This is a genomic window from Fructilactobacillus sanfranciscensis (assembly GCF_029023685.1).
Classification (GTDB): Bacteria; Bacillota; Bacilli; order Lactobacillales; family Lactobacillaceae; genus Fructilactobacillus; species Fructilactobacillus sanfranciscensis.
The window spans coordinates 576,716-692,058 of record NZ_CP118925.1 but is presented as its reverse complement, the minus strand read 5'-3'; the positions used below and the strand labels follow the sequence as shown (position 1 = coordinate 692,058).

General features: G+C 33.9%; 113 protein-coding genes, 2 tRNA genes, 3 rRNA genes, 1 other RNA gene, 5 pseudogenes and 3 other annotated features (2 of these 127 running past the window's edge). Of the genes and pseudogenes, 15 read left to right on the top strand and 109 right to left on the bottom strand.

The window, feature by feature from the left end:
* Positions 1 to 845: the start of a DAK2 domain-containing protein gene (locus tag PY770_RS03535; protein ID WP_163601125.1), read on the bottom strand. Its footprint begins 853 nt before the window's first position; the window shows 845 of its 1,698 coding nt (coding positions 1-845); it begins with the start codon at positions 843 to 845; its stop codon lies off the left edge, out of view.
* A 32-nt stretch (positions 846 to 877) separates the two neighbouring features.
* Positions 878 to 1,240 (bottom strand): Asp23/Gls24 family envelope stress response protein, encoded by a 363-nt coding sequence (locus PY770_RS03530; RefSeq protein WP_014081954.1) that lies wholly within the window; start codon positions 1,238 to 1,240, stop codon positions 878 to 880.
* Between the two features lie 200 nt (positions 1,241 to 1,440).
* Here PY770_RS03530 and rpmB point away from each other — a divergent pair, with 200 nt between their 5' ends.
* The gene (gene rpmB / locus PY770_RS03525; RefSeq protein WP_014081953.1) at positions 1,441 to 1,626 is read left to right on the top strand and encodes a 50S ribosomal protein L28; all 186 of its coding nucleotides are present in this window, start codon (positions 1,441 to 1,443) and stop codon (positions 1,624 to 1,626) included.
* 78 nt (positions 1,627 to 1,704) lie between these two features.
* On the opposite strand, the gene PY770_RS03520 is transcribed toward rpmB, so the two are convergent.
* The 24 genes from PY770_RS03520 to miaA all read right to left on the bottom strand — a co-directional run bounded on the left by PY770_RS03520 (position 1,705) and on the right by miaA (position 21,124).
* Positions 1,705 to 2,349 (bottom strand): thiamine diphosphokinase, encoded by a 645-nt coding sequence (locus PY770_RS03520; protein WP_014081952.1) that lies wholly within the window; start codon positions 2,347 to 2,349, stop codon positions 1,705 to 1,707.
* Positions 2,350 to 2,352: 3 nt separating this feature from the next.
* Positions 2,353 to 3,012 carry a ribulose-phosphate 3-epimerase gene (gene rpe, locus PY770_RS03515; protein WP_103428742.1) on the bottom strand — a complete coding sequence of 220 codons (660 nt, stop codon included), beginning with the start codon at positions 3,010 to 3,012 and terminating at the stop codon, positions 2,353 to 2,355.
* Positions 3,005 to 3,913 carry a ribosome small subunit-dependent GTPase A gene (gene rsgA / locus PY770_RS03510; protein WP_103428741.1) on the bottom strand — a complete coding sequence of 303 codons (909 nt, stop codon included), beginning with the start codon at positions 3,911 to 3,913 and terminating at the stop codon, positions 3,005 to 3,007. The genes rpe and rsgA overlap by 8 nt, the downstream gene beginning before the upstream one ends.
* Before the next feature lie 8 nt (positions 3,914 to 3,921).
* Entirely contained in the window at positions 3,922 to 5,268 is a 1,347-nt protein-coding gene (gene rsmB / locus PY770_RS03505; RefSeq protein ID WP_163600898.1) for a 16S rRNA (cytosine(967)-C(5))-methyltransferase RsmB, read from the bottom strand.
* Positions 5,246 to 6,190, bottom strand: coding sequence for a methionyl-tRNA formyltransferase (fmt, locus tag PY770_RS03500; RefSeq protein WP_103428739.1), 945 nt, complete (start codon positions 6,188 to 6,190; stop codon positions 5,246 to 5,248). The genes rsmB and fmt overlap by 23 nt, the downstream gene beginning before the upstream one ends.
* Positions 6,191 to 6,204: 14 nt before the next feature.
* On the bottom strand, positions 6,205 to 8,610 hold the full coding sequence (gene priA / locus PY770_RS03495) for a primosomal protein N' (RefSeq protein ID WP_275045780.1): 2,406 nt from the start codon (positions 8,608 to 8,610) through the stop codon (positions 6,205 to 6,207).
* 14 nt (positions 8,611 to 8,624) lie between these two features.
* Positions 8,625 to 9,821, bottom strand: a complete 1,197-nt coding sequence (gene coaBC / locus PY770_RS03490) for a bifunctional phosphopantothenoylcysteine decarboxylase/phosphopantothenate--cysteine ligase CoaBC (protein ID WP_168848095.1) — start codon at positions 9,819 to 9,821, stop codon at positions 8,625 to 8,627.
* Between the two features lie 90 nt (positions 9,822 to 9,911).
* Positions 9,912 to 10,115, bottom strand: a complete 204-nt coding sequence (gene rpoZ, locus PY770_RS03485; protein ID WP_275045779.1) for a DNA-directed RNA polymerase subunit omega — start codon at positions 10,113 to 10,115, stop codon at positions 9,912 to 9,914.
* Positions 10,115 to 10,732, bottom strand: a complete 618-nt coding sequence (gmk, locus tag PY770_RS03480) for a guanylate kinase (protein WP_056957593.1) — start codon at positions 10,730 to 10,732, stop codon at positions 10,115 to 10,117. Before gmk ends, rpoZ begins: the two co-directional genes overlap by 1 nt.
* Positions 10,733 to 10,819: 87 nt before the next feature.
* Positions 10,820 to 12,517 carry a DNA repair protein RecN gene (gene recN / locus PY770_RS03475; protein ID WP_163600888.1) on the bottom strand — a complete coding sequence of 566 codons (1,698 nt, stop codon included), beginning with the start codon at positions 12,515 to 12,517 and terminating at the stop codon, positions 10,820 to 10,822.
* Positions 12,518 to 12,531: 14 nt separating this feature from the next.
* The gene (locus tag PY770_RS03470; RefSeq protein WP_163600899.1) at positions 12,532 to 13,344 is read right to left on the bottom strand and encodes a TlyA family RNA methyltransferase; all 813 of its coding nucleotides are present in this window, start codon (positions 13,342 to 13,344) and stop codon (positions 12,532 to 12,534) included.
* Between the two features lie 7 nt (positions 13,345 to 13,351).
* Entirely contained in the window at positions 13,352 to 14,227 is an 876-nt protein-coding gene (locus tag PY770_RS03465) for a polyprenyl synthetase family protein (protein WP_225424467.1), read from the bottom strand.
* Positions 14,227 to 14,505 carry an exodeoxyribonuclease VII small subunit gene (locus tag PY770_RS03460; protein WP_103428734.1) on the bottom strand — a complete coding sequence of 93 codons (279 nt, stop codon included), beginning with the start codon at positions 14,503 to 14,505 and terminating at the stop codon, positions 14,227 to 14,229. The genes PY770_RS03465 and PY770_RS03460 overlap by 1 nt, the downstream gene beginning before the upstream one ends.
* Positions 14,505 to 15,851, bottom strand: coding sequence for an exodeoxyribonuclease VII large subunit (gene xseA / locus PY770_RS03455; protein ID WP_275046081.1), 1,347 nt, complete (start codon positions 15,849 to 15,851; stop codon positions 14,505 to 14,507). Before xseA ends, PY770_RS03460 begins: the two co-directional genes overlap by 1 nt.
* Before the next feature lie 2 nt (positions 15,852 to 15,853).
* Positions 15,854 to 16,705, bottom strand: a complete 852-nt coding sequence (locus tag PY770_RS03450) for a bifunctional 5,10-methylenetetrahydrofolate dehydrogenase/5,10-methenyltetrahydrofolate cyclohydrolase (protein WP_103428733.1) — start codon at positions 16,703 to 16,705, stop codon at positions 15,854 to 15,856.
* Between the two features lie 150 nt (positions 16,706 to 16,855).
* On the bottom strand, positions 16,856 to 17,266 hold the full coding sequence (gene nusB, locus PY770_RS03445; protein WP_056957598.1) for a transcription antitermination factor NusB: 411 nt from the start codon (positions 17,264 to 17,266) through the stop codon (positions 16,856 to 16,858).
* Entirely contained in the window at positions 17,256 to 17,693 is a 438-nt protein-coding gene (locus tag PY770_RS03440; protein WP_014081936.1) for an Asp23/Gls24 family envelope stress response protein, read from the bottom strand. Before PY770_RS03440 ends, nusB begins: the two co-directional genes overlap by 11 nt.
* Before the next feature lie 33 nt (positions 17,694 to 17,726).
* A complete protein-coding gene (gene efp, locus PY770_RS03435; protein ID WP_041817717.1) occupies positions 17,727 to 18,299 on the bottom strand; it encodes an elongation factor P in 573 nt (190 codons plus the stop codon).
* Between the two features lie 114 nt (positions 18,300 to 18,413).
* On the bottom strand, positions 18,414 to 18,710 hold the full coding sequence (gene rpmA, locus PY770_RS03430; RefSeq protein ID WP_014081934.1) for a 50S ribosomal protein L27: 297 nt from the start codon (positions 18,708 to 18,710) through the stop codon (positions 18,414 to 18,416).
* A 25-nt stretch (positions 18,711 to 18,735) separates the two neighbouring features.
* Positions 18,736 to 19,056 carry a ribosomal-processing cysteine protease Prp gene (locus tag PY770_RS03425; protein ID WP_014081933.1) on the bottom strand — a complete coding sequence of 107 codons (321 nt, stop codon included), beginning with the start codon at positions 19,054 to 19,056 and terminating at the stop codon, positions 18,736 to 18,738.
* A gap of 5 nt (positions 19,057 to 19,061) precedes the next feature.
* On the bottom strand, positions 19,062 to 19,370 hold the full coding sequence (gene rplU, locus PY770_RS03420) for a 50S ribosomal protein L21 (protein ID WP_041817715.1): 309 nt from the start codon (positions 19,368 to 19,370) through the stop codon (positions 19,062 to 19,064).
* A 20-nt stretch (positions 19,371 to 19,390) separates the two neighbouring features.
* Positions 19,391 to 19,464 (bottom strand) — a sequence feature (ribosomal protein L21 leader region).
* Between the two features lie 88 nt (positions 19,465 to 19,552).
* A tRNA-Arg gene (locus PY770_RS03415) sits at positions 19,553 to 19,626 on the bottom strand.
* Between the two features lie 63 nt (positions 19,627 to 19,689).
* Positions 19,690 to 20,208, bottom strand: coding sequence for a hypothetical protein (locus PY770_RS03410; RefSeq protein ID WP_103428732.1), 519 nt, complete (start codon positions 20,206 to 20,208; stop codon positions 19,690 to 19,692).
* A gap of 4 nt (positions 20,209 to 20,212) precedes the next feature.
* Complete coding sequence (miaA, locus tag PY770_RS03405) at positions 20,213 to 21,124, bottom strand: tRNA (adenosine(37)-N6)-dimethylallyltransferase MiaA (RefSeq protein WP_014081930.1); 912 nt, start codon at positions 21,122 to 21,124, stop codon at positions 20,213 to 20,215.
* Positions 21,125 to 21,215: 91 nt separating this feature from the next.
* Between miaA and PY770_RS03400 the strand changes: the two genes are divergently transcribed.
* Entirely contained in the window at positions 21,216 to 21,392 is a 177-nt protein-coding gene (locus tag PY770_RS03400) for a DUF3042 family protein (RefSeq protein ID WP_014081929.1), read from the top strand.
* A gap of 71 nt (positions 21,393 to 21,463) precedes the next feature.
* On the opposite strand, the gene PY770_RS03395 is transcribed toward PY770_RS03400, so the two are convergent.
* From PY770_RS03395 to PY770_RS03330, 14 genes are all read right to left on the bottom strand, one after another.
* Positions 21,464 to 21,877, bottom strand: a complete 414-nt coding sequence (locus tag PY770_RS03395; RefSeq protein ID WP_103428731.1) for a rhodanese-like domain-containing protein — start codon at positions 21,875 to 21,877, stop codon at positions 21,464 to 21,466.
* Between the two features lie 28 nt (positions 21,878 to 21,905).
* Complete coding sequence (locus PY770_RS03390; protein ID WP_103428730.1) at positions 21,906 to 22,871, bottom strand: ROK family glucokinase; 966 nt, start codon at positions 22,869 to 22,871, stop codon at positions 21,906 to 21,908.
* 22 nt (positions 22,872 to 22,893) lie between these two features.
* Positions 22,894 to 23,100, bottom strand: a complete 207-nt coding sequence (locus PY770_RS03385) for a YqgQ family protein (RefSeq protein ID WP_103428729.1) — start codon at positions 23,098 to 23,100, stop codon at positions 22,894 to 22,896.
* A gap of 26 nt (positions 23,101 to 23,126) precedes the next feature.
* Entirely contained in the window at positions 23,127 to 23,801 is a 675-nt protein-coding gene (locus tag PY770_RS03380) for a rhomboid family intramembrane serine protease (protein ID WP_318530827.1), read from the bottom strand.
* Positions 23,788 to 24,330: a 5-formyltetrahydrofolate cyclo-ligase gene (locus PY770_RS03375; RefSeq protein ID WP_041817711.1), complete on the bottom strand. Its 543-nt coding sequence runs from the start codon at positions 24,328 to 24,330 to the stop codon at positions 23,788 to 23,790. Before PY770_RS03375 ends, PY770_RS03380 begins: the two co-directional genes overlap by 14 nt.
* 46 nt (positions 24,331 to 24,376) lie before the next feature.
* Entirely contained in the window at positions 24,377 to 24,526 is a 150-nt protein-coding gene (gene rpmG, locus PY770_RS03370) for a 50S ribosomal protein L33 (protein ID WP_014081923.1), read from the bottom strand.
* Between the two features lie 122 nt (positions 24,527 to 24,648).
* Complete coding sequence (locus PY770_RS03365) at positions 24,649 to 26,709, bottom strand: peptidoglycan D,D-transpeptidase FtsI family protein (RefSeq protein WP_103428727.1); 2,061 nt, start codon at positions 26,707 to 26,709, stop codon at positions 24,649 to 24,651.
* A gap of 159 nt (positions 26,710 to 26,868) precedes the next feature.
* On the bottom strand, positions 26,869 to 27,342 hold the full coding sequence (gene greA, locus PY770_RS03360) for a transcription elongation factor GreA (protein ID WP_014081921.1): 474 nt from the start codon (positions 27,340 to 27,342) through the stop codon (positions 26,869 to 26,871).
* Between the two features lie 67 nt (positions 27,343 to 27,409).
* Positions 27,410 to 28,066 (bottom strand): uridine kinase, encoded by a 657-nt coding sequence (udk, locus tag PY770_RS03355; RefSeq protein WP_103423353.1) that lies wholly within the window; start codon positions 28,064 to 28,066, stop codon positions 27,410 to 27,412.
* Between the two features lie 26 nt (positions 28,067 to 28,092).
* Entirely contained in the window at positions 28,093 to 30,504 is a 2,412-nt protein-coding gene (gene pheT, locus PY770_RS03350; protein ID WP_103428726.1) for a phenylalanine--tRNA ligase subunit beta, read from the bottom strand.
* A 15-nt stretch (positions 30,505 to 30,519) separates the two neighbouring features.
* On the bottom strand, positions 30,520 to 31,557 hold the full coding sequence (pheS, locus tag PY770_RS03345; RefSeq protein ID WP_014081918.1) for a phenylalanine--tRNA ligase subunit alpha: 1,038 nt from the start codon (positions 31,555 to 31,557) through the stop codon (positions 30,520 to 30,522).
* 42 nt (positions 31,558 to 31,599) lie between these two features.
* Positions 31,600 to 31,800, bottom strand: a binding site (T-box leader).
* 36 nt (positions 31,801 to 31,836) lie between these two features.
* Positions 31,837 to 32,184 (bottom strand): winged helix-turn-helix transcriptional regulator, encoded by a 348-nt coding sequence (locus PY770_RS03340; protein ID WP_103428725.1) that lies wholly within the window; start codon positions 32,182 to 32,184, stop codon positions 31,837 to 31,839.
* 8 nt (positions 32,185 to 32,192) lie between these two features.
* Entirely contained in the window at positions 32,193 to 32,699 is a 507-nt protein-coding gene (locus PY770_RS03335; protein ID WP_103428724.1) for an HDIG domain-containing metalloprotein, read from the bottom strand.
* 15 nt (positions 32,700 to 32,714) lie between these two features.
* Positions 32,715 to 33,482: a TrmH family RNA methyltransferase gene (locus PY770_RS03330; RefSeq protein WP_041817709.1), complete on the bottom strand. Its 768-nt coding sequence runs from the start codon at positions 33,480 to 33,482 to the stop codon at positions 32,715 to 32,717.
* A gap of 247 nt (positions 33,483 to 33,729) precedes the next feature.
* On the opposite strand from PY770_RS03330, the gene yidC reads away from it, so the two are divergent.
* On the top strand, positions 33,730 to 34,650 hold the full coding sequence (gene yidC / locus PY770_RS03325; protein WP_014081914.1) for a membrane protein insertase YidC: 921 nt from the start codon (positions 33,730 to 33,732) through the stop codon (positions 34,648 to 34,650).
* 78 nt (positions 34,651 to 34,728) lie between these two features.
* Here yidC and PY770_RS03320 read toward each other — a convergent pair whose 3' ends face one another.
* The 25 genes from PY770_RS03320 to PY770_RS03200 all read right to left on the bottom strand — a co-directional run bounded on the left by PY770_RS03320 (position 34,729) and on the right by PY770_RS03200 (position 57,294).
* On the bottom strand, positions 34,729 to 35,427 hold the full coding sequence (locus PY770_RS03320; protein ID WP_103428723.1) for a Bax inhibitor-1/YccA family protein: 699 nt from the start codon (positions 35,425 to 35,427) through the stop codon (positions 34,729 to 34,731).
* A 211-nt stretch (positions 35,428 to 35,638) separates the two neighbouring features.
* Positions 35,639 to 35,821 (bottom strand): 50S ribosomal protein L32, encoded by a 183-nt coding sequence (rpmF, locus tag PY770_RS03315; RefSeq protein ID WP_014081912.1) that lies wholly within the window; start codon positions 35,819 to 35,821, stop codon positions 35,639 to 35,641.
* Between the two features lie 43 nt (positions 35,822 to 35,864).
* Positions 35,865 to 36,422, bottom strand: coding sequence for a DUF177 domain-containing protein (locus PY770_RS03310; protein WP_103428722.1), 558 nt, complete (start codon positions 36,420 to 36,422; stop codon positions 35,865 to 35,867).
* A gap of 79 nt (positions 36,423 to 36,501) precedes the next feature.
* Positions 36,502 to 37,635 (bottom strand): nucleotidyltransferase, encoded by a 1,134-nt coding sequence (locus PY770_RS03305; RefSeq protein WP_103428721.1) that lies wholly within the window; start codon positions 37,633 to 37,635, stop codon positions 36,502 to 36,504.
* 2 nt (positions 37,636 to 37,637) lie between these two features.
* Positions 37,638 to 38,375: a class I SAM-dependent DNA methyltransferase gene (locus tag PY770_RS03300; protein WP_103428720.1), complete on the bottom strand. Its 738-nt coding sequence runs from the start codon at positions 38,373 to 38,375 to the stop codon at positions 37,638 to 37,640.
* 2 nt (positions 38,376 to 38,377) lie between these two features.
* Entirely contained in the window at positions 38,378 to 38,737 is a 360-nt protein-coding gene (gene rsfS / locus PY770_RS03295) for a ribosome silencing factor (RefSeq protein ID WP_139554869.1), read from the bottom strand.
* Positions 38,738 to 38,745: 8 nt separating this feature from the next.
* Positions 38,746 to 39,348 (bottom strand): bis(5'-nucleosyl)-tetraphosphatase (symmetrical) YqeK, encoded by a 603-nt coding sequence (yqeK, locus tag PY770_RS03290; protein ID WP_056957616.1) that lies wholly within the window; start codon positions 39,346 to 39,348, stop codon positions 38,746 to 38,748.
* A complete protein-coding gene (locus tag PY770_RS03285; RefSeq protein WP_103428718.1) occupies positions 39,341 to 39,913 on the bottom strand; it encodes a nicotinate-nucleotide adenylyltransferase in 573 nt (190 codons plus the stop codon). Before PY770_RS03285 ends, yqeK begins: the two co-directional genes overlap by 8 nt.
* A 4-nt stretch (positions 39,914 to 39,917) precedes the next feature.
* Positions 39,918 to 40,229, bottom strand: a complete 312-nt coding sequence (gene yhbY / locus PY770_RS03280; protein ID WP_014081905.1) for a ribosome assembly RNA-binding protein YhbY — start codon at positions 40,227 to 40,229, stop codon at positions 39,918 to 39,920.
* 9 nt (positions 40,230 to 40,238) lie between these two features.
* Positions 40,239 to 41,372, bottom strand: a complete 1,134-nt coding sequence (gene yqeH, locus PY770_RS03275) for a ribosome biogenesis GTPase YqeH (RefSeq protein WP_041817706.1) — start codon at positions 41,370 to 41,372, stop codon at positions 40,239 to 40,241.
* Positions 41,372 to 41,899 carry a YqeG family HAD IIIA-type phosphatase gene (locus tag PY770_RS03270; RefSeq protein ID WP_056957618.1) on the bottom strand — a complete coding sequence of 176 codons (528 nt, stop codon included), beginning with the start codon at positions 41,897 to 41,899 and terminating at the stop codon, positions 41,372 to 41,374. The genes yqeH and PY770_RS03270 overlap by 1 nt, the downstream gene beginning before the upstream one ends.
* 123 nt (positions 41,900 to 42,022) lie before the next feature.
* A complete protein-coding gene (gene rplT, locus PY770_RS03265) occupies positions 42,023 to 42,376 on the bottom strand; it encodes a 50S ribosomal protein L20 (RefSeq protein WP_014081902.1) in 354 nt (117 codons plus the stop codon).
* 23 nt (positions 42,377 to 42,399) lie between these two features.
* Positions 42,400 to 42,594: a 50S ribosomal protein L35 gene (gene rpmI / locus PY770_RS03260; RefSeq protein WP_014081901.1), complete on the bottom strand. Its 195-nt coding sequence runs from the start codon at positions 42,592 to 42,594 to the stop codon at positions 42,400 to 42,402.
* Positions 42,595 to 42,627: 33 nt separating this feature from the next.
* On the bottom strand, positions 42,628 to 43,134 hold the full coding sequence (gene infC, locus PY770_RS03255) for a translation initiation factor IF-3 (protein WP_041817703.1): 507 nt from the start codon (positions 43,132 to 43,134) through the stop codon (positions 42,628 to 42,630).
* Positions 43,135 to 43,176: 42 nt separating this feature from the next.
* Positions 43,177 to 43,301, bottom strand: a sequence feature (ribosomal protein L20 leader region).
* A gap of 17 nt (positions 43,302 to 43,318) precedes the next feature.
* Positions 43,319 to 45,292, bottom strand: coding sequence for a threonine--tRNA ligase (thrS, locus tag PY770_RS03250; RefSeq protein ID WP_014081899.1), 1,974 nt, complete (start codon positions 45,290 to 45,292; stop codon positions 43,319 to 43,321).
* A 259-nt stretch (positions 45,293 to 45,551) separates the two neighbouring features.
* On the bottom strand, positions 45,552 to 46,490 hold the full coding sequence (gene dnaI, locus PY770_RS03245; protein WP_275046080.1) for a primosomal protein DnaI: 939 nt from the start codon (positions 46,488 to 46,490) through the stop codon (positions 45,552 to 45,554).
* 11 nt (positions 46,491 to 46,501) lie between these two features.
* Positions 46,502 to 47,833 carry a DnaD domain protein gene (locus PY770_RS03240; protein ID WP_103428716.1) on the bottom strand — a complete coding sequence of 444 codons (1,332 nt, stop codon included), beginning with the start codon at positions 47,831 to 47,833 and terminating at the stop codon, positions 46,502 to 46,504.
* Entirely contained in the window at positions 47,826 to 48,317 is a 492-nt protein-coding gene (gene nrdR / locus PY770_RS03235; RefSeq protein WP_056957621.1) for a transcriptional regulator NrdR, read from the bottom strand. The genes PY770_RS03240 and nrdR overlap by 8 nt, the downstream gene beginning before the upstream one ends.
* Positions 48,318 to 48,321: 4 nt before the next feature.
* Positions 48,322 to 48,894 (bottom strand): dephospho-CoA kinase, encoded by a 573-nt coding sequence (coaE, locus tag PY770_RS03230; protein WP_014081895.1) that lies wholly within the window; start codon positions 48,892 to 48,894, stop codon positions 48,322 to 48,324.
* Positions 48,887 to 49,729, bottom strand: a complete 843-nt coding sequence (gene mutM, locus PY770_RS03225; RefSeq protein WP_103428715.1) for a DNA-formamidopyrimidine glycosylase — start codon at positions 49,727 to 49,729, stop codon at positions 48,887 to 48,889. The genes coaE and mutM overlap by 8 nt, the downstream gene beginning before the upstream one ends.
* 18 nt (positions 49,730 to 49,747) lie before the next feature.
* Positions 49,748 to 52,447, bottom strand: coding sequence for a DNA polymerase I (polA, locus tag PY770_RS03220; RefSeq protein WP_275046079.1), 2,700 nt, complete (start codon positions 52,445 to 52,447; stop codon positions 49,748 to 49,750).
* An 85-nt stretch (positions 52,448 to 52,532) separates the two neighbouring features.
* Positions 52,533 to 53,882: a UDP-N-acetylmuramate--L-alanine ligase gene (gene murC / locus PY770_RS03215; protein ID WP_014081892.1), complete on the bottom strand. Its 1,350-nt coding sequence runs from the start codon at positions 53,880 to 53,882 to the stop codon at positions 52,533 to 52,535.
* A gap of 65 nt (positions 53,883 to 53,947) precedes the next feature.
* A complete protein-coding gene (locus PY770_RS03210; RefSeq protein ID WP_103428713.1) occupies positions 53,948 to 56,239 on the bottom strand; it encodes a DNA translocase FtsK in 2,292 nt (763 codons plus the stop codon).
* A 45-nt stretch (positions 56,240 to 56,284) separates the two neighbouring features.
* Positions 56,285 to 56,923 carry a YtpR family tRNA-binding protein gene (gene ytpR / locus PY770_RS03205; protein ID WP_103423339.1) on the bottom strand — a complete coding sequence of 213 codons (639 nt, stop codon included), beginning with the start codon at positions 56,921 to 56,923 and terminating at the stop codon, positions 56,285 to 56,287.
* A 17-nt stretch (positions 56,924 to 56,940) separates the two neighbouring features.
* Positions 56,941 to 57,294: a thioredoxin family protein gene (locus tag PY770_RS03200; protein WP_014081890.1), complete on the bottom strand. Its 354-nt coding sequence runs from the start codon at positions 57,292 to 57,294 to the stop codon at positions 56,941 to 56,943.
* 65 nt (positions 57,295 to 57,359) lie between these two features.
* Here PY770_RS03200 and PY770_RS03195 point away from each other — a divergent pair, with 65 nt between their 5' ends.
* Positions 57,360 to 57,674, top strand: coding sequence for a hypothetical protein (locus tag PY770_RS03195; protein WP_103428712.1), 315 nt, complete (start codon positions 57,360 to 57,362; stop codon positions 57,672 to 57,674).
* Positions 57,675 to 57,686: 12 nt separating this feature from the next.
* Here PY770_RS03195 and trmB read toward each other — a convergent pair whose 3' ends face one another.
* The 3 genes from trmB to PY770_RS03180 are packed head-to-tail and all read right to left on the bottom strand — an operon-like array spanning position 57,687 to position 60,285.
* A complete protein-coding gene (gene trmB / locus PY770_RS03190) occupies positions 57,687 to 58,328 on the bottom strand; it encodes a tRNA (guanosine(46)-N7)-methyltransferase TrmB (protein WP_014081888.1) in 642 nt (213 codons plus the stop codon).
* Positions 58,329 to 58,349: 21 nt separating this feature from the next.
* The gene (locus tag PY770_RS03185) at positions 58,350 to 59,552 is read right to left on the bottom strand and encodes an ABC transporter permease (RefSeq protein WP_163600897.1); all 1,203 of its coding nucleotides are present in this window, start codon (positions 59,550 to 59,552) and stop codon (positions 58,350 to 58,352) included.
* Positions 59,545 to 60,285: an ABC transporter ATP-binding protein gene (locus tag PY770_RS03180; protein WP_103428710.1), complete on the bottom strand. Its 741-nt coding sequence runs from the start codon at positions 60,283 to 60,285 to the stop codon at positions 59,545 to 59,547. The genes PY770_RS03185 and PY770_RS03180 overlap by 8 nt, the downstream gene beginning before the upstream one ends.
* Before the next feature lie 105 nt (positions 60,286 to 60,390).
* Here PY770_RS03180 and PY770_RS03175 point away from each other — a divergent pair, with 105 nt between their 5' ends.
* The gene (locus PY770_RS03175; RefSeq protein WP_041817695.1) at positions 60,391 to 60,822 is read left to right on the top strand and encodes an HIT family protein; all 432 of its coding nucleotides are present in this window, start codon (positions 60,391 to 60,393) and stop codon (positions 60,820 to 60,822) included.
* 124 nt (positions 60,823 to 60,946) lie between these two features.
* Entirely contained in the window at positions 60,947 to 61,834 is an 888-nt protein-coding gene (locus PY770_RS03170; protein WP_275046078.1) for a peptidylprolyl isomerase, read from the top strand.
* Between the two features lie 44 nt (positions 61,835 to 61,878).
* Here the strand turns inward: PY770_RS03170 and PY770_RS03165 are convergent, their stop codons facing one another.
* From PY770_RS03165 to PY770_RS03140, 6 genes are all read right to left on the bottom strand, one after another.
* Positions 61,879 to 64,410 (bottom strand): ATP-binding protein, encoded by a 2,532-nt coding sequence (locus PY770_RS03165; protein WP_103428708.1) that lies wholly within the window; start codon positions 64,408 to 64,410, stop codon positions 61,879 to 61,881.
* A complete protein-coding gene (locus tag PY770_RS03160; protein ID WP_156843336.1) occupies positions 64,400 to 65,632 on the bottom strand; it encodes a metallophosphoesterase family protein in 1,233 nt (410 codons plus the stop codon). Before PY770_RS03160 ends, PY770_RS03165 begins: the two co-directional genes overlap by 11 nt.
* Positions 65,633 to 65,692: 60 nt before the next feature.
* Positions 65,693 to 66,040: a YlbF family regulator gene (locus PY770_RS03155; RefSeq protein ID WP_014081881.1), complete on the bottom strand. Its 348-nt coding sequence runs from the start codon at positions 66,038 to 66,040 to the stop codon at positions 65,693 to 65,695.
* A 53-nt stretch (positions 66,041 to 66,093) separates the two neighbouring features.
* Positions 66,094 to 68,250, bottom strand: coding sequence for a transglycosylase domain-containing protein (locus PY770_RS03150; protein WP_139554871.1), 2,157 nt, complete (start codon positions 68,248 to 68,250; stop codon positions 66,094 to 66,096).
* Positions 68,251 to 68,375: 125 nt separating this feature from the next.
* Complete coding sequence (argS, locus tag PY770_RS03145) at positions 68,376 to 70,067, bottom strand: arginine--tRNA ligase (protein WP_014081879.1); 1,692 nt, start codon at positions 70,065 to 70,067, stop codon at positions 68,376 to 68,378.
* Positions 70,068 to 70,289: 222 nt separating this feature from the next.
* Positions 70,290 to 70,360: transfer RNA gene (locus PY770_RS03140), tRNA-Gly, on the bottom strand.
* 89 nt (positions 70,361 to 70,449) lie between these two features.
* On the opposite strand from PY770_RS03140, the gene PY770_RS03135 reads away from it, so the two are divergent.
* The gene (locus PY770_RS03135) at positions 70,450 to 70,782 is read left to right on the top strand and encodes a YisL family protein (RefSeq protein WP_103428706.1); all 333 of its coding nucleotides are present in this window, start codon (positions 70,450 to 70,452) and stop codon (positions 70,780 to 70,782) included.
* A gap of 38 nt (positions 70,783 to 70,820) precedes the next feature.
* On the opposite strand, the gene PY770_RS03130 is transcribed toward PY770_RS03135, so the two are convergent.
* The 8 genes and pseudogenes from PY770_RS03130 to PY770_RS03095 all read right to left on the bottom strand — a co-directional run bounded on the left by PY770_RS03130 (position 70,821) and on the right by PY770_RS03095 (position 78,359).
* Positions 70,821 to 72,347 carry a UDP-N-acetylmuramoyl-L-alanyl-D-glutamate--2,6-diaminopimelate ligase gene (locus PY770_RS03130; RefSeq protein ID WP_168848146.1) on the bottom strand — a complete coding sequence of 509 codons (1,527 nt, stop codon included), beginning with the start codon at positions 72,345 to 72,347 and terminating at the stop codon, positions 70,821 to 70,823.
* A gap of 65 nt (positions 72,348 to 72,412) precedes the next feature.
* A complete protein-coding gene (locus PY770_RS03125) occupies positions 72,413 to 72,871 on the bottom strand; it encodes a MarR family winged helix-turn-helix transcriptional regulator (RefSeq protein WP_103428704.1) in 459 nt (152 codons plus the stop codon).
* Between the two features lie 141 nt (positions 72,872 to 73,012).
* On the bottom strand, positions 73,013 to 73,258 hold the full coding sequence (locus PY770_RS03120) for a hypothetical protein (protein ID WP_014081876.1): 246 nt from the start codon (positions 73,256 to 73,258) through the stop codon (positions 73,013 to 73,015).
* Positions 73,259 to 73,647: 389 nt separating this feature from the next.
* Positions 73,648 to 74,877 (bottom strand): annotated as a pseudogene (locus PY770_RS03115) (amino acid permease); the annotation flags it as partial.
* Between the two features lie 30 nt (positions 74,878 to 74,907).
* The gene (locus tag PY770_RS03110) at positions 74,908 to 75,102 is read right to left on the bottom strand and encodes a hypothetical protein (RefSeq protein ID WP_275046077.1); all 195 of its coding nucleotides are present in this window, start codon (positions 75,100 to 75,102) and stop codon (positions 74,908 to 74,910) included.
* A 94-nt stretch (positions 75,103 to 75,196) separates the two neighbouring features.
* Positions 75,197 to 76,051, bottom strand: a complete 855-nt coding sequence (locus PY770_RS03105; RefSeq protein ID WP_103428702.1) for a DNA/RNA non-specific endonuclease — start codon at positions 76,049 to 76,051, stop codon at positions 75,197 to 75,199.
* Between the two features lie 89 nt (positions 76,052 to 76,140).
* A complete protein-coding gene (locus PY770_RS03100; RefSeq protein WP_103428701.1) occupies positions 76,141 to 77,412 on the bottom strand; it encodes a dihydroorotase in 1,272 nt (423 codons plus the stop codon).
* 2 nt (positions 77,413 to 77,414) lie between these two features.
* Positions 77,415 to 78,359 carry an aspartate carbamoyltransferase catalytic subunit gene (locus PY770_RS03095; RefSeq protein ID WP_014081874.1) on the bottom strand — a complete coding sequence of 315 codons (945 nt, stop codon included), beginning with the start codon at positions 78,357 to 78,359 and terminating at the stop codon, positions 77,415 to 77,417.
* Positions 78,360 to 78,722: 363 nt separating this feature from the next.
* Between PY770_RS03095 and PY770_RS03090 the strand changes: the two genes are divergently transcribed.
* Both PY770_RS03090 and PY770_RS03085 read left to right on the top strand, forming a co-directional pair.
* Positions 78,723 to 79,664, top strand: coding sequence for a dihydroorotate oxidase (locus tag PY770_RS03090; protein ID WP_103428700.1), 942 nt, complete (start codon positions 78,723 to 78,725; stop codon positions 79,662 to 79,664).
* A gap of 52 nt (positions 79,665 to 79,716) precedes the next feature.
* On the top strand, positions 79,717 to 80,010 hold the full coding sequence (locus PY770_RS03085) for a MazG nucleotide pyrophosphohydrolase domain-containing protein (RefSeq protein ID WP_103428699.1): 294 nt from the start codon (positions 79,717 to 79,719) through the stop codon (positions 80,008 to 80,010).
* A gap of 93 nt (positions 80,011 to 80,103) precedes the next feature.
* Here the strand turns inward: PY770_RS03085 and PY770_RS03080 are convergent, their stop codons facing one another.
* Positions 80,104 to 81,189 (bottom strand): NlpC/P60 family protein, encoded by a 1,086-nt coding sequence (locus PY770_RS03080; RefSeq protein WP_275046076.1) that lies wholly within the window; start codon positions 81,187 to 81,189, stop codon positions 80,104 to 80,106.
* Positions 81,190 to 81,384: 195 nt separating this feature from the next.
* On the opposite strand from PY770_RS03080, the pseudogene PY770_RS03075 reads away from it, so the two are divergent.
* Both PY770_RS03075 and PY770_RS03070 read left to right on the top strand, forming a co-directional pair.
* A pseudogene (locus PY770_RS03075) lies at positions 81,385 to 81,571 on the top strand (type Z 30S ribosomal protein S14).
* A 25-nt stretch (positions 81,572 to 81,596) separates the two neighbouring features.
* Positions 81,597 to 81,719 (top strand): putative metal homeostasis protein, encoded by a 123-nt coding sequence (locus PY770_RS03070; RefSeq protein ID WP_014081871.1) that lies wholly within the window; start codon positions 81,597 to 81,599, stop codon positions 81,717 to 81,719.
* Between the two features lie 22 nt (positions 81,720 to 81,741).
* Here the strand turns inward: PY770_RS03070 and PY770_RS03065 are convergent, their stop codons facing one another.
* From PY770_RS03065 to PY770_RS03045, 5 genes and pseudogenes are all read right to left on the bottom strand, one after another.
* Positions 81,742 to 83,073: a replication-associated recombination protein A gene (locus PY770_RS03065; RefSeq protein ID WP_163601206.1), complete on the bottom strand. Its 1,332-nt coding sequence runs from the start codon at positions 83,071 to 83,073 to the stop codon at positions 81,742 to 81,744.
* 62 nt (positions 83,074 to 83,135) lie between these two features.
* Positions 83,136 to 84,780: pseudogene (locus PY770_RS03060) on the bottom strand (alpha-glucosidase).
* Positions 84,781 to 84,878: 98 nt separating this feature from the next.
* Positions 84,879 to 86,234: a glucose-6-phosphate isomerase gene (locus PY770_RS03055; protein WP_103428695.1), complete on the bottom strand. Its 1,356-nt coding sequence runs from the start codon at positions 86,232 to 86,234 to the stop codon at positions 84,879 to 84,881.
* Between the two features lie 24 nt (positions 86,235 to 86,258).
* Positions 86,259 to 86,954 (bottom strand): ROK family protein, encoded by a 696-nt coding sequence (locus PY770_RS03050; protein ID WP_056957647.1) that lies wholly within the window; start codon positions 86,952 to 86,954, stop codon positions 86,259 to 86,261.
* A 125-nt stretch (positions 86,955 to 87,079) separates the two neighbouring features.
* A complete protein-coding gene (locus tag PY770_RS03045; RefSeq protein WP_225362390.1) occupies positions 87,080 to 88,255 on the bottom strand; it encodes a class I SAM-dependent methyltransferase in 1,176 nt (391 codons plus the stop codon).
* A 118-nt stretch (positions 88,256 to 88,373) separates the two neighbouring features.
* Between PY770_RS03045 and PY770_RS03040 the strand changes: the two genes are divergently transcribed.
* Both PY770_RS03040 and ssrA read left to right on the top strand, forming a co-directional pair.
* The gene (locus PY770_RS03040) at positions 88,374 to 89,147 is read left to right on the top strand and encodes a Cof-type HAD-IIB family hydrolase (RefSeq protein WP_103428693.1); all 774 of its coding nucleotides are present in this window, start codon (positions 88,374 to 88,376) and stop codon (positions 89,145 to 89,147) included.
* 35 nt (positions 89,148 to 89,182) lie between these two features.
* Positions 89,183 to 89,551, top strand: a transfer-messenger RNA (tmRNA) gene (gene ssrA, locus PY770_RS03035).
* Positions 89,552 to 90,718: 1,167 nt separating this feature from the next.
* Here ssrA and PY770_RS03030 read toward each other — a convergent pair.
* Positions 90,719 to 91,144, bottom strand: a complete 426-nt coding sequence (locus PY770_RS03030) for a terminase small subunit (RefSeq protein ID WP_056957651.1) — start codon at positions 91,142 to 91,144, stop codon at positions 90,719 to 90,721.
* Between the two features lie 18 nt (positions 91,145 to 91,162).
* Positions 91,163 to 91,372, bottom strand: a pseudogene (locus tag PY770_RS03025) (transposase); the annotation flags it as partial.
* Between the two features lie 702 nt (positions 91,373 to 92,074).
* Here PY770_RS03025 and PY770_RS03020 point away from each other — a divergent pair.
* Entirely contained in the window at positions 92,075 to 93,802 is a 1,728-nt protein-coding gene (locus PY770_RS03020; RefSeq protein WP_103428691.1) for a hypothetical protein, read from the top strand.
* Between the two features lie 10 nt (positions 93,803 to 93,812).
* On the opposite strand, the gene PY770_RS03015 is transcribed toward PY770_RS03020, so the two are convergent.
* Both PY770_RS03015 and PY770_RS07155 read right to left on the bottom strand, forming a co-directional pair.
* Positions 93,813 to 94,709, bottom strand: coding sequence for an IS30 family transposase (locus PY770_RS03015; protein ID WP_275046075.1), 897 nt, complete (start codon positions 94,707 to 94,709; stop codon positions 93,813 to 93,815).
* Positions 94,710 to 94,777: 68 nt separating this feature from the next.
* On the bottom strand, positions 94,778 to 94,966 hold the full coding sequence (locus PY770_RS07155) for a terminase small subunit (RefSeq protein ID WP_082610569.1): 189 nt from the start codon (positions 94,964 to 94,966) through the stop codon (positions 94,778 to 94,780).
* Between the two features lie 59 nt (positions 94,967 to 95,025).
* On the opposite strand from PY770_RS07155, the pseudogene PY770_RS03010 reads away from it, so the two are divergent.
* Positions 95,026 to 95,349 (top strand): annotated as a pseudogene (locus PY770_RS03010) (DNA-3-methyladenine glycosylase I); the annotation flags it as partial.
* A 72-nt stretch (positions 95,350 to 95,421) separates the two neighbouring features.
* Here the strand turns inward: PY770_RS03010 and purB are convergent.
* From purB to PY770_RS02925, 17 genes are all read right to left on the bottom strand, one after another.
* Positions 95,422 to 96,717: an adenylosuccinate lyase gene (gene purB, locus PY770_RS03005; protein ID WP_103428690.1), complete on the bottom strand. Its 1,296-nt coding sequence runs from the start codon at positions 96,715 to 96,717 to the stop codon at positions 95,422 to 95,424.
* A 64-nt stretch (positions 96,718 to 96,781) separates the two neighbouring features.
* Positions 96,782 to 98,443 carry a formate--tetrahydrofolate ligase gene (locus tag PY770_RS03000; RefSeq protein WP_103423303.1) on the bottom strand — a complete coding sequence of 554 codons (1,662 nt, stop codon included), beginning with the start codon at positions 98,441 to 98,443 and terminating at the stop codon, positions 96,782 to 96,784.
* A gap of 26 nt (positions 98,444 to 98,469) precedes the next feature.
* Entirely contained in the window at positions 98,470 to 99,705 is a 1,236-nt protein-coding gene (purD, locus tag PY770_RS02995) for a phosphoribosylamine--glycine ligase (protein ID WP_275046074.1), read from the bottom strand.
* A 10-nt stretch (positions 99,706 to 99,715) separates the two neighbouring features.
* A complete protein-coding gene (gene purH / locus PY770_RS02990; RefSeq protein WP_103428688.1) occupies positions 99,716 to 101,242 on the bottom strand; it encodes a bifunctional phosphoribosylaminoimidazolecarboxamide formyltransferase/IMP cyclohydrolase in 1,527 nt (508 codons plus the stop codon).
* Positions 101,239 to 101,829, bottom strand: coding sequence for a phosphoribosylglycinamide formyltransferase (gene purN / locus PY770_RS02985; protein ID WP_103428687.1), 591 nt, complete (start codon positions 101,827 to 101,829; stop codon positions 101,239 to 101,241). Before purN ends, purH begins: the two co-directional genes overlap by 4 nt.
* Positions 101,817 to 102,869 (bottom strand): phosphoribosylformylglycinamidine cyclo-ligase, encoded by a 1,053-nt coding sequence (purM, locus tag PY770_RS02980; protein WP_103428686.1) that lies wholly within the window; start codon positions 102,867 to 102,869, stop codon positions 101,817 to 101,819. The genes purN and purM overlap by 13 nt, the downstream gene beginning before the upstream one ends.
* 15 nt (positions 102,870 to 102,884) lie before the next feature.
* On the bottom strand, positions 102,885 to 104,357 hold the full coding sequence (purF, locus tag PY770_RS02975) for an amidophosphoribosyltransferase (RefSeq protein ID WP_103428685.1): 1,473 nt from the start codon (positions 104,355 to 104,357) through the stop codon (positions 102,885 to 102,887).
* Entirely contained in the window at positions 104,339 to 106,570 is a 2,232-nt protein-coding gene (purL, locus tag PY770_RS02970; RefSeq protein ID WP_180993249.1) for a phosphoribosylformylglycinamidine synthase subunit PurL, read from the bottom strand. Before purL ends, purF begins: the two co-directional genes overlap by 19 nt.
* Positions 106,571 to 106,591: 21 nt before the next feature.
* A complete protein-coding gene (gene purQ / locus PY770_RS02965) occupies positions 106,592 to 107,242 on the bottom strand; it encodes a phosphoribosylformylglycinamidine synthase subunit PurQ (protein ID WP_103423297.1) in 651 nt (216 codons plus the stop codon).
* Between the two features lies 1 nt (position 107,243).
* A complete protein-coding gene (gene purS, locus PY770_RS02960; protein ID WP_056957662.1) occupies positions 107,244 to 107,498 on the bottom strand; it encodes a phosphoribosylformylglycinamidine synthase subunit PurS in 255 nt (84 codons plus the stop codon).
* Positions 107,499 to 107,500: 2 nt separating this feature from the next.
* Positions 107,501 to 108,229 carry a phosphoribosylaminoimidazolesuccinocarboxamide synthase gene (gene purC, locus PY770_RS02955; protein ID WP_056957663.1) on the bottom strand — a complete coding sequence of 243 codons (729 nt, stop codon included), beginning with the start codon at positions 108,227 to 108,229 and terminating at the stop codon, positions 107,501 to 107,503.
* Positions 108,216 to 109,352 carry a 5-(carboxyamino)imidazole ribonucleotide synthase gene (purK, locus tag PY770_RS02950; protein WP_275046073.1) on the bottom strand — a complete coding sequence of 379 codons (1,137 nt, stop codon included), beginning with the start codon at positions 109,350 to 109,352 and terminating at the stop codon, positions 108,216 to 108,218. Before purK ends, purC begins: the two co-directional genes overlap by 14 nt.
* A complete protein-coding gene (gene purE / locus PY770_RS02945) occupies positions 109,342 to 109,833 on the bottom strand; it encodes a 5-(carboxyamino)imidazole ribonucleotide mutase (RefSeq protein ID WP_103423295.1) in 492 nt (163 codons plus the stop codon). Before purE ends, purK begins: the two co-directional genes overlap by 11 nt.
* A 192-nt stretch (positions 109,834 to 110,025) precedes the next feature.
* Positions 110,026 to 110,847 (bottom strand): hypothetical protein, encoded by an 822-nt coding sequence (locus PY770_RS02940; protein WP_103428683.1) that lies wholly within the window; start codon positions 110,845 to 110,847, stop codon positions 110,026 to 110,028.
* A gap of 78 nt (positions 110,848 to 110,925) precedes the next feature.
* Positions 110,926 to 111,042, bottom strand: a 5S ribosomal RNA gene (gene rrf / locus PY770_RS02935).
* An 83-nt stretch (positions 111,043 to 111,125) separates the two neighbouring features.
* Positions 111,126 to 114,041: ribosomal RNA gene (locus PY770_RS02930) — 23S ribosomal RNA — on the bottom strand.
* 221 nt (positions 114,042 to 114,262) lie between these two features.
* Positions 114,263 to 115,343, bottom strand: a 16S ribosomal RNA gene (locus tag PY770_RS02925) (it continues 497 nt past the right edge of the window).
* Together the 16S, 23S and 5S rRNA genes form the textbook arrangement of a ribosomal RNA operon.

The window sequence follows — 115,343 nt, the reverse complement described above, 5'->3', positions numbered from 1 at the left end:
AATGAGTCACCAAGTGGAGCTAAGTAGTTATAAAAGGTATCATAGTCAAATTTTTTCTCAACTTCTTTACCTTTACCAAATCTAACTGTCATTTGAGTACAATATCCATAGATAATGTCTTCAGGATTTAATTGTCCTTGAGCACTTTCATGATGGTCTTCATTGACCATTTGATCCATTTGATTTGCTTTAACATTGAATTTTTCATGAACATCAGTTGAAGCTTCCCGGCCATTTAAAATGTCAGCAAAAGCTTCAAACACAAATGTAAGACCTTGTCCACCAGAATCAACTACTCCTACTTGTTTAAGTACTGGAAGTAATTCAGGCGTCTTAGCCAGAGCCTCTTGGGCACCATTTTTAATTGCATCCATTACTCGGGCACAATCATCAGTTTCTTCTGCAGCATGATGACCAGCATTAGCTGCATATCTTACTACTGTCAAAATCGTTCCTTCAGTAGGTTTCATAACTGATTTATAAGCAGTCTTAGCTCCCGCAGTAACAGCATTAGCAAGTTCATGCGCATTTAAAGTGGTCTTTCCTTCAACGTCTTTTGAAAATCCACGGAAAATTTGAGATAAAATAACCCCAGAGTTTCCACGGGCTCCCATCAAAAGACCCTTAGCTAAAGCTGAAGCTTTTCCACCAACTGTGTTATCAGTAGATTTACTAACATATTTAGCTCCACTTTCCATTGAAAGACTCATATTTGTACCGGTATCGCCATCGGGAACCGGGAAAACATTTAAAGAATTAATAAATTCTGCATTATTTTTTAGCACGACCGATGCAGCTTGAACCATTTGGTCGAACTCTTTAGTCGTAATCTTAGTTACTGGCACTATTATCCAATCTCCCTTTTAATTCAAACTAATTAATCGTTAATTACTTTTACACCTTGGACAATTACATTTACTGCATCAGCAGTAACCCCAAGCATTGTTTCTAAATTATATTTAACTTTATCTTGTACAGTACGTGATACTTCAGAAATCTTTGTTCCGTAGCTCACGATGATATTGACATCTACTTCAATCTTGTCTTGTACTTGACGAACAACAACTCCACGTGAATATGCATCTCTACGTAAAATTTCGTTCATGTTGTCTTTTATTTGATTTTTACTTGCCATACCGACAACACCATAGTTATCAGTTGCTGCACCACCAACAACGGTTGCAATAACATCATTATCAATGTTGATGGAGCCGTATTGAGTATTCATCTTAACAGCCATCGTGTAAGCATCTCCTTATTTACAAGTTAATCTCGATACCCTATCTTAACATATTGATAATTAAAACCAAAATTATTTATTATTATTAGGGTGTCAAGTACAAATACTTGAAAGAAAGATTGCAATTAAAGTCCAAATATGCTAAATTTAGACATGTAGTTTAATACGCTCTAATTTAAAATAAAAGGAGGGATGTTTTCATGGCTAAAGATGCATTAACAGGAAAAAGAACCCACTTTGGTAATCGTCGTTCACACGCTTTAAACTCTTCAAGAAGAAGTTGGAAGCCAAACCTTCAAAAGGTTCGTATTTTAGTAGATGGTAAACCAAAACGCGTTTGGTTGAGTGCTAGAACATTAAAATCTGGTAAATTCAAGCGTGTATAATATCTATACGTTTAATTAATTAATTAAAACAAAAAAGAAGTAATCGAAATGATTACTTCTTTTTTGTTTTGGTTAATTTTAATCTTTACTTTGAATCACGGTCAATATACCTTTATCAAATTCAAAAGTTGCATGATTATGCATAAATTCATTACTAGAAAAAGAAGTCGGTATTAAGACTAAATGGTCCTTCAAAGTATACATTTCATCAAATAAAGTTAAATGACAATTTTCAAAATTAACAAAATCTAGGTATTTCATCCCATTTATTTTATCAATTTGATGTTTTCCTGGTTTGAAAAAACGCACACAGTTTTGTTGATCTAAAAGAGTTACTTTTTCAACGACCGAATTAAAGATCGGCTTTTGTAACATCAATAAATTGGTCATTAACTGATCAAGACGTCCTCCAGAAAATCCATAAATATCAATTTCAGATTCTGGGAAATGTTTCATTACATATTTAATTGCAATTTCAGTATCAGTTTCGTCTTTAATTGGATTAGAGCGATGAATGGAACTAATCTGAGCTTCAATTAATTTCATCTCAGCATGGTTGACTGAATCAAAGTCACCAACTGCAGCAAGCGGGGTAATCCCTAATTCAAGCAATTTTAACGCGCCACGGTCAACCCCAATAAATGGTCCTTTAATTTTGCCATTTACTAATTCAGTTGGCCATTCTGTTTTAGGACCACCAACTAATAAATTAATTTTTTGCATAATTTAGAAATCCGTTGCTTTTTTAATCGCGTTAATTCTTTCAGCAGGATCTGGTGCATCAAAAACATATGAACCTGCAACAGCGACATTAGCCCCAGCTTCGTAAGCTTTAACAACTGTTTTATCGTTAACTCCACCATCAATTTCAATCTCAAAATTAAGGTTTTCTTTTTCGTTTCTAAGCTTGTTCAATTCTGCAATTTTTTCAATTGTTTCTGGAATGAATTTCTGTCCACCAAAACCTGGGTTAACAGTCATAACTAACACTTGGTCAACCATATATAAAATTGGTTCAATTAAGCTAACTGGAGTACCTGGATTAATTACTACTTCAGCTTTAACACCATGATCTTTAATCATTTGAAGGGCGCGATGGATATGTTGAGTTGCTTCAACATGAACTCCAATTAAATCTGCCCCATTTTTGGCAAAAACATCAATGTACCGTTCAGGATTTTCAATCATCAAATGACAATCTAATTCCATATTTGTAATGGGACGAATAGCTTTAACCCAGTTTGGTCCATAAGAAATTGAAGGAACAAACATTCCATCCATAATATCGATGTGTAAAACTTCAGCCCCAGCTTTATCTACTTCTTCAATTGATTTTTGAAGATTTACATAATCAGCACTTAAAATTGAAGGTGCAACTTTAATCATTTTTATTTCCCCTTTTTCGTTTATAAATAATTTTTTGACTCTTAATTAATGCATATTGTTTGAGATAGTCATCGTACCTACTCGTTAGAATTGTACCATTTTCTACGCCTTTTTTCACTGCGCAACCTGGTTCGTTAATATGCGAACATTCTCTGAATTTACATTCATTGGCTACTCGGACAAACTCTGGGAAATAATTTTTTAATTCAGCTAATTTAATACCAGCTGCTTCAAATGAAGAAAATCCTGGCGTATCCGCAATAATCCCGTTGTTAATCGTCAAAAAAGAAACTTTACGAGTGGTATGTTTACCCCGACTTAATGCTTTAGAAACCTCACCAGTTTCTAAATTCAAACTAGGATCAAGATGATTTAAAAGAGTTGATTTCCCTGCTCCAGTTTGTCCCATGATTACAGACTGTTTATTTTTCAAAAGATCACGTAATACTTGAAAATTTTTAGCTTGGTCTGGAGAATAGATTACTTGATAACCTACTTTGTTTTCATAATCACGAGCAATTTGAGAGAAATAATCAACTTGTTTTTCAGAAACTAAATCTAGCTTAGAAAAGTAAATAATCGGAGTAATATGTTCTTTTTCTAAAGCAACTAGTTCTTTATCTAATAAAATTTCAGAAAAATCAGGTTCAATTACTGAAACAACCACAATTGCTTGACCAGTATTAGCAATTGGAGGTCTGACTAAAGAGTTTTTTCGGGGCATGATTTTTAAAATATAACCTTCAGTCCCATTTGTAACATCAAATTCGACTTCATCACCAACCAAAGGCTTAATTAAACGTTTACGAAAGTTTCCCCGAGCTCTGGTTCGATAAATTTGACCATCAGAATTAACATCATAAAAACCACTTAATGATTGGTAAATCTTACCTGTTTTCATAAATGCTCCTATCTCACTTTTTTAAATCCAGCAATGAAGAATCCATCAGAACCGTAATCATCTGGAAAAATCTTGAGATAGTCTTCACGTCGGTCCGCTTGAAGATTTAAATTAGTTTTAACTTTAATTTCTTCAAACTCTGGATGCTTTTCAAGAAAATCTTTTACGTTCTTGGAATTTTCTTGGTTCAAAATAGTACAAGTACTGTAAACTATTTGTCCACCAACCTTTACTTTAGCAGCAACGGAATCCAAAATTTCCCCCTGAACAACAGCCAATTCTTCAACATCTTCTAGTGATTTTTCGTATCTAATTTCTGGTTTTCTTCTAATTAGACCTAAACCAGAACAAGGGGCATCGACTAAGATTTTATCGAAAACGTTATCTTCATAAATGTCACCAACTTTACGGGCATCACACGCATGAACTTCAACATTTTCACTGACACCCATCCGTTCAGCATTTTCCATAATTTTATGCAACTTGTTTTCATGTAAATCAAGAGCTACGACTAATCCAGTGGTTAAATGCTCAGCAATCTGGGTGGTTTTCCCCCCTGGTGCAGCACAAGTATCAAGAATGTAGTCATCGCCATCAATGTCCATTGATTGGACGGGTAACATCGCACTTTCGTCTTGAATGGTGTAAAAACCTTCTTTAAACAACGCCGTATGAGCAGCAACTCCATCTTTAAGCACTAAAGCATCCGCCGCTACTTCACTATCACGAACTGTAAAACCGATCCGTTCTAGTTCTTTAACTAGAGCTTCCTTTTCGATTTTCTTAATATTAATGCGAATTGATTGATTAGCTGGTTGGTTAATACTCTTTAAAATTGATTCAGTCTTTGCTTTTCCAACTTGATTATTTAATTGTTTAATAATCCAAACTGGGACACTTGCTTCAATTGACTGTTTTTCAATTGCATTCACTCCAGTGATTTGTGGTAGACCATCTCGATCAATTTTGTGTAATACACCCGTAACTAATCGTCTAATTCCATCATGTCCTCTAAATTTAGCAATTTTAATAGATTCATCAAAAATTGCTCGATTGGGTACTTTATCGAGATAAATCATTTGATAAATAGCAGTATACAGCAATTCTTTAACCCAGTTTTGTAATTTACCAGGATGCTTAACTAATTTACTAACATAATACTCAAAAGTAAGACGATGTTGAATTACCCCATAAACAATATTAGTAAATAGACGGGTATCTTTTTCTGACATCTTAGTTGAATCAATTACGTTATTAATTTGTAAATTAGAATAGGCACCATCTGAAATTCGTTCTAAAGTTTTAACTGCCAAGTACCGTGGATTGTTGTTATTATCTTTCGTCAATGAATTGATCTCCTCTAGCTAACTTTTGATTTCCGTTTAAGAAATCAGTAATGGTTTTTTTCGGTTTACCAGCTGTTTGAACTTCATTCAATTGTAGAATTGAACCATTTCCAGCAGCAACTTGTAATGTATGTTTATCTCTGTACACGACTTGCCCTGGTTTTAAATCAGTCGTTTGGTCAATGACACTGGTATTCCAGATTTTAAAGCGTTTGCCACCAACAAAAGTATAGGCAATTGGATCAGGTCTTAATGCTCTAACCTTACAATCAATTAAACGCGCAGGTTGTTTAAAATCAAGGACTTCTTCTTCTCGTTTAATATTTGGAGAAAAGATTACCTTGCTTTCGTCTTGCTGAATGGGATTAATGTCTCCCTCAGCAATTTTAGGCAAAGTTTCTAATAACAAATCACGACCAACCTTACTTAGTTTTTTAAACATACTGGCAGTATCGTCTTTATCTGTAATTTCAATTGCTTGTTGTGAAATTATATCACCAGCATCCATTGCTTTAACCATGTACATAATAGTAATTCCAGTTGCTTGATCGCCGTTCATAATTGCATATTGAACGGGCGCCCCGCCACGATACTTTGGTAACAATGATCCATGAACATTAACCGCAGCAATCTTAACTGCTTCAAGTAATTTAGTTGGTAAAAACTGGCCATATGCGGCAGTTATAATGAAATCTGGTTGCAAAGCAATGATTTTTTGCATAGCTTCACTACCACTTAGCTTTTCTGGTTGATAAACCGGTAAATTCAAATCCACTGCTACTTGTTTAACAGGAGTTGGAATTATCTTCCGTTTTCTTCCAACTGGACGATCTGGTTGGGTAACTACTGCTTTAATATCATATTTTTCATTTAGGGCTTGTAAAATTGGAACACTAAATTCTGGTGTTCCCATAAAGACGATTGACTTCATATTCGTTTCCTCCATTACATAAAGTTAACTGGTTCAGAATCAATAGCAATTCGAAGACCTTTTCGCGCTTCTTGTTGTGAACTTTGTAAAATTTGCTTTAAAGCAGGACTTAATTTTTTGTCAACTTTATACTTAATAATTATTTGATAATAATAACGATTTTTAATTCGCGCAATTGGACGAGGTGTTGGTCCTAAAATCATTGTCTTATGACTTAACTGCGTTTTAAGATACTTTAAGATTTCATAAGACTTCCCTGCAGCTTGTTGTTCTTTTGTCGAACTAACCGTTAATTTAACAGTAAAATAATATGGTGCATAGCCAGCTAAATGTCTCAATTTCATTTCCTTTTTATAAAAGGTCTCATAATCTTGTTTTTTAACTAGCTGAATTGCATAATGCTCTGGATTAAAAGTTTGAATAATAACTTTACCTGCTTTATCCGCTCGTCCAGCTCGGCCTGCTACTTGAGTTAATAAATCAAATGTTCGTTCACTAGCTCTAAAATCCGGCAAATCTAAACCTGTATCAGCATTTAAGACTCCTACCAAAGTTACATTAGGAAAATCTAACCCTTTAGCGATCATCTGGGTTCCTAATAATATGTCTGCTTTTTGCTCGCCAAATTCATTTAAAATACGTTCATGGGCTCCTTTTCGTTTAGTCGTGTCAACGTCCATCCGTAAAATTCGTGCTTGAGGTAAGATTTTGGCAAGTTCTTGTTCAACTTTTTCCGTTCCAGTACCAAAATAACGAATGTTATGACTATGACATTTCGGACAAACATTTGGAATTGGCTCTTCAAAACCACAATAATGACATTTCATCGTATGGCTATCTAAATGCATTGTAAGTGAAATATCACAATTAGGACACATCAAGACATAGCCACAGTCACGACACATCATAAATGAAGAAAATCCACGCCGATTAAGCATTAAAACAACTTGTTCATGTTTAGTGAGTTTTTCATTGATAGCCTGAAGTAATTCTTCAGAGAAGATATCGCCGCTTTTTGCGACTTCTTTAGTCATATCGACAATTTCAACTTCGGGAAGTTGTTGTTGATTAACTCGTTTTGTCAATCTAATAAAGTGATAGACACCCTTTCCCGCTCTTGCACGAGATTCTAATGAAGGAGTCGCACTCCCTAAGACAACGGGACAATGATGGTATTTTGAACGCCAAATTGCCACGTCACGAGTATGATAACGAGGGTTTTCATCTTGTTTATAACTAGTATCGTGTTCTTCGTCTAAAATAATAATTCCAATATTCTGTAAGGGAGCAAACACGGCAGAACGAGCCCCTACTACTACCTTAGCATTACCATCTCTAATTCTTCGCCATTCATCGTATCGTTCCCCATTGGATAGTCCACTATGAATAATGGCAACTTGATTTCCAAACCGATTTTTAACCCGATTAACCATTTGTGGAGTTAGAGCAATTTCTGGGACTAACATTAACGCCTGTCGTCCATCGTTTAAAGCCGTTTGAATATTTTGTAGGTAGATTTCCGTTTTACCTGAACCAGTTACCCCCTCAATTAGGAAAGTTTCTGTCTTTTTCTTTTTGATTGCCTGATCAATTTCTAAAACAGCTTTTTCCTGTTCTGGAGTTAAGCGTTTAGGATGATCTCGGACGAGTTCATGTTTATAGGGATTACGATATTTTTCAACTTGGATTTTGTTTATCCATCCCTTATTAAAAAAAGCTTTAATCGCTGATGGCGAAATACCGTCTTTTTCAATGATTTTTTTTTGGACTAATTTTTCTTTTGGATGTTTTTCCAGAAAATCCAATAAGTGATGTTGCGCAGAGGCATTGGTTTTTAAATGCTTTCGAACTCCACTAAAATCATTAATTTGGTTTTGAATTGCTAATTCAACTTTGGATTTAGCTTCGTTCTTCACCACGTATTCGATTTCAACATCACCTTTTTTTTGCATTAAAATCAATTGATTAAGTTCTTTTTCAGTGAAATGTTTATCATCGAAGGGTGTCATCAAATTATCAGAAACTTTTTGATTTAATGCTTGATTTGTTAGCGAATGATTTTTCTTAACGGCTTTAGCGTATTTGGCTTTCATCACATTAGGAAGCATCGTTAATAAACAACTGATTCGAAAAGCGTAGGTTTTATCAGCAAGCCATTTTGATAAATCTAATAATTCTTCATCTAAGACTGGCTCAAAATCCATAATTGAACTAATTTCTTTTAACTTCGCTGGGTCTTGATTAGTTAGTGGTTCAATTCCAACCACAAAACCTTCAATTTTTCGATTTCCTTTTCCAAAGGGTACAACTACACGCATTCCCTTACTTAGAGATGATTGTAAGTCCTTTGGAACTAAATATGAATATGGTGAGTTAGTTTGCATGGTAGGAACATCTACAATAATATTTGCAATTTGCATCTATTCCCTCCTAACTAGTCCAATTGTTGTTTAATCACATTAATAATTGTTTTTGCAATTTTTTCTTTACTTTCAATTCCAGTTTGTTTTAAAATTCCATTTTTATTCATGATCGTTACTTGGTTATCATCACTACCAAAACCGATTTTTTGATTTGATACGTCATTTAAAACAATCAAATCTAAATGTTTCTTTTCCAATTTTAACTTGGCATTTCGTTTAACATCATTGGTTTCCGCAGCAAAACCAATGATGACTTGGTTTGCTTTCTTCTGATCAGCAACTAACTTTAAGATGTCATCCGTTTTTTGTAAATGAAGAACAAGTTCATTACTGTCATCGCTTTTTTTTATTTTTTGTTTAGCAACGTGAACTGGCTTAAAATCACTTACGGCCGCTGCCATAATTAAAACATCATTTTTAGGTAATTTGGTTAAAATCGAATTTTTTAATTCATCACTAGTTTTAACCTTGATGAAGTTTATGTTTTCAGGAACTTGTAGATGACAATTTGCACTAATTAATGTAACATTAGCACCTTGTTTTACTGCAACATCAGCTAAAGCATATCCCATTTTTCCAGTTGAGCGGTTAGAGATATAACGAACTGGATCAATGTCTTCAATTGTTCCCCCAGCAGTAATTAAAACATTTTTGCCGGACAATAGTTTAGGATTATCAGATGCATAAATTGTTTGTACAATTTCTTCTGGTTCAATCATACGTCCTTTCGCTTTATAACCCTCAGCTAATCTACCATATTCAGGATTTAGGATTTTAATTCCATTTTGCTCTAGAGTTTCAATGTTTTTTCGGGTAGCAAAATTATTCCACATTACATCATTCATTGCAGGAACTACATATTTTGAGGTATCAGTCGCTAATAAAGTGGTTAAAGCAAAATTATCGGCAATCCCATTTGCCATTTTTGCAATAAAATCTGCTGAAGCTGGTGCAACAACAGAAATATCAGCCCACTTAGCTAATTCTATATGATCAATAGTTTCCCCATGATTAGTAAAATTGGATTCAGAATAGACAGGACATTTAGCTAATGAAGCAAAAGTTAACTGCGAAACAAATTTTTCAGCAAAAGGCGTCATTACAACTTTAACGTCTGCCCCTTGTTTTTGGAAAAGACGCAACAAATACACCGATTTATAAGCAGCGATACTTCCTGTTACATATAAAACTATTTTTTTATTTTGCATTACGTCCCCCAGAGTTTTCAATATCTTAATTATACAATAATTACTAATAAGATAAATAAAAACCACTACGCGAACGTAATGGTTTACTGGTTATTTATTATTTTCAGGTTCAATTTTTAAGACACCGGCAGCAATTTCTTCAAGTGCCATTCCAACTGACTTAACATTTTCATAATGTGAAAGCATTGGGGTTGCACATTGATCTAATTCTTCAGCACGTTTACTAGCAAGCATAATAAGTGAATAACGTGAATCTACAATTTCTAATAATTTATCAATTGATGGGTATAACATTAAATTTCATCTCCTAAACTATCAAGGTAATCTGGCATTACACGATTAACCTTTAATCTTTCACTTTTAACAATATCTTTAATTTGTTCAACAGCATTTTTAATTTTATCATTTACAATCGCATAATCATAGTTTTGCATCATTCGAATTTCTTTAGAAGCTTTTTGAATTCGTTTATTAATGACCTCTAAATCATCAGTTCCACGACCAACTAGACGGCTTCTTAGTTCTTTAATGTCTGGAGGAGTTAGGAAAATAAAGACTCCGTCTGGACAATTAGCACGAACTTGAAGTGCACCATTAACTTCAATCTCTAAAAAAACATCATGACCAGCATTTAACTGTTCGTTTACATAATTCAATGGTGTTCCATAGTAATTATCGACGTACTTTGCATATTCAAGCATTTCGCCATTTTTAATGTTTTCTTCAAATTGTTCTTTTGAAACAAAATAATAATCTACACCATTTTTTTCGCCTTCTCTAGGGTTTCTGGTAGTCATAGAGATTGAGTAATTAAAATCAACTTCAGGGTCCTCAAATAGTGCTTTTCTAACTGTTCCTTTTCCAACACCAGACGGTCCTGAAAGAACAATTAGCATTCCTCTTTTTGCCATTAAAACAGCTCCTTCAATTTTACTTAGTACGAACATTATCGCTTTTTTACTAGTAATAATCAAGATATTTTAGATTAAAAATTAATTTTATTTGTGTTTTTCAGCATCAGCTAATTTTAAAAGCTCTTCAGCATGATCAATTGCTAACTTCGTGACGGTTGCCCCAGCAAGCATTCTTGCTAATTCTTTAACGCGTGATTTACCACTAAGCAACTCAATACTAGTTTCAGTACGGTTATTAGCATCAACGTGTTTAGCAATATAATATTGATGATCAGCCATCGCCGCAACTTGAGGGAGATGGGTAATACACAATGCCTGTGATTTCATACTAATATGATGAATCTTTTCAGCAATTGCTTGTGCCACTCTACCAGAAACTCCAGTATCTACTTCATCAAAAATAATTGATGTAACCCCTTGAAGTTTAGAGAAAATAGTTTTTAAAGCTAACATAATTCGTGAAAGTTCCCCACCAGATGCAACTTTATTAAGTGGCTGCATAGCCTCTCCAGGATTGGTTTGAATATAAAATTCAACAGTTTCAACCCCTTTAGAAGAAAAAGTATCCTTAGGTAATTGTTTAAAGTGAACTTCAAATTCGGTCTTATCCATATATAAGTCTGACAACTGTTGTTGGATCTTATTTTTAAGTTTTTTAGCCCCTTGATGTCTAATTTCAGTAAGTTGACCACCAAGTTCATTTAAATCAGAAATACATTTTCTTAGTTGGGTTTCTAAATCACTACCACTATTTTCTTCTGACTGCATTTCTTGTAATTCAGCTGAAATTTTTTCGTAGTATGCCAAAATTTGCCGAATTGAATCTCCATATTTGTGTTTCAATTCATAAATTGTACTTAGACGAGCTTCAACTTCTTCCAAACGATTGGGATCAAACTCCAAAGTATCCATTTGATTAGAAATTTCTTTACTGGCATCTTGTAACATATAAAAAGCACTTTTAATGTTTTCTGAAATTGAAGTAAATGAATTATCTAATTCCTCAATATCTTCAATAGAACTCATTGCATCACCAATCATATCTAAGGGACTTATATTATCGTCGCCTTCGATGTTTGTTAATGCTTGATTTAAGTTTTGGTTAATAGTTTGAAAATTATTTAAACTATTTTTTTCTGCAACTAATTTTTCTTCCTCACCATCAATTAGATCCGCGTTTTCAATTTCATTGACCTGATATTGTAGCATGTCTAATCTTTGGGCCCATTCTTTTTCGTTTTGGTTCTTATTAGCAAGTTGTTTTTTTAATTTAAGATACAAATGGTACTGTAATTGATATTTTTCTAATACATCTTTTAATTTTGAACCAATAAATTCATCTAACAACAAAATATGTTTATCGTTTTGCATCAAAGTTTGATGTTCATTTTGTCCATAAATATCGACTAAAGTTTCTCCAATTTTTTTCAACGTATTTGTATTAACAAGCATGCCATTAACCCGACAGATATTTCGGCCATTTTTAAACAATTCACGTTGTAAGATTACACTATCATCATCGTGGTCAATTCCAAACTCATCTAATTTTGCTGCCGTAGTCCCATCGTGAGGAATATCAAATAGTCCTTGTAAAATTGACTTATTCGCACCAGTTCTAATGAAATGTTGCGAACCTCTTCCGCCAGCCAGTAAACCGACTGCATCAATAATAATTGATTTTCCAGCACCAGTTTCACCAGTTAGAGCTGTCATACCAGATTCGAAATTGATTGATAAATTGTCAATGATTGCAAAATCTTTAATTGAAATCTCTTTTAACAAAACGGTGCCTCCAATTAATTATTTAGGTTTTTATAGGCTCGATCTTGAACCTCTTTAGCAGAAACATTCGGATTAATACTAGGTTTTTCGGTTGATTTTAGGTGAATCAAAAATTCAACATTACCTTCTCCACCTTTGATTGGCGAAAAGTCTAAACCTAAAACGGAAAAACCAGAATCAATTGCAAAGCCAATTACTTTATTTATAACTTCATTGTGAACTTTAGAATCACGAACAATTCCATGTTTACCAACATTTTCTTTTCCAGCTTCAAATTGCGGCTTGATTAAAGCCACTACTTCACCTTCAGGTTTTAAAATATTTTTCAATGGTGGCAAAATCAAATGTAATGAGATAAATGAAACATCAATTGAGGCAAAATCTGGAAGCCCATCGGAAAAATCTTCAGGTTTACTATAACGAAAATTAGTATTTTCCATTACATGTACTCTCGAATCTGTTCGAAGTTTCCAAACCAGTTGATTGGTTCCAACATCAAGGGCGTAACTCATCTTAGCGCCATTTTGAAGCATAACATCCGTAAATCCACCAGTCGAAGATCCAATATCTAAAACTGTTTTTGAAGCGACTGAAATACCAAAGCTCTTTAAAGCTTTAGCTAATTTAAGACCGCCTCGACTAACATAAGGCATAACATTACCTTTTAAGTGAAGTTTAGTATCAACAGGGATTTTAACTCCCGGTTTATCCAACCGTTCTTCATTTTTTCCTAGAACATCACCAGCCATAACAGCTCTTTTGGCTTGTTCACGACTGTCAAACAAACCTTGTTTGACTAATAAAACATCAATTCTTTCTTTTTCGATTGCCATATTATCCTTTTCCAAATTGAAAATACGATAAAAATGATTTTAACAAATCAATTGACTGCGCATTTTCTAATTTTTCTAATTCTTTTATACAATTTTCCACAGTTTCACTAAGTTTTGTTTTTGCACCTTGCATTCCTAAAAAATTGACATAAGTATTCTTGTCAATATCTTCCTGAGTTTCATCAGTAGGAGCATCTAAAATATCATCATAAATTTGAAAAGCAATTCCAAAATTCCAAGCAAATTCCGATAAAGATTGTTGGTCTGCTTCATCTACTTTTGCCAAAACGGATCCAGCTAAAATACAGTAATGAAATAATTCACCCGTTTTTTTACGATCTAAAGTTTGTAAACCAACCAAATCCAAAGTCTTTTCTGCTGAAGTAACGTCAATAACTTGACCTTCTACCATTCCCTTTGGGCCAGCAGCATTTGATAACAATGAGACTAGCTTAATTCTTTGAGAAGCAGGTAAAGAATTATCCGATAACCAGGAAAAAGCTAAAGTCAATAACCCATCACCAGCTAAAACGGCAATATCATCACCAAATTTTTTATGGTTTGCAAGTTTGCCACGGCGATAATCACTATTATCCATCTCAGGCAAATCATCATGAATTAAAGAGTAGGTATGCAACAACTCAACTGCACAACTAATTTTAATCAATTCATCGGTGATTTTGACTCCGTACGATTCCAATACTGCTAAAACAAGTAATGGACGTAATCTTTTACCCCCAGCCATTAATGAATATTGCATCGAGTTTACTAATAGATTTTCATTTGATGAATTTTTAATTTCTTTACTTAAAACTGCATCAATTTTAGGAATATATTCAGTTTGAAATCGATTTAATTTTTTCTGATTAAATTTCATTAAAATGGTAAATCTCCACTTTCATTTGCTTTTGCTGGTTCTTGTGTTTCATAACCCTTATCACGTTTAAAAGGAACTTCTTCCCCATCTGGATTAACCATTTTAGTTAAAGTATTTTCGGCATTCTCCAAGGTCTTTTGCATTTCTTGACTTAACTTAACTCCAGTTTGAAATTCAGTTAAAGCTTTTTCTAAAGGAACATCGCCACTTTGTAATTCATTTACAATTTGTTCTAACTTAGTCATGTTTTCTTCAAATGAAACTTTTTTTTCTGCCATTATTTTCCACTCTCCTGGTTTATCTTGGAAACATCTGCTTCAATATTTCCGTCGCTTAAATCAACGGTAATTGTTTCTCCAATTTTAACATCGGTTAATTTTTTAATAATATGATTTTCGGAATCTTTTACCATCCCATATCCACGTGCCATGATCTTCAAAGGACTCAAATGATCTAATGCATCGACCTTATTCCGCAACTGGTCCTTTTTTGAAGAATAAATTGCTTTTATATTTTGTTTTAGATTGGCATCTAAGTACTTTAACTGATTTTGTTTATCAATTAGTAGATTATGAGGTGACGAACCAGCTAGTTTACTTCGTATAAGTACTAATTTATTTTCTTTTTGCTTTAGTTGCTCTTTGAATGCGCTCAATAATTTATCCGTTAATAAATCAGCTTGTTGACTATATGACTCGTATAAACGGCTTGGATCTTGAAAAACATAACTTTGTTGTAGGTGATTTAATCTTTGTTGGTCAATTTTGATAAGATTTCGCATTGAATTTTCTAAACTATTTTGTAAATTACGGATGTTTGAAATCACATCAGTTAACTCTGGCGATGCGATGACCCCAGCTTGAGTCGGAGTCGAAGCCCTTTGATCAGCAACTAAGTCAGCAATAGTATTATCTGTTTGGTGTCCAACGGATGAAATGATGGGGATTTTACTATCATAAATTGCTCTAGCAACAATTTCTTCGTTAAATGGCCATAAATCTTCAATTGATCCACCACCACGTCCGATGATTAAAGTATCAAAATTACCGTTTTGATTAACATTTTCGATTTGCTTAGCAATTTCTTGAGCAGCACCTTCTCCTTGTACAGCTGCGGGATAAAGGACAACTTGTATGTGTGGATCACGTTTACGAACTGCATCAATGATATCTCGAATTACGGCTCCACTTTGTGATGTCACAACGGCAATTCGTTTAGGATATTTAGGAATAATTTGCTTATGGTTTTCGTCAAATAAACCTTCAGCATAAAGCTTTTTCTTTAGTTGTTCGTAGGCTAAGTATAAATTACCAATTCCATCAGGTTCCATTGATTCAACATAAATTTGATATTGCCCACTCTTGGCAAACGAGGTAACTCGACCTGTAATGAGAACTTTCATTCCCTCTTCCGGTTCAAACTTAACTTTGGCAAAAGAACCTTTCCACATCACTGCACTGATTACGGAATGATCATCTTTAATAACAAAGTATTGATGTCCAGGACGTTTTCTCCAATTTGATAGTTCACCAGTTACGTAAACTTTACTCAAATATGGATCATTTTCAAATTTTTTATGAATATATTGATTTAAAGCAGTAACCGTTAAATAATCATGATTCATTATTAAAGTCCCCATTCACACATCTCGACAGTTTGTTGCATTAACGTGGCAATCGTCATTGGACCAACTCCCCCAGGAACAGGCGTTATATAGCCAATTTTACTTGTTTTAGGGTCGTAATTAACATCACCGACTAATTTACCATTTGAATCTAAATTTTGCCCTACATCGATTACATAGGCGCCTGGTTTAAAATCTTTATCTTCAAGAGTCTTATATTTTCCAACTGAAGAAATAACAATATCAGCAGCTTGGGTATAAGCTTTCAAGTTTTTAGTATGACTATGTACTACTGTAATTGTTGCATTTGCAGTCAACATCAAAGCCAACATTGGCTTCCCTACAATTGAACTACGACCAACAATTACCACCTTTGCACCATCTAGATTTACTTGGTATTTTTCTAGTAACGTCATTATTCCTTTGGGTGTACAAGCAACTGGATATTTTTCATCCAAATTTAAGAATAAATTTCCAATATTAATAGGATTAACGCCATCAACATCTTTTTCGGGTGAAATTGTATTAATTACTTTTTGTTCATTAATATGTTTTGGTAAAGGTGATTGAACTAGAATTCCATTAACCTTGGGATTACTATTCAATTTATTAATTGTATCAATTACTACTTTCTCACTAACATCTTCCGAAAAAGTCTTCATAATTGAATTAATCCCTAATTCATTTGCTTTCTTTTCCTTCATATGAACATATCTTCTACTAGCATCGTTATTTCCAACTAAAATAACTGCTATACCAGGGGTTACACCCTTTTTTGCTAGTTCACGAACTTTTTGTTTCGTAGACTCATTTAATTGTTTTGCGACTTTTCGACCATCAATTATTTTTACCATGTTGAATCCCCGCACTTCATTTTTAACTTAATTTTAGCATATTCCAAAATTAAACACCTTGATTAAACAAAATATAATTATAAAAAAAACAAGAATCCTACGATAGTAGCTTTTGAGCTGTTATCGTAGGATTCTTGTGGCGTTTGAGAATTATTTTTCAGTATCGTTCATAATTTTATCTAAGATAGCATTAATAAAGTTAATTGACTTGTCATCACTAAAATTCTTTGATAATTCAAGTGCTTCATTAATAGCAACTTTTGCTGGAACATTTTCTACAAATTTCATTTCGTAGATTGCAATTTCAAGAATGATTAAATCTGACTTATTAAGACGATTAAGCGTCCATTTTGAATCTAAATATGATTCAATAATTTTGTCGATTTTTTCTTTATTATCTTCAACACCATTAACTAATTCTTTATAGTAATCTGGTGCAACTGCTTCATCATTGTCAGTTAGATATTTAAAAAAATAATCTAAATTTAATTCATCATTACTTTGCATTGCAAATAAAGTTTGAAATACATATTCTCTGATTTGATGTCTGTTAATTTTCACTTTTTTCTCCATCATTGTCGAACAAGCTATCAGTATCAACTTTTGTAGCCTTTTCAGGAACTACACCTTCAACATGAACATTGACAGAACCAACCTGTAAATCAGTCATGAAAAGTAATTGTTGCTTAACTTGATCTTGAATTTGAAGTGCTACTTTAGGAACTGAAACTCCATAATCAAGGTAAACAAATACATCAACATCCAAGTTATCATCATCATTAAACACTAGCTTAACTCCGTGACTACGTTCTTTTCTACCAAATAATCCTTGAACACTTGAAGAAAAGTTGCCTCGCATTTTGTTAACACCATCAACATCAGTTGTTGCAATACTGGTAATCACTTCAATAACATTGGGTGCCACTTTAATTTTACCTAAATCACTTTTTTTATTATCTAAAGTAATAAATTGTTCTTCTGTTGCCATTTTCATAGCCTCCAATTCAAGAATAATTATTTTTTATTTACTTTCTTTGTCACGTGAAATGTAAGAACCATCAGTAGTATTGATAATTAATTTATCACCTTGGTTAACGAAGAAAGGAACTTGTAACGTAACACCAGTACTCATAGTAGCTGGTTTTGAACCACCAGATGCAGTATCACCTTTGATTCCTGGTTCAGTAGCAGCAACTTCAAGGCTAACAGTCTTTGGTAATTCAATTCCAAGAGTTTCACCCTTGTATTGCATGATTTGAACTTCCATGTTGGGTTGTAAGTATTTCATTGCTTCCTTACAATCTTCACGTGGAATTGTAATTTGATCAAAAGTGTCATTGTCCATAAATACTAAACCAGTACCATCATCATAAAGATATTGCATCTTCATAGTATTGATTTCTGCTTTTTCCATTTTAGCACCAGAACGGAAAGTTTTTTCTTGAACAGCACCAGTTCTTAAGTTCTTAAGTTTAGTACGAACAAAAGCTCCACCCTTACCAGGTTTAACGTGTTGGAATTCTAAAATCTTCCAGATTGCATTATCAACTTCGATAGTCAATCCGTTTTTAAATTTTGCAGTTGAAATAGCCATAATAAAGCCCCCTATATTTACTTTCAATCATATCAATTATAACTAGTCTAAATCAAGTGAATTAGCTAATTGCATAAAAAAAGACTCACGATTAAGCGAGTCTCAAATTTTTATTTACTTATTTGCAGTTTCAGCTTCTGGATAAACAGAAACTTGACGTTTGTCTCTTCCTAAACGTTCGAAACGAACGACACCATCAGCAAGTGCGAATAAAGTATCATCTGAACCACGTTTAACGTTAACACCTGGATAGATGTGAGTTCCACGTTGTCTGTAAATGATTGAACCAGTTGTAACAGTTGAACCATCAGCAGCCTTAGTACCTAAACGACGACCAGCTGAGTCACGACCGTTAGATGATGAACCACCGGTTTTATGGTGAGAGAAGAATTGTAAATTCATTTTAAGCATGTGCGATACACCTCCATATTAAAATTTATTGAACTTTAATGTATTGATCATATTGTTTTGCAATATCACTAATACCATTTTTAAAGCATAATAATAATGCTTGTACTCGAATGTTATCTAAATCTATATCTTTAATTGTTACAGCCAGATAACCGCCATTTTTTTCATCTTGATCAACCATTGGTTTAATACCAGCGACCTGGCTTAGACCATTAACCGTTGAAATTGATAGAACAGAAACAGCAGCACAAACAATATCATGCCCATACTCGCCAGAATCTGCATGACCAGATAATGTAAATCCAGTAATTAGATTTTTTTGAGAATTAAACTTTGCTTTAATCATAATAATTAAGCGTTAATTTTTTCAATCTTAACTTTAGTGTAAGGTTGACGATGACCTTTTTTAGAAGTAGAACCCTTCTTAGGTTTGTAACGGAAGATAGTAATCTTCTTTTGTTTACCTTGTTTTTCAACAGATCCTTCAACTGAAGCACCGTCTACTAATGGAGTTCCAACTTTAGCATTGTCTCCACCAACAAATACAACTTGGTCAAAAGTTACTTTGTCACCTGCAGCTGCATCTAATTTTTCAACGAAAATTGATTCACCTTCAGAAACTTTGTATTGTTTTCCACCTGTAACGATAATTGCGTACATGTACATGCACCTCCTTAAAATAATATGCTTAGACTCGCCATAGCTGAGCGCCGAAAACGGACTTAATACTCATAATGTGCGGTTGTAGCTGTGAGAGTTCACAAGTACAACATAGTTATTATATAATAATAAACTAAAAAAGTCAATAAAAAAAGAAATGCATTAAGTATTTCTTTTAAAAATGTCGCAGGAGCGACTCGAACGCTCGACCTACGGTTTAGAAGACCGTTGCTCTATCCAACTGGGCTACTGCGACATATTGTTCTTTAACAGAACAATAATAATTATATGAATTTTATAACCTTAAGTCAATAGGAAATTAAATAAGTTTCAAATCTTTTTCTATTTTTTTCTGAAATGCAACTTGAATTTCATTCTCAGTAAAATTCAAATCTGTTTTACCCCATTTAAGAAATAAAATCCATGCATGACGAAAAGCAATTACATCTTTCTCATAAAAAGATTTTAGCAACATATTCTCAATTGATAAATAAAGGATGTTCAACTGGTTTTTATCATCCTTGGGTAAAATGGTTAATCGCTTAGTTTCCTTTTCGCTTATAGATAGTTCATCTGTCCAATTACAAATAGTTGAAAGTAAAATAAAATCTTGCATCACTACAACCAGTTTTTCTAACCGTAATTCTTTAGATGAATCTGCAATCCCATCAATTTTAGTATAGTCTAGGCCGCAAACTTCCGCTAACTGTCCTAAATGAATATTCAAAGAAACTAAAATAGAAGATAAATGTTCAGTGTCTTTCCAAATAAATTGACGTTTAGCATCATACTGACGATATAAATTAACTGTTTGTTTACACATTGTTTCGATATTCAAAGGATCATCTCCACTTTCTGATTAATAAATCAATATCATTTATTTCATTTGGATGTTCAACTAAATTAAACCAATTAGTATTTAATTTATTTCTAAACCACGTTAGCTGTCTTTTAGCGTAGTGACGTGAATCAAGTTTAATTGCATCTATTGTAGCAGATAAACTTTGATGATTGTTAAAGTATGCATTGAACTCACGATAACCAATTCCTTTACATGCAGGATTATTTACCCCACCATTTGCATATAACCATTCGTTTTCTTGAAGCAATCCACTTTTCATCATCAAATCAACTCTCTGATTAATTCTTTGATAAAGTAACGCTCGATTACAATTTAATCCAATAATTAAGGCATCGTATTGTTTCTTCTGATTTTGCTGATCTGAGAATTTTTTACCGGTGGCTTTATAAACCTCTAAAGCTCTAATGATTTTACGAGAATTAGTTTTTGGAATTTTTATGGCTGCATCGGGATCAATTTCTTTTAGTTGACTCCACATATGTTCACTATTAGTCGAGGCTAATTCTTTTTCTAAATCGGCTTTTATTTTTTTATCAGAACTATTTTCTCCACCTAAAGCTAAACCATTAATCAAAGCTTGAATATAATAGCCTGTTCCCCCTGCAATAATTGGTAACTTTCCAGTACTAGAGATTTGATTAATTAGTTTCCCTGCATCATGAACAAAATCAACCACACTATTTTCCTCATCAATTTCTTTTGTATCAATTAAATAATGTTTAATTCCATCTTGGTCTTTTGTTTGGACTTTTGCAGTCCCAATATCTAATTTACGATAAATTTGTAACGAATCACCAGAAATGATTTCACCATTAAACTTTTTGGCTAATTTAATTGCTAAATCGCTTTTACCAACTGCCGTTGGTCCCACAATAATTAATATTTTTTTCATAATCTTCTTTTACCTCATAGCTGATACTGGATATATTACATTAAATAACGCATAATAAACATGGAAATAATAATATGGAGGTTAGTTTATTATGCATAAATTTGGAAAAGGTTTTGCTACTGGTGTAGCTACTATGATTGGTCTTACCGCCGGAGTTCTATTCTCATTTAAAAAAGCAGTAGTTGAACCAATTGAATCACAAGAACAAAAAGCTGAAGAAAACCGTAAAAAATCATTAAGAAAATCTGGTTCTTCACACTTAGGTTAACAAAATAAAAAACCTTATCACAATCGTAATGACGGTTATGATAAGGTTTTTATTTTACTCAAGAATCAATTTTAACCCTTTTTAACTTTTCCATCCCATTTTTGGTAACCTTCATCCAAGATGGAAATGTTTTTAAAACCTTTTTTATTTAAAAATTTAGCTGCTCTCATACTGAGTGTTTTAGTTTGATCATACAAAAACACTGGCAAATCAGGACGAAGATCAGTGTAAAAATTTTTAAAGGTTGAGTAAGCAATATTACGAGCACCCATAATATGACCATTAGAAAAAGCATTAGCTTCTCTTAAATCAATTACTTGAGCCTTTCTAATTCCTTGTCGAAACTCATCTTCTGAAAGAAATTTAGCATAGCGCTTAGTCCGAAATACATTAAAATAATGTACCGCTGACCAAAGTGCAATAATAACAACAATTGCCACTAAAAACATGGTAATTGAGTTCAAAAAACTGGCGAAACCAGACATTTAAATCTACCCCATTCTTTAGTAGTTTTTATCTAAACTGTAATGCCATTGATGCAGCACCAATTACTCCAGCATCATTTCCAAGTTTAGCTAATTTAATCTTAGTTGAGTCTCTAACTGATGGAAACGCATTTTGTTGGAAGTATTTAGTAGTAGGTTGTAATAGAGTATTACCCGCATTAGAAACTCCACCACCGATAATAATACTTGCTGGGTTTAACGTATTACCAATCATTGAAAGAGCTAATCCAAGATAGAAACAAATCCGATCAACGACTTGATTAGCTAAAATATCTCCATTATCTGCAAGATAAAACACAAGTTTTGAGGTAATCTTTTCATCACCATCATCAATAAGTTCCTTCAAACGTGATGTTCCATTGAATTCTTTAGCCATATCATCAGCTACTCTAACAATTCCAGTTGCAGATGCATAAGTTTCTAGACATCCATTTTTACCACAAGTACATAAATACCCATTTGGTTGAACAGTAATATGACCTATTTCACCTGCTCCACCGTTTACTCCATGAAGCAATTTACCGTTGGCAATAACTCCACCACCAACACCAGTTCCAAGAGTAGCGAAAACAATATCATCTTCGGTACTACCAGCACCTTTCCAATATTCACCAAGTGAAGCAACGTTTGCATCGTTATCTAAATCAAAAGGTAAACCTAGACCTGCTTGAATATCTTTACGAATTGGTTGGGTAGTTTTCCAGTTTAAATTAAAAGCTTCTGACACAGTTCCATTTTCACGATTAACAGCACCAGGAGTTCCCATTCCAATTCCAATAAAATCATCAGTTGTTTTACCTGAATCTTCAATATGTTTTGAAATTGATTTGATAATATTAGGAACGATATGACTTCCATTATCACTAATATCAGTCAAAATTCTCCATTTTTCTAAAACTTCACCATCTTCATTGAGAAAGGCCATTTTTGTAGTTGTACCACCTAAATCAATACCAATTAAACTTTTTGACATAACTATAAACCTCCACCGTTATTTAATTTTTTATTTTAAGTTCTTCAATCTTATGTTCATGAGTTAAAACTAATTTTGCTGAGACAAATTCTTTATTAGAAATAACCTTTGCTTTGTATAAATGATCAAGTTCCAAAGCCATCACTTCAATGTCCCAAATTCGTTTACCTACATAAACATAAATGCCAAACTTTTTCAAAAGTTGCTGCACATCATATAAAGTTTTCATACATAGCTATCATCCTAAATAATATCTTATTTGTGTAAATGATACAAACCAATATAGTACAATACCATTATAACAATAATTAAAGCGTTTGCATAAAATATTATGCATTTTTTATTTAAAGTTTTAAATCCCTTTATTCCTAAAACTAAACTAATCAAAATGCCACCAATTAATCCACCTAAATGACCGATTATGCTAATCGATGGAATAAATAAATCAAAAATAAAATTTAAAATTATAAAAATTAAAAATGTTTTTGCATTATTTTGAATAAATGTATTATTTTTCAAATTTAAATATAAAACAAAATAAGCACCAAACAATCCAAAAATAGAGGTACTACTACCCGCTGAAATTCCATTTTCAAAAGCAAAACTAAATAAATTACCTACGATTCCCGAAACTAAAAAAATAAACAAATAACGAAAATGACCATAATTTTTTTCTATTATACTGCCTAAAAAGTATAAAACAATCATATTTAAAATTAAATGTTGATATCCAATGTGGATAAAGATTGGTGTTATTAATCTCCATATCTGACCTGCTTTGATTAGAGGATTGTATTCAGCACCAAATTCAATTAAAACGTTATTATTACTGGTACCACCAGCAAATGTCATAAATATAAAATAAATGACCATTATTCCAATTAAAAAATATGTAATAATGGGTTTCTTAGCCAAACTATTTTTCATCATTAATTTCCTCAACTATTAAATTTTGAACTGGTACATCAGTTAATTCTGGGATCCATTTTGAATCAACTAGTTGAATTTTTCTAACTAAACTAACTGTTTTACCTTGATAATTTTGTAGATAACGATCATAAAACCCACCACCGTAACCAATTCTCTGATTATTTATTTTTGAAAATGCAATTCCAGGGACAATTATTAAATCAATTTCATTTTTTTTAATTGGTTCTTGTTCTCCATTAGGTTCTAAAATTCCAAATTTTGTTTTACATAAATCATTAATCGAGGTGAATTCAAAAAATTCCATCTTACCTTTTGCAAAAGTTTTTGGAATTAGGATTTGTTTCTTTTCAGCTAACCCTCGTTCGATAATTGGCATTGTATTTAGTTCATCATCAGTACTCATTGTCAAGGCCACTGTTTTTGCATCGTTCCATAAACTTGATTCAAACAATTTTTTATATAACGATTCTTCATTAATTGGAATTTTTTTCATTAAATTTAAAATGCTTTTTCTGATTTTTCTTTTCATTTTTTCACCATAATAAAAAAGATTTTGAGCTCTAGGCTCAAAACCTTTATTTTGTTTCGCGATGTAAAGTTGCTTTTCTTTCACGAGGGCAGTACTTTGTTAATTCTAAACGATCGGGATTGTTACGACGATTTTTAGAAGTTAAGTAATTGCGTTCGTGGCATTCAGTACATTCTAATGTAATGTGTACACGCATGGTAAATACCTCCAAACAGATGCTTTTTTAATTTATCAATAGTAACATAATTAATCATAACATTTTTTCAAAATAATTTCTAGCAATTATTCAAAATAATGTTAAGTAATTATACTTGACGCTTATTTTGGAGCATTTTCAACATCTTTCCAATAAGCATTTAAAATATCAGTTGCTAATTGACCGTTATTTCTACCAGACTCAGCAGGCATATTTGGCATTGCTAATGCAACAACCACTTTCGGATTTTTCGCTGGTGCCATTGCAATTAAACTAAGCGTAGTCGTTTGGTTACCATCGTAAAATGTTTGCGCAGTACCAGTCTTAGCCGCAATCTCTGGTTTTACAGTATTAAGAAGTTCTCCAGTTCGATATGGACTGGTTCCATGAACAACTTTATACATTCCTTGGAGAATAACATTTCTTTGAGATTGTGTCATTGGAATTTGATTTAAAATTTTAGGTCTGATTGTATCTTTAATAGCACCTAACTTTTTATTTTCTTTATTAATTCCTCGAATATTTTGTACTAGTTGTGGTTTCAAACGATAACCACCATTAGCAATTGTCGCAACATATTGGGCCAATTGAATTGTAGTATAGCCATCATAGTTCCCATATGATTCATCAAGTGCTTTACCAATATTAGCAAAACCTGTTGGTCCTTCAATTCCAGCTGATTCTCCTGGCAAATCGATTCCAGTTTTAACACCTAAACCAAATTGTTTAAAATTGTTTCTTAAGGTTTCAAAAATTGAAGGATTCATATCTAAGGCTGCACCTGGTACATATTTAAAACCTGCTTCTTTCATTGCTAACTGCATCATATATGAGTTTGAAGAAACTTCCAAAGCATCTTGGGCTGTTAATTGAATATTATGACTACCATTAGTGTTAAACCAAGATGATTTGACCCCGCCACCATTTTTGATTGGTTGATCAGTTTGCGTACTGTTTTCAGGGGTTATAATTCCTTTCATCAAAGCTCCAGATTCCATAGCCGGTTTTACCACTGATCCCATTGTAATGGGACGATTAATGACACCCACATCGTTTTGTGTAACTTTATTTGTTTTAGGATCACGATCTACACCAGCCATACCAATTACTCCGCCAGTGTAAGGATTCATTACGACAGCATAAGTACCAGTTGAATATCCACCAGCTTGGTCTTTTCTAACAATTTTTTGTAAATCATTTTGAAATTTTGAATTAATCGTAAGTTGCAAATTATCTCCATTTTGACCTGGATATTTAACAACCTGCGAAATAATTTGATTACTACTGTTAACTTTGAATTGAGTTTGCGATTTAGAACCTTTTAGAACTGGTTCATATTGTGATTCAAGATCACTAATACCAACTGATTCATTTTGTGAATATCCCTGAGCCAATAAGCTATTAACACGATCCTCTGGAAGACCAGATTTATTTGATGAAACCGATCCAGTCACAGTTTGAACTTCTTTTCCTTGAGGATAATTTCTCACCCAATTACTACCAACTTCAACTCCAGGCAAATCAGATTGATGTTCTCCAACTAACGACATTTCTCTATCAGATACGTGATTATATTTTATATAAGTAGTTGATAAAGTATATGCACCACTCATAGAATTAAAAATTGCGGCTGCATTTTTCATGTCATTAGTAACTGGAGTAATTTTGCCGGCTATAAATTTATTAATTTCTGCCTTTTGTTGTTGATTGGGACTCATTGAAGTAGCGCCGCTAATTTTCTTTTTAGCGCTTGCTTGATTTTCAGGATTTGCTAGATAATATTCTGCAATTTGTTTTTTAGTAAGTCGATTGGTAGGAACTGTAATATAGTCTCCTAATTTCGTTGCTGTTTGATACATGTCTTTTGATGATACGCTTGGCAATCTAGTATAAGTGATTGCCCTTTGGTTCTCATTTCCAACCATTAATTTTCCAGTTGCATCATAAATTTTTCCACGAGCTACATTACCATATTTAACATAATTACTGGTTTGATTCACGGTTGATTTGAAATAATTACCTTGAATAATTTGTAAATCAGCTAATTTCCAAATTAACACAATAAATAATAATCCAACTAATAAGAAAATCAAATTCAAACGAAACGGAATTGTATTAGACTCATTTGTTTGTCTTGTTGAACGTGTCCGCTTTTTGAAAAATTTTCCAAAAAAGTTACCCACAGCAGTTACCCCTTTTTATCATATAATTTTAAATTAAATTCATTTCATAATTTAAACAATTAGCTTAATTATCGCATTATAAAAGCGGTTCCGCAACAAACATAAATTAAAATTAAGTAAAAAGATGCTAGGCAAATTGCCTAACATCTTTTTTTATATTTAATCGACACCTAAAATTTCAACATGCATTGTTCCATCTGGAATTTCAATATCAATTTTTTCTCCAACCTTGTGTCCCAAAAGGCCACGAGCAATTGGTGAATCATTTGATACTTTCCCAGCAAGTGGATCAGCCTCAGCTGCTCCTACAATTTGATATTCTTCTGGTTCTTCGTCAGGTAATTCTTTAAATGTTACAGTTTTACCAACACTCACTTCATCAGAAGCAGTTTTAATATCATCAACAATTTGAGCGAACTGCAACATATGTTCAACCGTATTAATACGGCTTTCTAATAGTGCTTGCTCATTTTTTGCTGATTTATATTCTGAATTTTCTGATAAATCACCATAACTTCTTGCAATCTTAATTTGTTCAATTACATGTGGACGTTGATTAGTTTTTAAATCTTCAAGTTCTTTTTCTAGCTTAATTTGACCATCCTTGGTCATTGGATATACATCTTCAGCCATTTAAACACCTCATTATTTTATTCAACTTAAAATTAACATTAATCTCAAACTTTTTCAAACAAAATTATTAATAATCAATCAAAGAATTGGGATTATCATTACCAAAGATTGCCTGAACCTTTGTAACAAGCAAATCGATCGCCACAACATTCTTACCACCGCGGGGAATAATTATATCAGCATATCGTTTACTAGGCTCAACAAATTGATGGTACATGGGCCGAACGGTCGCTAAATATTGTTGAATAACTGAATCCAATGAACGACCTCTATCAGCAATATCACGCTTAATCCGACGAATTAAACGGATATCATCATCAGTATCTACGAAAACTTTAATATCCATTAAATCACGAAGTCGTTTATCATTTAAAATCAAGATTCCTTCTAAAATAATGACATCAGTTGGTTCTTGGATTTTAGTTTCTTTACTTCTCGTGAATTTTGTATAATCATAAACTGGCTTTTCAATTGATTTGTAATTCAATAAATCATTCAAATGCTTAACTAATAAATCATCATCAAAAGCATCAGGATGATCATAATTAACTTTTTTACGTTCTTCAATAGTCATATCAGATTGATCATTATAATATGAATCTTGTTGAATGATACTAATCGAGTGCCCAAGCAAACGTTGCAAAATTGATTTACTAACGGTGGTTTTTCCACTACTAGAACCACCTGTTACACCAATAATAATGGGTCTTTTTTTGGTTGCCATTTGTCAGTTTCCCTTCTAAATTGAAACTATCTAATTTCAACATCAAGTTCATCTTGAAGATGTTTAGTAATTTTAGCAACTGCTTTGTTTACAACTTCATCTTTAAGAGTTTCTTTAGGATTTTCAAAAGTCAAAGAATAAGCTAATGACTTTTTGCCTGCTGGAACGTGTTCACCATCATAAACATCAAACAAAGTAACTTTCTTCAAGAAGGCTCCACCACGACGTTTAATAATAGCATAAACTTGTGCATTAGTAATGTCATCATTAACTAGCATTGCCATATCACGACTAATCTTTGGAAATGGACTAACTTGTTGGTATTGTTGTTCACTTTTCTTAGCTGTAACTAATTTATCTAAGTCAAGTTCAAAAACAAACGTTGGCTTAATTTTGAAAGCTTTAGCTGTTGATGGGTGAACTTGACCAACAAATCCAATCACTTCATCACCAAGTTTTATTAAAGCTGTTTGTCCTGGATGCATTTCTGAAATTGAATCAGTTGCTTCATATGAAATTTCATCAGCTAATGATAATGTTTCAAGATATTTAGTCACAATTCCTTTCATTCCAAAGAAGTCCATTGGGGTAGCTTTTTGATTCCAAGTTGATTGAGCTAATGAACCAGAAATTGCTCCTGCAATGTGTTCAACTTCAGTTGGACGAACTTGATCAGCTTCGCGGAAAAATACCCGTCCTTGTTCAAAGAAAGGAACATCTTCAACGCCACGAGCTTGGTTATAGGCAATATCATCTAATAATCCCGAAAGTAAATTCATACGTAACACAGCATGATCATTAGTCATTGGCCATTGCAAATTGGTTTCATTACTATCATTTAGTAAAAACATCTTTGCCTTGGCTTCTGTAGTTAGCGAATAAGAAATTGCATGAGTAAGTCCTTCTCCAAGCAAAATTTTACGAGAATTTTTGATTAATTGTTGTTTAGGTGTAAAACTTCCTTCAGTAGTAACGGTAACTGGTAGTGTTACAGGAATATTATCATACCCATAAATCCGAGCCACTTCTTCAATTAAATCAGCATCAATTTTAATATCCCAACATCTAGTTGGAACGGTAACCAACATCTCATGATCTTTATTTTCAACTGTAAAGCCTAGACGATGGAAAATATCAGTAATTTCTTTCTCACTTAACGAGGTTCCTAAAACGTGATTAATGCGTTCAGCAGAAATTGAAATAGTAACTGGTTTAACAACTTCGTCACTTCCAATAACCACTCCTTGGCTAGCACGTCCATTAGCAAGGTCTTGAATTAATCCAGCTGCATAGTTTAATGCATTTTCTACATTGCCTTTGTCGATTCCACGTTCAAAACGTTGAGATGCATCAGTATGAAGTAATTCTTTTTGAGCCATCTTACGAGTCGCAACTGGAGCAAAAACGCCAGCTTCAATTACGATATCAGTAGTATCTTTAGTAACTTTAGTATCATTTCCACCCATCAAACCTGCTAACCCGACTGGCTTTTCAGAATCTGCAATAACAACATCTAGTGCCGATAATTCACGTTCTTCTTCGTCTAAAGTTGTAATCTTTTCACCTGGTTTAGCTCGACGAACTCTTAAATCACCATCAGCAATCTTACTTAAATCATAAGCATGTAAAGGTTGTCCCAATTTCATCATTACTAAGTTAGTAATATCTACTACATTATTAATTGGTTTAATACCTAAATTCCATAATTTAATTTGGAGCCATAATGGACTTGGCTTTACTTCTACATCCTTAACTACCTTAAGCTTATAGATAGGAGCAAGATCTTCATCCGCATGAGCCTTAATATTGGTCTTGGATTCTGTTTGCCCTAATTCCTTATCCGCTTTTTCATCAAAGTTAACTTTTTGATCAAAAACAGCTGCTAAGTCATAAACAGCACCACGTAAACTTAACATATCACCACGATTAGGGGTAACGTCTAAATCAATTAATGGGTCGTTCATACCAAGATAATCAAAAACCGAATCACCTAATTTAGCATCATCTGGTAAAAAGTAAATTCCATCTTTCCATTCATCAGGCACAACATCTTTAGGAAAGCCAATTTCATCTAATCCACAAAGCATTCCGTTTGATTGCACACCACGCATCTTGGCTTTTTTAATTTTGATGTTTCCACCAACCCGAGCTCCGGATAAAGCAACAATTACTTTTTTACCTACTTCAACATTGGGTGCACCACAAACAATTTGAAGCGGTTCATCTTCACCAACATCAATTTGGCAAATGTTTAAATGTCCAGCATCGGGATGTTTTTCAAAAGAAATGATTTTACCAACAACAATTTTTTTAAGCCCGTCACTTCTTTTAGAAACAGAATCTACTTCAACGGAAGTTCTTTCAATTTTTTCACCCAGATCTTCTGGAGAAAGATTAATGTCTAAATAATCTTTAAGCCAATCATATGATAATAACATTTCAATTCCTCCTAATTAATCAAATTGTGATAAAAATCTTAAGTCGTCAAGATAGAAATCACGAATATCATTTACACCGTATTTCAACATGGCAAAACGGTCAGGACCGACTCCAAAGGCAAATCCACCATATTCTTTTGGATCAACGCCAGCCATTTTAAGCACATTGGGATGAACCATTCCAGCCCCTAGAACTTCAATCCAGCCAGATCCTTTACAAACGTCGCAACCTTTACCACCACAATTCATGCAAGTAATATCTGCTTCCACTGATGGTTCGGTAAAAGGAAAGTAACTAGGACGAAGACGAACTTTAAACTTATCACCAAATAACTTATGCGTCATCGTTTCTAAAGTTCCCTTTAAATCAGCCATTGTAATATGTTTATCAATCATAATTCCTTCTACTTGATGGAATTGGTGGGAATGAGTTGGATCGTCGGTATCACGTCTGAAAACCACCCCTGGTGAAATCATCTTTAATGGACCTTTACTAAAATCATGTTTTTCTAGAGAACGTGCTTGCATTGGTGAAGTATGAGTTCTCATTAAAATTTCTTTAGTAATATAGAAAGTATCTTGCATATCGCGTGCAGGATGATCTTTTGGTAAGTTCATCATTTCGAAATTATAATGATCTTCTTCAACTTCAGGACCACTTAACACTTGATATCCCATCCCAATGAAAATATCTTCAATTTCATCAATAATTTGTTGAATCACATGTGGATGACCTAAAGCAACCTGGTTACCTGGTAAAGTAACATCCAATTTTTCTTCAGCTAATTTAGCATTTAATTTAGCGTTTTCTAATTCTGTTTGTTTCGTGGTAATCGCGGTTGCTAACTCATCACGAATTGTATTTGCAAAGCTACCAACTACTGGGCGCTCTTCAACTGGAAGTTTAGAAATTCCACGTAGTGCTTGAGTAATTGGACCTTTCTTGCCTAACAATTGAACACGAATTTCATTTAAACTTTTTACATCGGTTGACGCGTCAATTTCTTTCAAACCATTTTGTTTAATTGTTTCTAAATCTTCTTTTAAACTCACAACAAAATCCCCCTCTTCAAATAAAAAAAGCTTCTCCCACAATCAAGGGACGAAGCTTCGCGTTACCACCCAAATTCATACAATTAGTATGCACTCTTAGATGGATAACGAACATCAATCGGACATTTTTTAATTAGCTTATGTCTACTTCTTCAAAAGCGAATTCAGTTACTATGATTTTTCTCAGCAATCAAAATCTCTCTGTTAAAACGCAACTTACTAATTCTTTCTTCACAGTAGTTAATGAAATTATAAATCAAATCTTAATAATGGTCAAACTTACTTATTACCATCACACCATTTATCTGCCCAAACATGAACTGATTTCATAATTGGTTGTAAATCTCTTCCCTTTTCTGTTAATTCGTACTTAATAAGTGAGGATTCATCAAAGATTTTACGTGAGACGATATCACAATCACGTAGTTCTTTTAACCTAGCAGTTAAGATTCGATCACTACAGCCATCAATCTTATTAGCAATTTCTCCAAAACGAAGTGAATCACCAATCAATAGAGCTTCAATAATTACTCCATTCCATTTTTTACCTAAAATGGAAAAAGCTTCTTCAAACCTAGAACAAAGACAATCTCCATTCTCTTTATCTATTTTTTTTCTGTTTGTCATCAAAATCACTACCTATTCTTTTTATGATTACATTTGTTATTTAATAGTCTCTTAAACCTGTTTTCAACTGGCGACATAAATTCATTAACAGCAGCATAATCATCAACTAAGGAAACAATCACACTCTCCATATACTTAGGTCTAGCTAAAGTTAAACCCCACATATGTTTTAAAATAATATCTTCCTCTTTGGGTGTTAACTCCGTAATGTTTTTAGCATTTCGTAAAGCAACTCGAGGATGCATATATGCATGCGTCCCTATATCAAATTTAGTGGTTCTCCAATCATAATAAAATAAATCATGAAGCAATCCACCGCGAGCTGCAGCTCGATAATCTAGATTCATTTTTTTTGCAATCAAGTAACTAACATAAGAAACATAAATACAATGTTTTAACCTAGTTGAATGATGATGTTGTGTATAACCAGCTAATTGCTTAACTTCATTGGAAGCTAATAAATCAGAAATACAGTTCATAAATTCTGGGTCAGATTTCCATTCATTTGCCTTCATAATCTGTTCTCCAAATTACTTAATAATTTGAAACATAATCACTGCTGCCGCAATTGCAACATTTAGTGATTCTGCTTTTCCTTTAATCGGAATATATAAATTATTAGTAGTCTCTTTTAATAAACTCTTATTCATTCCATTACCTTCATTTCCCATAATCAAAGCAAAATCAGATAATGGAGTAATTTCTTTATAATTTACTGCATCTGGATTTAATTCAGTACCATAAATGGGAGTTTTTTGTAATTTTAATTTTTCAACCGCAGATGATAATGGGGCTTTGACTAATTTAATATGGAATTGGCTACCCTGCATTGATCGCTGTACTTTACTATTATATTGGCTAGCAGTACCATCACCAAATATAACCCCCGCAAATCCAGCTGCATCTGCAGTTCTAACCATCGTCCCAATATTTCCTGGATCTTGAATATCATCAAGTAAGAGCCATGCTCCATCTAATTTAACATCTAACAAGGATTGATTGTTAATTTTGCATAACGCAAAAATTCCTTGGGTGGTAGAAGTAGATGCAATTTCGCTAGCAATTTCGTCAGAAATAGAAATTACGTTTAAATCCTTTAAATCTGAGCCATGCTCAAGATATTGATCATCAGTGACAAAAATTGAAATTACATCTTTCTTTGGTAAATTATTAATCGCTTCTTGGACTAAATGCCAGCTCTCAATTAAATACTGGTCCGATTTTTTGCGGCCTTTAGCAGTTGCTAATTTTTTTAATTCTTTTACTTTTTTATTTTGTTTTGATGCAATTCGTTCCATATATGAATTCTTCCTCAAATTAATTTATTCTAATCATTATACTAACACATCAATCAAACAAATAAACTTGAAACAATTTTAAAATTGATAGATGATTATTAAATTATTTTCAAGTTTATTACAAAGATTCAAATATATAAATTCTTTTATTAATATATTTTTGATTTAATTTAAATTCATTCAATTGCAGTAACAACTGCATTAGTTTAATATTATAATTATGATTTAATAGATGGGAGTATCATAAATGAAAAATAGAAAAAAACTGAGTTTAATTGGAATAATTGGATTCGCAGCACTGACCCTATCGGGTTGTGTACGTCAAGATTCTCATGGGCATCCATATGGAATGGTTTACGATTATTTAGCAGTTCCAGGACAACATGTAATGGATTGGTTAGCTAAATATGTTGGGGGTTATGGTTGGTCTTTAATTTCAATCACTGTAATTGTTAGATGTCTATTATTACCTGTCATGATTAGTCAATTAAAAAAATCAACCATTATGCAAGAAAAAATGGCTTTAGTTAAACCTCAAATGACTAAAATTCAATCATTGTTGAAAAATGCCAAAACTCAAGAAGAGCAAGTTGCTTTAAATCAACAAATGATGAAACTTTACAAAGATAATGGTATTAGTATGACAGGTGGAATTGGTTGTTTACCACTTCTAATTCAAATGCCTATATTTGCTGCTTTATATGCTGCAATTCGTTATTCTCCAGAATTGTCTCATACAGTTTTTATGGGAATTCAATTAGGACAAAAAAGTATTTTACTAGCTGTTCTCTCACTGATTGTTTACGCAATTCAGGGTTATCTTTCTATTTTAGGAATGCCAAAAACTCAACGTAAACAAATGGGAGCTATGATGATTATAAGTCCAGTAATGATTTTCTTTGTCTCATTGTCATCTCCTGCTGGATTAGGAATCTATTTCTTCATTGGTGGATTATTTGCAATTATTCAACAATTAATTGTTAATGCAATTCGTCCTAGAATTATCAAGCAAATTCAAACAGAAGCTAAAAAAAATCCGCCTAAAATAATTGTTCCAGATACCCTTGAAGAAACCGAAGAAAAAGTTTCTGCTGAAGAAAGCAATGACAATCAAATAAATCACAATAATAATCGAAATGCTAACAAACAGCGTCATCATCACGAATAATTTAAAAAAGCTAGGAATTTATTTCCTAGCTTTTTTGTAAACAAAAACACCTTAACCAAAGTTAAAGTGTTAATGTAATTAATCTCTATTATCGCCCATTCCAATAAGTTCCAAAAGAATTTGGAAGATGTTAAGAATATCAAGATAAATACTTAAGGCACCAATAGTACTGTATTTTTGAAGTTGTTCTTCACTTTGGACTGAATCAGCAAAACGCTTTACGCTTTGAGTATCAAAAATGATGAATACCGCAAAAATTACCAACATTACTACATCTACAAGAATGTATAATAAAGCAATGTGGAAAATCATTGAAACTAAACTTAACACAATAGCGGCTAAGAGTCCCCAAGTTAAGTATGCACCAAATCCAATAAAATCTCGTTTAGTAGTATTTGCATAAAAGGTTAACCCACCAAACATCACTGCTGTTCCTAACATTGCTAATCCAATTGTCTTTACATCATAATAAATAAGTACGGGACTTAACGAAACCCCAAACAATATGGTCATTAAGTAGTAAATCGTATTAGTTGTTGAGGCATTAGTATTATCATTGGTAACTGAACGACTTAGAGCAAACATTAACCCAAGAGCAACTACCAAAATTAATAATGAAGTCGTGATTCCCATTGACATAACCCATTTAGTCATAAAGACAGCCATGAGTGTCATAATTACTCCAGTAATAGCAAGACCAGTACAAACTTTTTGATAAGTTTTTGCGACTAATCTATTTGCTATTTCAGCAGTATTTCCATAAATTTCACCATTCATAAAAATATCTTCCTTTCAAATTCTATAATAGACAAGATAAATTCTAACACGATTAAAATATAAATCCTAGAATCAATCTTCATAAGTTTAAACTTTAGCTAAAACTTTATTTGTTTTGATAAAAAACAAATTAAATGCATTATTTCACAATTAATTCTATAAAAAAAGAACATCGAAAACCCATGGTGTTTTCAACGTTCTTCATTATCTATTAGTTGTTCTTTTTAGCAACTACTTCTTTTCCATCGTAGAAACCACAACTTGGACATACGTAATGTGACTTACGTAATTCTCCACAGTTAGGACATGGACTCATGCCAGGAACACTCAATTTGATGTGTCCACGACGCATATCTCTTCTAGATTTTGAAGTTTTTCTCTTTGGTACAGCCATTAATAATAACCTCCCTTATTAATTAATTTCCACTAGTGAATTTTTAAGCCTTGTCATCATTTTTAGAATGAAAATTCTTTAAACTTGCAAGACGTGGATCAACTTTTGTTGTTTCCTCCTCTTGATGATTAAAATCATCTTCAGAAATAACTTCCCAGTCATTTCCAGATGGCATTGACTTACCATCTTGTTCCTCAGGAGAAAGAACCTGCATAGGAATATTAATAATAATATTATCCGCTACAGCTTTATCAAAATCAATTGCATCATCATCTTCGTCAATTTTTAATACCACAACATCTTCATCATAGCGATTCAATGCTGCTTTAGTATTAACATAAACTTCATTAATATCAAAGTCTAAATCAAGTTCAACTGGATCCAATGATCTTGAAGAAGGAACAGTTACACTCCCTTTAACATGGGCATCAATAATCACATCTCCATTATCGGAAATCGCTGATACTTTCACGTCAAAAGGTGTTGCATCTAAAATATTATCAGGATATCGTTCTTTTAAAGCCGCTTTTAAATCTAATTTACCGCTGTCTTCAAAAGAATTATTTTTATATTCCTGAAGTTTTTCAAAAGACCATTTCATAAAAACAACCTCCAATGCAACAATCCAATTATACTTATATCTAAAATCTATGTCAAGGTGTTTCACTTGATAGCAATTGCTATTTGTTAATTATAACAGGAAAATGATATAAATCTTGTTGATTATTTAAAATTGTTCCTGTTAATAAACCAGCTTTACACTCTAAATAATCAGCTCTATCAAAAACAGTTTTATCTACTTTTGAAATTAAAGATAATTTAAGTTCCTTTTTGATCTGATTTAAATAATTTTGACCATTTTTCGTCATTCCTAGTACCCTAAGATTCCGAGAACTATCATCAATCTGTTGCTGAGTAATTTTAAATAAAACGTAAACACAAAGTCTTTGTAATCTGGTATAAGTATACCGTTTACTTTTTACTAGTTCAATAAATTCATTAAAGTTTTTAGCCTTAATTGCAGCCCTTTTGAAAAGAAATTCTAATCCGTCTGACATTTGATATACATTTCTTAAATCAAATAATGAAGCTTGATTAATTTCATATTTTAAATATGGCCAATAATCATCCCAAAAAAGTGGTTGTAATTTTTCAATCTGAACCGACGATTCTGGAATGAAATTAATAAATCTCGAATTACGATTCTTAATAGCTTTTCTTATCGCTTTACCGCTTGAAATTTGATGTAATAATTTATCATCACCGTGATTGCTTTCATTTCTGGCAATCGGAACTAATTTTAAATTGGCATTAAGTTTTTGCACAGCTTGAGCATACCAAAAGCCTAAGGTATCGTTTGGTAACTCTAGATTAAATCCATAATTTTCTAGTATAAACTTGCGGAAATTTTCTGGATAGCTTTCCTGATAATTTTTGAATTCATTAGAACTGGTATTAACTTCAAATGTTTTAAACTTATTAAAATCAAATTCTGGACTTTCACTACCAAATGAAAGAGATTGACATTTTAAAGCAACAATTAATTCAACAGCATTGTATGCAAAAATACTTGCAGGTTGAACTGCAGATTGAATTGGCAATTCAATTACCAAATCAACTTCATTTTCTAAGGCCATTTTAGTCCTTGTCCACTTGTCAAAAATAGCTGGTTCTCCGCGTTGAGTCCAATTACTACTCATAACTACAACTGTCACATCCGCATTAGTTAACCGTTGTGCCTGTCGTAATTGAAATAAATGACCATTATGAAATGGATCATATTCTGCTATTATTCCAACTGCTTTTAAAGTCATTTTTAATCCTTTTCACACACAAAAAACCATCTAGTCGTTTGATCATCAACTTCTTTTTCACCAAATTCAGAACTAATTTTAATGTTCTTAAAACCAACTTTATACAATACCGATTGATATTCTTTCGCCAAATAAGTACGTTCATAATGAGTTTCTGAATATTCATCATAACCTTTAATTTCATTATTATAGTTAAAAAAGGTTAAATCATGTTCAACTGAATGGGGAAATTCACCGATATAAGTCGTCCACATAAATGCATGATCTTCATCATGAAAATTATACATATATCCTGGATACTTAACATCAGTTTGATATGGGGTGATAACGTCAAACAAAAATTTTCCATGACGCTTTAGATGGCCATAAACTTCTTTAAACATTACCTCAACTTCATTTAAATTATTAAGATAACAAATTGAATCATCAAAACAAGTAATGACGTCAAAATTACCTAATTCACTTAAATCAAGCATATTTTCGTTTAATAATGAAGGTTCAGTAAAACCTGCTTCAATTAGGTGATCGTTTGCAATTGCTAACATATCTTCTGAAAAATCTGCACCAATTGCATCGTACCCTTTCTTTTTCATTAAAACTAGTAATCGACCAGTTCCACACGCTAAATCTAAGATCTTATCATTTTTATTAACATTATTACTTACAAAATTAACCCATTTGTTATACAAAGCATTATCAAATAATTGATCATAAAAAGTGGCAAATTCAGTGTAAATCATAATTAATCCTCAGTAATCCAGTTTGACACGTCAACTGCCTTAGCATCTGCCCATAATTTTTCTAGATTGTAAAATTCACGAGTTTCAGTCTTAAAGACATGCACAATTACATCACCTAAATCCATTAAAATCCAGTTTGATTTATCTTTACCTTCAAAATGAATAATTTTAACTCCATCCTCTTCAAGATGATCTTCAATATTATCAGCAATCGCTTTGACTTGACGTTCTGAACTTGCGTCCATCACAACAAAGTAGCGACCCATTACACTTAAATCTTCAATATTTAATACTACAATATCATTTGCACGACGTTCGTCAGCAGCCTTAACTACCGTCTCTAAAACTTTTTGGTTGTTCATATTTTCTCCTATTTAAGTCCGGCAACAATTGAATTGTAAGCTACAATTGCAGCTGGATAAATTGCTTTATTTTTACCAACTAATAATTGCATGGTTTTTTCGTTTTGAAAAATAACCCCATCCCATAAATTTTTATGAGTGATTTTTCGTGCTTCGTCAGCTTCAGAGAAATCACGATCAGGTTCAATGAAGTCAGCCATATAAGTGATTTGAGCGTACTTATCCATGTCAGGGGCACCAATTGTGTGATACTTAACAGCATTTAATATTCTAGCATCGTTAATTCCTAATTCGGCTTGCACTAAAAGATAGCCAACATAACCATGCCAAATTGCTTTACCATAGTTTAGCAAATCAGGGTCAAGATGATGTTCTTTAATTACTTTAATAAAGTCCTCATTAGGTCGTTGTTTAGCATAATCATGAACAAGCCCAGCTAATCCAGCAATTTCTGGGTTTACTCCATTTTCATTTGCTAAATCAATTGCAGTCTGTTCAACTCTTAAACAATGCTGAAATCTTTTATCATTAAGATGCTTTTTCATTTCTTCAAGAATTTCAGTACGATTCATTTTGGCGTAATTAGTATAATCATATTTAACTTCATTCATAAAGACCATTCTCCTTAATGTAATTTAGTACTTGATTGGGAACAAGATATCTCAAATCTCGATGATGCAAAATTGAATTTCTAACGTAAGTTGAAGAAATATCTATTAATGGAGAAGAAATCCATTTTACAGGATATTCTGTCTCTACTTTATTTCCCAGTCTCTTAACCCCCACAAATGTTACCATTTTTAATAAATCATTAATTCGATACCATTTTGGTAAATATTCAACCATATCACCACCAACAATAAAATAATAATCATTATTTGGATGACTTTTAGTTAACTGTACCATTGTATCAAAAGAATAACTTTTTCCACCTCGATCAACTTCAATTGTTTCTAATTTAAAATTAGAATTGTTAGCAATCGCTAACTTAATCATATTTATTCGATCAAAAGCATCAATCGTATCCTTATGGTCAATATGAGGGGGTAAATAATCTGGCATAAATAGTACTTTATCTAGTTTTAACTGAGATAGCGCTTGCTCTGCCATAATTAAATGCCCTAAATGGATGGGATTAAATGTACCACCTAAGATACCAATCTTTTTTTTCCCCATTCTTTTATAGACTAAAGACGCCGTTGGAAATATCACGGTGTTTAGGATTTGATGACTGATTAAATAATAAAACTGTTTTGCCAATGGTTTGAACTACACTGATATCACTGTTATTTTCAATAAATTCTTTTACATCATCAGTATCAACATCTGCACTTTGTTGAATACTAATTTTTACTAATTCACGACTATCGACAGCTTGATTAACCTCGTTTAACCAAAGTTCGTTTAATCCGTTTTTACCAACTGAAAAAATGGGCCGTAAATGATTAGCATTGGCACGTAAGAATCTTTTTTGTTTGCCTGTTAATTTCATAATTTCTCCTTAAAACATTGCTTTTCTAATTAAAACAGAAACACCTTTGGGAGCCCAACCAGCAATGATTGAACCTTTTGGTACGGTAACCCAACCTAAACCTTCAATTACTAAATCAGAAGTATCTTCGACTTTAAATTCATGCCTCTGAAGTGGAACAACATTTTCCTTACCCAATGGTGGATTCAATAATTCACCGGCATGTTTATCAAAAAATTCATCAGCATTTTCTGTCTTCGTACGGTGGATCATTAAATTATTATCAACGTAAACTGTAAAACCAGTCTTTGGACCTTTAACATAATCAAAGCGACCAATTGCCCCCAAAAATAAAGTTTGACCATCATTTAATTGGTAAACTTTTGGCTTAATTCGCTTTTGTGGAGAGACATATTTCAAATCCTTTGGCGATAAATAATGTGCCATTTGACTTGCATGAATAACTCCTGGAGTATCAATTAAATCGTGCCCATCATCCAATGGAATTTTAATCATATCTAAAGTAGTACCTGGAAATTTTGAAGTTGTAATCACTTGTTCTTGTCCAGAAGCTTGATGGATAATTTGGTTAATCAACGTTGATTTACCGACGTTAGTTACCCCAACTACATAAACATCCCGGTTCTTTTGATATTTTTTTATAACTTCCAATAAGTCATCAACGGAACGATTAGTTTTTGCTGAAACTAATTCAATGTCAATTGGTTTAATGCCAGCTTTATTCATCATTTGACGAAGCCAATCTTTAATTTTTGATTCTTTAAATGATGATGGAAGTAAATCAACCTTATTACCTACTACTAAAATTGGATTATTTCCGACAAAGCGTTGGATTCCTGGAATAATACTTCCGTTAACATCAAAAATATCGACAACATATACGACTAAGGAGTCAGTATCTCCAATTTTACCTAATAAATGAAGGAATTCGTCATCTGAAACATCAACTGGTTGAATTTCATTGTAATGCCGTAATCTAAAACAACGTTGACAATATAATTCTCCTGATTCAAGTCCTTTTTCAATGGCTGACTTAGGTGTATAACCAGCTTTGTCTTTATCAGTATCTTGAATTAAAGCACCGCAACCGATACAATAAAGTTTTTCTTCTAGAATTTTGTTAATATCGTTATTTTCTACCATTAATAAATGTCTTCTTTCCAATTCAAGTTCGGATACTTTTTCTTGAGTTTTTTATAAACTACTGACTCAAGAAACCGATTTATTTTAGTTGGAAACATGTCAGTTTCAACCAATGGTTTAACCCAGATACTTTTAATATGGCAATTATTAGCAGCCCAAATATCTGTCATTAATTGGTCTCCAACCATTACAACCTGTTTCGGAGTTAGTTTAAAACGTTTTAAAGTTTGCTTAATCCCACGATTAAGTGGTTTTAAGGCATGTGCAACAAAAGGAATATCTAATTTTTCGACTGCAATTCCAACTCGTTTAGGATTGTTGTTAGAAACTACAATTACATTAATTCCATTTTCTTTCATAAATCTAATCCATTCATTAATTTTATTCGTGCCAATGGAATTATTCCAAGGAATTAACGTATTGTCCAAATCGGTTAAAATTGTATCAATTCCATTTTCCTTTAATTTTTCCGGTGAAATGTGATATAAACTTTCAACCATCCATGTAGGTTTAAAAGCATCTAACATAACAACCCTTCTTTCTCTTCTAATTACTTACTATTATTTTAAATCATTTAACACATAATTGGGAAGATATTGAAGAAAAAAACTTCCACCAAAGAAATTGATGGAAGTTTTTAATGTTTAAAATTAAAGAGCTTTTTTAGCTTGTTCTACTAAAGTAGCAAATGCTTCTGCATCATTAACAGCTAAGTCAGCTAACATTTTACGATTCATATCAATGTTAGCAGATTTCAAACCATGCATTAATTTACTGTAACTAATATCATTGATTCTAGCAGCAGCATTAATTCTAGTGATCCAAATCTTTCTGAAATTACCTTTGTTGTTACGACGATCACGGAAAGCATAAGTACGTGACTTCATTACTTGATCTTTAGCAGTTTTGAAAAGACGATGCTTAGCACCGCGATATCCTTTAGCTAATTTAAGAACACGTTTACGACGGTTACGTGTGGTAGCTCCACCTTTTACTCGTGGCATATTAAAATCCCCCTATAGTTAAATTATTTTCTTAAAAGTTCAGTATAAGTTTTTACCCAAAGACTACTAATCATGTGTGTTCCACGTAAATGTCTACGTTGTTTCTTAGTTTTACCATGGAAACGGTGACTAGTATATGCATGAGCACTCTTAAGTCCACCTTTAGCGGTTTTCTTAAATCTCTTAGCAACTGCACGATTTGATTTCATTTTTGGCATAACAATATCCTCCTCTTTAATTAAAGAAATTAATTATTTCTTTCTATTAGTACTTGGTGCAAGCATTAAGAACATGCTACGTCCATCCATTTTTGCTCGTTGGGTAACGGTAGCAATATCAGAAAGTGCATCAGCCATTTTGTTAAGAACAGTCCGACCGATTTCCTTATGGGTAATGGCACGTCCTTTAAATCTGATGGATACTCTAACTTTTTCACCTTTGTCTAAGAATTTTTGAGCATTCTTAAGTTTAGTATTAAAGTCATTTGTATCAATAGTAGGACTTAATCTAATTTCCTTAACACTAACAATCTTTTGTTTCTTACGAGCTTCACGATCTTTCTTTTGTTGATTAAAGCGATATTTCCCGTAATCAAGAATTTTAGCAACTGCTGGTTTAGCGTTAGGAGCGACAAGAACCAAGTCAAGATTTGCATCTTCAGCAATTTTCATTGCTTCTTGTTTTGTCTTTAAACCAAGTTTATTTCCATTATCATCAATGATCATCATTTCGTGGGCACGAATACCATCATTAACCATTTGATCTCTCTTTGCTATAGTGGTTCACCTCCAAGTAATTTTAAAGCAGAAAAATAGCGGATACCCACAATGGATACCCGCTATCCCTATCGAAATAGGTCTTTCATTCGTAAAGCCCAGCAATTAAAATCACTTAGGCGAGAAGCGGGAAGCCTCTGCTTTTAACTATTCAATCATATCAACATTATCTAACTTTGTCAACTGATTCTTTTTCTTTGTTTGCATCTCTTGAGTAACTTGAGATATCTTTTAAAATTTCCATGACAAATTCATCAATTGACATATCACGACTATTATCTTCACCATATTTACGTACAGAAACTGTATTATTCTTAACTTCGTTTTCTCCAACCACAATGGTGTATGGAACCTTATGGGTTTGAGCATCACGAATTAAGTAACCCATCTTTTCACTACGATCATCAACATGAGAACGAATCTTAATTGCAGAAAGTTTTTCATTTAACTTACGAGCATAATCTCCGTATTTTTCATCACTAACCGGAATGATTTCAACTTGTTTAGGTGCTAACCAAGTTGGAAAAGCTCCTTTGTACATTTCAATCAAGTAAGCTGTAAATCTTTCCATAGTTGAAACAATTCCACGATGAATCATAACTGGACGATGTTCTTTACCATCTTCACCAACGTAATGTAAATCAAAGCGTTCTGGAAGCATGAAATCAAGTTGAATAGTTGATAACGTTTCTTCGTTACCAAGAGCTGTCTTAGTTTGAACATCAAGTTTTGGACCGTAGAAAGCAGCTTCACCTTCCGCTTCAACGTAATCTAAACCAAGTTCATCCATGGCACCTTTAAGCATTGATTGTGCTTTGTTCCACATTTCATCATCGTCAAAGTATTTTTCCGTATTCTTAGGATCACGATAACTAAGTCTGAATGTGTAGTTATCAATATCAAAGTCATCGTAAACATCCATCATTAATTTAAGAATCTTTTTAAATTCATCTTGAATTTGATCTGGAGCAACAAAAGTATGACCATCATTAAGTGTCATCTCACGAACCCGTTGTAATCCACTTAAGGCACCAGATTTTTCATAACGGTGCATCATTCCTAATTCAGCAATTCGAAGTGGAAGTTCACGGTATGAACGAATGTGATGTTTGTAAATTTGGATATGTGAAGGACAATTCATTGGACGTAATTCAAGCATTTCGTCATCATCCATTTCCATTGGAGGAAACATGTCTTCACGGTAGTGATCCCAGTGACCAGATTGTTTGTATAAATCAAGGTTAGCTAAAACGGGAGTATAAACGTGTTGATAACCATTAGCTAATTCTTTATCTGTAATGTAGCGTTCAATAGTACGACGAATGGTAGCACCATTTGGCATCCAGTAAGGCAGACCAGCACCAACTTTAGGATCTACAAAGAATAAATCTAAGTTATTTCCAATGACACGGTGGTCACGTTCTTTAGCTTCTTGACGAGCTTTTAAATCAGCTTCAAGCTCTGCTTCTTTATAAAAAGCAGTACCATAAATTCTTTGTAACATTGGGTTAGATGATTTACCTTCCCAATATGCACCAGCAACTGAAAGTAATTTGAAATGTTTAATATTTTTAAGACTAGGTGCAACTACTCCTTGAGCTAAGGTTAATACGCCGGCAATGTCATAGAATAAAATATTATCTGAATCAATTTCAGAAATGATTTTAGCTTGGTATGGATCACCATCGACTTCTTTAAGTGCCTCATCTTTGCTCAAATAAACTCGCTTTACAGAAGCGTCATTTTTAATGATTCTTTTCATTTGATTTGCTAATTCATCAAGCTCATCAGCACTAACTTGGCGTTCAGCTTTATCAGTATCAACATAAAAACCATCTTCATCAGCAGAAATTTCACCAATTTTAATGTCATGGAATTGTTTTTTTGCAACTGTTTCTAATAATTGAGCTGCACTTTGACGAAGAACTTGTAAGCCTTCTTCTGATTCAGAAGTAATGATTTCAATTTTTCCGCCCTTTTGTAAGGGTGCAAATACATCAACTAATTCACCATCTACTTTACCAGCAACGGCCTTTTTGGCTAAACTAACTGAAATTGATTTGGCAATATCCTCAACAGAAACGCCGGCATCAAATTCTTTTTGATTTCCATCTGGAAATTCAAAAGATAACTTTGACATGATTTTTCCTCCTATAAAAAAAATCCCCAGTATTATTCAATACCAGGGACGTCGTTAGACGCGGTTCCACCCAAATTCGTTCAGTAAACTGAACATCTCATTTGTAACCACATTATTAATTTTAATTTTAATCAAGGTGGTAAATTAACTAATCCAACGAATAACTTCCAGAAAATGTTATTCTCTCTGTGAATTCATAGCTAACTCATATCCTTGTTAATACTGTACTAACACTAACAACAAATGTCAAGAGTGATGCTTAATCATTTCTTAAATTCTTTCCGTTAACTTCAATCGGAGTAGCCAAGAATTTAATTCTCTCCATGAGCCGCTTAGCTTTTAGTGGCTCAAAATCTCCCTTAGCTGTAATTGCTAAATGTTCTTTTTCTAATTGCTCCATCGAAAAATTAGAACTAAAGAAGGTTGATAATTGATTTTGCATCCGATATTCCAAAATCACTCCCAAAATATCATCGCGAATCCAAGCTGACATCGAATCAGCTCCAATATCATCAATCATTAAAACAGGTACTTTTTTAACACGATCAACCTGATTACCTACAGAATCAGTTTTGGAATTAATCAAAGCCTTCATATCCATTGCAAATGATGGAAAGTGTAAGAATGTAGTTTTAATGTTGTCATTAGCCAGACGATGGGCAATTGCACTCAACAAGTATGACTTTCCAACTCCAAAACTTCCATAGATATAGAACCCCTTGTGATATTCCTGCGGGTTATTTTCATATGCATCAATAAAGTCAAGAGCATGAACTAAAGCATTTTTGCGAGCTGGATTTCCTTCATGATAATAATCATTAATGTTAGCATTTTGTAGCGCTTTGGACATACCCAAATCTTGAATATTATCACGAATTTGGCGTTCCCAAACCTTAGTTAGGTAGGCTTGGGTTGGTTGATAAGAAACTTCAATCGCATGATTGTTAACAACTAACTTTGGTTCATACCCATGTGCATAAGTGTCTTTTCCATTTAGCATGGCATCACGTTTATTCACAAACTCATATAAACTTGAAGCAGACTTTTTAATTGATTCATCCGTCAATGCATCACGATTAGACTCAATAAAATTTTCAACCTCTGGATCTGCATATACTTCATCCATTAATTTACGATAATTTTCTGCGTAGTTTCCGGTTGCCATAATTGCTTTAAATTTTTTTCCAACATTATCCATTATCAATCACCTCACTTCTTTTCGTTAAATTTTTTAAGCTTTTCTGCAATTAATTTTTTTTCTTTAATAATATTATTTGAAACTGAAGTCTGGGGGGTATGTGGTTGATCTTTTGCCCAATCAGGCAGAGTTTCTCTGACATTTAATTTAACATTTTGTTTTGATTTTTGTCTTCTTTTAGATTTTTCTGCATTAATCTTACTATCACGTGTTTTGATTTGTTTAAGTGCCTGTTCAGCAGTTTGAATATGATTTTGTGACCAATCGTTAGCAATGGTATCAACTAAATTTTTATTTAAAGTTGGATAATTATAATCAACTAGCAATAAATAAATTAACATGTTAATTACATCCGTTTTCAATACCATTCTTTCGACCAATTGTGAAATAACTCTTTCTTCAGAGCTTGTTGCATATCCATTTTTTTCTTTTTTTAAAGCATTTAAAAAAACAAGCGGTGCATAATTTTTAGCAGTTTTAATTAGTTGTTGTTCTTCATTATCAAATTGATATTCATTTGTTATAGTATTTTTAACTGGATTAGTTTTTGCTGTTTTAAAATCAGTTTGATTATTTCTCGAAACTAAAAGTTTAAACTTTTGCATATCAAAATGATTATTAGTTAAATTCGTAGCTTGTTCAACTAATTTTGTCATCGTCATTTCATCAATACCATACAATAACTTAGTGGAAACAAATAAATCATGATTCTTTTTAATATCATCGATATTTACAAATGAACTACTCAAAATATCTAACATTAATTTGAAATCTAAATTATCATCTTTCAAGCTTTGCACCTGCTTTTCATCAGGAATTCCCGTTTGAACTTGTTTAATAATGTCTTGCTGGTTAGTAATATTTTGTTGGTTAATTGAATAAACTTCTAAGAAGTCGTGAGTAGTATCAGTTAATAGGGAAAAATCATAATCACTGGGAAGTAGTTCTTTAGATAGTTCTAAATACTTGGTTTCCCCCACCATTTCTAACAAAATTTCACTCATTAAACCATTACTAAAAAATGATGTAGCTGATAACGGCTTTGTTAATAAATACGTAACCATTTCTTTTTCATTTTGAAAAGTCTGAACTAATCCAACACCCTCAAGTTTTAAGCGCGCTTGATAAAGTTCACCACCATCAATTCCAATCCCATTCATCAATGCGAAATGTTCACGCTTATTAGAATCTTCATTCCATAATGAACTGATTAAAGCAAAAGCATTTGCCCTAATAATTGGCAAATACAGCTTAGTTAAAATTTGAAAGTCTGTCGCATTTAATTCTCCATTACGATAAACTCGATATTCTGTTTTAGGTTCAATAATTTGATTATTATTCATCTTTTTTGTTTTTCTCTTTTGATGCGTCGTCACCCATCAATTCCTTCATCTTACTATAAAATTCATTCATGTCTTTAAACTGGCGATAAACGCTTGCAAATCTAATATAGGCAATTTCATCGACATCTTTCAGCCCCGCCATAACGCCTTTGCCAATTAATTCACTGGAAACTTCATGACTACCATCATCATTATTTTCCAAATTACGTTTTGTTTCGTTAACAATTCTATTCATTTGCTCAAGTGAAACTGGTCTTTTTTCACACGACCGAATAATTCCACGTAAAACTTTTTCGGAACTAAATTCTTCTCGATTACCATCTTTTTTAACAACTAGTAATGGTGAAGCTTCAATTCTTTCAAAAGTAGTAAAACGATGACCACAATTATTACATTCTCGGCGGCGTCTAATTTCGTTACCCACTTGAATAGGACGACTTTCTAAAACTTTTGAAGATGTGTGTTGGCATTTTGGACATTTCATTTTCTTACCTCAAATCATCAAGCAAGCATAAAACTTGTTTTTTTAACTCATCAATTCCATTTGTAGAATCAATTACTACATCTGATAATTCTTTTTTTACTGATTGTGGCCACTGACTTTTCATCAGTAAGTTAGCTTTACTAATTGAGATGGTGTTTCTTTTTATCAATCGCTGCATTTGAATGACCGGATCACAAGCTATCATAATAATTTTATCAACATAAACTTGTAAGCCATTTTCAAAAAGTGTGGGTGCTTCAATAAAAATAACATCCTCATCTGTATGACTATTAATTTCTTTAATCAAAAATGGATTCAATATTCTAACTAATCTCTTTAAAGCGTTTTTATCATTAAACACAATTTCGGCAAGCTGAGAGCGATTGATTTTTCCGTTATTAGTAGTCTTTACTCCGAACAACTTAACAATTTTATTAATGACATCTTTGTTTTCATTTTCTAAATCATGAACAGTCTTATCTAAATCAATCACATCAAAATTTTTATCTTTAAGCAGTTTCCCCACGGTTGATTTACCAGACGCAATCCCACCTGTCAATGCAATCACTTTAGTCACTTAGATCACCATGTAGTTTTTGACATTTAGGACAGAAAGTCGTTCCCCTTTGTGCCACTTTAATTTTTTCCATTGTGGTTCCACAACGCTCACATTTTTCATCTTTACGCCCATAAGCATGAAGTTGATTTTGGAATTGGCCTGCTTCACCATATGCATTTGAATATGAGTGAACAGTGGTTCCGTGACCCTTGATTGCTGCAGCAATTTCTTTAATAATATTTGCTCGTAATCTTCTAATCTCATCATCACTTAATTCATTAGTAAGTTGTTCTGGATTTATTTTGGATAGCCAAAGAACTTCATCACAATAAATATTTCCTAATCCCGCAATTTTTGATTGATCTAATAAGAATCCTTTGATTTTACGATGAGATTTGTGCATGATTTCTTTCATGTAATCAAACTTCAAATCTTGCTCAGTAGGTTCAGGGCCAATTTTATTTAACCCTGATAATTTATAAACATCTTCATTTTTAACTAAAGTCATTTTTCCAAACATTCGAGTATCTTTATAGCGTAATTCACGACCATCAGTTAAATGAAAAACGACATTTGTATGCTTAGGTCTTTCAGTTCCTTCAGGTTGAACTTCATACTTTCCTTCCATTCTCAAATGGGAAACAAGTGTCAAATCATCACTCAATCTAAATAAAAGATATTTGCCTCGACGGTCAATTTGAATGATTTCTTTTCCTGCTAATTTTTTTTCAAAATCTTCAGCTGGAATATTAATCATCTTAGGGTATAAAACTTCTACAGATTTAATCTTCGATCCCTTAACTAATTTATTTAATCCTTGACGAACCGTTTGAACTTCTGGTAATTCTGGCATGAAAGCCACCTCTTTACTTTATTTTTTTATATTATACCAATCTGATCCAGAATGGCTTTCAACCTTTAATGGAACATTAAAATCAACAGTTGAATTACTGAGTAATTTGTCTGTCTTCATAATTGAATCCATCACTTGTGGTACTAACTTTTCTAAAACTGGGATTTCTGTTTCTGGTGCTTCAAAAATTAACTCATCATGAATTTGTAAAAGTATCTTAGCTTGTAATCCTTTTTCTTTTAAAACAGATTGCATTTCAATCATTGCCGCCTTAATTATGTCAGCTGCACTTCCTTGGATGGGAGAATTCATCGCAATTCGTTCGGCAAATTGACGTTGCTGAAAACGTTTGGACTGAATTTCTGGAATGTAGCGTCGGCGATGGGAAATAGTTTCAACATATCCATGTTCTTTGGCAAATTTAACTGAATCTTCCATATATTGCTTAACACCAGGGTATTCATTAAAATATTTGTCAATGAACCGTTTAGCGTCACCATTTGAAATCCCGGTATTATGCGCTAATCCAAACGAACTAATTCCATACACAATTCCAAAGTTAACCGCTTTGGCTTGTCGTCTTAAAGTTGGTGTGATTACAGCATCTTTATCCAATTCAAATATTCTACGAGCGGTGGCTGCATGAATATCTTCTCCACTTTCGAAAGCCTCTCGCATATTTTTATCGCCAGAAATCGCAGCTAAAACACGTAATTCAATTTGAGAATAATCAGAAGAAAACAATTTCCACCCTTTATGACTAGGAACAAAAGCTTCACGAACCTTACGGCCTTCTTCAGTTCGAACGGGAATGTTTTGTAAATTAGGGTCAACGGATGATAATCGACCTGTTTGCGTTAAGGTTTGCAAGTATCGTGTGTGCACCTTACCATCATCCGTAATATCAGCTTTAATTCCGTCCAAATACGTAGAAATTAATTTAGTTAATTGACGATAATTAAGAATATTTTCAATAATTGGATGATCTGGGGCTAATTGTTCTAAAACATCAACTGCGGTTGAGTAACCAGTCTTAGTTTTTTTAATAACTGGAAGCCCCATTTTTTCGAATAACACAATTCCTAATTGTTTGGGTGAGCCGATATTAAACTCTTCACCGGCCTCTTGATAGATTTTTTGTTTGTATTCACTAACTCGTTCAGTAAATTTACTTTTTAATTCTTCTAATTTATCTTGATTAACACTAATTCCTTGAATCTCCATTGCACTCAAAACGCGAGCTAATGGAAGTTCCAAATCACGATATAAATCAGCTTGCTGATGTTCTTTTAGTTTTTCAAGCATTTGTTTTTTTAATGTTGAAATAGCTAATGCTTTTCGCACCATATGCTCGAATAATTCATGATTATCTGGAATTTGAAGGCTCTTTCCCTTGCCATAAACCTCTTCATCAGATAAAACACCGAAATAACCATGGCGATTAGCAACTTCTCCGATATCATCTTCATTATTGAGTGTATTAATTAAATATGAGACCAAAAGCATGTCAAAATCAACGCCTTGAAATCCAATCTCATTACGATGTAATCCAACAATTTGTGCTTTGGTATCAAAAATATTTTTATTAATTTCACTATTTTCTAAAATTTGTTTAATTCGTTTATCAGATAATAAGCTCATATCGCGACTAACAAACCACTTTTTTTCATTGCCAATTACGAAACCTAATTGTTCAGCCGTATGGTAGTTAGGATTAATTGTTTCAAGATTAAAAGTTATTTCATTACCTAAACTATTAACTTCATCGAGATTTTCTTTACTTAACTCAGTAAATTCAACTTCTGGTAGTTCAATTTTAGAGGTTCCAAGTTGATTATCGGCATTATTTGAACTATTCAAAAATGATTTAAATCCCATTTTTTTATAAAAATCAGATAATTCTGGTTCTTGTGGACCCTTGTAAATTAAATCAGCAAGTTTAATATCAATTGGTGCGTTAGTATCAATTGTAGCTAATTTCTTTGAAAGAAATGCTTGCTTCTCATCGTTTACCAAATGTTCATTTAATTTTTTAGCCGTAATTTCATCAATATGGTCATAAAGACCCTGAACCGTACCATACTGTTTAATTAATTTAATTGCTGTTTTCGGACCAACTTTTTCTACACCTGGATAATTATCAGAAGTATCACCTTGAAGTCCCTTAATATCAATAATTTGTTCAGGATTTATACCCATATTCTTTTTTACATAAGTCGGTGTATAATCTTCAAGATCACTGACCCCTTTTTTGGAAACTTTAACGGTTGTTTTCTCAGAACAAAGTTGAGTTAAATCGCGGTCTCCAGTAATAATATCAACGTGATAACCCTCTTTTTCAGCTATCTTAGCCGTTGTACCGATAATATCATCAGCTTCATAATCTTTTAATTCATAAGTTTTGATTCCTCGAGCTTTTAGCAAATCCATCACATAAGGAAATTGTTCCCTCAACTCGTCAGGCATTTTTGCTCGGCCTGCTTTATAATCAGAATACATTTTTGTTCGAAAGGTCTTTTTGCCAGCATCAAATGCTGCTAAAACAGTTGTTGGTTTGATATCAGCTAAGATATCATTTAACATCCGATTAAATCCATAAACTGCACTTGTATGTAATCCGTCTGGACTAGTGAATCTATCCATTGAGGTATATAAAGCAAAAAATGCCTTATAAGTTAATGAATTCCCATCAATTAATAAAAGTTTTTTTTCGGTCATCTGGAAATTCCTCCAAGTTTATTTCTTATATTTTAACACTACTTTTTTAGCAAAAAAAAGCATGACTTATCGTCATACTTTATTTTTAGTTATTTTTTTTACTTAAATGACTAAGTAAGTCTTCATAACTTCTTTCGTATTTTTGGATATCCCCAGCTCCCATAAAAATGACAACTGCATCGTGATAATTTAATAATGGTGAAACATTGTCTTCTTTAATCAAGGATGCACCAGGAATTTTATTAACTAAATCTTGACTACTAATGTTACCTGATTTTTCCCGAGGGGAACCGTAAATTTTAGTAATATAAACTTGATCAGCTTTTGAAAGAGTTTTCGCAAAATCATCAAGATATGCAATCGTTCTACTAAAAGTATGTGGTTGAAAAACAGCAATAATCTCTTTGTTAGGAAATTCTTGCCGAGCAGCATCTAAAGTTGCTTTAATTTCAGATGGGTGATGAGCATAATCATCAATAATTGTCATATCTCCAACTTTGATTTTTGAGAATCGACGTTTAACCCCCTGAAAAGTTAGTAATTCACGTTGAATTTCATCTAAATCAACTTCTTCAAAATATGAAACAGCTATTACTGCAAGCGAATTAAGAACGTTATGTTCACCAAACAAAGGAATTTCAAAACGTCCTAAATCTTCACCTCTAAAAATTACATTGAACGTTGAGCCAGAAGTAGTTCGCTTAATATCAACTGCTCTAAAGTCATCCTTTTCGCCCGTTCCATAGTAGTAAACAGGAACATCTGCTTTAATCTTACGAAGATATGGATCATCTCCCCAAGCAAAAATTCCCTTTTGAACATGCGTAGCAAAAGTTTGAAATGCATCAAAAACATCTTCAATTCCAGTATAGTAATCAGGATGATCAAAATCGATGTTTGTCATAATTGCATAATCAGGATAAGTTGGCATAAAGTGACGACGATATTCATCAGCTTCATAGACAAAGAATCGAGCATCAGGAAGGGCATTCCCAGTACCATCACCAACTAAATAATCGGTAGGTGCAATTCCACTAAGAACATGAGCTAATAAACCCGTTGTACTAGTTTTACCGTGAGCCCCGCATACCGCGATACTGGTAAAACCTTTAATTAATTCTCCCAAAAATTCTGGATATCTAAAAATTGGTAATCCTAATTCTTTTGCTCGAACCACTTCAGGTTGGCTATCTTCAAAAGCATTTCCAACGATTAATGTCATACCTTTTTTAATATTATTTGGATTAAATGTAAATACTTTAATTCCAGCATCTTCTAATCCCTTTTGGGTAAAGGTGTATTTTTCAATGTCGGAACCTTCCACAGTACAACCCATGTCTTTAACAACAAGTGCCATGGCACTCATACCGGTTCCTTTAATTCCAACAAAATAATAAGTCATATTTTTATCAATTTTTAATTCTGGTTTAGTCATTATTTATGAAAACTCCTTTTATTTTCTTTACTAGTAAATATCATACCATTTATTGTTTTTGATAATTAGACATTTAATTTATGAAAATCATCTTCCGTTAAATAAACATCACGTGGCTTTGAACCATGTTGTCCTGAAATGAAATTATTTTTTTCCAAATCATCAATAATGGTTGCCGCTCGATTGTATCCAATGGAAAATACTCGTTGTAACTTAGAAGTAGAAACATTATCTTCTTCAGCAATGTATTCTAACACTCTTTTCCAAATTTCATCATGTTTTGCCGCCTGATCAACACTCTTTAAAAGTGACTTGGGATCAAAATCATAATGAACTGTTCCTTGGTTTCGAACAAAATTAGTTACTTTTTCAACTTCTTTATTGGTAACAAATGCCCCTTGTAGACGTTCGGGTTTATTAGCGCCATTGGCTTGATAAAGCATGTCACCCTTCCCTAACAAACGTTCGGCACCAGCTTGATCAATAATTGTTCTTGAATCTATTTGACTAGAAACCATAAAAGCAATTCGTGTAGGAATATTATTCTTAATTGTTCCAGTTACAATATCAACACTTGGACGTTGAGTAGCAACAATTAAATGAATTCCAGCAGCACGTGCTTTTTGAGTAATTCGAACAATATAATCTTGTACTTCACTAGAAGCAACCATCATCAAATCAGCTAATTCATCAATGACAACTAAAATATATGGTAATTTATCTTGGTCTCTATCAGTTTCATGAGCCTTTTTATTATATTGTTCAATATTACGAACTCCCGCCGCTGCTAATCTATCATAGCGATTATCCATTTCATTTGTTACCCACTTCAATGCTGCAGAAGCTTCCTTTGGATCGGAAATAACCGGTGAAATAAGGTGAGGAATTTCATTGTACGGCGCTAATTCTACAGCCTTTGGATCAATTAAAATCATCCGCAAATCACTTGGAGAAGCGTGATAAAGCAATGACAACAACAAACTATTGATAAAAACACTTTTCCCAGAACCAGTTGCCCCAGCAATTAAGGCATGTGGCATTTTATTTAGGTCAGCCACAACTGGGTTTCCTTCAATATCGACCCCCATCGCAACCTCAGTAACAGAATCATTATTTTTGAATTTAGGTGCTTCAAGTATTTCTGACAACATAACTGGACGAGGATGGCGATTAGGAATTTCAATTCCAACTGTTGATTTCCCAGGAATTGGGGCTTCAATTCGAATATCTTTGGCTGCTAAAGCCATTTTTAAATCATCTGTTAAATTGGTAACTTTACTGACTTTTACACCCAAATCCAACTTAACTTGAAATTGTGTAACCGTGGGACCATTAGTCCAATCAACTACATGTCCCTTAACATGAAAAGCTTGTAAAGTATTGTCTAATGTAATTGCTTGTTCTGTAATCCAATCATCCATATCGGAATCAACATCGTCAACTGGGGAAACTAATAAATTATCATTAGGGTACAAATAATTAATATTATTAAATTTTGTTGATTTTGATTGAGTAATAAAATAACCATTACCATCACTCATCTGTAAATTTTTTGCTGGATCTTGAATATTTTCATTTTTCGTTAATTCGCGATTATCTATTTTTGAATTATTTGTATTAGAATTATTGAATTTTTTATTATCAGTTGAATCAACTACTTTTTGTTCACTATTATTAAACAAAGGTAAATTGTCAGCCAATCCTGATTCATCTTTCAATATATCACTAAGAGAATGACCCAATCCCTTATTGTTATTATGTTTTTGCTTATGTTGTAGTGAGTTATCCACAGTGTTTTCATTTTTGTTTTCATAATTTTCTTCCAGCTGTTTTTGTTCATTTTTAGAAGACAAATCATATTTTCTGGATAATTCATTATTTTCATTTTCTTCAATTAAATCAGCATTAGAGGAATTAGAAACTTCTTGAGAAGTTGTTACCTTTTTTTGACTTAAAAGATCATTGTTTTTATTTAAATCGATTTTAGGTATTAAAACTGATTTATCATCATCTTTCGCAAGCAAAATTAAATCTTGCATATTTTCTAAATTTTCAATCGCCCGTCTATAGCGATCAGTAAACTTATTAGTCCATCGATTAAAAACTTTTTCTGTCGAAAAATGGTTTTCAGGCTGAAAAGACTTAGTCTGTTCAACTAAGCTAGATCTCGATTCAGCATTCTTTGATTTAATGAAATATTTCTTTGCTTGGTTCGATTTTATTTTAATTTTATTTTCGTTATCTCTACCTTTATAGTTAATTGACTTAGGAGTAACTTGACCAGCTTTGTTGTTTTTAAAGAGATTTTCACCTTTAAAATATTTTCTGAAAAAAGCTGGCCCATCATAACGATCCATATTTTTCACCTTAACTTTATTTATGTATAAAAAAACGAATAGATTCTATTCGTCGAAAAGTGTTTTTGCTTTATCAAAATCAAAGGGTTCACCGATTTTATATGAATCAGGTAAAATTAGTGCCCCAGGACGATCAGGAGCATTAGGAATTTTAAGTTCTCTACCAGAACAAATCATTCCATCACTTTCTACATCTTTTAATTCACTTGGCCAAATAATCAAACCATTTGGCATCATGGCACCAACTTCAGCAACAACCACTTTGATGCCTTCTTGCATATTAGGTGAGCTACTTACAATTTGAAGGGTCTTTCCATCTTCAACTTCTGTTTCAGTGATGTACAAATGGCTTGATTTAGGATGTTCTTTCATTGATTTAACGAATCCAACCACAAATTTAGGTGAGACTTTACTAGGTAATTTAGTGTCAAATCCGGCTGAAACAATTGCTTCATTTAATTTATCGATTTGATTATCAGATAAAATAACCTGTCCATTTTGATTTTTAATTTCTGGAGTAATTGAACTAACATTAAAAATGTTATACCCAATTATTTTTCCATCTTCGTTTTTAAGCGCAACAATATTACCATTTTTTTTGCTAGTTTGAATCCCTTTATCTTGTCCTAAGACAGCGATTAAAACATCACCAATTTGTTTGAAATTGTAACTTGTAATCATCATATTAAAAGCTCCTATTTTTATTCTGTTGGTAAAGATTTAATAAAATTTTCTACTTCTTCTTTACTCTTACGATCTTTGTTAACTAAACGTCCAATTTCTTTTCCATTACTAAACGCAACAAAACTTGGAATTCCAAAAACGTCTAAATCTTTACATAAATCAATATTATCATCTCTATCAACCTTAATGAAGGTAAATTCAGGGAATTCTTTAATAATTTCTGGCATTGCCGGCTTGATAAAATTACAATCAGGACACCAATCAGCAGTGAAAAACAAAATGTATCTGCCTTTTGCTAACTTATTTTTAAGCTCTTTTTCATTGATTACAGCTAATTCTTCCATAGTTACATCTCTTCTTTCTAATTTTATCGTTCATAAAAATTAAATTGTTATATAATAAATCTAATTAATCAAACTGAAAGGAAATCAGTTCAATGCCAAAGAAAAAATTATTTATCCCTGCAATTTTATCATTAGTTGGAACGTCAGCTTATCTAATCACAAAAAAGCGAAAAGAAACAAAACAAGATAATATTCGCCAAGCGTTAACTAAATCTTTAAGTCAACGCTTTGGAAAAGAAAATATCAAGGGATACTGGATTGACTTCAATAATGATCAAGGATTGGAATATGCTTGCGGGGTAAACATCGAAAATGACGATGCCGTAGTGGATTCTTACACATTTATTTTCAACCCCGAAAATAATGAAACTTATAGTTTCAAAATTATCAATTCTTCATTTGAATAATTAAATTTATTTTTAAAATTTGGCTACAATCTTATAGATTGGGCCTTTTTGTTTGAATTTTTCTTCGTATTCTGTTTCAACGTTTTCTGCAATTGTTTCTTCATCGCTATGATGAAGATCAAGACTTACCATTTCAAATTTCATCCCATAATTGTTTAAACTAACTAATGAATATTCAAACAATCCGCGATTATCAGTTTTAAATTCTAGTTCAGAATTATCAGGTAGAATATTCTCATAACTTTTAAGGAATGTCTTATAAGTTAAACGACGTTTTTCATGTCGACTCTTTGGCCATGGATCAGAAAAATTAAGATAAACTTTTGAAACTTCTCCCTTTTCAAAAAAGGTGTCAACATTTGCTCCATCCGTTAAAATTAATTGAACATTATCTAATTCACCTTCGACTGCTTTTTGCACAGCCATAGCTAACACAGAATCTTGTAAATCAATTCCAATATAATTAATTTCGGGATGCTTTTTTGCCATACCAATAATAAATTGACCTTTACCAGAACCAACTTCAACATGAATGGGTTGTGATTTTTTAAATCTTGATTCCCACTTACCAATCAATTTTTCTGGTTCCGTGATCAAGTACTCTGGGTGTGCTTCCATGTATGGAACAGCCCACTTCTTTTTTCTAACTCTCATTATAAAAACTCCATTTCATTTTTAATTTTCAAATTTACTTTTGAGGTAAGGACCAGTTAAACAGTAAATCTCGAATAAACCAACAATTAGGGCAAAACCAATAAATTGAATTGATGTTCCACTGATTAACATTCCGATTGTTAATACTAAAATCTCGATTGATAACATAGTTCTAACTACGATTCTAAAATTATCCATTCGCGTTTTTTCACTTATTGGATAAATATGCACAAAAACATTATCGTCAAATATCTTATAAAAAGGAATTAACTGGAATCCAACTAAGTAAATAAACAAATCATAAATACATAAACTTAATACATTATTTTTCACAAAAACAATCACCAAAAATCCAATGATTATCAATCTAAAGTACAAGGAACTAATCTCCCCGTCGCGAATAAACGTTAATAGATATAGCTTAGTAAAGGTATTGTTGTGAATAGTTTTTACTGATTTAAGCAGTGGACTTGCCCACCTTCTCCGTTTAACTTTCGGTTTAACTTCTGGAACATCTTGAAATAGACTGAAAAAACGATAAATATTTGCCATCCGTCGCTCTTCATTATCAATTAAATATTTCCAATCAAGTAAATTAGCTAATCGATTAAGTGCTAATTGTAACAAGATTGAAAAAGACAGTGCAAGTGCAATCCCAACAGACAGATTAACGTATAATATCACGATTAAAACGATAGCGGGGATAATTAAATTAACAATTACTTTTTCAAAAATTGATTTAGGAAAATCTAAATAAAAATTTGCCCAATTATTTTTAAGAATTAACCATTTTAAAATTAAAATTAAACAAAACAACTCAATTATTTGAATTCCATTCCAATGCAAACTAATATTTACAAAGGGCATCAAAATAAAAACAACTAAAGCTTCAAATAAAAATGCCAAAGTTAAACTATAGTAAAACGAAGACTTTAAATACGATCCAAACTCATATTCTTTTGGTGCAATAAAAACTTTATCAGGCTGTTTTATTAAGGTAGCCATACCACAAATTTGTAAAGCAATTACTAAAACTAAGATTATAACAACTTTTTCCCACCAAAGTCCCCCAACGACTTCTTTTAAAAAGTTAGAATAAACTAATCCTAGTGCCCCAATGAAAAACATTAAAGCAATTACAAAAAAATCATTAAAAACATATTTTAAATACCGTGTCATTTCTTTAAAATGTAAACCTAATCGATGTTTAAAGAAATTATTCATGATTATCATCCTTTTTTGCCAAAGCAAGATAAATTTCATTTAAAGAATGGCCCAAATCGTTAAAATGTTGTTTAATTTCATTCATGCTACCTTCATAACTAACGCTTCCATCATTAATCAAAACAAAGCGATCACAGTATTTTTCAGCCGTATCAAGTACATGCGTTGACATCAAAATACTAGCACCTTCGTGTTTCTTTTCATTAATTAGTTGTAGTAAATCATTAACTGCTAGCGGGTCTAATCCAAGAAATGGTTCGTCGATCACAAATAATTTGGCATCTGTGATAAAAGCACAAACAATCATTACTTTTTGCCGCATTCCTTTGGAAAAGTTAGAAGGAAACCAGTCAAGTTTATTATCCAATCGAAAAATCTTTAATAATTTTTGTGCACGTTTCCAGGCATCGTCTGAATCAAGATTATATGCCATAATAGTTGTCTCAATATGTTCCCGCAAAGTTAATTCATTGTATAGAATTGGCATTTCAGGTATATAAGCAATCTGTTGTTTATATTTTTCAATATTATCCGTAATTTGTATTCCATTAACTGTAATTGTTCCAGAAAAAGGTGTCATTAAGCCCATAATATGATTAATGGTTGTTGACTTCCCTGATCCGTTAAGTCCAATTAATGAAACAAGTTCGCCATCTTTAACATCAAAAGTCTCATTCTTTAAAACTGGAATACTTGAATATCCCCCAGTTAATTTATTAACTTTTAAACTCATTTAAACTCTCTTTTCTGAATGGAATGTTTTCTTAATTATATCACAAGATTAACTTTTCTAATTACGCCATATTATAGTGTATAATCAACAAAAAGGAGAATTATAATGACTGATAAAGATTGTATTTTTTGTAAAATTGTAGCTGGAGAAATTCCAAACTATAAAGTATATGAAGATGATGTTGTTCTTGCTTTTTTAGATATTTCACAAACTACACCAGGACACACCTTAGTAATTCCTAAGAAACACATTCAAGATATTTATCATTTCACGGCTGAAGAAGCTGGAGATGTTTTTTCCAGAATTCCAATGATTGCAAAAGCAATCAAAGCATCCAACCCAGAAATTAAAGGTATGAATATCATTAATGATAATGGGAAACTTGCTTATCAATCAGTTTTTCACGCACACTTCCACTTAATTCCTCGTTATTCTGAAAATGATGATTTTTCTATTCATTTTGGAAATCATGAAAATGACTATGACAATGCTAAGTACACTGCAATACAAGACGCCATTAAAGACCAAATTAAGTAGATTAAAATATGATTAAATTTTTTAATCAATATAAGCATGAATATTTACTTGTGTTATATTAGGGTTATTGACTAGTTTATTAACTACAAGATAAATAATTTATTTAAGGAATGGACGTGTATTAATGAATAAGAAAAAATGGGCAGTTGGTGCTGCTGGAATTTTAATGAGTTTATCACTTGTTGCTTGTGGTCAAAACGATAAAACTGTTGTTACTACAAATGGTGGTAAAATCACGCAAGAACAATACTACAACAAGATGAAACAAACCCAACAAGGTAAACAAGAACTTCAACAAATGATTTTAAACAAGGTTCTAGAACATAAATATGGAGACAAAGTTAAAAAATCTGAAGTTAATAATCAATTAAAACAATACAAGAGTCAATATGGATCCGAATTTAGTGCTATGTTACAACAACAAGGCATGACTGAGAGCCAACTAAAGGGTTCAATCAGAGATAACCTATTATTGAAACAAGCAGTATTAGCTAAGACTAGTTTTACTGATAAAGATTTACAAAAACAATTCAAGAGCTACGAACCTAAAGTTACTGTTAAAGCAATCCCTGTTAAAGACAAAGATACTGCTCAAACTGTAATTTCAGAATTACAAAATGGTAAGAAGTTTGATACTTTAGCTAAAAAGTATTCTACTGACGATACTACGAAAAATAAAGGTGGTCTACTTCCTCCTTTTGATAATACAAGTACTAGTGTTGATTCAAAAGTTAAGAAAGCTGCCTTTTCACTTAAAAATGGTCAATATACAACTGAACCAGTTAAAACTGGCGCTGGTTATGAAGTCATTGAAATGGTTAAACACCCTTCTAAAGGTAGTTGGAAAGATCACAAATCTGAACTTAAAGACCAACTTGCTACTTCAAGAATGAATAACAGCACTACTCTTCACAATGTTGTTTCTAAAGTCTTAAAAGATGGCGATGTTCACATTGAAGATAAGAGTCTAAGTAACATTCTTTCAGGATATGTTGATGCTCCAAAAAGCTAATTAAAAACTAAAATAGACGATTACAATTGTAATCGTCTATTTTTTTAGCTTAATTTAAGTAAATCTTCTGATTTTACTTGTTTTTCAATTCGATCATCTGATGTAAAGTAAATAACCTGAGTTGTATTAGATATTTCTTTCATTAATTCAATTGCAGCATTGGTTCGAACATGATCAAAATCAACAAATCCATCATCAATGATAATTGGCATTGGATACTCATCACTAAACGACATTGTTAATGCAAAAATAAGTGCAAGATAAAGTTGTTGCATGGTTCCCTTAGATAATTCTTTCACGTCAAACTTAGTTCCTGTTTCAGTCTTTACTTTAATTTTTTTACCATACTCTACGGAAACGTAGTGATGATTAGTGAGCATATTAAAGTATTTTTGTGCCAAAGCTTGAACTTGTGGGAATCTACCATGACTGGCTAAATTCAATACCTTTTCAATCCACTCATCTGTTAACTTCAAAGTTAGCCATTTTGAAACCAAATCATTAATTTCTGTCTTTTGAATAGCAAGATCTTGACGTAATTCATCATAAGTTCCATTTTTAGCTAAACTATCAATTGTAATTTTTACCGAACTTATTTTTTCCGAAATATTAGTTAAACTTTCGGAATTTTCTCGATCAACACGCTCTAACTTATTTAGTTTTTGTTTCAAATCATCAAAATTTTTATATTGTTGGAGCCGTTCAATCATTTGACTACTTATTGAATTTTGTAAATTTTGAATCTGTTCTTTCCGTTTTTGTCCCACTTGTTGAATTTGATATTGTTGATCAAACTCTGTAAAACTTGAAACATTTCGTTTCTTTAAGAAATCTTGTTGAGCTTGTTCAATTTTTTCAATTTGTTTTTGATAATCAGAAATTTCGTTTAATTTTTCAGTTCGTTTTTCTTGTTGAATTTTGATTTTATTTTTCATTTCATGAATATTAAGCATGAATTGATTGATTTGATTTAAGGACTGACTAAACGTTTGATTATTTAAGTTTGGCAAACTCCAACTATTAAGATAACTAACAATTTTTTCATGGTCATTGTGTAAATCTTGCTTCAGTGATTCCACCTGTTGTCGATGTTGATTTCTTTTTTTTATTGAAGTTTGTAGCACCGTCGTCCAAGTCTCTGGATGATCATTTTTAATTTGATGATCCTCGGCAATTTGGGATAGTTGTTGATTAATTTTATTGATTTGATCATCATAGTCTACGGTTTGCTCCTGATTAACCATTGATTTTGGTTGCGATTTAAGGTAAAAACCAAATCCTACTAGAACAAGACCAACTAATAATAAAGTAAATAATCCAATTCCCCCGACTACAAATCCAAGCACCACTAGTCCTAATCCGATTGTCATTAATAATTTCCAAGTATGATTTGGTTTATCATCAGCAATTGGAGTTTTGGAAAATGTCTTTTTCGTTTTCAAAGCTTGTTTTTCTTCGAGTAACTGGTTAATTTTGGTTTGATCATCATCATTAAACTCAAGACTATCATTTCCGCCCGCAGCTTCATTATCTAATTCCAAATCTTGTTCTTGTCTTCGTAAATCACGTTTCAGATTTTCATAATCGCGTTCATTCTTCATTTGAGTATCTAGTTGCAGATACAAATCATCAAATTTGGATTGATTTGCTAAATACAAATTGTACTCTGCTGAAGGTTTTAAACTTTTTTCTTGCTGTTGTTCAATTAATCCTTGTAAATCTCTAATTTTTGCTTTTAAAAAGTCAATCTGATTAACTAATTCCTTAAATTCACTCAAATCACTAGTGGTGAATCCCGGTAATAATTCAATTTGTTCCTTTTTATTTTTATCTAATGCAACGTAATTATTCCAATTTTGTTCATCTGCTTGAACGGTTCGAAGTTGTTCAAAAGTATGTTCTCTTTGTATTTTAAGTTCTTGCTTTTTTTGCAGAAGTTCTTGATATTGATGATTTAAATTTAAATATTCATCATAGGATTGCTGAGCCTCACTTAATTTTTCTTTGCTTTCTTGATATTCAATCAATGCTTTATTTAATTTTGGCTTTTTACCACGCTGCTTATATAATTCATCGGCAGCTTTTTCAATGGATTTTTTCAATTCCAACCATTGTTCAATCCCAATTACCCCAACTTGACGAATCCTTGTTTCTAAATCATCTTTACTGAGTTTTCCAACTTCTGCTAAATTAGGCGAACCAAAATAAAATAAATTATCAAAAGTCTCACGATTAATTGGTCCTAATAATCGTTTTAATAGCTCTGGTGGCATCTCTGTTTCATTCAGGTCAGTTATTTTTAGATTACCACCATTTTTTCCTTCGACACGTTCAATTATGTACGCAGTATCATCAACAGTAATATGAAGGCGTCCCCCCATTTCACTCTTATCTTTAGGTGCATAGGGATGTGTGGCTTTACGTTTAGTAAATCCAAATAACATATCTTTGATAAAATTAATTATCGTCGTTTTACCGGCCTCATTGGCACCCAAAATTGCTTGAAATTGATTAAATTCAAAAACTTGATGACTTAGTTTTCCATACCCAAAAATTTCAATTTTATTAATCTGCATGATCAGTATCAACTCCTTTCATTTCAGATTTAATCAGCTCTTCACTTTTTTGCATTAAACCATTAGCTGATTCATCGCTATTAAATTCATTTCTGATAAAATCATCAACAAATAATTTCCCAGCTAAATCAGCAATATTTTCTTTAGAAAAAACTTCTACTTTGGCTTGATTCCAAAAGACTTGATCTAAATTGCTAAATTCTTTTTTGCTGTTTGACTTTAACTTTATTTCATAAATCCAAGCATTTAAAATTTCGTATTGAGAAGATAATTCGCGTTGCAAATTACTAATCAAGAAATCATGACCATTCCTTTGACTAACATCCTCAGAAAATTCACCAGTTTGGGATTCTAAAGTTAAATTAATCAAATGCAATTCAGTAAAGTCTTGATCTTTAAGGGTTATTAAAATTTTATTAACAACCATGGTAATATCCATGTTTTCATCAACTTTAATTGTCATTGGACTAAAGATAATGGTAGAAGTAGGCACAAATGTTTTATTTAAATGACCATTTTGATCATCAACGAGCAGATAACCTTTTTCGCCAACTTCATTTTTATGACGACCTTGAATATCACCTGGATATTCAATCATTGGAACCTGATTCAATTCACTTCGTTTATGAATATGTCCAAGGGCCCAATAATCATAACCTTTACTCTTCATTTCTGAAATCGTAAATGGTGCATAATTATCCTTACCATCTTTTCCAATTTCGCCATGAACCATTCCAATCTGGTAGTCAGCATTCCCCTTTAAAGGAAAATCTTGAACTAAATCAGTTGTTACAGCTTGGCTTGGGTAACTAAAACTAGTAACTGCCACCCGCTTTCCATCATGTAAAGTTAATTCATGGGTTGTAACTTCTTTGGGAAAAATAAAAACATTAGCGGGGAAATCAAAGTGTTTCCCTTGATCAGGTTGAAAGTCATGATTCCCAAATGAAAGTAAAACTGGAATTTGTGCATCATTCAATCGATTAATTTGTTCAATAAAAAAACTAAGTGCTTTAACGCTTTGATTTTTACTATCAAATACATCCCCAGCAATTAACATAAAATCAATTTTTTGATTGATTGCTTGATCAATAATCTTTTGAAAAGACTTATAAGGTGCATTTTTTAGAGTTTGCCAAAGAGAAGTTGGCGTTTCAAGATCATTTTTGATTCCATCAAATGGTGTATCTAAATGTAAATCAGCTGTATGAATAAATTTCATTTTTCTTCCCCTAAGTATAAAAAAAGAAGCACTAAAAAGTGCTTCTCTAATTGCAAAAAATTAAGCTTGGTATAATTTACGTAATGGTTCAGTAATAACCATGTTAGCATCGTCAATTAACTTACCCATAGCTTTTTCACGTTCCATTAATAATTTGATTGCAGGAAGCTTGTTCATTTTATCAGCAAGTTCACGAGCATATTTCATATCATCTGGTGTAATTTCTTGACCAGACATTTGTTTTTGTCTTAAATCATTTTGGCTTGCTTGGAAATCAGTAAATACTTTGTAAGAATCTTTTTCAGCCTTTAAAGCATCCATAGCATTCTTTAAATTAGTGAATTCTTCTGATTCTAAAACAGTTTCTTGCATTTTCTTTGCTTGTTCCAAAATTTTGTTATCTGACATAATTAAAAATCTCCTATTAGTTAATATACTTATAGCATAACACAATTATAGAATTATTGACCTAAAAAGTTCTTAACTCCATCAACTAAATTATGAGCAACTTCAGATGCCTTTTGTGATACTTGACCAAGTTTATCTTTAATTCCATCAACAGTATTATTACTAGAATCATCATCTCCTAAATATGATTCATCTTGTTGCTGTTGCTTTTGCGCATATCTTGTTGCCGCATCTTTGACTTTAAATTGATTTTGCTCAGTATAAGGTAAGATATCTTCCATTTGATTCTTAAATAATGTATTAATACTATTACTTCCACTAGAAATCTCTAAATGATTATCTGAATTGGCATTGTCAAAACCTTCCCAACTAGCAACTACTACATCAGGAGTATATCCAATTACCCACCAATCTCTTACAGCACGATTATCACCACTAGAATCATCTTCCGTAGTCCCTGTCTTACCAGCAACCTCATAACCACTTGGCTTTCCACTAGCACTTGTTCCACCTGGTTTAAAGACATCAATTAACATACTTGTCATTTCACGAGCCGTGTCTGCTGAAATAATTTGTGAAGTTTTTGTATCATGACTAGCAATCGTTTTACCAGTTGAATCAACGATTTTTGTAATGTAGAAAGGGTGGGATAATTTACCTTGATTAGCAAACGCTGTATAAGCACCGGCCATCTGTTGAGGCGAAACACCTGTTGTTAAACCACCTAAAGCTAACGAAAGATTTTTGTCCTTCTTAGTCACGGGTAATCCAAAACTTTGTACAGAATCATAACCCTTATCTACTCCAATTTTATTCAAAGTCCAAACTGCAGGAGCATTTAAGCTTTGTGCAACAGCCTTAAACATTGGAACTTTGCCTGAATACGTTTGAGAAAAGTTTTGCGGAGTATAGTTATTTTTACCATATGATTGTAGTTTATTATTGAGCATTGAATCGTATGAAAATCCATTTTCCAATGCTGGTGTATAAACCGAAATTGGTTTTAATGCCGATCCAGGCTGACGACGCATATCTGTAGCACGATTATATCCCCGAAAAACTGTATCCCCACGTCCACCAACAACAGCTTGAACACCACCATTTTTGGGATTGACTGCAATTGAAGCGGCTTGTACTTTCTGACCATCCGCACCATTACCCGGAAACAATGATGAATCTTTAAATTCACTTTGAAAACTTTGTTGTTGCTGCTGATTCAAAGTTGTATAAATCTTATAGCCATCATTCATAATTTGTTTTTCTGATAAGCCGTATTGATTAATGGTTTCATCAATAACAGCATCAAAATAGTATGGATATTTATATCCATTTTGATCATCTAAATCATCACGGACTTCCATTGGCTTGCTTTGATAAAGTTTAACTTGATTTTCTGGAATCTTGCCAGTTTCTCCCATTAACGCTAAAACAACATTTCTTCGTGCTTTCGCTGCCTCTGGATGATCGATTGGATTATTACTTGGATTTTGTAACATTCCTGCCAAAGTTGCCGCATCTTGAACTGGTAAATCTTTTGCATCCATCCCAAAATATTTACGAGATGCATCTTGCACACCATAAACCCCATTACCGAAGTAAGAATTATTCATATACATCGTAATAATTTGTTTTTTGGAATAAATATTTTCAATTTCAATTGAAATAAATAACTCTTTAAACTTTCTAGATAAAGTTTGTTGTTGTGATAAGAAAGTATTTTTAGCTAGTTGTTGGGAAATCGTACTACCACCACTACTTATTTGATTATCATGCAAAATCCTGTTTTTAAGGGCTAATAAAATTGCTCGCGCATAACCCTTAACTGAAAATCCATGTTCATGATAAAAATTACGATCTTCGGTAGCAATAATAGCATTCCTAATATTAGGTGAAATATTATTACTGGAGACGTATGTCCCTTTCTGTGCGTATAATTTCCCTGCTTTTTTTCCACTTTGGTCATAAATCACTGTCGATCTAGATAAGTTAGATTGTAAATTTTTAACATGTGAAGTTTTCGCAATAATCGTTAAGTAAATTGAAGAAATTAGCATAATGAATAAGACAATTGCAATTATCCATTTTGTAATTTGATACCTTTTCCAATATCTTTTTAAAACTCTCCAAAAAATTAAAAAGTATTTTCTAACAAAATTCCATAAAATACTCATTCCTTGTTTTAAGGAACTTATGATTTTTTCTTTATCCATTAATTATTTCTCCTAGGAATAAACTTATTTTCATTTTATCATAAAGAATAAAAATAACATGAATAACAAAAAACTTATAACCACAGTTATCATTAACCTGCTGTTATAAGTTTTTTAAACGATTATTACATTTCGTTAGGAGCCTTAACACCTAATAATCTCAATGATTCTTTTAGAATAATTGAGACACTTTTTACTAATGCTAAACGAGCATTTAATTCATCATCTTCAACCAAAATTTTAGTGTGTGCGTAATATTTGTTGAAGGCTTTTGCTAATTTTAAAGAATACTTAGCAACCACAGAAGGTTCAAATTCTGCATTAGCTCGCTTTACAATTTCAGGGAATGCTTGAATTAATTTAATTACTTCCCAAGCGTCTTCATTAGTTAAAGCATAATTATCTGAATTAATATAGTCTGATTTAGCTTTTCGAAGAATACTTTGTGCTCTAGCATGAGCGTATTGAACATAAGGACCTGTTTCTCCTTCAAATTTCAACTGTTCTTGTAGATTGAAGTCAATACTATCAATTCTAGAATTCTTCAAATCACCAAAGACAATTGCACCAACCCCAACTTCTTCAGCAACTCTATCTTTATCTTTAAGGTCTGGATTTTTTTCAACAATTTGTTGCTTTGCCATCTTAACGGATTCATCTAAAACTTCGTTAAGTAATACAATATTACCATGACGGGTTGATAATTTTTTACCGTTAACTGTAATTAACCCAAATGGAATATGATGCAATCCAGCTGCGGAGTCTAACCCCATTTTCTTTAAAACTGCCTTGAGTTGTTTAAAGTAATAAGTTTGTTCAGAACCAACTACATAAAGATTCATTACAGGATGATAAGTTTCATCACGATAAATTGCTGTGGCAATATCACGAGTTACATATAATGAAGCACCATCAGTTTTTAGGATTAAAGCAGGATTAAGATTTTCATCGCTCAAATCAACTACTGATGCACCCTGTGATTTTTCAAGTAATCCATCTTTTTTTAAAGTGTCTACAACATCTTGTAACTTTTCATTGTAAAATGATTCCCCATTGTAAGTATCAAATTCTACTCCAAGTTTTTTATACGTTCGGTTGAATGCTTCTAAAGAAACTTCACGGAACCATTTCCATAAATGAACCGCCTCTGGATCACCATCTTCGAGTTTCTTAAACCATTCTCGTGCTTCTTCATCATACTCTGGATGGATTTCATCTTCTTTATGAAAACGAATGTAATATTGAACTAAGTAGTGAATAGGATCACGTTTAACATCTTCTTCACTTCCCCATTTAAGATAAGCTGTAATTAATTTACCAAACTGAGTTCCCCAATCACCTAAATGATTATCTTTAATTGGTTTATAGCCATTTTTTGTAAGGATTTTAGCAATTGAATTTCCAATAACAGTTGAACGTAAATGACCCATTGACATTGGTTTAGCAATGTTAGGAGAAGACATATCAATAGTAACTACTCGATCTTCACCTTGATGGTTATCACCAAAATGTTCTTCTTCAGTCAAAACTGTTTCAATTACCTGATGGCTTACTTTACCCTTATCAAGGAAGAAGTTAACATATGGTCCTGCTGCAACGACTTTTTCAAAAGATTCACCATTGATATTATCAACGATTTCTTGTGCAATTACTTGAGGTGATTTGTGTAATTCCTTTGACAAAATAAATGCTGGGAAAGAAAGGTCACCATTTGCTGATGTTTTAGGTTTTTCAATTTTTGCATAAATATCATTAGTAGATACTTTACCATCTACCACACTTGATACAGCATCCGCTACAATTTGTTTGTAATCCATGTAATTCACTCCTTCTAAATAAAAAGACCCCTACATTAAAAAATGTAAGAGACGAGATTAACCCGCGGTACCACTCTATTTGGATAATACCCACTTTAATTATTAATTTAAATTGCCTAAAAAGTACGAATTCACTTAAGGACTTTATCTAGCTCACATCATCCTAGACTCGCTGTAAAATTCACTTAAATTACTATTCTTTCATCTTTGGCAAATCACAAAAGCGGGCGACGGGAATCGAACCCGCGACGTAAGCTTGGGAAGCTTAAATTTTACCACTAAACTACGCCCGCAATACGTTATAGATTATACCATCTTTGATAATCATTGTCATTAAAATTAAGAATGAGATGTTATAATAAATTAATAACGGAGGTTTGTTATGTTAGTTAATATTATGATGTTTCTTTGGGCATTACTAATCATCCCATTTTTGGTTGGAATGTACGTCAAGCAAGATAAAACAATCATTAAAATTATGCTTTATACCAGAATTATATATTTAATCGTTTTAGTTGGAGATATTATGCTAATCCTCCGAAACTTTAAAACTAATCCAGTAATTGATACTTTGAGTTTTTTCGCAACAGTTATCGCAATTTCTTTCATTGATATTTCTTATCAACGTAAGATTCAAGGTAATTTTAAGCCTTATCTGATTTGGATTACAATTATTAGTATTATAATCTCTATTTTTTGCTTATTTTTAATTTAACAAAAACACGTCATTTAATTGACGTGTTTTTTTATTTGCTATAAAGTTTCCAACAAATCGCGAACAACTTTTGAGTCGGTTGGATATGGTGTATCTACTCCATTAATTTTTTGATAAGGATCTTGCCCTTTACCAAGGATTACACTTATATCTTCAGGGCTACTATTTAAAATAGCATCTTTAATTGCCTTTTCTCGATCCATTTCGAAAATCACTTTCACATTGTCATGATTAATATGTGCATCTATTTCACTCGCAATTTTCATCGGATCTTCAAATGCTGGGTCATCCATTGTTAAATAAGCAACGTTTGCCTCTTCACTTAAAGCCTTACCAAATCCTTCACGACGATCAATTCCTTTGTTACCAGGACTACCAACTACAACAGAAACCTTTCCGTGATGACTTTGACGTTTCAAAAAATTTAATAAAGCTTTAGTACTAGCATAATTATGTGCATAGTCCACATATACAACTCCATGATTATGGCTACGATACATTTCCATTCGCCCTGGAATTCTTGTATTTTTAATGCCTTCAAATAATTGATCTCGTTTGAATCCCACTAAACCTGCTGAAATAATTGCATCAGTTGCATTTGATTCATTATAATCACCAGGAATCCCAATTGTATAATCACCTTCAACTCCAAGTGATTTAGCTTTTTCACTAAGTGCGATTAAAGAGATTTTACTATCATTTAAAGTATCTTCATGACTTTCAAAAACAAAATCTAAATCAACTGGCAAAGAAACGTCCCCACCATTTCTAGCAAATAAATAAATATCTTCTGGATTGGTAGTGGCTTTAGCAGCATAATAAACATCTTCAAAATCTGCAGTCTCAGCATTTAAAATAACTTTATTTGAATTTACCAATAATTGCTCTTTACAATGAAGATAATTAGCAAAAGTTGGATGTTCATTCTCACCAACATGATCTGGTGAAATGTTAAGAAAAGATCCCACGTCAAATTTCAAACCGTAAACTCGATTTTTCAAATATGCTTGCGAAGATACTTCCATAACTAAATTCTTCATTCCATTATCAACGGCTTTTCGCATATTTTTAAATAAATCTAATGATTCAGGTGTTGTTAAATGAGATTTAAAAATTTCGTTTGGACCTAAAACAGTATTAACCGTTGAAAAAAGTGCTGTTTTTTGATTAGTTGCTTGCTTAATTCCATCATAAATGAAATATGCAGTCGTTGTCTTGCCTTTCGTTCCAGTAATTGCTATTGTATTCATTTCATCTTGCGGAAATGCAAAAAACGCAGCTGATAATATTGACATTGCTTTTTGAATGTCAGAAACTATGAACTCTGTCATTCCTTCGCTTTGTGTTAAATGTTTTTCAGCAACAACACCAGTAGCACCTGCATTTTTAGCACTCGTAACAAATTCTGGCTTATAGTTTCCTTTACAAAAAAACAAAGTATTACTTTTAATATCACGAGAATTATAACTTACGTAATCAAAACTAGTACTTTTTGTAATATGCTGGTTTTTTAGCAAATTATGTTCCAGTAAAATAGTCTTAATTTCATCAATATTTAAGGACAATTCTTTTACCTCATTTTTAATTATTTATTTTATTAGCAGTTTAATTCTAGCAAAACTTATTTTTGTTAATCAACTGAAGTTATTTTATGAATGTCGACATTATCAAGTTGATCACTTACAACGTTGATAACTTCTAGAGCTTCATCAATTTGACTTCTAGTCAAACCCAAAATATCAAAACACTGATTAACATGTGCATAAATTTCTTGTTCCATTTTTTTGGCATAATCAGTGATATTAATATTAACTACACGCTCATCTTTGGTTGAACGTGATTTAATTACCCACCCATTTTTTTGAAGTCTTTTTAATAGCGGAGTAAGTGTCCCACTATCAAGATCTACGTAAGATCCTAATTCACGGACTGTAATTGGCGTATGTTTCCAAAGAACGAGCATAACCGCATACTGAGGATACGTTAGCCCATAATTCCCCAAAACATGTTGATAAAATCGATTAAATTTTTTATTTGCATTATAGATGCCAAAACATAATTTTCCATCTATTTGCCTAATTTCTGCCATAATACATTACTCCAATCAATAGTTAGTTATGTACAACTTAGTTATTTATATAATAAACTATGATTTAACAACTGTCTATAGCAATAAAACGATTGTTGAAATTTAAAAAGTCCTGTCTTGAGAGACAGGACTTCTTTATTATTATTCAAAAAATACTCGACTGTGTGCAGTTTCGTTGTAAATATCAAAACGACCTTGTTTTAATTCTACTTTATACATGTCAGTTTTTTTAGTTTCATTTTTTGCAAAATTCATCAATTCGTGTTCCACACTACTGTTATCTTTGTGACCTTCAGAATTTAATAATTCTTCTTGGACACGGGGATAATTTAAAACTTCTTCTAATTTCTTTTCAAGTTTTGCACCATCAGTTGTAAATTCTTTCATAGTAAATAATTCCTACATAATTGTATTTCCCCCATTATTTTTAGTATTCTCACAAATACTAACTCACTAAGTCTAAAATTACTTTTTAGCTGATACAAAAAAACGTCCTTGGTTAATTAACCAAGGACGTTTTACACATGTTACCACCTATTTTCCCAATTACTTCTAATCGGCTCAAAAAGTATAATTTTTATACTTAAATGCGGTAATGGGCACGGCCAGCAAAAACTCAAATTCGCCTTTGCAACTTGTAGACTACTTTCATTAAAAAATTGTTATCTCTTTTCACCACCAGAGACTCTCTGAAACAAAATTAAAAAATACTTTTCTACGCTTCGCTTTTTTTATTAATTTGTACTATAAATGATAAGTTAAATGGTGTCAATCGTTTATTTAATTAAAATTAGCAGTCCTACAATTGCAATTAAAACAATTAGAATTGCAAAAACTTTTTCCCAAGCATTAAAGATTTGCTGATTAGGATTATATTCCTTTCGGGCATACATAAAAACCGGGATTCCAATTGCATAAATTACAAAAACAATTGTTAAGTACTTAATTCCAGCAGTATATCCCATAAACAAAGTTCCAATGATTGCTAAAATTGCAATAAATAATGCTGCATACCTTGATACATTAATTGCATTTTTATCTGGGTTAAAGGTCTCTTCTTTCATACTAATTTTAGCTAAATAAAGCATTGAAATTAAATATGGTGGAATAGTCATTGTTGCAACAATAGTTAAAGTTGTATCAAAAGCACGCCCTGCAAAATGAGTCATAATAATTATGGTTTGAATTACGATAACCGTCATAATTAATGATGATTTTGGAACATTATGTTTACCAATTTTTTGAAAAAACATAGGAAAAGTTCTATCTTCTGATGCTGCCCTAGGCATTTCAGATAACAATAAAATCCAACTTAGCCAACTTGCCAAAACAGCTACAATTACTCCAAAAGTAATAATTAATCGGCCAATTGGTCCTAATACGTATTCCAGCAAAATAGCAGTTGAAGGACTGAGGATATGCGATAGCTGACCATAACTAGCTATTCCTAATGGTAAAATTGAAACTAAAGCATATAAAACTAAGCACAGAATAAATCCATCACGAGTAGCCCTTCGCACTGATTTTTGACTTTTGGCACTTCCAGAAAGGACAACGGCACTTTCTACTCCGGAAAAAACCCAGAGAGTGGTAAGCATTGAGCTTTTTATTTGATGGAATAATCCACCCAAATCACGATCATGAATTTTGGAAAGATTATTTGATGCCATTGGATTAGTGACAAAGACATGCCAATTGAATGCTACAATCATTGCAATTATAAAGGTTGCAATGATTAATAACATACAAAAAGTGCCGATTAGATCAACTTTACTTGTCGTTCTGATACCTTTTAAAATCAAAAATGTCATAGTCCAGAGAACTATCGTTCCACCCAAGATTGCTAGCCAATTATTACCGCCTTTGAACATTCCTGGCCAAAAAGCATCAAGTGTAGACATTAATAGAACCGAATATGCTGCAATCGCAAATGATTGGCATATCCAATATCCCCAACTAACAAAGAAAGCAGCAAATTTGCCAAATCCTGCCTGAGCATAATGATAAAGACCCGTCGTATACTGCGGTCTAAGTTGTTAAAGAATCATAAATGATCTAACGATTGTCCAAATGATAATTCCAGTAATAATCCAAGCTAATACTTGTGCTACTAAACCAGCGTGCAATGCCATATTTTGTGGAAGATCATAAATTCCCCCACCTACCATAGCTGATAAAACGAAAGCAGTTAAACCTAATCTTCCAATTTTTTCATTTGTTTTATTTTCCAAACTGCACCTCTTATAATTTTCAACATCTATTAATTATAGTTGAATTATTCAACTATCGCAATGTTATAAGAATTAGAAATTTTGTATATTACAACTAATTAAATTTGAAATGCTTTTTTACATGATAGCGTTTATGAGAATAAGTTGTATGCCATTTTTTATATTTTTTTACATGATATTTTGAATAATTAGCTGGAGAAGGAACTGTCATAGATGTATCAACCGTAGAACGTCCAGTTTCATAATCGAAAACAACACCCGGTTGAACATTATATAAATAACGATTAAAATGCATTGTTCCATCTGTACTTGTGGCTTCAACCCATACCCCTTTCGCCATCAAATCCAATCCCTGATAAACTGGTGTAACTTGATAAACAACTTTTTTATTATCTTCTAAGGCATCACGAACCTTTTCTTCTGTAATTTGCATTACTTTTTGGTTGGAAAACGCAGATTGAGTAATTAAATTCTTTGGATTATCAATTGATCCCTTAGCACCTTTTTTGTAATTACCATCGCTATTTAAATTAAATGTACATGTATAAGCAATCAAATGTCCCCGATTAACTGGAAAAACACGTTCACCGTTTATTTTTTTGGCCTGATTATTCCAACCAGTTGGTTTGAATATTTGTGATGCTCGCCCACTTGATTTACCTAAATTATTTTTTGTTAAATAAGCGGTTGCAGTTCCCGCACGGTTTAAATTATCTAAATTTGAGTAATCAATTTTATTATCATGATAATCACTTGCTGAAATTGTTTCAGGATCATCACTATTCAAAATATCATAAGCTTGTGATCCCGACTGATAATTTTCATTAGCTAACTCTGTATAGGTTCCAGTTTGATTTGGTTCCAATGAAGCGTTGATAGTTGGGGTTAAAATTACCAAAGCAATTGTTGTAACTAACACCGAAGTTATAATTCGTTTCTTAATTTTCATAAAATACTCTCTCCTAATATGTGCGAACGTATGTTTCTATTTTAGCAATAAAAAACAAAATAAAAAAGCCTGTTTCCAGACTTTTATGATTAAGCTTCAAAAACAATTTTACCTTTGCAAAATGTCATTTCATTTTCTGCATTTACTTTAGCACCAATAAATGGGGTATTATTACCCTTTGAACGCATTTCAGCTTCATTAATTTGTCGCGAACTAGCTAAATCCCAAATCGCAAAGTTGGCAATATTACCAATTTTAATTTGATTATCATCATTGAGTTTGAAAATTTTCGTTGGATTATAACTCATCCATTTAATTAGTTGCATTAAAGTAATTTTTCCAGTTTTAACCAACTTGGTATATAACAAAGGAAATGAAGTTTCAATTCCAGTAATTCCAAAAGCTGAATGGATAAATGATTCACCTTTGTCTTCATCAGTATGTGGAGCGTGATCAGTTGCAATCATATCAATTGTTCCATCCAAAAGCCCTTCTAATAAAGCCACACAATCACTTTTATCTCGTAAAGGTGGATTCATTTTAAACATTGGATTATCAGCTTTAATCATTGAATCGTCGAGTAGTAAATGATGAGGTGAAACTTCTGCAGTCACATTAACTCCATCTGCTTTTGCTCGCCTAATCAATTCTACACTACGCGCTTTAGAAACGTGACAAACATGGTAATGAACCCCAGTAACACGTGCTAATTCTAGATCACGAGCCAATTGACTTGTTTCAGCAACATCTAGCGAACCTTTCATTTCAAGACGGTCAGCCGCTCTACCAGCGTTCATTACTCCACCATTCATTAAAGCATGGTCTTCAACATGTGCTGCCAAAGGTAATCCCGTTTTTTCGATTGCAACCATTGCATCATACATAGTTTTTGCAGTTTGGATACCAAACCCATCATTGCTAAATCCAATCGCACCTGCTGCTTGCATAGCTGCAAAATCAACTAGTTGTTCTGTTTTTTCATCATAGGTAACAGGAGAATATTGCTCAACTTTAATAACTCCTTTTTTCTGATTATCTGCAATCATTTTTTTTAGAAGCTGAGGCGTATTGGGAACTGGCGTAACGTTGGGCATTGCACAAACAGTTGTGTAGCCACCATGAGCTGATGCTTCACTTCCAGTTTCAATAGTTTCTTTTTGCGTTTGTCCTGGATCTCTAAAGTGAACATGCACATCAACTAGTCCTGGTAAAATCGTTTTACCTTTCGCCTCAATCACTCGATCAACATTTAAATCAAGATCTGTTTCAATTTTAACAATTTTACCATCTTCAATTAAAACATCACGTTGTAAAAGTTTTCCACTTTGAAAAATATCTGCATTTTTAATTAAAATTTTCATTTTTAATCAACTCCTAAAAGATCCGTTTTATTGATAATTCCTTTTGCAACCATAACATCTGTTAGAATCACCATTCTCATATACATTCCATTTTCCATTTGTTTGAAAATTCGTGATTTATCACTTTCAACTAAGTTAGAATCGATTTCTACCCCACGATTTACCGGTGCAGGATGCATAATAATCGAATTTTCTTTCATTGTGGCATAACGCTCTTTTGTTAATCCATATTTTTGATGGTATTTACCTTCATCAAAATCATTTAATTCATCACCTAATCGTTCTTTTTGAACTCTAAGTAGCATGACCACGTCTGAATCTTGTACAACTTCATCAACCGTCAAATGTGCCCCATATTTTGCAAATTTATCATCGTACCATTGATTAGGACCGGCAAAAGCAACTTTAGCGCCTAATCGAGTCAAAAGTTCCATATTGGAACGAGCAACTCGTGAATGATTTAAATCACCAATAATCGAAACTTTAATATCTTTAAAAGTTCCAAATTCTTCATAAATAGTCATCATATCTAATAGTGATTGAGAGGGATGTTGACCACTTCCATCACCTGCATTTACAATACTAATATCTAAATTTTGTTTTAATAAGTCATTATAATATTCATTTTCAGAGTGACGAATCACAGCTAAATCAACTCCGATAGCTTGGATGGTTTTAACTGTATCTTCTAAAGTTTCACCTTTGGTTACAGAACTAGCATTTGCATCAAACTGTAAAACTTGCATCCCCAAACGTCGTTCTGCCATATCAAAACTAGTATGTGTTCTAGTACTATTTTCAAAAAATAGATTCATCGCATAAACCGGACGATTAAGAGTTATCCTTTTCCCCGCTTTAAATAGCTGAGCAAGCTTAATTTTATGTAAAACTTCCGTTTCGCTCATATCTGCAACTGTAACTAAATCATGTTGATATTTAAAAGCCATGTTGTCCCCCTAAAATATTATCTATTAAAGAAAATTACATAAATAAAAAACATGCTACCATTAACGTAGCATGTCTCAATTAAATTCAACATTACCAAGTTAACTTATCGACCTCTCTGGATCAAATTAAAGCACCTTTATTTATTGCTACTAACTTTATCCAATTTAATAAAAAAAGTCAAATATATCTTTTGATTGACTTTTCAAAATAACTTACTTATTATTAAGAAAATTAATCTTAATTTGGTTCAGAGAAACCAGAAGATGTTCCTGATAATTTCAAAAATAAAATGCACAATTTTGACTATTGATTTTCTCTGAACTTCGTCAAATTTGTGCATTTTTTTCTAAAAGGAGTTTACTATGACAGATATTTCTATTGCAGCAACGATTGGAAACGAAAAATATGAGCACCCTTTTATTAATGCTGCTGGGGTCTATGATGAAACTGCTGCACAAATGAACGAAATCTTAGATTCTCAAGCAGGTGGAGTAACTACTAAAAGTGCAACCTTAGTTTCTCGTCCTGGCAATCCACTTCCTAGATATTTTAATACAGAATTAGGAAGTATTAACTCAATGGGCCTTCCAAATCAAGGATTAGACTACTACCTTAATTATATTGAGGAAACTAATACTGATAAGCCAATCGACTTATCAATTTCAGGAACTTCAATGGCTGATAATTTAAAGGCTTTAAAAAAAGTACAATCGAGTAATTTCAATGGTTTGACTGAATTAAATCTTTCTTGCCCAAATGTAATTGGTAAACCACAAGTTGGTTATGACTACGATGCAATTGAGGATACATTAGCTGCTGTGTTTGAATTTTTTACTAAGCCACTTGGTTTAAAACTTCCGCCCTACTTCGATTTACAGCAATATGATGCTGTTGCATCAATCCTAAACAAGTATCCTTTAACTTATATTAATGCAATTAACAGCGTTGGAAACGGTCTTGTAGTTGATGCTGAAACAGAATCAGTCGTCATTAAACCTAAAGGCGGTTTTGGTGGGATTGGTGGTACTTATATTAAACCGGTTGCTTTGGCTAACGTACGTGCTTTTCGGCAACGTTTGAATCCAGAAATTAAAATCATCGGAACTGGTGGGGTAAGTACTGGAAAAGATGCCTTTGAATTAATCCTTTGTGGTGCTGATATCGTTGAAGTTGGTACAATTCTTGCAAAGGAGGGTCCTGCAGTCTTTGAAAGATTAGATACAGAATTAAAAGCAATTATGGAAGCAAAAGGTTATCAAAAGCTAAGTGATTTTCGTGGTAAATTAAAAGAATATCAAGAATAATTAATTTAAATTAAGAACCTATTTAGGTTCTTTTTATTTAGGAGGAATATCAATGACAAAATCATTAGATGAACATCAAAAATGGCTTGTAAACTTTTACAAGAATCGTGATTGGTACAACTACTCTTCTTTAATTCGCTTAAACTTTCTTTCTGAAGAAGTTGGCGAATTGAATCGTGCAGTTCGTAGTATTGAATTAGGACGAGATCATCCAGGTGAATCCCAAAAAACTGAAGCAGAATTACAATACAACCTACGCGAAGAATTAGCAGACTGCTTAGATCAAATCTTAATTATTGCCGATAAATACGGAATAGACCCTCAAACTTTAATTAATCAAAGTTAAACTAAAATTAAAGCTAGATTTAATTTACCTGACTAATTTAATTTTACATAACCAAAAAGACGAGTAATTACTCGTCTTTTTGTGTATAAATATTTAGTTATTTTTACGAATTTTAAATCCTAATAATGTAACAAAACTAATCAAACCTAACCCGATAACTGTCAATAATGAATTTTTTGTTTCTCCAGTTGCTGGTAAAGTATCTTTTTGATTTGTTGGAGTAACTACTTTTACAACTTGATTATCAACGGGTTTCACATCTGTTTTTTCTGGTTCAACACTAGTAATGTTGTTATTTTGATTATTATTAACATCTGCATTTGCACCATTACTTGTTGGTGCTTGATTTGCATTATTTGTTTGATTAGATGAATCTGCATTTGCACCATTACTTGTTGGTGCTTGATTTGCATTATTTGTTTGATTAGATGAATCTGCATTTACACCATTACTTGTTGGTGCTTGATTTGCATTATTTGTTTGATTAGATGATTCTGAGCTTGCACCATTATTATCTGTAGCGTCTTGATTATTATCACTCGATGAATTATCAGTAGTAGGCGTTGTACTTTGTGAGTTACTATCGTTGTTTGTATCTGCTGGTGCTTGATTATTATTAGTTGTAGAAACTCCAGATTGTGAATAACTATCATCATTAGTAGAAGCTTGTGTACTACTATCTGTAGCTGAACCATTAAAGGCAGCTAGTGTAGCACCGTTAACTCGTCCATATGAAGCAGGTCCTAAATATTTTTCCATTAATGAAATTTGACGTGATGTTACACCATCAACAGTTTCTGCATTAATCATATTTCCATTGCCTGTATAAATACCAACGTGATCAGAACCATAACTACCAAAGAAAACTAAATCTCCAGGTTGAGCATCCGCTGCTGATTCTTGAGTAGTAACTCCATATTGTTCACCTGATGTTCTTGGCAAATTAATTCCATCGGCAGCATAAGCAGCTTGAACTAGTGCAGAACAATCAATTCCGCTACTACTGTTTCCTCCATATTGATAAGGAGTTCCTAGATAGGCTGATACATTTGAAACAACATCTGCATTTGCATCAATTGAGTTAACCATGAAAGCCCCAGTACTAATTGCAACTGTAGTTATTCCAGCAATCATCCATTTTTTCCCAGCTTTAAACATTTTATAATGTACTTTATTCATATTTTTATCTCCATTTTTAATTTTGTATTCATTGAACACGTAAATTTTAACATCAAAATTTACTTAAATTCAGCAAGGCTTTAAATCTTAACAAGCTTGTAATCTAAATGAAATTTCACTAATTTAATCATTTGACTTTTGTTGACCAATAGCAATAGAATAGGATTGAGAACTTTATTAAGAAAGGAGGAACGCATGGCTAAAAAATCACTAGTTGAAAAAAAGTAAACATCCAGCAAAATTTGCAGTTCAAAACTACACTCGTTGTGAACGTTGTGGTCGTCCACGTGCTGTCTATCAAAAATTTCATCTTTGCCGTATTTGTCTTCGCCAATTAGCCCATAAAGGACAAATTCCTGGTATGAAAAAAGCTAGTTGGTAAGCTTTAATCAATGGAGGATATTATTATGAAAGAAATGACATTAGCAACTGCCTACCGCATGCTTAAAAGTCCAAACAAACGGACTAAAAGCCGAGCATTGCGTGTAATTAAAAAAATAAATCTAACAAATAAAGCAAAAAACAGTTAATCATTAAATTGATTAACTGTTTTTATTTTGGATCGTGTTCCAGATGCCATTGTTTTAAATAATTAAGTCGTTGTTTAAAAACGGTTTCTTTTCCTTGTTCTGAAGGTTCGTAATATTCGTGTCCCGTAATTTCTGGCGGATTTGTTTTCATTGTTGTTAATTTATCTTTTTCCCGTTGAGCTATTTTATACCCTTTTCCATAATTAAGATTTTTCATTAACTTAGTTGGTGCATTTCTAATTTGTAAAGGAACAGGCAAATTACCATATTTTTTCACGTCAGCAGCTGCTTTCTGGACTGCTTTGTCAATTGCATTTGATTTCGGTGCTAAAGCTAAATATACAGTGGCTTCAATAATGGCATCGTCACAATCTGGCATACCAATTAACTTTATGGCCTCAGTTGCATTAATACAGACATTTAAAGCTTGTGGGTCAGCTAGTCCAACATCTTCACTAGCAAATCGAACCAATCTCCGCATGATAAACATCGGATTTTCTCCGCCATCTAACATCCGACTTACCCAATAAACGGCAGAGTCAACGTCACTATTTCGTAAAGACTTATGCACCGCCGAAATAATATTATAGTGTTCTTCACCTTTTTTATCGTATAGCAATGATTTACGAGTAATTAGCTGTTGTAAATCTTCAAGAGTGATATCAACTTTTTTACCATCTTGCTTACCATTTTCCACGGCCATCTCTAAAGTATTTAAAGCCAATCGAGCATCCCCATTTGCAAACTCAGCAATTGCCATTAGATTATCTTCACTAATTTTGACTTCTAAGTCGCCGTATCCTCTTGGGCTATGAATTGCTTGTTTTAATAATTGAACAATCTCAGTAGCCGTTAAACTTTTTAAAACGAAGACTTTACTTCGTGACAACAATGCTGAATTAATTTCAAAAGACGGATTTTCAGTGGTTGCCCCAATTAAAATAATGCTTCCATTTTCAACATAAGGTAGAAAATAATCTTGTTGGGCTTTATTAAAACGATGAATTTCATCTACGAAAACGATGGTTTTTAACCCCATTTTTTTATTTTCGGCTGCTTCTTGCATAATTTTACGAACTTTAGTAATACTTGTTCCAACTGCACTAACACTAATAAAATTAGCATCCGTTTCATGAGCAATAATTTGAGCTAAAGTCGTTTTCCCCGTCCCAGGTGGTCCCCACAAAATTAAAGAAGCAATTTGATCATTTTCAATTAGCTTTCTTAAAATGGTACCTTTTCCAATAATTTGCTGTTGCCCAATAAATTCATCTAAATTTACAGGACGAACCCGGCTCGCTAATGGTGTTCCTTGATTATTTTCTTGATTTTCAAATAATGATTCTTGTTCCATTATCTTCACCTCCTATATAAATAAGGCTGGAAACCAAATTGATTTTCCAGCCTCTTTTAAATTTAATTGTATAAAACAACTGCTTGATAAGCACTCAGACTACGAACACGTGTTTGCTTATTTAATTCTACATCATTTTTGTTACTTAAGGCAAGCATTCCACTATAAGTTTTAGTAAGTAGTGCTTTATTCTCATTTAGATTTACTAATACGGTAATACAATGATTTTCATAAATTATTTCATAAGCAATAACTTGATTGTTTTCTTCAGTAATTTCGTTTAAATCACCATTAATCATGAGTGCTTTGAACTTACTTGATTGACGAAGCTTAATCATTTGTTGGTAAAAGTTAAGCACTGAATTAGGATCTTTCAATTCATCTGCGACATTAATTCCTTTACGATCATTACCTAAAGGTAACCATGGTTTTCCAGTTGTAAATCCAGCATTGTCACTATCATTCCATTGCATCGGGGTTCGCGCATTATCCCGTGATTTTAAATTTACATATTTCAATGCTTCTTTAGTAGTAAAGCCCTCATCAAGAGCTAATTGATAATTATTCAAGGAACTAATATCGTTAAATTCATTAATATTATTGCGTGTGAAATTTTTCATTCCAATTTCTTGACCTTGATAAATAAAAGGATCTCCTGGAAGAAAGAAATACATCATTGCTAGTGCTTTAGCAGCAGTCGGTGTCCGGTTTTTTGCTTTTTTAATTAATTTTGAAAGTACCCGAGGTTGGTCATGATTTTCTAAAACATTTGCAAACCAACCGTCGGCGCTTTTAATGCCCTTTTGACTATCAAAAATTAATTGACGTAACTCAGAAACGGTCCAATCGTTTTGTCCTCTAAACCATTCATCTCCGTCTTTCATATCAATATTCATGTAGCTAAAATCGAAAATCATTGAAAAGTATCCATGTTTCCCTACTAGTCTTTTCAACTCGGAAGGTTTCAGTCCATATGCCTCTCCAATTGTTACTGCATCCTACTTATCAAAGGTTTCTTTTTTTAATTCTGCTAAAAAGTTTTCTAATCCAGGACGATTTTGTCCCTTATGAATTACAGAAACCAAACCATCCTTAGCATCAGCTGGTAATGATGACCAATCTTGATCTTTTTTCAAAAAATTAATTGCATCAATCCGAAAGCTAGCAACCTCCCTTTTCTAACCACCAATTACCAATTCAAATCAGGTTGTTGAGGTGAGAAACTATTAAAATAATAAGTCCCTGGTTCATTTGGAACTGGTTCCCAAGTTGATCCACCGAAAATTGAACGCCAATTATTTGGCATCTGTCCATCTTCCGTATGTTTAAAAATATAATAATCACGATATTCACTCTCAGGATCTCTAAGAGCTTCCTTGAACCATTCATGTTGATTAGACGTATGATTTTTACAACTAAGTCCATAATGATTTTAATATGACGCTGTTTAGCTGCTGTTAGTAACTCATCAAAATCAGCCATCGTACCAAAGATGGGGTCAATTGCTTCGTAATCAGCTACATCATAACCCATATCATACATTGGCGATTTGTAAATTGGAGAAAGCCAAATCGTAGTAATGCCTAAATCTTGCAGATAATCTAATCGTGAGATAATCCCTTGAAGATCGCCTACTCCATCACCATTACTATCTTGAAAAGAACGTGGATAAATTTGGTAAAAAATCTCATCTTTCCACCATTTTATTTTTTAGTTTTCATTATAATACCCCAAAATTCATTTTATCCTATTCAAACACAAAAGAGCCTTTCTAGCAATACTAGAAAGACTCTTTTTATTACAACTTATTTTTTTAATTCTTTATTTAACTTTTCAGCTAATTCTTCAAAGCCTGGTTTACCAAGTAAAGCAAACATATTTTTCTTGTAAGCTTCTACACCTGGTTGGTTAAATGGGTTAATTCCATTTAAGTAGCCAGAAATTCCAACTGCCACTTCAAAGAAGTAGATCAAGTAGCCTAAACTGTATTCAGATTCATCAGGAACTTCAACAGTCATAACCGGAACTCCACCATCGTTATGAGCTAACATAACTCCTTCATAAGCTTTATCGTTAACTTCATTCATTGATTGACCTTTAAGGTAATTCAAACCATCAAGATTTTCTTTATCCATAGGAATTTCAACGTTGTAAGGTGGTTGTTTAACCTTAATCACTGTTTCAAAGAGATTACGTAATCCTTCTTGAATGTATTGACCTAATGAATGTAAATCAGTTGTAAAGTTAGCTGAAGATGGGTAAATACCTTTTTGGTCTTTACCTTCTGATTCACCCATTAATTGCTTCCACCATTCAGAAAACATCCGAAGATTTGGTTCGTAGTTTTCACATAATTCAGTAACATATCCTTTACGATATAAAATGTTACGAATTGCAGCATAACGATAAGCATCATTTTTAGTTAAATCTGTATCAACGTAATCTTTAGATGCATCATCGGCACCCTTCATTAATTGATCAATATCAGCACCAGTTGCTGCAATTGGAAGTAATCCAACTGGAGTTAAAACAGAGAAACGTCCACCAGCTCCATCAGGAATAACAAATGATTCATAACCTTCTGCTTCTACTTCAGTTCGTAAAGCACCACGTTTTGCATCAGTAGTTGCATAAATTCTTTTATCTGCTTCTTCTTTACCATATTTACTGATTAATTTTTCTTTGAAAATTCTAAAAGCAATCGAAGGTTCAGTTGTCGTACCTGATTTTGAAATAATATTAACTGAAAAATCTTTATCACCGATAAAACCTTCAAGTTCGTGCAAGTAAGATGCACTTAAGGAGTTACCCGCAAAGACAACTTGAACGCCACCTTTACGTTCTGCTTTAGATTTAGCATTGTAAAAATCACCTTGTAAAAAGTCAATTGCTGATTTAGCTCCAAGATATGATCCACCAATTCCAATCACAACTAATACTTCAGAATCATTTTGGATTTTTTTAGCAGCTGCTTTGATTCGAGCAAATTCTTCTTTATTATAATCATTTGGTAAATGTAACCAATCACGAAAATCTGCTCCTGCACCAGTACCTTCACGTAATTCTGTGTTTGCAGCATTTACCATTGCTTGCATTTCTGGAACTTCGTTTTCGTGAACAAATTTTCTTACTTTTGAATCATCAAATTTAATATAAGCCATTATCTATCATTCTCCTAAAATAAATTAAATATTATCTTTTTCGTCAAGAGCTTTCTTAGCAAGGACAAAGTCCCCAAAAGTAGCTGAACCGTTATGAGCAATTTCTGGAGCAGTAATGTATTTTTCAAGTGAACCAACACTGAGGTAATTGTTAAACAATAGCGTAAATTGTGCTCTTACCTTAGCAATGAATTCTGGGGTACATACTCCACCACCTAAAACAACTTTGTTTGGTCTAAATGTAACTGTTAAATCTACAACAGCTTGTGCTACGTAGTAAGCAATAATGTTCCATTTAGGATCATTAATAGGAGTTTGACGACCTTCAATACCATCACGTGCTTCGAAAGTAGGACCTGAAGCAACTCCTTCTAAACAGTCACCATGCCAAGGACAAATACCCTTAAAATCTAAATCATCACGATGTCGTTTTACTTTGATATGACCAAATTCTGGTGTACCCATTACACCTAAGAAATCAATGTTACTCCAACCCTTTTTAGGTGTTTTAATAATCCATCCGTAGGTTTCAGAATTTTTATCAACATCAATTGGTCCAAAAGAAGCAATCCCAAAAGCATCGATATCAAATTTCTTAAAATATCTAATTACTTTTGCTAAAGTTTCATCTGGAGTTGTAGTTGGAAATTGAGTTTGGTCAATCACGTTAAAGTTTTCGTCACCAACTGCACAAACAAACTTAGTTCCACCTGCTTCCATATAACATACTATCGTCCTCCTCGGAACAATTACTTATTAAGTGACTATATTATAATTCTTACTGAAACCGTTTTCAACGATTTTATAATCATTTTAAAAAGTACTTTATTTCACAAAGTACACCATTATTTTTGTAATTTAAGCCAAAGTGCTTTGAATGGTGATTGTTTGGTGTATTCACGATCAAATGGGAAGTCAGCTGGTGCTTTAAAACCTTCTTTTTCACTATATTTGTGTTTAGAATTCATCAAAGCTTTTTGTACCCCGCTACGGAAATCACGTAAATTAATACTGTTAGATTGAGTAGCTACGAAAACATCAGCTTCTTTATTAGCTAAAGTAAAGACTTGGGTAAGTAAACTAGTTAAATCTTTGCGAATGTTAAAGTTACCTTTTTTACTTCTCATAAAGGTGGGAAGATTAATGGTAATTAAATCAAAGCGAAGATTGTGTTTGTTAGCATAGTCTAAAAAACCACGTAAATCCATGCTACGAACCGTTTGTGAATCAGTTGCAATGTTGTTAGCTACAAATTCTCCAACTAAATCTGATTTAGCCCGTTTACTTTGGTCAACATCTTCCGTTTCAGTACTTCCACCAGTGATTGCAGCTGAAACAAATCCGGTTTGATCAAAAAGTAAGTTCAAAACTAATTTGTATTGAGCATTCTTCTTAACTTGTTTACGTACATCACGATAAATTAAGTCAAGTCCAGTTTTGGTTGCTCCATCAAGGTGAATTGGATAAACAGTTCCATCTTCAACAATGGTTTTAAATTCTTGCGGATTTGGTGCAATTCCATTAATGGGACGAATGGTACTACCCTTTTCAAAGTGCTTAACGTCATAAACGTTGTTGTAACTGTCCAAATTATCAACAATCACTGGGACTAACATCCGACGATGGTTATAAGTCCCTTCATTTTCCCAGCTAATTACAATTTCACCATCATAATTATCAACTGTAATTCCGCCAAGACCATCGCCTTGTCCGTTAAACAATCGATATGTAGAACTACTTAATCCTTGTAATGCCTTTCGCTTATTGAAAGCTGCACTAAACAAATGACTGAAAAAGTTGTCGTTGATAGTTTGATTTTCTTTACGACTCAAAATCCAACCAATTCCATTTCCTTCTTTAGCTAAATAGGCACTGGCAACAAAGTGTCCACCTTTCATCAAGGCCACAAATTCACCATTATTGGTAAAATCGTCTTCATTAACTAAATCTTTTAAACTAATTTGTGGATAGCCACCTTCAAATTTACTAGCAGCTGATCCGGTAATTTCTATTTCTCGCATAATTTCTCCTTTTTCTAAAAAAACTGTTACTTCCATTGTAACTGGAAATGAGTAGAAATAGTAGGAAGTCTGCTCTAATGATATAATTATTTTAAAAATTGAAACGAGGAATTTTTAAATGTATAAATATTTAGTATTTTTTGATTTGGATTCTACTTTATTCGATGCTAATTCAAAAGTTAATGATGAAGTGGCCAATGCCATGGATGAAATCAGAGCAAATGGTGGCTTACCAGTGATTGCAACTGGGAGAACATTATACGAAATTCCAGATACACTGGCCAAAACAAAAATTAATACCGTGGTTGCCTCAAATGGTGATTATGGAATGTTTGAAAACCACGAACTTTTTCATCGTGTAATTAATCCACAAACAATTGATGAATTGATAGAATTTGCTAATCAACACGGTAATTCGGTTACGATGCTTGATCAAAATGGAAAAGGATCTTCTGCTCATGATCACCTTTTATTGGACGCTTGTGCTCGAGTTCATGCTCCTGTTCCTAAACTAGTCAAAAGAGACTATTGGCATGATCGCCCAATTGATATGATGTTTGTAACTAACAAAGATTTAGATGATGTATACATAAGTAAATTTGGAGATCGTTTAACCTTTTTCCGTAACTCACCTTTCAGCATTGATATTGTGGACCATAATGCTTCTAAAGCAACTGGAATTAAAACTTTAATTGAAAAAGCTAATTTAAAAGGAATTCCTACTTATGCTTTTGGTGACGGAAATAATGATATTCCGATGTTGGACTATGTCGATCATCCAATTGTAATGGGCAATGGTTTAGATAATGTCAAAGAACATGCTGAATTTGTGACAACTGATAATACTAATCATGGAATTATCAAAGGATTAAAGCATTTCAATTTAATTTAAATGATAGATATGTTATAATTTAGTTCATATCTATCGGGGTCGTTATGGATTCGACGGGTATGGTTCGTGCCTGAACTGCACTTCGTACTGCGATGCGTTAAATCGTCCAGTTTAATTATAACTGCAAAAAATAATAACAATTCTTACGCCTTAGCTGCCTAATAAGTAGTCGACGTAGATCCAACTAATCTTGTCCATGGATTAGATTTGGGTCCTAAATTAAATGGACTTACGCTTTTATACTCCCATCTGAAGTATGAAGAAGAGATTAACCAGATTAGCTTTTCATATTAGCCTTGATTAATGGCGTCATGATTAGTGAAACTTAAATGATTAGTCTATGAGTGTAGACGTTCAGGTGGCGACATACTCGGACGCGGGTTCAAATCCCGCCGACTCCATTTTTAACATCTTGCCTATTATTATTGACGCTTGAAACGTTGATATAATAGGCTTTTTATTTTCCTTGATACTCATATAAGGTTATTAAATGCCATGAAATAGCATTCAATATAGCATTCACTTTTACAAATAAAAAAAGCAATTCAGAATATACTGAACTGCTTAACATAATTTAAAAAATAATTTAATATGACCTTTTGGGTTGGCGTTTTGAACATCACTATTCATGTAGTGGTGTTCTTTTTATTATATCATCCGCGATCGTTTCAAATGACAATGTAAATACACCAATCTAATTAGTTTGCTCTACATTTTCTATACGTTGGCTTTTAAGACAATCGCGGATGTACTCACTGATTAATTAAATGGAACACTTGCCATAGATCATAGCAAGTTGTTTATGTTTGATATTTGTTTGATTATTTTCCAATCACTGTTATATCAATGGTTTTTACGTTTGATTTATGATTGATATAGCAATTTAAATAAAAATACCCCCGCCCTCTTTTTCAACCATGGGGAGCACGCACACAGTCTGATTTTCTTAAAAGCAAGAAAATTGAAAATTTTTTTATAGGGGGGGTCAAAAATAAAAATGCCGTTAAATCAACGTTTACGGGAAAGGAGAAGTCTAAAAGTATATGTCAAATAAGCACAAAAAATAAAATTCTAACGAACCGGCCGCCTTATTATTCAAAATCTTACGCAGCGTCTTCGTTACGGTTGCCATTAGGCTTACTTGTGGGCATGTCTGTTATGATTGGCGATTGTAATTGGCTTGCTGATATACCGCAGATATCCATTAATCTTTGAATTTAACGGATGCTATTATTTACTCATATTATGCCGTTTAAGGACTTTTAATCAATCATAGTATAAATGCCAATTACATAACTAAATTACATCAGTTTTAAAGAAATCAACCAAATCTGGATAGCCTAGCAGTATTGCATTAAAAACAATCTTGAATTAGTAGGTATTAACTAGGGTTGACGTTTCAACTGATTAAATCAGCAATTTATTAATAGCTATTGCAATTCTTAGCTTTTGTTTCATCGTTGCAACGCTTTTAATATTGTTGCATGTAACAACACAACTAAACCAAAAATACACCTGATCTAAAAACAGATGTATTCTAGCTTTTATTATTTTAATTATACCAAATATAATTATCTATCTTGGTTGTCGTTCCTTACTCCTTGCGTTATTGCAGATAGCAACTTTTCTACTGCTGAAATATTGTTATTCTCATCATCTGAATTATTAAAATACTTGTATAAACGTTCTTTAGCTTTGTCACTGTCTTTTAGCTTAACGGTAGTTATTCCATTACCACTTGTAACTTTATCAATTACGCTTGGGTCTACTTCATCCGACGATTTTAAATATACGTTGGTTTCGTGTGAGATTATCTGATTACCATTTTTATCTAGTCTAGGCTTACCAAATTCATCTAATAACGGCACATCGTAGCTCTTCCAATTAACAACATCGCCAATGTTAGCAAAAGCAATCTTTGCATCATCTTTTACTAGATCTATTAAATTTAAAATTAAGTCATTCTCTTGGCGGGTTTTGTATTTGGCAGATTGCAAGAAATAACTTGAACGAATTTAGTGACGTAGATTAAGTAAGAAGATCTCGATTGGTGTATGCCAATTAAGACATTTAAGTGGCCGTGAATTCAGATACCAATTGATTTGAACCAGTTGGTAATCACTTAGTTCTTCAATGGCTTGTCCCTTGGAAATAAACCGTCGCAAAACTCGGTTACGGTTCTCATTACTACCGCGTTCATGTGGTGAATAAGCATGGGCAAGATACGCAACCAGCCGAACGAGTTTGGACACTGTTTAAGGTCCAAGATATTTCCGATAATCAGTTATCATATTACATCTTATCATTGGCAATTAGCCCACAAAATCAGGGTGAATAATTTAATATAGTAAAATAACAACCCCTAACTAGGCATTACGTCTAGCTAGGGGTTTATTTTTCAACGTTTTGGAGGGGTTATTTGTTAATTATAGCCCCTAAAATGCAACACATAGTTTTCTATGCTAGCTTCTCAATGTCCTATGTGTTTTTGTATCTTATCGGCCTGGAACAAGTTATATCTTTTTTATTTTACAATCTACCATTTTCTCATCAACAGCGGTTGACAAAGAGCCATTATAAATTAGACAATACATTAGAAGCCGGAGACAAGATTGTCTAGATAATGTGTGAGATAAAATTTTTGGCAGATTATCATACAAATGTTCAACTTAAATTTTACAATCTGCCGATTGTTAATCTTTTATTGTTTGCTTTTCTTTGGTTCTTTTGCAAACTATTAGGTAAGCGTTTCAAATTAAGTAAATAAAAAAGTAAGCATCAAATAACAACATGTCTATATTTTCAAATCCCAGTCTCCTATTCTGATTACCAGAAGGAGTCTCTTTATGGAGAAAATGAATTATTAATCCGTAAAATGTGTGACAAACCTAGAATTTATACAATTTTAACTATGACGAGGAGAACTCATGTATTATAAGCTAAAGAAAATATATCCGATATTAATAATTATTGCTTTATCGTTGTTGATACTTATTCCTTTTTTCAAGATAAATCAATTAGGTGTCCATTCTGATTGGAGTTTTCACGCTGCTCGCGTTCAGCAGTTATATTTGAACTTAACACGAGGACACTTTTTTACATACAGTGCAACGGATACTTTTAGTAAGGTTGGTAATGGTAATTTTCTATTCTACCCAACATTTTTCTTGTATCCATGGGCATTTCTGAAATTGTTTTTTACGCCAATTGCCTCTTACTTGATTTATGTATGGTTACTTTTTGTGGCAACTGGGCTAATAGCATTTTTTTGTATGCAATCTTTTGATAAGCAGGCTACTTGGCAATCACTATTTTTTGCGTTAATTTACATGATTGCTCCCTACCATCTTTACCTAACATTGAATAATTACGTATTAGGTGAGGCGCAAGCATATATGTTTATTCCTTTAGTATTATTGGGAATGTATAATGTCATTTACAAAGATAAATGGGTGATGTTAGCAATTGGAATGACGATGATGGCTTATACGCATTATGTAAGTCTATTTATTTCTGTAGAAGTTTGTGTTGCAATACTAGTATGTTATCTTATTCAGAATAAGATAATTGAACTAAGTAAGCTTGTTATATTAGCAAAATCAATTGGCTTATTCATTTTGTTATCCCTTTGGCAATTTATTCCATTATTTACTGATTATTTCCATCGAGATTTATTTAGGCCTAATCCTGGATTTATGCTTATGCAATCAGCAGGCGACTTCTTTGTATCGGCAGTATCAAATGGAGCTCTTTGTCAAGGTGGAATCGGCTTAATATTGTTGTTCACATTGATATTTGGCTGGTTACTTATCGATAAGAACTCTAAGTATATGTGGGTTTACTTGTTAGGGGTACTTTTCACCTGGATGATAACTACAGCTTTTCCCTGGCATTACTTTATTAAAACACCATTAGCAATTATTCAGTTTCCTTATAGGTATACCGGTTATGCTACTGCCTTCTTAGCGATCACTTTATCTAAAATTTTGTTTACTTTGCAATTTGATAAAGTCAATAAAAATGTTATCAATTGGGGAATTGTTTTAATAATGCCAGTTTTATATGCTGGAAGTATTTCCCCAATCATTGCTAGAAACTCTAATTCTGATGGTACAGTTCCCGTATTAACGTCTCAAAGGACGGGAAATTATAAAACCTTTCGGGATGCGAAGGACCTACCAATTATTATTAATAATTCTTCTTACAACAAGCAGTTCTCTTATGGAGCGCTGTATGGTGAAACAGATTATATGCCAATGAAGGCGATTGAAAATGTAGAATCGGTTCTAAATAGAGTTTCTTATATTAATGGTCATAAGAAATTACTAAGGCAGTATAGTAAAGCAAATGAAATTCATTATTTAGTAAATACTAATCGCCGTTCTATCATTAATCTACCAGCTTTGCAATATCATAATACTAGAGTATATATAAATAATCGACTTGTTGACACACAAATATCAGATCGGGGAACCGTTCTCACTAATCTTCCAAAGGGAAAATACAATATTGAAGTTACCTATAAGCCATCGATGCTACTAATAGTAGCAAGAGTAATTGCAGTTATGTCTTGGATATATATAGTATTCTTGTGGGGGATTAAATTATGGCAGATTGCAAGAAATAACTTGAACGAATTTAGTGACGTAGATTAAGCAAGAAGATCTAGATTGGTGTATGCCAATTAAGACATTTAAGTGGCCGTGAATTCAAATACCAATTAATTTGAACCAATTGGTGATCACTTAGTTCTTCAATGGCTTGGCCTTTGGGAATAAAGCGCCGCAAAACTCGGTTACGGTTCTCATTACTGCCTCTTTCATGCGGTGAATAGGCATGGACAAAATAAACCTGTGTACCAGTTCTCCGTTCAATTGTCTGATAGTTAGCGAACTCTTTACCATGATCTACGGTAAGCGTCTTGAGCTTGTCTTGAAGTTGACTAGCTAGTTCAAGTACGGCTTGAGTCATGGACTGACTGTCGCGACCATGGAGCCGTTTAACAATTGTCAGGCGACTCTTACGCTCCACAAAAGTAGCCACAGCTTGACCTTTATGTTTACCAGAAAGTACGGTATCAGCTTCAAAGTGGCCGAATTCCTGGCGAGTTTCGACTTTATGAGGACGCTCCTCAATGGAGCGGCCGTGATTGAACGTACCACGCTTTTCTTTAGCACGATGACGACGAATTCCATGATCAGGCAAATCGGGCAACTGTATATCAAGCCATCCTTGATCAATCCAGTTATAGACCGTCTTGTAGGCAATCCCCACCACATGGGCAACTTGTTCAGGGGACCACTTCTGGACTTGAATCTTTTCCTCGATCAAGTGTTTAAGGTTTTTAGTGAGCGAAGACTTTCGCCCCCGTTGACTAACCTTTCGTTCAAAGTCAGTTTGCGCTAGTTCAGCCTGGTACTCACCATTTAGTCGGTGAAGTTCGTTAAAGATGGTGGTCTTACTAAAGTCTAAGTAGTTAGCGATGTATCGCCAGGAACGTCCTTCATTATGAAGCGTTTCAATGACAACACGGTTCTGGAATGATAAAATAGTGGTGCTCATCAAGGTCCTTCTTTCTAATGGATTGTGTGGTAACATCATTAAAGACCTTGATGGGTTTTTCTGTCCACTTAAATGTTCAACTTAAATTTTACAATCTGCCATTTACTAATGAATTTATTAATCTTATCTAATTTAAGTAATCTTGACCCCTCAACGTTAGCAGTCGACCGCTTGCAGTGATAAGCCCTAAGGTATGACTGCGTAGCGTTATATGATTGGATGTAATAAACACAAAATAGCTTTTGTGTTTCTGTCATTGCATCGATATTATTCAAATCATGATTAATTAATTTATTAGTATTATGAACACGAGCGGTACTCTTATTATCTGCCCAGTGCTGGAATCATCCGTAACAAGCGCAAAATCAATGCAATTATTACGAATGCTAAAGTAATTGAAAAACTTCACGAACAAGGCTCTAGCTTTTCTGAATTGATGTGGAACTTTGTCGCTCATAAGCCAATTATTAACTCAATTAATAATCATAACGATATTCCTAGTACCACTCCATTAGCCACTACGATTAGTAAAAAATTAAAGTCAATTGGATTTAGCTTTACTGGTCCTGTTGTCGTTTACTCATTTATGCAATCCTGCGGAATGGTTAATGACCACGAAAATAATTGTTTTGCTAAATAAATTTTTCCCTTATAACCTAAAAAACGATTGAATCCATTGGGAATTCAATCGTTTTCTTTTAGACTTATTTAATTATTCCAAACCAACTCGTTTAAAGATTTCGTCGGCATGGCGAATTTGATAATGGTAATCAAAAATTTCATCAATTTCTGCTTGTGAAAGTTTACTTGTAATTTCTTTGTTATTTTCAACTAATGGTTTGAATTGTTGTTTTTCATCCCAAGCTTTTGCAGTCAAGGGTTGAACTAAATCATAAGCTTCTTCACGACTCATCCCTTTTTCAATCAATTCCAACATTACTCGTTGACTAAAGATTAAACCGTAAGTAATTTTCATGTTTTCCTTCATTCGATCAGGGAAAACCACTAAATTACTTAAAATTCCATTGAAACGGTGCAACATATAATCTAATAAAGTAGTTGCTTCAGGCAAAATAATTCGTTCAGCAGAAGAATGTGAGATATCACGTTCGTGCCATAAAGAAACGTTTTCGTAAGCTGTCGTAATCAAACCTCTTAAAGTCCGAGCTAATCCAGTAATGTTTTCTGAACCAATTGGATTCCGTTTATGAGGCATTGCTGAAGAACCTTTTTGCCCTTTGTTAAATAATTCTTCAACTTCATGAATTTCAGAACGTTGTAATCCTCGAACTTCAGTTGCAAAGTTTTCTAAACTAGTTCCAATCAAAGCAATTGTAGCAATGTATTCGGCATGTAAATCACGAGGTAAAACTTGACTAGTGATTTCTTGGGGACGAATACCAAACTTCTTACATACATATTGTTCAATTTCAAGCGGCATGTAGGCATAAGTTCCAACGGCACCAGAAATATTACCAGCTTCAACGCCTTCAGCAGCCTCGTTGAAACGTTTTAAATCACGTTTCATTTCTGAGTACCAACGAGCTAACTTCAAACCAAAGGTAGTTGGTTCAGCTTGAACCCCATGAGTCCGACCGATTTGAACAGTGTCTTTGTATTTCAAAGCCATTTGTTTAATGGTTTCCATCAAAGTTTCAATGTCACTACGTAAAATTTGATTGGCTTGTTTTAAACGAAGTGCTTGCGCTGTATCAACCACATCTGTACTGGTAATTCCGTAATGAATCCAACGTTTTTCTGGTCCTAATGATTCTGAAACGTTGCGGGTAAAGGCCACAATATCATGATGAGTTTCTTTTTCAATTTCGGCAATTTTATCAGCATCAAAAGTTGCGTGATCTTGAATTTTTTTAATTTCCTCGTCAGTGATCATCCCTTGTTTATTCCAAGCTTCGTCAATTGCAATTTCAACATCTAACCAGGTTTGGTATTGGTTTTGCATACTCCAAATTTTTCTCATTGGTTCGCGTGAATATCTATCAATCATTTACAAGTTCCCCTTTTATTTCAAAATGTAATTTTGTAATTAGTTCCTTAATTAGAATAACACTTTAGAACAAGCCAGTAATTTTTTCATCACTATCAATTTTAATGTGATTAGCAGCGGGATCCTTAGGTAATCCAGGCATCGTTAAAATATTTCCTGCCATGGCTACTAAGAAGCCGGCCCCTAATTTAGGCACAAATTCACGAATATGAATGACAAAGTCTTCTGGTTTACCAATTTTTTTAGCATCATCGGTTAGAGAGTATTGCGTTTTAGCAACAATCACTGGTAACTTATCCCAACCTAATTTTTCAAAACCAGCAATTTGTTTTTGTGCTTTAGGTGATAATTCAACTTCTTTACCACCATAAATCACTTTAACAATTTGGTTTAATTTCGTCATAATGCTGTCATCAGGTTGATATAAAGGTTTGAAATCAGCAGGTTGTTCAGTTGCTTCCACAACTCCAGCTGCTAAATCAGTCGCACCTTGACCACCTTGGCCCCAAACATCAGCAGCATAAGCTTTAACACCCTGTTCACTGGAATAGTCTTCAATCATTTTCATTTCAGCATCAGTATCACTGGTAAATTTATTAATCGCAACGACCACTGGAACACCGTAACGTTTCATACTGCTAATATGTTGACCTAAGTTGGCGAGTCCCTTTTGTAAGGCAACTAAATTTTCATGATTAAGGTCTTTTTTGTCCATGCCACCGTGCATCTTTAATGCTCGAACGGTAGCGACAATTACAATTGCATCTGGATGTTTTGGTAAAAGTGGAGTTTTAACATCTAAGAACTTCTCTCCCCCTAAATCAGCACCAAATCCTGCTTCAGTAACTGCATAATCACCCATTTTCATAGCTAATTTGGTTGCTTGCACTGAATTAGTTCCTTGTGCAATGTTGGCAAATGGACCACCGTGAATCAAAGTTGGCGTGTGTCCCATGGTTTGTACCAAGTTTGGTTTAATGGCATCTTTTAATAAGGTTGTAATGGCGCCCGCAACCCCTAAGTCAGCTACTGTAACTGGCTTTTTATCGTATGTATAACCTACGACAATTCGATTAATTCGGCGTTGCATATCATCTAAATCAGTTGATAAGGTTAAGATAGCCATTAATTCGGAAGCAGCCGTAATATCAAAACCACTTTCGCGGGGAACTCCGCTAGTTCTCCCACCTAAACCAACTACGATATGCCGTAACTCACGATCATTAACGTCTAATACACGTTTTAATAAAACTTGTCGTGGATCTAAGTTTAATTTATTTCCTTGATAAATACTGTTATCAACCAAAGCCATTAAGGTGTTTTGAGCAACCGTTAAGGCATGAAAATCACCAGTAAAATGTAAGTTAATGTCATCCATTGGTAAAACTTGTGACATTCCTCCACCAGTAGCTCCACCTTTCATTCCCATGACAGGTCCAAGGGAAGGTTCCCGTAAAGCTAAAACCGTTTTATGATTGGCTAAATTCAAAGCATCCGCTAAACCAACGGCAACGGTTGATTTACCTTCTCCAGCTGGAGTTGGATTAATGGAAGTTACCAATACCAATTTACCGTTTTCTTGATCATGTAATTTTTCATCTAAAACAATTTTAGCGGTATTTTTCCCATAAGGAATCACTTCATCACTAGTAAAACCAGCTGCTTTAGCGACTTTTTCAATTGGCCAAATTGTTGCTGCTTGTGCGATTTCAATATCACTTTTCATTTTTCCACCTCAAAATTACTTTTTAATTAATCTAATTTACCAATATCGTTACGATAAGCCAAACCCATCTTGGTTTGATCTAAAATAGAATAAATTTTTTGCCGAGCTAAATCTAAAGTAGGTGCATGAACGACCGTAGTTAAAACTCGGCCACCATCACTCATCATCTGATTTGCTTCTGATTTAATACTAGCATAATTTACTACCAAATTATCTGAGAAACTTGGTACTGGATATAATTGATGATTTGGAGCTGGATAATTAGGATTTACCAAGACAACGCCTAAGTAAGTATCCGTATTTTGCCATACTGGTTGGACTAGTTTTCCGTTTAATAATCCTTGAATTAAAGTGTAAAAATCACTTTGTAATTGTGGTAAAACCACTTGGGTTTCGGGATCACCAAACCGCACATTAAATTCAATTACTTTGGGACCAGACTTCGTGAGCATTACTCCAGTATAAAGAACTCCATAAAACGGGGTTCCCTGTTTTTTCATCGCATCTAAAGTTGGCATTACTAATTGATTAAGTGCTAATTCAAGATTTTGTTTAGATACCTGGACAACTGGACTATAAGAACCCATTCCACCAGTATTAGGCCCTTTGTCAGCTTCAAATCGACGTTTATAGTCATGGGCAATTGGCGTATGCACAACTTGGTCTTTACCCACTAAAGAGAAAATTGAAAATTCAAAACCTTCTAAGTACTCTTCAATTACCAACTTAACATGCGGTTCTTTTTGATATAAATTAGTGAGAAATTCATCGGCAGCTACTTTAGTTTGATGAATTGAAACGCCTTTGCCAGCAGCTAAAGCATCTGTTTTCACTACTACGGGGTAACCAAATTCATCAGCAACCACTTTCGCATCAGTTAAAGAAGTTACCGTTTTCGCTTTTGCAGTTGTAATATTAGCATCTGCTAATAATTTTTTCATGAAAGCTTTTGATCCTTCTAATTTAGCAGCTTGTTGGTTTGGCCCAAAAATAGCTAATCCAGCTGCTTCAAATGCGTCGACTACTCCTGCTACTAAAGGTGCTTCATTTCCCACGAACGTTAAATCAATTTGTTGGTCTTTTGCAAACTTAATCAAAGCAGGAAAATCATTGGTCTCAATGGCAACTGGTGAGATTCCATCAGTTTTCATTCCGTAATTTCCTGGTGCCACAAATACTTCATCAACTTGAGGACTACGTTGAAAGGTCTGGGCAATCGTATGTTCACGAGCTCCAGATCCAATAACTAATACTTTTGCCATCGAAAACTCCTTAATGCTTAAAGTGACGATTACCTGAAAATACTAAGGCAACTCCTAATTCATTTGCTTTATCAATTGAGTCTTGGTCTCTAATTGAGCCACCTGGTTCAATAATTGCATCAATACCATGCTTAGCAGCGTATTCAACTGAATCATCCATTGGGAAGAAGGCATCAGATGCTAAGACTGCGTCTTTAAAACTAGGTTTAGATTCAGCATGATCAATTGCAATTTTAACTGAATCGATTCGGTTAGGTTGACCTGCACCAATTCCAAGGGTTTGACCTTCACTAGCAACCACGATGGCGTTTGATTTAACGTATTTAACAGCCGTTTGAGCAAAAATCATGGCTTTCATTTGTGCTTCAGTTGGTCGTTTTTTAGAAACGACTTTTAAATCATCGATTGCTTCACTTTCTAAATCGCGGTCTTGCATAACTGCTCCACCTAACACGGAAGTAGTTTCAATTCTTTGAGGAATTTTGTTTGTGAATGGAAGGGTCAAGAGACGAAGGTTCTTTTTACGAGCTAATTCTGCATAAGCATCATCATCAAAACTAGGTGCAATGATAATTTCAAGGAAAATACTGTGTAACTTTTTAGCAGTAGCTAAATCAACTGGACGGTTTAAAGCCACAATTCCACCAAAGATGGAAATGTCATCACCTTCGTAAGCTTTATCCCAAGCTGCTTCAATGTTTTCACCAATTCCAATTCCGGCTGGATTCATGTGCTTAACTGTAACAACGGCTGGATCTGAAAATTCAGCAATGATTCTTAAGGCTGCATCAGCATCACGAATGTTGTTATAAGAAAGTTGTTTTCCATGCAAGATGTTAGCGTTTAAAACAGAGTATGGTTCTGGGATGGCATCGCGGTAAGCAGCTGCTTTTTGTTGTGAATTTTCACCATAACGAAGTGGTTCAAATAAATCGTAAGTATTGGTAACTTTTTGCGTAAATTCAGGACCAGTTAAATATTGAGAAATTAAGGCATCGTAAGCAGCTGTATGTCTGAATACTTTAGCAGCTAAACCTTTCCGAAATGCGGGAGTATCAGTTTGATTTGCAAGGACATCTAATACTTTTTCATAATCAGCAGGATCAACCACTGCTAGAACATCATGATAGTTTTTAGCGGCTGAGCGAAGCATTGAAGGACCACCAATATCAATTTGTTCAATGGCGTCCGCTTCGGTAGTGTCGGGTTTTTCAATCGTTTCTTTAAATGGATAAAGGTTAACGGCTACTAAATCAATTGGGGTAATGTTTTGTTCTTTTAATTGTTGCATATGTTCAGGAACATCGCGGCGAGCTAATAAACCACCATGAACGTTAGGATGAAGGGTTTTAACCCGACCATCTAACATTTCAGGGAAATTAGTCACATCTTCAATGGGAATCACATCAACTCCGGCATCATGCAATGCTTTAAAAGTTCCACCAGTTGAAACAATTTCAAAATCTAATTTTTGTAGTCCCTTGGCAAATTTAACCACGCCGTTTTTATCAGAAACACTAATTAATGCTCTTCTCATGATTTAAATACTCCCTCTTTAATCAACTTCTGCAATGTTTTTGGATACAACTTGTGTTCAACTGCATGAATCTTTACTTCTAAAGAATCCAATGAATCATCATCTTCAATTCGAACTGGTTCTTGTGCAATTATCTTGCCACTATCCACTCCATCATTAACAAAGTGAATCGTGACTCCGGTTACTTTAACACCGTAATTATAAGCGTCATCAATTCCGTGGCGTCCAGGAAAACTGGGTAATAAAGCCGGATGAATATTAATGATTTTTTGCGGATAAACTTTAACAAATTGAGGAGTTAAAATTCGCATATACCCTGCTAATAAAATTCCATCAATTTCATCATCAGCCAATTGTTGTAAAATTTGCTTTTCTGCTGTTTCTCGATTGGGATAATCCTTGTAGTTAATAGTAAAAACAGGAACCTGGGCTTCTTTAGCAAGGTCAATGACCTTGACATCGTCATGATCAACTACCAAACGAACAATTTCGACCGGTAACTTGGCTTGTTTAATATAAGCTAATAAAGCCGCAAAATTAGTTCCGTTTCCCGAAGCCATGACGGCTAAGCGTGTTATTTTTTCCATGGAGCAACTCCTTCAAAAATAACTCCAGCATCTTTTTCGTTTGCTTTTGATTGTAACTTACCAATTTCATAAACTGGTTGGTTAGTCTCTCTAAAGTAATTCATAACATCCTTTAGCTGATCTGGTTTGATAATTAAAATCATTCCTAACCCGTTGTTAAAGGTGTTCAACATGTCATCCGTACTCAATTGACCCTTTTGTTGTAATGTATTGAAAATCTCTAAAATTGGCCAACTGCCCCACGTGGTTTTAGCTTGTAAATCTTTGCTAAAGGCCCGAGGTAAATTACCAACAATTCCCCCACCAGTAATATTACTCATCCCGGTAATCCGGTGTTCATCCAATAATTTACTAATGATTGGATAGTATAGGGTTGTAGGGGTCAATAATTGTTCTTGGACAGTTTTGGGTAACTTATTAAAATCGGCAGGCTCTTTAATTCCAAAAACAGAACGGACTAGTGAATAACCATTGGAATGAACTCCAGAAGATGGTAAGCCTAATAAAATGTCGCCTGCTTCTGCATTTTTTTCTGAATCCAGAATTTCATCTTTTTCCGCAATTCCAACCCCAAAAGCAGCTAAATCATAGTGTTTTTCAGCGTAAAGACCTGGAAGTTCAGCAGACTCACCACCAATTAGAGAGGCTCCCACTGCTTTAGTGGCTTTCGCAATTCCACCAATTGTTTCAGCTACTATTTCAGGCCGCATTTTATCAACGGCTAAATAGTCTTGTAAAAAGAGTGGTTTAGCCCCTTCAGCGATAATATCGTTCATAACCATCGCAACTAAATCTTGGCCAATCGTATCGTGCCGATCTGCACCAATCGCTAACAATAGCTTAGTTCCGACTCCATCGGTTCCACTAACTAAGACAGGATGTTGATATCCAGTTGGTATTTCAAAAACTGATCCAAAACCACCTAATCCAGATAAAACTTGCGGTGTATAGGTTGACTCAACGGCAGCCTTCATTTTTTGAACTGCTTCATCACCCGCGTGAATGTCAACCCCAGCCTTAGCGTAAGCATCTTTTCCCATTCTAATTCTCCTTAACTAGTTTTGCCCAACTTCGGTATCAAAAGTAACTTCTCCCGTCTTGGCTTGTTCAGTCAATTCTGGTGCATAGTCATAAATTGGAGAAGGATAATGACCATCAAAATAAGCGGTGGTTAATCCAGTTCCACGACCTTCATGTTCTAAGCCAATTGAATCAATCAAACCCTGCGTTGATAGGAATTCAAGCGAATCAGCCCCAATTTTTTTCCGCATTTCTTCAACCGAGTTGTTAGCGGCCATTAATTCTTTCGTGGTTTGCATATCAATCCCGTAAAAAGATGGATATTTAAAGGCTGGTGAAGCAATTCGAACGTGCACTTCTTTGGCTCCGGCTTCACGTAACATATGAATAATGTACTTTGAAGTTGTCCCCCGAACAATTGAATCATCAACTAGGACAACTCGTTTACCCTTTAAAACAGAAGGAATTGCACTTAATTTCATTCGCACTGCTCGTTCTCGTCGTTCTTGAGTTGGTTCGATAAAAGTTCTCGCGATGTATTGGTTCTTGATTAATCCCATTTCATTAGGAAGACCGGATGCTTCAGCATAACCCATGGTGGCAGAAAGAGAAGAATTTGGCACTGCCACCACAATATCTGCATCAGCTGGAGCTTCTTTGGCTAACCGTTTTCCCATCCGTTTTCGGGCTTGATGCACGTTTACGCCATAAATATCGGAATCAGGACGGGCAAAATAAATATATTCCATCGAATCAATGTTTAATGTGGTATCAGTCGTGTAATGATCAATTTTCATTCCATCATCATTAAGTGTAATCAATTCGCCAGGTTGCACATCGCGTACGAATTTAGCTCCAACTGCTCCTAAGGCAGCCGTTTCACTAGTAGCCACGTAAGCTCCATTTGGTAATTGACCAATGACAAAGGGACGATAACCATGAGGATCCAAAGCAGCATAAATGCCATCTGGTGTCATGAGTAAAACCGCAAAGCCACCATGAATTTGATTTAAGGCTTCTTTTAATTGTTCAACAAAAGTAGTTTTATATGAACGACGAATTAAATGGAGTAAAATTTCCGTGTCAGAAGATGATTGGAAAATTGCCCCTTGATCTTCTAACTTTTTCCGTAATGATTTAGCGTTCGTAATATTTCCGTTATGAGCTAAAGCAACTTGCATATCGCTAAAATTAACCATAAAGGGTTGAATATTTTCGACACCACCAGATCCAGCCGTTGCATAACGAACATGTCCTAAAGCGGCATCACCCTTTAAATTTTTTAATTTTTGGGGATCGGCAAAGACGGAACTGAGTAAACCTAAACCCCGTTCTTGCCATAAATGACCGCGATTATTCGAAACAATCCCAGCTCCTTCTTGACCACGATGTTGTAAAGCATGTAACCCATAAAAAGTTAATTCTGCAGCATTTGGCACTCCCCATACTCCAAAAATTCCACATTCTTCATTTAATGAATTAGCGGATCTTAATGGTTCAATTGCCATGTGATTGCCTCCTGATAACCCTTTTCAATTTCGTTTTTATTAACATTAATATCTTGATCAAGAGCTACCAGCTTAAGTTGTGGGTCGGTAGTTACTTTACCAATTAGGCGCGCTTGGTCACCTGCCAATTTTTCAAATTTGGTTTGATTTTCTGGTTTAACGGTTACGACAAATAGTGAAGGTGATTCTGCAAAATACCAACTAACTGGATGAGCTTGTTTCACATTTGCCCCAAAATCAGTGTTGAAAGTCATTTCGGCAAGCGTAACGCCCAAACCACCTTCAGCGACATCATGAGCGCTATTAATTAATTGTTGCTTGATTCCTGCGAGCACTAATTGTTGGCGTTGTTTTTCAATATTTTTATCGAAATCATTTAAATTACCCTTAATTTCACCAGTTTGCATTTTTTGCAATTCAGTTCCGTTAAAGTCTGGTCTAACTTCTCCAACTAAATAAATTAAATCATCTGCGTTTTTAAAATTAATGGTGGTTGCTTTTTCTACATCATCTAAAAGTCCAACCATTCCGACCATCGGCGTTGGATAAATGGCTTGTCCATCAGTTTCGTTATATAAAGAAATATTTCCAGAAATAATTGGTGTATTCAAAACTTTGGCCATATCATTGATACCTTCACATGACTTATCTAGTTCGTAATAAATTTCAGGATCATCAGGATCACCAAAGTTCAAACAATCGGTAATCCCAATTGGAGTTGCTCCTGTTGCCACGATGTTTCGAGCGGCTTCAGCAACAGCTAATGCTCCCCCAATTTTAGGATTGAGATAAGTGTAACGACCACTAATATCAGTCGTCATGGCAAGTGCCTTACTCGTTCCTTTGATTCGAACTAAAGCGGCATCTCCACCAGGTTTGATAACTGTATTAGTTCTCACCATACTATCAAAATGTCTAAATAAAGTGGCTTTAGAAGCAATGGTACTTTGTTTTAATAAATCAGTTAAAGTTTGACTAGCATTTGTCATTTCTGGTTGATATTGTTGGGTAGCATCCTGGGTAAGACGTTTTGGTGCAGTTTCTTGCATCACTTGCTTAGGTGGATTAGTTAAATAGTTAACGTCCACATCAGCCACCGTTTGTCCTTCAAAAGAAAGCACATATTTACCATTATCAGTTACTTCACCAATGTCAACGGCTGATAAACCAGCATCTTCAAACACTTTAGCAACTTCAGCAACTTGGTTAGCTTTGACAACTAATAGCATCCGTTCTTGTGATTCTGACAACATCAATTCATAGGGAGTCATGTTAGTTTCTCGTTGAGGAACTTTATCTAAATCAAGTAAAACTCCAGTTCCTGCTTCATCAGCCATTTCAGCAGATGAAGAAACTAATCCAGCTGCACCCATATCTTGAACTCCGACAATTGCATCACCGTGTTCGCGAATTGCTTTAATGGTGGCATCCATCACTAATTTTTCTAAAAATGGATCACCAACTTGGACAGCAGAACGATTTTTTTCGACTCCGCTATCAAAATCACTTGAGGCAAAAGTGGCACCGTGAATTCCGTCACGACCAGTTTTAGCTCCAACGTATAAAACCCGGTTTCCAATTCCTTCGGCTTTCCCAACTTGCATATCAGCTTGGTTTAACAATCCGACTGCCATGACGTTTACCAAAGGATTTCCTTGATAAGTAGCGTCAAAACCAATTTCACCACCAACCGTTGGAATTCCAATCGCATTTCCATAACCAGCAATTCCGGCAATAATTCCATTTACTAAGTGTTTCGTATCGTTATTATTTAACTCACCAAACCGTAAACTATCTAACACCGCAATTGGTTGCGCACCCATTGAAAAAATATCACGTAAGATGCCTCCAACCCCAGTAGCAGCTCCTTCATAAGGTTCAACTGCAGATGGATGGTTATGGGATTCCGCTTTAAAGACGACGGCTTGTTGATCACCAATGTCTAAAACTCCAGCACCTTCTCCGGGTCCTTGTAAAACTCGTTCATTTTGTGACCAGAATTTGCGTAAAACTGGTTTTGATTTCTTGTAAGAACAGTGTTCTGACCACATGGCCGCAAATAAACCAGTTTCAGTGTAATTTGGTAGGCGATGTAAATGGTCACAAATTAAATCATATTCTTCTGTGGTTAAAGCCCAATCAAGATAAACTTTATTTTTTTTAATTTCTTCTGGGGATGGTTCATTTCTCATTGGTTCCGGAATTTTTACCATAACGTACTCCTTGTCTATCAACTAATTATCTAAAATACTCTCAAATAATTTTCTACCGTCTGTATTACCTAAAATAGCTTCAATGGCACGTTCTGGATGAGGCATCATGCCTAAAACATTCCCTTTTTGGTTCGTAATTCCAGCAATATCGTCAGTTGAGCCATTTACGTTGGTTTGATATTTAAATACAATTTGGTGATTTTTTTCTAATGAGTCGATTGTAGCTTGATCAGCATAATAGCGACCTTCACCATGTGCAACTGGCAAAGTGATTTCGCTTGTTTGATAATCACGACTGAATTTGGTATCAGGATTAGTAACCTCCATTTTAACTTCATCACAAATGAAGCCTGGATGTTCGTTTTGCATTAATTGACCAGGCAATAACCCAGCTTCGGTTAAAATTTGAAATCCGTTACAGATTCCGACAATCGTTTTACCTGCTTCATCAGCCTGCTTAACGGCTTCCATAATTGGAGAAAAACGAGCAATGGCCCCGGAACGGAGATAATCACCAAACGAAAATCCTCCCGGTAAGAAGATAGCATCGTAATCACTTAAATCAGTTTCATTATGTGAAACTAACGTTGCATCAACCTTAAAATCTTTTAAAGCGTGCATCATATCCATGTCACAATTTGAACCAGGAAATTGAATTACAGCAGCTTTCATGCTAATCCCCCAATTCTTTTAAATCATAACGATAGGTTTCGGTATTGGCATTAATTAAAAGAGCTTCAATCATTTTTACTAATTCTTGTTTAGCATTTTCCATATCAGTAGCAGCAAATTTAATTTCAAAATATTTTCCTTGCTTCACAGATTCAATTTTTTCAAAACCCATGTGCGTTAAACCTGACTTAATAACTTCACCTTGAGGATCTAAAACTGACTTTTTGTATGAAACGTAAACTCTACCAAAATACATATTTATTCTCCTAATTCTTGTTTCAAACGATTCAAGACAACGGCATATCCATCAATTAAATTACCGGTTTCTTTTCTAAACACATCTTTATCAAGTGACTTGCCAGTTGCTTGGTCAACTAGACGCATGTTATCAGGTGAAAGTTCGTCACCTAGAATTAATTGACCATCACTAGTGATTCCGAATTCAAATTTAATATCAACTAAATCAATCTTAATTCGGTTAAATAAAGCCTTTAAGTCTTCGTTAATTTTAAGTGCTTGTGCTTGAATGAATTTAATTTGATCTTCATCAACAATCTTAAGCGCTAAAATTTGGGAATTGTTAATCATGGGATCGTCTAATTCGTCTGATTTGTAATAAAATTCTTGAACGGGAGGATCTAATTTCATCATATTCTTAACTGCAAAACGAGTGACAAAATGACCTGAAGCAAAGTTTCTAACTACGACTTCTAAGGGGATCATCTTTAACCGTTTTACAACGACATCAGTATCGCTTTCTAGGCTAATAAAATGAGTTGGAACCCCTTGACCATTTAGATAATTAAATAACAATGAACTAATGTGATTGGTGTAGTAACCTTTGTTGGCAATGGCTACTTTCTTTTTTCCGTTTAAAGCAGTTGCTTGGTCTTTACTGTGCACCCATAAAACTTCTGGGTCATCAGTAGCATACATAATCTTGGCCTTACCTTCAGTGATTTGTTCGCCTTTTTTAAATGTTTTCATGATGTGTATTCTCCCATTCTGCTAAGTCAGTACTATTTTTGGCGCCTAAAACGGTGATATGTCCCATTTTTCGTTTAGGTTTAATTTGATCTTTTTGATAATCGTGAAAATGCCATTCTGGATGACTAACTAAGTCATTTAGGGCTTGTGTAATTTGGTCACCTAATAAATTAATCATGCGAATTGAATCATCAAGTTGTTCGATTGGTGCAATTGGTAAGCCTGTGATACTACGAATGTGACCTTCAAATTGTGAAACATTACAACCTTCAATGGAATAGTGCCCAGAGTTATGTGGACGTGGTGCTAATTCATTAACATAAACTTCATCACCCACCACAAACATTTCAATCCCTAACACTCCACTTAAATCTAAAGCATGAGCAATTTTTCCGGCATATTCATGAGCTGCTTGAACCAATTTTGGTGATAATTCATCATTAACAACTGTCGTTTTTAAAATGTGATCTTGATGAGTATTTTGCGCAATTGGCCAGGTTTTTACTTCTTGATTACCATCGCGCGTTACCATAATACTAATTTCTTGATCAAACGCTAATTTCTTTTCCAAAATTAGAGGTACATCAATTTTTCCATTTAACCTATGTAAAACTGCTTGCATCTGAGTTTCATTATCAATATTCCACTGACCGTGACCATCATAACCACCACTCCGCGTTTTTAAAATAGCAGGATAACCAATTTTAGCAGCTGCAGCAGGTAAGTCATCAATTGATTCCACGTTAGCAAAGTTAGTGACGGGTAAACCCGCCCTTTGAATAAATTCTTTTTCTAGTAATCGATCAGAAGTGACTTTTAAGAGATTGGTTCCTTGAGGGACGCTTACTAAATCTGAAACCTGTTTTAAAGCATCTGTGTCAACATTTTCAAATTCATAAGTTAATACATCACAACGTTTAGCAAGCTTCGTTAAAGCAATAACGTCATCATATTCGGCAATAATTTGATCATCGGAAACTTGACCAGCTGGAGAATTGGGTTGCGGATCTAAAATAATGACATTGTAACCCATTGGTTTGGCTGCTTCTGCCATCATTCGGCCCAACTGCCCCCCACCGATAATCCCAATCGTTGCTGGAGGAACAATTAAATTATTCTTCATCTAATTGAGCCTCGCTTTCTAACACACCTTGAGCAGCTTCTTTTCTAAAGTTAATTACATTCTTCCGAATTTCTGGATTAGTCATTGCAAGAATTTGTGCAGCCAAGTAACCAGCATTTTTAGCACCGGATGTCCCAATTGCAACAGTTGCGACTGGCACTCCAGAAGGCATTTGTACAATACTTAATAATGAATCAAGTCCATTGAGAGCCTTACTTTGTACAGGAACCCCGATTACTGGAACAATTGTATTAGCAGCAATCATACCTGGTAGGTGAGCGGCGCCACCTGCACCAGCAATTATTACGGAGACATCATTATCGAGTGCTCCCTTAGCAAATTTAGTCAATAAATCAGGAGTGCGATGAGCTGAGATAATTTTTTTGTCATATGAAACACCTAAATCATCCAAAACCTTTGCAGTTTCTTTCATTGTTGGCCAATCTGAAATTGATCCCATCACAATCATAACTTTCGTCATTATTATTCTCCTTAAAATTCGCATTTGAAAAATCTTTCATACAAATTAAACCATATAAAAACATTATATGTCAATTAATATTTACTTTTATTGTACTTTTAAGAATAATGTTCGTGTTTTGCTTTACGAAAAATAATAGTAAATAAAAAGGACAGAATTCATGACGAATTCTGTCTTTCATATTTGTCTCAATTAATAATAAACGGGAGTGTCCTCTACCAGTTTGTCAAGTAACATTTTTGCCTTTTTACTAAGGCTATCAAATTTATGATTATTTCTAGCAAATCGATATTCTTGATTTAATTTTTTATAATTATATTTTATAAAAACATCGTTTCTGACTTTTCGATTATATTTTTTTATTGACTTGTAATTTTTTAACAATTCCAATGTTTTTTGATTGGGAAAAATAATATTTTCTAAATTTTCATGAGACTTATGTTCAATTTGATTTAAAAATTTACTAGCATAAAGATATTCTTTTACATACTCAAATAAAGTTTTTCCAAATGTTCCATTCCCCATATAGCGCTTACTTGGTCGTAATTTCTTAGTGTTTGAGCGCATCATCCAAATACAAGAACGAATAAAGCGACCATTGCTTAAATAAACTAACAGATTTCGATTTTCATATAAGCATTCTGAAAGTTTAAATAATTTATCATACATTATTTTGTTATCTTGATAACTTCCAATCATAAATGGTTTTTGAAAAAATGTTTCAATTATATTTGGATCACCTTTCATAATTAAATGAAATAATTCTGGAATTGCGATTAACTTAACTTCACAATTTTCTAGTCTAACAAAATTTTCTTTTTCCATATTTTGAGTCAATAATTCTAGCTTAGTTGGAACATAAAATACATAAAAATCAACATCACTAGTTTCTGTTGCTAATGATTGTAATTGTGATCCTGTTTCATAAACCAAAAAGTATTTATAATTTTCATCATTTAAATATTTTTTTAGACATTTTAATCCAATTTCTTCTTTATTATTTAACTTTTTCATATTATTTACCTCCGTTAAATATTAATTCTATATGTTATAAAAAAAGCCGATAACCGCAGTTATCGACTTTTTTATATTGCGTGGCAACGTCCTATCCTCGCAGGGGGCGATCCCCCAACTACTTTTGGCGTGCTGAAGCTTAACTTCTGTGTTCGGCATGGAAACAGGTGTATCCTTCAGGCTATCGCCACCACACTATTTTTTGTGAGAACTTTGTTCTCTCAAAACTAGACAATATCATTTTCTTCCGATTAACTTCCATTGTATCTTCATTCTACTTGGTTAAGTCCTCGACTGATTAGTATTAGTCCGCTTCACGTATCACTACGCTTCCACTTCTAACCTATCTACCTGATCATCTTTCAGGAGTCTTACTTCCATATAGGAATGGGAAATCTCATCTTGAGGCGAGTTTCACACTTAGATGCTTTCAGCGTTTATCTCATCCATACATAGCTACTCAGCAATGCGCCTGGCGGCGCAACTGATACACCAGCGGTATGTCCATCCCGGTCCTCTCGTACTAGGGACAGCTCCTCTCAAATTTCCTGCGCCCGCGACGGATAGGGACCGAACTGTCTCACGACGTTCTGAACCCAGCTCGCGTACCGCTTTAATGGGCGAACAGCCCAACCCTTGGGACCAACTACAGCCCCAGGATGCGATGAGCCGACATCGAGGTGCCAAACCTCCCCGTCGATGTGAACTCTTGGGGGAGATAAGCCTGTTATCCCCAGGGTAGCTTTTATCCGTTGAGCGATGGCCCTTCCATATGGTACCACCGGATCACTAAGTCCGACTTTCGTCCCTGCTCGACCTGTTTGTCTCGCAGTCAAGCTTGCTTTTGCCTTTACACTTTAGGAATGATTTCCAACCATTCTAAGCAAACCTTTGAGCGCCTCCGTTACTGTTTAGGAGGCGACCGCCCCAGTCAAACTGCCAACCAGACACTGTCTCCGCGCACGATCAGTGCGCAGGGTTAGAGTGTTCACATAACAAGGGTAGTATCCCACTGACGCCTCCACCGAGACTAGCGTCCCGGCTTCTATGGCTCCTACCTATCCTGTACAAGTTATGTAAACACCCAATATCAAGCTACAGTAAAGCTCCATGGGGTCTTTCCGTCCTGTCGCGGGTAACCTGCTTCTTCACAGGTATCTTAATTTCACCGAGTCTATCGTTGAGACAGTACTCAAATCGTTACGCCTTTCGTGCGGGTCGGAACTTACCCGACAAGGAATTTCGCTACCTTAGGACCGTTATAGTTACGGCCGCCGTTTACTGGGGCTTCATTTCGGTGCTTCGCCGAAGCTAACACTTCCACTTAACCTTCCAGCACCGGGCAGGCGTCAGCCCATATACTTCATCTTACGATTTTGCATAAACCTGTGTTTTTGATAAACAGTCGTTTGAGTCTTTTCACTGCGGCTGGCCGTGAGGCCAGCACCCCTTCTTCCGAAGTTACGGGGTCATTTTGCCGAGTTCCTTAACGATAGTTCTCTCGCTCACCTGAGGATACTCTCCTCGACTACCTGTGTCGGTTTGCGGTACGGGTAATTAATTACTAACTAGAAGCTTTTCTCGGCAGTGTGACGTCAGATACTTCTCTACTTAAATTTCGATCCTCATCATCGCTTGTCAACCCGCTTAAAAGCATTTGACTCTTAAACTGACTTACGATTTGAACACACATTTCCAATCGTGTGCATATCTTAGCCTACTGCGTCCCTCCATCGTTCAAACATAATTAACTAGTACAGGAATCTCAACCTGTTATCCATCGCCTACGCTTCTCAGCCTCGGCTTAGGTCCCGACTAACCCTGGGTGGACGAGCCTTCCCCAGGAAACCTTAGTCATTCGGTGGATCAGATTCTCACTGATCTTTCGCTACTCATACCGGCATTCTCACTTCTAAGCGCTCCAGTAGTCCTTACGGTCTACCTTCATTGCCCTTAGAACGCTCTCCTATCACGCAACATAGTTGCGTCCGCAGTCTCGGTAATATGCTTAGCCCCGGTAAATTTTCGGCGCAGAATCACTCGACTAGTGAGCTATTACGCACTCTTTAAATGGTGGCTGCTTCTGAGCCAACATCCTAGTTGTCTATGCAACTCCACTTCCTTTTCCACTTAGCATATATTTAGGGACCTTAACTGGCGGTCTGGGCTGTTCCCCTTTCGACGATGGATCTTATCACTCATCGTCTGACTCCCGGACATAAATCAATGGTATTCGGAGTTTATCTGAACTCAGTAATCCTAGATGGACCCCTTGCTCAAACAGTGGCTCTACCTCCATGATTCTAATTCCGAGGCTAGCCCTAAAGCTATTTCGGAGAGAACCAGCTATCTCCAAGTTCGTTTGGAATTTCACCGCTACCCACACCTCATCCCAGCACTTTTCAACGTACACGGGTTCGGACCTCCGGTGCGTATTACCGCACTTTCATCCTGGACATGGGTAGATCACCTGGTTTCGGGTCTACGGCAACATACTATGGCGCCCTATTAAGACTCGCTTTCGCTACGGCTCCGCTTTTTCGGCTTAACCTTGCATGCAACTGTAACTCGCCGGTTCATTCTACAAGAGGCACGCCATCACCCATTAACGGGCTCTGACTGCTTGTAGGCACATGGTTTCAGGAACTATTTCACTCCCCTTCCGGGGTGCTTTTCACCTTTCCCTCACGGTACTGGTTCACTATCGGTCACTAGGGAGTATTTAGCCTTGGGAGATGGTCCTCCCAGATTCCGACGACGTTTCACGTGTGTCGCCGTACTCAGGATCCTGAACTGAGGGTATTCGATTTCGTTTACGAGACTATCACTCTCTTTGGTGTAGCTTCCCAACTACTTCAACTATCAAATACTTTTGTAACTCAAATGTTCAGTCCTACAACCCCGAACCACAAGGGTTCGGTTTGGGCTATTCCCCGTTCGCTCGCCGCTACTTAGGGAATCGAAATTTCTTTATATTCCTGTGGGTACTTAGATGTTTCAGTTCCCCACGTCTGCCTCTGCATAGCTATGTATTCACTATGCAGTGACCAGTCATAACACTGGTCGAGTTTCCTCATTCGGAAATCTCCGGATCAAAGCTTACGTACAGCTCCCCGAAGCTTATCGCAGTTAGTTGCGTCCTTCATCGGCTCCTAGTACCAAGGCATTCACCATGCGCCCTTATTAACTTAACCTATAATCCTACGGATTATAAATCATTTGAGTTTTAGCGATTAAAACTAATTAAAAAACTCAAAAATAACACAATGGTTATTTCTCGGTTCAATTATATATAAAAATATAATTATTACAGAAAATAATATTATCTAGTTTTCAAAGAACAAAATTAAGAGAGTAGATACTCTCAAAACTGACCAAGATTTTGATTAATGTAAGGTTCCGAATTATTCCTTAGAAAGGAGGTGATCCAGCCGCAGGTTCTCCTACGGCTACCTTGTTACGACTTCACCCTAATCATCTGTCCCACCTTAGGCGGCGGACTCCTAAAAAGGTTATCCAACCGACTTTGGGTGTTACAAACTCTCATGGTGTGACGGGCGGTGTGTACAAGACCCGGGAACGTATTCACCGTGGCATGCTGATCCACGATTACTAGCGATTCCAACTTCATGCAGTCGAGTTGCAGACTGCAATCCGAACTGAGAACGACTTTAAGAGATTAGCTTGACCTCGCGGTTTCGCAACTCGTTGTATCGCCCATTGTAGCACGTGTGTAGCCCAGGACATAAGGGGCATGATGATTTGACGTCATCCCCACCTTCCTCCGGTTTATCACCGGCAGTCTCTCTAGAGTGCCCAACTTAATGCTGGCAACTAAAGACAAGGGTTGCGCTCGTTGCGGGACTTAACCCAACATCTCACGACACGAGCTGACGACAACCATGCACCACCTGTCATTCTGTCCCCGAAGGGAACGTCTAATCTCTTAGATTGGCAGAAGATGTCAAGTCCTGGTAAGGTTCTTCGCGTAGCATCGAATTAAACCACATGCTCCACCGCTTGTGCGGGTCCCCGTCAATTCCTTTGAGTTTCAACCTTGCGGTCGTACTCCCCAGGCGGAATGCTTAATGCGTTAGCTGCGGCACTGAAAGGCGGAAACCTTCCAACACCTAGCATTCATCGTTTACGGCATGGACTACCAGGGTATCTAATCCTGTTTGCTACCCATGCTTTCGAGCCTCAGCGTCAGTTACAGACCAGATAGCCGCCTTCGCCACTGGTGTTCCTTCATATATCTACGCATTTCACCGCTACACATGAAGTTCCACTATCCTTTTCTGCACTCAAGTTTATCAGTTTCCGATGCACTTCTCCGGTTAAGCCGAAGGCTTTCACATCAGACTTAATAAACCGCCTGCGCTCCCTTTACGCCCAATAAATCCGGACAACGTTTGCCACCTACGTATTACCGCGGCTGCTGGCACGTAGTTAGCCGTGACTTTCTGGTTAGATACCGTCATACCGTGAGCAGTTGC

Bases quoted from the DNA above. Each gene is read 5' to 3' on its own strand.
- PY770_RS03530 (WP_014081954.1), bottom strand. From the start codon at position 1,240: ATGGCTGTTAAGATGAATACTCAATACGGCTCCATCAACATTGATAAT.
- rpmB (WP_014081953.1), top strand. From the start codon at position 1,441: ATGGCTAAAGATGCATTAACAGGAAAAAGAACCCACTTTGGTAATCGT.
- PY770_RS03520 (WP_014081952.1), bottom strand. From the start codon at position 2,349: ATGCAAAAAATTAATTTATTAGTTGGTGGTCCTAAAACAGAATGGCCA.
- rpe (WP_103428742.1), bottom strand. From the start codon at position 3,012: ATGATTAAAGTTGCACCTTCAATTTTAAGTGCTGATTATGTAAATCTT.
- rsgA (WP_103428741.1), bottom strand. From the start codon at position 3,913: ATGAAAACAGGTAAGATTTACCAATCATTAAGTGGTTTTTATGATGTT.
- fmt (WP_103428739.1), bottom strand. From the start codon at position 6,190: ATGAAGTCAATCGTCTTTATGGGAACACCAGAATTTAGTGTTCCAATT.
- priA (WP_275045780.1), bottom strand. From the start codon at position 8,610: ATGCAAATTGCAAATATTATTGTAGATGTTCCTACCATGCAAACTAAC.
- coaBC (WP_168848095.1), bottom strand. From the start codon at position 9,821: ATGCAAAATAAAAAAATAGTTTTATATGTAACAGGAAGTATCGCTGCT.
- rpoZ (WP_275045779.1), bottom strand. From the start codon at position 10,115: ATGTTATACCCATCAATTGATAAATTATTAGAAATTGTAGATTCACGT.
- gmk (WP_056957593.1), bottom strand. From the start codon at position 10,732: ATGGCAAAAAGAGGAATGCTAATTGTTCTTTCAGGACCGTCTGGTGTT.
- PY770_RS03465 (WP_225424467.1), bottom strand. From the start codon at position 14,227: ATGAAATTTAATCAGAAAAAATTAAATCGATTTCAAACTGAATATATT.
- PY770_RS03460 (WP_103428734.1), bottom strand. From the start codon at position 14,505: ATGGCAGAAAAAAAAGTTTCATTTGAAGAAAACATGACTAAGTTAGAA.
- xseA (WP_275046081.1), bottom strand. From the start codon at position 15,851: ATGAATCATGATTATTTAACGGTTACTGCTTTAAATCAATATATTCAT.
- PY770_RS03450 (WP_103428733.1), bottom strand. From the start codon at position 16,705: ATGGTAAAAATAATTGATGGTCGAAAAGTCGCAAAACAATTAAATGAG.
- PY770_RS03440 (WP_014081936.1), bottom strand. From the start codon at position 17,693: ATGGCAACAGAAGAACAATTTATTACTTTAGATAATAAAAAAAGTGAT.
- efp (WP_041817717.1), bottom strand. From the start codon at position 18,299: ATGGCTATTTCAACTGCAAAATTTAAAAACGGATTGACTATCGAAGTT.
- rpmA (WP_014081934.1), bottom strand. From the start codon at position 18,710: ATGCTTAAAATGAATTTACAATTCTTCTCTCACCATAAAACCGGTGGT.
- PY770_RS03425 (WP_014081933.1), bottom strand. From the start codon at position 19,056: ATGATTAAAGCAAAGTTTAATTCTCAAAAAAATCTAATTACTGGATTT.
- rplU (WP_041817715.1), bottom strand. From the start codon at position 19,370: ATGTACGCAATTATCGTTACAGGTGGAAAACAATACAAAGTTTCTGAA.
- miaA (WP_014081930.1), bottom strand. From the start codon at position 21,124: ATGAAAAAAATATTAATTATTGTGGGACCAACGGCAGTTGGTAAAAGC.
- PY770_RS03400 (WP_014081929.1), top strand. From the start codon at position 21,216: ATGCATAAATTTGGAAAAGGTTTTGCTACTGGTGTAGCTACTATGATT.
- PY770_RS03395 (WP_103428731.1), bottom strand. From the start codon at position 21,877: ATGTCTGGTTTCGCCAGTTTTTTGAACTCAATTACCATGTTTTTAGTG.
- PY770_RS03390 (WP_103428730.1), bottom strand. From the start codon at position 22,871: ATGTCAAAAAGTTTAATTGGTATTGATTTAGGTGGTACAACTACAAAA.
- PY770_RS03385 (WP_103428729.1), bottom strand. From the start codon at position 23,100: ATGAAAACTTTATATGATGTGCAGCAACTTTTGAAAAAGTTTGGCATT.
- PY770_RS03380 (WP_318530827.1), bottom strand. From the start codon at position 23,801: ATGATGAAAAATAGTTTGGCTAAGAAACCCATTATTACATATTTTTTA.
- PY770_RS03375 (WP_041817711.1), bottom strand. From the start codon at position 24,330: ATGAAAAGAAAAATCAGAAAAAGCATTTTAAATTTAATGAAAAAAATT.
- rpmG (WP_014081923.1), bottom strand. From the start codon at position 24,526: ATGCGTGTACACATTACATTAGAATGTACTGAATGCCACGAACGCAAT.
- greA (WP_014081921.1), bottom strand. From the start codon at position 27,342: ATGGCTGAAGATGTATATCCAATGACCAAGGATGGTCAAATTAAGCTA.
- udk (WP_103423353.1), bottom strand. From the start codon at position 28,066: ATGGCAACCAAAAAAAGACCCATTATTATTGGTGTAACAGGTGGTTCT.
- pheT (WP_103428726.1), bottom strand. From the start codon at position 30,504: ATGTTATTATCATATGATTGGCTTAAAGATTATTTAGACATTAATCTT.
- PY770_RS03340 (WP_103428725.1), bottom strand. From the start codon at position 32,184: ATGACAAACAGAAAAAAAATAGATAAAGAGAATGGAGATTGTCTTTGT.
- PY770_RS03335 (WP_103428724.1), bottom strand. From the start codon at position 32,699: ATGAAGGCAAATGAATGGAAATCTGACCCAGAATTTATGAACTGTATT.
- PY770_RS03330 (WP_041817709.1), bottom strand. From the start codon at position 33,482: ATGGAACGAATTGCATCAAAACAAAATAAAAAAGTAAAAGAATTAAAA.
- yidC (WP_014081914.1), top strand. From the start codon at position 33,730: ATGAAAAATAGAAAAAAACTGAGTTTAATTGGAATAATTGGATTCGCA.
- PY770_RS03320 (WP_103428723.1), bottom strand. From the start codon at position 35,427: ATGAATGGTGAAATTTATGGAAATACTGCTGAAATAGCAAATAGATTA.
- rpmF (WP_014081912.1), bottom strand. From the start codon at position 35,821: ATGGCTGTACCAAAGAGAAAAACTTCAAAATCTAGAAGAGATATGCGT.
- PY770_RS03310 (WP_103428722.1), bottom strand. From the start codon at position 36,422: ATGAAATGGTCTTTTGAAAAACTTCAGGAATATAAAAATAATTCTTTT.
- PY770_RS03305 (WP_103428721.1), bottom strand. From the start codon at position 37,635: ATGACTTTAAAAGCAGTTGGAATAATAGCAGAATATGATCCATTTCAT.
- PY770_RS03300 (WP_103428720.1), bottom strand. From the start codon at position 38,375: ATGATTTACACTGAATTTGCCACTTTTTATGATCAATTATTTGATAAT.
- rsfS (WP_139554869.1), bottom strand. From the start codon at position 38,737: ATGAACAACCAAAAAGTTTTAGAGACGGTAGTTAAGGCTGCTGACGAA.
- yqeK (WP_056957616.1), bottom strand. From the start codon at position 39,348: ATGAATGAAGTTAAATATGATTATACTAATTACGCCAAAATGAATCGT.
- PY770_RS03285 (WP_103428718.1), bottom strand. From the start codon at position 39,913: ATGGGGAAAAAAAAGATTGGTATCTTAGGTGGTACATTTAATCCCATC.
- yhbY (WP_014081905.1), bottom strand. From the start codon at position 40,229: ATGAAATTAACAGGCAAACAAAAAAGATTCTTACGTGCCAATGCTAAT.
- yqeH (WP_041817706.1), bottom strand. From the start codon at position 41,372: ATGGTAGAAAATAACGATATTAACAAAATTCTAGAAGAAAAACTTTAT.
- PY770_RS03270 (WP_056957618.1), bottom strand. From the start codon at position 41,899: ATGTTAGATGCTTTTAAACCTACATGGATGGTTGAAAGTTTATATCAC.
- rplT (WP_014081902.1), bottom strand. From the start codon at position 42,376: ATGCCACGAGTAAAAGGTGGAGCTACCACACGTAACCGTCGTAAACGT.
- rpmI (WP_014081901.1), bottom strand. From the start codon at position 42,594: ATGCCAAAAATGAAATCAAATCGTGCAGTTGCTAAGAGATTTAAGAAA.
- infC (WP_041817703.1), bottom strand. From the start codon at position 43,134: ATGGTTAATGATGGTATTCGTGCCCACGAAATGATGATCATTGATGAT.
- thrS (WP_014081899.1), bottom strand. From the start codon at position 45,292: ATGTCAAAGTTATCTTTTGAATTTCCAGATGGAAATCAAAAAGAATTT.
- dnaI (WP_275046080.1), bottom strand. From the start codon at position 46,490: ATGGATAATGTTGGAAAAAAATTTAAAGCAATTATGGCAACCGGAAAC.
- PY770_RS03240 (WP_103428716.1), bottom strand. From the start codon at position 47,833: ATGAATAATAATCAAATTATTGAACCTAAAACAGAATATCGAGTTTAT.
- nrdR (WP_056957621.1), bottom strand. From the start codon at position 48,317: ATGAAATGTCCAAAATGCCAACACACATCTTCAAAAGTTTTAGAAAGT.
- mutM (WP_103428715.1), bottom strand. From the start codon at position 49,729: ATGCCAGAATTACCAGAAGTTCAAACGGTTCGTCAAGGATTAAATAAA.
- polA (WP_275046079.1), bottom strand. From the start codon at position 52,447: ATGACCGAAAAAAAACTTTTATTAATTGATGGGAATTCATTAACTTAT.
- murC (WP_014081892.1), bottom strand. From the start codon at position 53,882: ATGACTAAACCAGAATTAAAAATTGATAAAAATATGACTTATTATTTT.
- PY770_RS03210 (WP_103428713.1), bottom strand. From the start codon at position 56,239: ATGGATCGTTATGATGGGCCAGCTTTTTTCAGAAAATATTTTAAAGGT.
- ytpR (WP_103423339.1), bottom strand. From the start codon at position 56,923: ATGATGATTACAAGTTACAATTTCAAACAAATTGGTGATGTTTTAATC.
- PY770_RS03195 (WP_103428712.1), top strand. From the start codon at position 57,360: ATGCCAAAGAAAAAATTATTTATCCCTGCAATTTTATCATTAGTTGGA.
- trmB (WP_014081888.1), bottom strand. From the start codon at position 58,328: ATGAGAGTTAGAAAAAAGAAGTGGGCTGTTCCATACATGGAAGCACAC.
- PY770_RS03185 (WP_163600897.1), bottom strand. From the start codon at position 59,552: ATGAATAATTTCTTTAAACATCGATTAGGTTTACATTTTAAAGAAATG.
- PY770_RS03180 (WP_103428710.1), bottom strand. From the start codon at position 60,285: ATGAGTTTAAAAGTTAATAAATTAACTGGGGGATATTCAAGTATTCCA.
- PY770_RS03175 (WP_041817695.1), top strand. From the start codon at position 60,391: ATGACTGATAAAGATTGTATTTTTTGTAAAATTGTAGCTGGAGAAATT.
- PY770_RS03170 (WP_275046078.1), top strand. From the start codon at position 60,947: ATGAATAAGAAAAAATGGGCAGTTGGTGCTGCTGGAATTTTAATGAGT.
- PY770_RS03165 (WP_103428708.1), bottom strand. From the start codon at position 64,410: ATGCAGATTAATAAAATTGAAATTTTTGGGTATGGAAAACTAAGTCAT.
- PY770_RS03160 (WP_156843336.1), bottom strand. From the start codon at position 65,632: ATGAAATTTATTCATACAGCTGATTTACATTTAGATACACCATTTGAT.
- PY770_RS03155 (WP_014081881.1), bottom strand. From the start codon at position 66,040: ATGTCAGATAACAAAATTTTGGAACAAGCAAAGAAAATGCAAGAAACT.
- PY770_RS03150 (WP_139554871.1), bottom strand. From the start codon at position 68,250: ATGGATAAAGAAAAAATCATAAGTTCCTTAAAACAAGGAATGAGTATT.
- argS (WP_014081879.1), bottom strand. From the start codon at position 70,067: ATGGATTACAAACAAATTGTAGCGGATGCTGTATCAAGTGTGGTAGAT.
- PY770_RS03135 (WP_103428706.1), top strand. From the start codon at position 70,450: ATGTTAGTTAATATTATGATGTTTCTTTGGGCATTACTAATCATCCCA.
- PY770_RS03125 (WP_103428704.1), bottom strand. From the start codon at position 72,871: ATGGCAGAAATTAGGCAAATAGATGGAAAATTATGTTTTGGCATCTAT.
- PY770_RS03120 (WP_014081876.1), bottom strand. From the start codon at position 73,258: ATGAAAGAATTTACAACTGATGGTGCAAAACTTGAAAAGAAATTAGAA.
- PY770_RS03105 (WP_103428702.1), bottom strand. From the start codon at position 76,051: ATGAAAATTAAGAAACGAATTATAACTTCGGTGTTAGTTACAACAATT.
- PY770_RS03100 (WP_103428701.1), bottom strand. From the start codon at position 77,412: ATGAAAATTTTAATTAAAAATGCAGATATTTTTCAAAGTGGAAAACTT.
- PY770_RS03095 (WP_014081874.1), bottom strand. From the start codon at position 78,359: ATGGCTTTTAAATATCAACATGATTTAGTTACAGTTGCAGATATGAGC.
- PY770_RS03090 (WP_103428700.1), top strand. From the start codon at position 78,723: ATGACAGATATTTCTATTGCAGCAACGATTGGAAACGAAAAATATGAG.
- PY770_RS03085 (WP_103428699.1), top strand. From the start codon at position 79,717: ATGACAAAATCATTAGATGAACATCAAAAATGGCTTGTAAACTTTTAC.
- PY770_RS03080 (WP_275046076.1), bottom strand. From the start codon at position 81,189: ATGAATAAAGTACATTATAAAATGTTTAAAGCTGGGAAAAAATGGATG.
- PY770_RS03070 (WP_014081871.1), top strand. From the start codon at position 81,597: ATGAAAGAAATGACATTAGCAACTGCCTACCGCATGCTTAAAAGTCCA.
- PY770_RS03065 (WP_163601206.1), bottom strand. From the start codon at position 83,073: ATGGAACAAGAATCATTATTTGAAAATCAAGAAAATAATCAAGGAACA.
- PY770_RS03055 (WP_103428695.1), bottom strand. From the start codon at position 86,234: ATGGCTTATATTAAATTTGATGATTCAAAAGTAAGAAAATTTGTTCAC.
- PY770_RS03050 (WP_056957647.1), bottom strand. From the start codon at position 86,954: ATGGAAGCAGGTGGAACTAAGTTTGTTTGTGCAGTTGGTGACGAAAAC.
- PY770_RS03045 (WP_225362390.1), bottom strand. From the start codon at position 88,255: ATGCGAGAAATAGAAATTACCGGATCAGCTGCTAGTAAATTTGAAGGT.
- PY770_RS03040 (WP_103428693.1), top strand. From the start codon at position 88,374: ATGTATAAATATTTAGTATTTTTTGATTTGGATTCTACTTTATTCGAT.
- PY770_RS03020 (WP_103428691.1), top strand. From the start codon at position 92,075: ATGTATTATAAGCTAAAGAAAATATATCCGATATTAATAATTATTGCT.
- PY770_RS03015 (WP_275046075.1), bottom strand. From the start codon at position 94,709: ATGAGCACCACTATTTTATCATTCCAGAACCGTGTTGTCATTGAAACG.
- PY770_RS07155 (WP_082610569.1), bottom strand. From the start codon at position 94,966: ATGACAGAAACACAAAAGCTATTTTGTGTTTATTACATCCAATCATAT.
- purB (WP_103428690.1), bottom strand. From the start codon at position 96,717: ATGATTGATAGATATTCACGCGAACCAATGAGAAAAATTTGGAGTATG.
- PY770_RS03000 (WP_103423303.1), bottom strand. From the start codon at position 98,443: ATGAAAAGTGATATTGAAATCGCACAAGCAGCAACAATTTGGCCAATT.
- purD (WP_275046074.1), bottom strand. From the start codon at position 99,705: ATGGCAAAAGTATTAGTTATTGGATCTGGAGCTCGTGAACATACGATT.
- purH (WP_103428688.1), bottom strand. From the start codon at position 101,242: ATGAGAAGAGCATTAATTAGTGTTTCTGATAAAAACGGCGTGGTTAAA.
- purN (WP_103428687.1), bottom strand. From the start codon at position 101,829: ATGGAAAAAATAACACGCTTAGCCGTCATGGCTTCGGGAAACGGAACT.
- purM (WP_103428686.1), bottom strand. From the start codon at position 102,869: ATGGGAAAAGATGCTTACGCTAAGGCTGGGGTTGACATTCACGCGGGT.
- purF (WP_103428685.1), bottom strand. From the start codon at position 104,357: ATGGCAATTGAACCATTAAGATCCGCTAATTCATTAAATGAAGAATGT.
- purL (WP_180993249.1), bottom strand. From the start codon at position 106,570: ATGGTAAAAATTCCGGAACCAATGAGAAATGAACCATCCCCAGAAGAA.
- purQ (WP_103423297.1), bottom strand. From the start codon at position 107,242: ATGAAAGCTGCTGTAATTCAATTTCCTGGTTCAAATTGTGACATGGAT.
- purS (WP_056957662.1), bottom strand. From the start codon at position 107,498: ATGTATTTTGGTAGAGTTTACGTTTCATACAAAAAGTCAGTTTTAGAT.
- purC (WP_056957663.1), bottom strand. From the start codon at position 108,229: ATGAAAACATTTAAAAAAGGCGAACAAATCACTGAAGGTAAGGCCAAG.
- purK (WP_275046073.1), bottom strand. From the start codon at position 109,352: ATGAAGAATAATTTAATTGTTCCTCCAGCAACGATTGGGATTATCGGT.
- purE (WP_103423295.1), bottom strand. From the start codon at position 109,833: ATGACGAAAGTTATGATTGTGATGGGATCAATTTCAGATTGGCCAACA.
- PY770_RS02940 (WP_103428683.1), bottom strand. From the start codon at position 110,847: ATGAAAAAGTTAAATAATAAAGAAGAAATTGGATTAAAATGTCTAAAA.